The sequence below is a fragment of the Aquirufa antheringensis genome (assembly GCF_023921165.1).
In the GTDB taxonomy this organism is placed as follows: domain Bacteria; phylum Bacteroidota; class Bacteroidia; order Cytophagales; family Spirosomataceae; genus Aquirufa; species Aquirufa antheringensis.
In genome coordinates this window covers 1,828,530-1,943,872 of the sequence record NZ_CP049835.1, presented here as the reverse complement: position 1 = coordinate 1,943,872, position 115,343 = coordinate 1,828,530, and the positions used below count along the sequence as shown (strand labels likewise).

Here is a 115,343-nt window from a genome sequence, read left to right as displayed (position 1 = left end):
TATGGGCATAGAGCGGAATTACTTTTTGAAAAAAATGGCGATCAATCTCGTTCTCTAAAATAGCAGCCAGTTTTAACGAGAAATTCCGACTATTATTCACTAAGGTTCCCCACAATTTTCGTCCTTCCCACCAACGATCGTATGCGGTATTCGTTCGATACGCTAATAGTAAGGAGATAACAAATCCCAGCATACCATGCATTATGGATATATTCTTTAACTTGCTGTCCTCCCCTAGGTGAAAATATTCCATCTCTAAGTAACAGATCAGGCCAGAATATCCTCCAATAAAAAACATGAGAGGCAATAGTTTTCGAAATGTATCGGACTGGTGAAATCTAAAAATAAAGGTGATCCAGTCTTTTGTATTGTAGCGTACCATCTCGAAATATACTTATTTATTTCAAAAAATCGTTTTCATTTCAAGGCACTAATTCGAAATCACCCTGTTCTACGCTGGTGCAAGGGGTTTCCTTCTCACATCCCAGAAACAGCAATAGAGGAGAAATGAAAACAGCAATCTTCAGATATCTTTTAATTTTTTCCATACACTAATTTATTTTTCTTTCAGTTTAATCTCGATGACTTTGCGTTCGTTTCCAATAGAAGCGATATAAGTACCTACTCCTACCTCAGGAAAGAGCGCCATGCCGTTAGAAACAATTTTATTCGAGACTTCTTTCCCGTTCTCCCATAATTGGACTGCCATTCCTTCTTGTTTTGAAACCACTTTTATGGCTCCTGGTGCAGAGCAAACTGCATCTTTCTTATAAAACAACGCGGCATTTGAAATCAAATTAACTTGAATTTGATAATTTTTCATTTCAGACTCATCTTCCGAAAGGACAACATAGGAAACGACAGTAGAGAAATCCTTAGTCATTTCGCCCGATTTTTGCTCGATTCCTTTTTCGAAAATTTTAGCTCCTTTACTTAACGTAAAAACGGGCTTTAAAGCTGATTTAGTGAAATTTTCAGATATAGCGATTTGAATTTTTTCGCCTGAAGTCACAGTTGAAATGGAAGGCACTTGTGAGAAATGGAATGAAACTAGTTCGGCTACCTTACTTAAGGCAGGTTCAGCAATACTGTACGATTGCGTGAGATTACCTTTGTGTTCATTAATCGTAAATGGGATTGATTTAGAGACAACGGTAATTTTGTTTTTGGCTTTATCATACAGTTTGAACGTAATTTTTTCGCCTTGTGTATTTGAAAAAATCGTTAAATAGGCATAGTAGCTGTTTTTACTCTGAACATAGGTTAATCCGCTAACTCCACGGCACTCCTCCCCCACAAAAGCCCCTACTTTATCTTCTGGGCCTATTAATTGAGTTCCATCTAAATTCAATTTCGCTACTAAAGTCATCGTATGCTGAAACTCATTTTCGTTCACAACCCAATCAGGTGAACTAACAAATAGCGAGTTGATGCTCAGAAAGAAAATCAGAAAAGGCAATTTCTTTTTATACATCATTAACGTTTTATGACCTTTTGGTATTGAATTTCCGTGCCTACCTTAAATTCTACAATATAGACACCACTCGGAATAACAGGTTGTATCTCCATTTGATTAAAACCTTCATTAAGCTCTACAATCCTATCATATACCGTTAATCCCATGGAATCATAGATTGTTATTTTAGCTCGTTCGCTCTTGTTTCCTAGGTAAGTCAATTTCAGTTGAGCAGTAAACGGATTAGGGCTTAAACTAAAACGGGAAGCAGCTAATTCAATAAGAATAGGTCTAGACAAACTACCCAATATAGCATTAGGGACAAATTGAATTTCTTTTGAAGTGGCTTGTTGCTCTATTCCAGTTCCAATAAAAGCCGTCAACAATTCAGTGGTATCTCCATAAATAGAAATAAACGCTACATCTTCTCCGTTGATGTTTTGGACAAGGCCGTTCCCCCTTAGTTCACCGTTTTTAGTCAGAAAGGAAACCGTTTGGAATCCTGGGGGAAGTTTTGCGATCAAGCTCATAGAGTTTTCAAAGCGAGTAAAATCGACTTGCGGTAGAGAAAGCCCGCCCACCGTTTTACGTATTGACTGATTATCCTGAAAGGCGACACCCTTCGAATTTTGGGCATTATCTACATTCAAATAACTAGGATAGTTAACTGATTTTGCCTCAGCAGACTTAAACATATAACCCACTCCCGCTTTCAGATAGGTTAACGTTCCTTTCCAACCTATGGGATTCGTGTAGATGGCAAACTCAGATTGAGACTTTATCAAATCCCCTTCTACAGGTGTAAAATTTGCTAAAGCTTCCCCTACAGGGACATTTTTTGAAACAACATACGGTAACCAATTCCAATTCGGAGTTAAATTAAAATTCCAAGTAGCTAAATCCACAGGGATACCTTTGATATTTAAATTTTGAGAGTTAGCTAATTTCACTTTATACATTTTGTCCAGCTTAATACCTCCACTAGCGCTTATTCCTCCTGTCCAGCCGCTGGCTGTAGAATCGAGGGTATTCAATTCATACGCATCAAATAAGGCAGGCGAATTCGACTGAATTAAATCGGAGGTCGCTAATTTCAATGTTTGGGTTAGCCTGTTTAAATTACTAAATCGTAGGTCGTTGACATTAAATGATGTCCAGGTCCAACCTTGATTAAAGGCTATTTGCTGTCCCGTAACGGCTGTATTTCTAAAAATAACAGGGGATGAATAGGTCCCTACTATTCCGTCTTGGGTGAAAGCCAGTACGTTTTGGTTATTGATCGTGGCTTCTTTTAACTTACCATCCGAGGCATCCCAAATATAAAACACCACAGATTCAGGAATTACCACATTACTATAGACTGTCAAGTAGACTACGTATTCATTAAAACTAGGATCAAATTGTACATTAGCCATCCCACGCACTTCCCCATTGACAATAGCGACTATTTTATCGTAAATATCGTCCGTAAATACACTATCCAGCTTTATACGACCGATGACATTCATCGATTGGGTGTATTTGCTCGGGTCTAATTTAAGTACAGGCTCTTTCGCTAACACTCTTAGATCTAGTTGGATCTTATTGTAATAACCTGAATTTGAAATCAATTCTAACACCGTATTGTAGTCTCCCACAGCTAAATTAGGATCCACCGTTGCTTTAAAAGTCTGTGATGTATTAGGCGCTAAAGTTCCAGACCTTGGTAAAACAGTCAACCAGCTGGGAACATCTAGGCTGTAGGTTTGGTCTATTCCCCCTTGATTAATGACCGTAATATCAAAAGTCAACGGTTCATTCGTTCTTTTCATTAGGTTGACGACTTCACTTTGTCCTTCGATGAACCATTTAATGGGATTCTTCGCAATATAAGCTGTCCAAGTGATAGGGGAAGCTTGACTATTATCCGCTAAATCATTTACATTCGAAACGGTGATCGTAGCGACCTTGCCTTCCACACTGGCCCAATCAGTGATACTGGGTTTAAGAACAATCTCATCCGCATTAATCACAGCGTCCACAAACACCGATTCTGTTAGCCTATATTGCTTTATACCAGGAGCCACATCCGTATAACTCTGTGCGCTGTTCAATTTAGCATAGGTACTTGTTTGACTAAATGCATTGAACGGATAAAAGTATTTAGGGCCTTTATCTAGATACGTGGCAGGTTTATTAAAGGTAGCGTATAGAAGTAAACCCGTACTAGAAACATTTACTTCAAAGTAGCGATCGGCTTTAATTTGCTCCGCAGTACGAGCTGATTTCCAAAAGGAAAGTTCATCTAACTGTCCACTAAAAAAACGCGTATAATCCGTAGATCCATCTATCCTTTTTATAGCTTGCGCACCTAGCTGTATCGTACTTCCATTAAAGCCACCGAGTTCGTTACTTGGATAGGTGGCGGTCTCTTTACCATCTATATACATCCTGAGTGTCCCATTTCTTGTTAAACTCAGGGCAATATGGTGCCATGTATCATTATTCACCGGGATAGAACCGAAGGAATACGTTTTAGATTCTGCTTTCAAGTCTAGTCCACCCGTTGAATTGAGGACTAATGACCATTTATTTCGATATCCATTACTCTCGATGGCATCAGAAGTATCCTCAAAACCATTCGATAACAAAGTACCCAAAGTCGTTTGATTTGTTTTCATCCATAAAGAAAGGGTTACATCCATTTCTTTTGTGATCACAACTCTAGAGACAGAATCTAATTTTAAATAGGACAAACCATCAAAATTGTAAGCAGTGCCTTTAGGGAAAATATCCCAATTCACGTTTTCTAAAGTCAGATGCTTATACCTAGCTAAATCATTTGCAAGCGTTCCATTGCCTTCATTTAGAGGCCAATAACCAATTAAACCTGGCTCATTGCCACTAAAGGTAGAATTCATGTTTATTGCTGCTTGCTCTCTGGAGATGGCTTTTTTCCAAAACCGCAAATCGTGCAAATTCCCTTTGAATGAATTCCCCCCTAGGGAAATGGGGTTAGGGTTCGTAAAATTCAACGGGTTAACAAAAACATTCCATGTTTTAAGTGTGCTATTTTCAATGATACTTAGCTTTTTAGTAGCTGCCTCATAAGAAAGTGCATAGAAATTAAAGGTGCTATCCTTTGCGATGGGCGTTCTCAAAGATTGACCACCAATCGTATACTGTAGATCATTATTAATCAATTCAATTTTGATCCCTCCTTCTTGACTTAATAAAGTAGAAGTACCCATCGGACTTCTATTATTTAACCAAAACTCGATACTAAAATCACCTGTTGTAAGGGCTGGTTTCTTGATAGTGGCCACATTACTCTCTCCGTTAAATGCTAGAGAAACTTCATGAGCGACAGGCAATTGGTTTGTTTGGACTAAAAATTCAAAATTAGTAACCGTCCCATTTTTCTTCACTGGCTCATTAAAACGAAGCGTAATATCATCCCCTATGTTCAATATTCCATTCTTAGGAGTAGGCGTACTGAATAAAACGGGAGAAGATAAATCTACTTTACCTTCTATTATCTCAGACTCAAAAGTCGTTTGATTCGTGCAACTAGAGTGAGCCCTTATTTCATAAGTCCCATTGGCTAAACCTGAACTTACAATATCCCAACCAAAAGTCATCTCAGGGCCATTAAGCCATTCCACATCATCTTCCCCTCCAGCCATAGCGGCATTCGCTTCGGACTGATTTTTATAATAGGTCCTTAATCCTTTCCAATTAGAAGTACCTTTTAATCGATAATCTACATTAATTTGCTTGAAATTAGAGAAATCGCGATTATAGTCCCCAATCTTAATGTAAACAGGCTTCGTTTGATTACTCACTAAATTGTCAACCGAATTATTTTTATTGAGTAACCAATTCATATCAGGACTTAAAATTCGAACAGGGGTACACGCTGGAACGAAATTGGCTGACAAGAGTACCGTATCGACTGCCTGCTCATCACAGGTGGATTCAAGTAAAACACGAATGTTATCGTACTTAAATTGATCTTGCTTTACTTTTTTAAGGGTCAAGGTGTAGGTAACGGTTCTTCCCGCAGGAATGTTAATTAAGGTACCATTCGGTTCGACATTGATGAGGGCGTTATCAGGATTTGAACTTTGATCCACCACTAGTTTAAAAACAGCGTCTTTTTTGACCGTACTTGCATTACTAAGTTGAAGTACAAATTCCGCATTACGACCTTCATACATTCCAGAAACGGAGCGATTTAGCACCGTAATATCCGGCCGTTCCAAGGGCATAGTCGCCACAGAAAGCGCGACACTTTCTGAGGCGCTAAGAGGAACTATATTAGTCGCCAAGTTGGTTACATTAGGGTGATTTGGCTTATAAAAATGAGACAATTCTGCCCCTTCAAATGGACAAGAAGTTTCGCCTCCTTTTGTAATAAATAAAGGTCCATTCCCATCAAACGCATTGATCACATCCACACTTAACAAGTTTCCTCTATCGATATCTCGGAGTGTATAGTTAATCGTCGTTGATTCATTATTTACGTCTTCAGACGAACTACTATTTCCGGAGCCAGATGAATTAACCGTATTCATTTCAAATCCAGTTTCATTAAAAGCGGCACCAAAGGCTAATGCAACAGATTCATCCAATTGCACTTGATACGAAAGCGTATTGGAGGTTAACTGTTCAATTTGAGTACCCTTCGTAATTCCTCCTACGCCAGCATCTAAAGAGATATTTTCATAAAAAGTACTATTTAATAAATCTTTCAATTTTTTGCCTGTGGCAGACAATTTTGAGGTAACAGGATCTTTTAAGGTTTCAATGATTGCATCTAAGGACAACCGTAACGAATCCTTGGACTTAAATGCCTGGTATTTAGCTAATTCATTATTTAATATGATTTTTCGCCACAAGTTGATGGAGGAATTATAGGCATTTCTGGACAAAACTCCGCCGGCATTTTCAGTCAACGTCCCATTGTCTATTTGGGTGATAATACTTTCGTATTTAGGAATTAAATCCGTCAAAATAGTTCGTTGAGAATAGACAAACATCGTTTTTTCAGGCGCCTCATTAAAATACATCGCCTTATTAACGTTAGGGTACAAGACGGCCGAAACGCTACCATTTTTCACGGGAATTGCTAGCGCCGCATTATAGGTGGTAGCTAAGGTTAATTGATCATAAGTGCCATAAAATTGATTGGCAGATGAGCCAATATACAAATCGGCATCGCTACCCACCCAATCTGGATCATCACTGGTAGAAATGGATTGGTTAAAGGAATACGTGTTCGTAACGCTATTTCCATCCGTCGAGGTTTGAGCCATGGAAACTCCTGAGGAAATATCGTTCGTTATTTGCGTTTCCATAACGGGACCCAATAAACCTCCTCCCACGCTTAATTTAAAACCTAGAGAGATGGTGGCATTTAATTCATTGGCATTATTCGAGCTAGACGAGTTCTCTTTCGTAAAACTAAAAGTGGATCCTTTTTCAATGGTTGTCGAACTATTCGAACCTGGTGGATCACGTAACACAAAATCTGGCAATTCGGGACCAGCCGTTACAAATGTTTGGGAGCCATCTGCCACACCGCCTAACACAATTCCTTGCTGGTAATACGCATTGTCGATAGGTTTCTCTACCCCATTCAACGAATAATTTAACTGGAGCGTTCTTTTATACAACGTACTGGAATTGGTATTCGGATTCCCCCCTTTAAAACGATAAATGGTTATACTCGGATCAGAAGCCAATACTTCAAATCGTTCACTGTTAGCTAATGCCAAATTATTCGTAGCGACTATACTTCCACCCTCCACAGGAACAGAACTTACCTGAGGATTTGCTACACTCTGATCATAGTTATAGTAATTTTCAAGCCCTTGAATCCGAATGGAATAATCAGCGAATTGTGTGTAAATAGGCACTATTGAAGCCGAATAAGGGACTAATGGCTGAAGTGTATAGGTAGTCGAACCTACTTTAATTTCAGAGTCGGCAGTCTGACTAATGACATTGTGTATAGGCGTGGCTATATGAGTAAATTTTAACACTTCATGGTAGGGCTCGCCTGTAATACTGGTGTCTTTAGCGGTATAAGTAGGGTATTGTAGCGGTTTAATGGTGGTATAATTCAATGTCCTATCCTGACTAAGCAGTAAGGCATTATTAGGACTTTTACCACTTAAAAATGTTAGATCATCTTTTGAGAGTTGGTAACTCAAGGGTAACAATTTAACCCTAAATTCACCCGTTTCGCTATTGGTTAAAAAAGTAGTTTGATAGTCTCGCGTAACACTTGTGGCTCCAGCAGGGACATGACCTAACTTAATACTCGCTCTACCAATATTATTGAAGGAAGTGTACGCTTCAGATTGAGAAACTTGATTTTCATCCGTGTACTCATGTATTTTCCTTCCCTTATCACCAAAACCAAGCGGCATTCCCGCTTGCTTTAATCCACCTACTACTCGACCCACAACGGTCACTTTAGTCGTATCGATAAAAGTGATAGGCTCATCCCTATCCTCGAAAAAATCCTGATAGGTATTGATATAGGTCGTATCTTGATTCACGACTGATCTTGTCCTGGCGGGATACCGGCCTTCTAGGTCAAAGGTATGACCACTTTTTACCACACTAATTGCATGCTTTCCGATGGGAACTTCAATCGTAAATTGTCCATTGATATCCGTTTGAATAGGAACATTATTCGCATCGATTGCCGGTGTATTGTCGATATTAACATAGGCTCCAGGCACAGGAATTTTTGCATACCTATGAAGTTCTTGGATAGTACCCCCCGAATTTTTCACTGCCCAATATTCTCCCTTTTGATAGGTCAAATTGCCTTTTACATAGGCATTATAGGCTTCATCGTCTTTAATATCTCCTATAATTGCGGCATCTAAAGTAGACGAAAAAACCCCGCGACTATCGTACACCACTTGCCCTTTGAAGGTAAAGGAAGATTGATCAATAAAATCGACATTATTCACTACGGTAGACCCTGAACCTAAAAATGACAACTCTTGTTTGGGATTAAATTCATGCCTCCCTAAAGTAGGAACGATGGTATACGTGTCGCCTAGACCACTATAGGGTACTGAAGAAATCACATAATTACCAAATTCGTCTGTCACCCCTAAAACTCCCAGTTGCGTACTGGATGGAATATTCGTGATTTGATCCTCACTATTCGCCCAAGAAGGAGCAACGGGGGAATGACTTAATTTAGCGTTATTCCCATGAAAAATAAGTCCGGTTTGAGCTAAGTCATAGGCATAATCACCTGATCTTTCATTTGCTCTGATGTAAGTATTAAAACGGGCCTCATTGCCTTTCAAATAGCGACGAAAATCCCGCTGAATTTGAGCGGGTGTTAAAGCCGTTTCCCAGATTCGCAATTCATCAAAATAAGCCTCTTTACCACCCCCTATTTTAACACTAGTCCAAGTAGGTCTACCCAGGACATACGTGAATTTGTCTGCATAATTATTATTCGAATAAGCTACATTAACTGAAGCCGTGGCCGAGTTCAAATCTAAAATTGCATTCATTTTAGCCACATAGGCTGCATTAATTAAACGTCCATTAATGTAGACTTCCGGAATTTTATTATCCCGAATAACAAAGCTGATATGCGTAAAAGAGGAAAGTAGGGAACTGATGGGAATTAACCTATCATCCCCTTTATTGTCAATTTCACCACTTGGAATATAATGACTTATACTTAGGTTCGTATGAAAAGCATCTACATAGAGGACATCGTTAACAATTCTCAATTTAGTAGGATAGACATCTCCATTATCCATGTATAATTCAAACAGCTTTAACTCATCACCAGCAAAGGAAGCGGTGGGCTTTATCCAAGCTTGAAGTGTAACAGAATCTTGTAATCCTCGGTATAAATTGGGAATAGAGATATAACTGTTTGATGGCACTTTTAAGGAACTACCATACAAGGTATTACTACCCGTAGGCGTAGCAGAAACTAGCACATCTTTTACGGGGTTACCACCTGCATAAGCGATATTCCCGGTAATAACTCCCGTAGGATTACGGTAACCTATACCCGTTATGAAATTAGAATAAATAATTTCCAAACCCTCTACCTCAACCCCTTTGGCAAAAATCTTATACCGGTATAACTTGCCCCCCTCCACATTACTATCAGAAAATGTCCCTACATCACCTGCTAAGGTTTTTAAGGGTCTACCCCAATCTGGGCTTTCATTCGTTACATCCTCTGTCCGGTAAACCGTAATATTGATAATTCTTTCTTGATTCTTCTTAATGTCCCAATTGATTTCAATACGATCACTAAAATATCCCTTAGACACACTAAATGCATCTTCAGAAAACGTATTATACCGATAACGCACGCCCCAGGGAAAACCTAAATCCTTCACATAATTTTGGGTGGATGGCAAAGCGGAATTAGCTCCTTTTGTTAAGCCTACATAAGGCATACCAGACAGTAAAGCGACACTCTTAATGTAATAAGTGGAATCTCGCCCATTCACTACTTTCGAAATAGGGACCGTTATATTATCCTTTCTAGACGCAGTCGCACCTATAAACGTTTTTATAGTCGATTTCTCTTGGGCAACCAGAAGAGGAATACTGACTAGTAAAAGAAGGAGCGAAAGATAAAACTTCATCAGGTTATTATTAGGTAGAACAAATGGAAGCGGATCAAAAAGAAAAATTATATTTTGATAATATAGTTTACCCCAAAGTTGATAGGGCGAGTTTCTGTTCCTCCTGAATTATTTGTATTTCCTTGAACTCTATGATTATGAGCTCCATCGGTACTTGTATTCAATGACCTATTATAATTGTTAGGCCTGTCGTCCTCCAAACCCGTATCACCCCCACCAGTTCCACTGAAATCATCATTTGAAAAACTTGTTCTATGGTTATGAGCTCCAGTCGTATTAGAGGTAATATCTACAGCATGTAAATGTGATTCTAAATCATCTTGTTGAACTACTTTCAAAGCAGGCCCCTCTTTACCTGGATAGGCAGTTTGACCACCTGCTCCACGTAAAAACAAGCCTTTCAAATTAGGCGTATTGGCACCAGCTAAGGCCTTTAGATTATCATAATAAGATCCGCTCGGAATCGCTGATCCATCACACAACAACCAACCAGACGGGGCATTTGTGCCAATAAATGGCATGATTGAGCCCGTGGGAACGCCGTTTTGCGCGAATACAGCATAGGGAACGCTTCTTAATTTTTCATCGGAGAAAACAACATTACTAGCACTCACTTTCAAATACGATGCGTTGTTGCTAATTAGGTTATATTGATTTTGATCGATATCTAAAACGTAGGAGAAAACGCCAAAATTATCCGTTTTGACCGTAGCTATCGCCGTTATAAAAACGGTAGGTGTCGTAGAAGATCCCAGTAAATAGTATACTTCAAACTTTAAATTCAACTGATCAAAATTCGCTAAAGCCTCATTATTGACATCTCTAGCGATTCCTTGAATGGACATTCCAGAGGATGTGACACTCGTTTGAGCATTCAGAAAATGGGTGCTTAAAAAACACAATAAGACCAAAAAGAGGGAAAGGGATTTTTTCATGAATTGTAGTTTAAATTGAGATCCACTACAAATTCAAAACTTTTAAAAGAGGATGAAATACCCTACAAACCGGGAATCAATTATCGTGTCACATTGTGTATATTTGACACATGTTTTTACACATAACATCTTTACTTGTTGGGTTCTTGTGTCTTTTGCTAGTACTCCTCATGCTAGCGAATGTCCGATTTAATCAGCAGAAAAACATTTACCTCATCATTATCTTATTTATCGTAGGTGCACAACGTTTTATTCATGCTTTCGAAGCATTAGAACTAACCCATTTAACCTACAGCCCTTTAAAAATCAGACCCATCATTGGACTATTTATTATTCCAGTTTATTACCTGTTTTTCAGAAGGCTAATTTTAAATAAAGTAGAAGTAAAAAAAGAAGTCATCCATTTTATTGCCCCTTCACTGTTCTTATTTTTTGATTTGTTTTTTAAACAGTATTCGGTAAGCTACATGGTGTTTTTATTTTTTTCAAGCGCCTATTTTCTAGGTATCCTAGGGCTTATGAAGGGATTATATAGAAAAAGAACCCGAAATATGCTGGAAATGAAAACGAATAAAGCAATCAGAAATTGGGCTACCATCATGACGATTATCTCCTTCATGTTAGTGCTATCGTCGAATTATTTTTTGTTTAGTGCAACTACTGTAAAAATAACTTTAGTCGATTTTTATGGCTACTCTTCCTTTCTCTGGCTAGTTGCCCTTTTGTATCTGCTACAAAATCCGGTGATCGTTTTTGGAGAAAACAACTTGATTAAACAAATTTCGGTAAGTCAAACACAAGACTTTTTGATTTGGAGTGTTAAACCCACGGTCAAAATTCAGGAAAAAGACAAGGTACTTCATGCTCAAATGCTACCTTCAATAGACGCGACATTGCTAAAAATTCAACAACTGCAGGATACGCCGGACGTTTTAAAAACTAAAAATTTAACAGTCGAAACGATAGCAAAAGAGTTAAAAATCCCTAAAAGTCATATCGCTATCTTGTTCAAATATTACTGCCTTTATTCCGTAAACGATTATATAAATCTGATAAAAGTTAAGTATGCTATCTCCTTAATTAATTCAGAATTTTTGAACAATTATACCATTGCGCATTTAGGAGACCACTGTTTATTTAAGTCAAGATTTACCTTTTCAAAGAATTTCAAAAAGTTCATGGGAATGTCAGTAACGGAATACGTGGTATTACACACGAACAAAATTTAGCGATACTTTTTAAAACGAAAAAGACTTGCCACCATATTGCTTAATTTCCTACCTTAATAAGTGTTAAGATTCTATTAAAAACACTTATTTCGATACCATCAGAAATTTGTTCATCAATTTTCCATCTCACATCTACGGTGTCACCCGCTTCAATGGTAGAAAGGGCTAGTAATGAAATATCCGATGGCAATTGTGTTCTTGTTCTACTTGAATTTGGAATTAATACGCCATTTTTATAAAAGCTAAAGGTGACCATATGATTAATAGGTGTAACAAGCGTAGTGGATCCTGCTTGAAAGATGTTTCCATTTACAGTTGCCGTTTCAAAGCTTGTGATGGCACCTAAAGCTGTGCCAACATCTCCTTTATATACGGAAGCACCACTATTGGCTACTCCACCAGAGCTGGTAAACATAACGAAATTAGATAGGCTCCTGAAATCTACTATACTTTCGCCAGCAGGCAACTTTAGCGCACCTTGTCCGAAAGAAATTGCTCCCAATGTAGTTAATAATCGCCCAGTTACGATACTATTAGCCCCTGCAACAGCCGCTCCATGAGAAAATAAGATTCCTGAGATATTTGTATTAGCACCGAGCCCAATGGCTCCATCGGCAATCCAAAAAACGTTTTTTGCAGTTGCTCCGTTTGTTAAAATCACATTCGTACCAGCCCCTGTATTAAATGCTCCTGCATTAGCTCTAACGATAAATATAGGATTTATTTCATTATTACCATTTAGCGTAAGCGTGCCAGCAATTGATGCCGCGCCCGCTACATTATACACGCCAGGAAAAAGTATTTCACCATTTCCAAAAGTAAGTGCATGGGTAGCAGTGACTGGTATTGCCATTATATCAGTATAAATTAAGTTTAAATCTTCAGCCGCAGTAGCCGTGCTAAAGCCCGTTGTATAATTAGCTGTGGGGATGTTTATTTGCGCATTAAATTGAACAGAATAGGTGCCTGGCTCTACTAAAGTTCGAGTCATGTCTGCTATTACTATATCTGTCGTTGAAGTACTTGAGCTACTGGATGAAACATCAATAGAACTATGACCTGCGGTATTAAGTAAGGTCAAAGATAAGGCGGCTGTGGTTATCGTTTCGGTGGAGATTATTTTCGCTTTAACAGCATATAATTTATGATTAGCTATATCATAAATTTGTGTACCTACGGATAAATTAGCACCAAAAACAGTAGCGGAGTTAGCTATCTTAATTAAAATTGACGGTGAACTAATTGCCTGCGCAAACATCAGGGAAGATAAAAACAGAAATAAAATAAGTAACTTTTTCATCTTATATATTGGTGATGATTATGAAGTGTAGGACAATCAAAAGTAAAAAAGAGAGAGCTGGCCTTATGATAAAACATAAGCGCCAGCTCTCCCTGCAGAAAAATCTACCTATTAATTGATGGTATAAGTATAAGAGACTACAAATTTATCATATTGTAATTGACTAGAAATAATAGTGAGCGTAGTCCCCAAACAAGTATAATCCGTTGTAGGTCTCAATGCCGATCCATTCATCATAACCGTTATCCCTAAGGTCTCTTTTATCGGGATATTTAAAAGGGTGTACGTATCAGATGAAGAGGTTGCTTCAAATGATTCAACGCTGTAAATGGAACTACGGTTAATTAATTCTAAATCATTGTAGGCAGTGGTAATTGTTTTAGTCGATACAATTGCACGTTTTGCTTGCCATAAAGTGGAATCAGACAAAACATAAATTTGCGTTCCTGCGGGTAAATTTTGGCTAAAAGTAGTAGATCGATTTAAAATTCTCAATTGGGCTGTAGGTGTAGATTGTGAAAATCCTACATAGGAAATTACTATTAATGCGATTGTTAGAATATATTTTTTTATCATTGGTGAACTCAGTTTATCTGTACCACTGCAAGATTTTAGGTTAAAATTTAATTTAGAACTGTTAATTTATCGTTTTGCCTTGTATCAAGAATTAATGTTAAAGTAGTAAGGCCTACTCCTGACCATTGATTTTGCGTTAGTATTGCTCCATTATAATTAATTCTAGAAAAAGCACTCAAAGTGAATGTTAGAGCAATACTATTTTCTCCGTCAGCAACTAACTCTTTTTCAAAATAGTGCACTACACTAGCCGTTGCGTTCGCACTAAACAAAGCATAGGGTACACTCATTAATTCATTTGAACCCGCAATGGAGTAAGCGGTCCCGCCTGTAATGTCAGTTTCGGTTTTAATAAAATAAGGGCCATTTGCCCAGTTGATGCCAGCAAATGTGCCTTTAACTACTTTACCCATTCCTATTTCTACACTTACTAAGCCATTGGAGTTAGTGCTTGGTGTTTGGGTTTCTACATATACAGGAGTTCCGGTGGATGAACCTTGTAAAACACTGATTTGCATACCAACTGATGTTGATGTTAGTAATGCATTGGTGCTGTTACGGATTACAGCTTGGTAACTCATTTTTTGTGGGGCTTGTGCAAATACACTTACCGTTAATAAAAGCCCTGCTATGATTGAGTGGATCTTCTTGATAGTTTTTAGTATTTAATGATTTTAAATGTTTTTAATTCATCGGAATTGTTAGTCACTCTCAAAAAATACAGGGCACTTGGTAAATTTTCCATCCTAATTGTTTCGGTATTACTGACTATTTTTCGACTTTCAATCAATTTTCCACTCAGGTCATACAGTTGAAAGCTCAAAGTTGAAAGGTCGGCATTTCCCAAATTAAGGGTCAAAAAATTGATAGTAGGGTTAGGGTAAACTGTAAAATACAATTGAATGGAATTGTGTTCTATACCTAGAACAATAGAAATTACGTAAGGTTGTTGCACGCCTTGTGCTACTATACCATTTATCCCTGTATTAGTGGTATAAACAATTTGCCCAATTGAATAAGCGACGGTTCCTGCACTACCTGTAGCATCACTACCTACAGTAATTACTGCTTCTTGTGCCTGTGCTGTTTGAAGGCCAAAGACTAACAAAAATAGTTGCACTATTTTTGTTTTAGGGTTTCTGATAAAGCTTGAGAAATAACTAAAATGAAGGATTTTAATTATACTTGTGGGGTAACTAAATAATGATTGTTTGATGGTCTTTCTTAAATGTAATCAATAACATCGGCATTAACTATATTATTGTGCATGAAACATTTAGCTGAAAAACCAATGGTGACTGTTAGGGTGACTGTGCACGATTACCCAACAAAAAACCCCCTTAATTTTCATTAAGAGGGTCGCTTTAAATAAGGTGGTGGTCGCGTAGGGATTCGAACCCCAAACCTTCTCATCCGTAGTGAGATGCTCTATCCAATTGAGCTACGCAACCATTGCCCTTTCGGGATTGCAAAGGTAGAATTTCTTTGGCAAAATGAAAAACTATCCTCTAAAATTTTCTAAAAATTATTTCCCTTTAAAGTGAGGAGCCCTTTTCTGCATAAAAGCCATCACCCCCTCCGCGAAATCTTCGCTTTGTCCTAGAATCGTTTGCTCTTCGGCTTCTGAGGCAAGTGTCGCTGCTAAATCCTGATTATAAGCGCGTTGTAAACTACGTTTCATCAACGAAATCGCTAAGGTCGCTTTTTTTGAAAAGGCCAAAGCCACCTCATGCACCTTCCCTTCCCAATCAGCCCCAGAAACGACCTCAGCCACTAAACCTATCTCCTTCGCCTCTTTTGCCCCCACCTTTCTACCGGTAGTTGCTAAATCAAACGCCCGGTGATAGCCCACTGACTGCATTAAAAAGGCGGTAGAACCCGCATCCATGGCTAAACCTATCTGGACAAATAACTCAGAAAAATAAGCATCCTCATGCGCTATAATATAATCACAGGCTAACGCTAAACTACAGCCCGCACCCGCAGCTACTCCATTAATTGCGCCGATAACGGGTTTGTTTAAACTACGCAAGGCGGTAATCATTGGGTTGTAGGTGGAAATCAACACATTACCCAAATTAGGGTCACTTACACCTGACTTCAAGTCTGCACCCGAACAAAAGGCTTTTCCCTCACCCGTAATCACTAAAACGCGCACTTCGTCATCAATTTGTGCCGCCTCTGCCACTTCCCTAATTTCGTGAATTAAACCTGCATTTAAGGCATTATAAACCTCTGGACGGTGTAAAGTCAAGGTCCAGATGGGGCCATTGCGGTGGAGCTTTAGGTAGTTAAAAGTCATAGCTTCTGATTATAAATGTTTCCTTAACCTCGCCACCGGTATCCCCAGCTGATCGCGGTATTTAGCGACGGTTCTACGCTTCACGACGAAGCCGCGTTCGAGTAATAATTGCTCTAAATCCTCATCTGAATGCGGTTCTGAGCTAGGTTCTTGTTCGATGATCTCGCGTAAGATGTTCTTCACTTCCCGGGTAGAGAAATCCTCGCCAGATTCGTGGGTGATACCTTCAGAGAAGAAGTATTTTAGCGGATAGATGCCAAAATCTGCTTGCACTGACTTGGCCGAGACCACCCGAGAGACCGTGGAAATATCCATTTCGATCATGGCGGCGATTTCCTTCATCTTCATTGGCTTTAAAACGGACTCATCTCCTGTCAAAAAGAAATCATATTGCCTCGCAACGATACTCTCCATGGTTTTCATCAAGGTACCTTGGCGTTGCTGAATGGCAGAAATAAACCAAGAAGCAGAATCTAATTTGTGTTTGATAAACGTAACAGCCTCTTTGATATCTTTTTGCTGCTTGTCGCCTTTGTCGTAAGTCTGCAACATCTCTTGGAAAGCGCGGGAAACACGAAGTTCAGGAGCGTTTTTACCGTTGATTTTGATTTCTAACTTCCCGTTTTGATTCGTGATGATGAAATCAGGCTGTAAGTAAGGGGCGATGGGCGCGTCATCGCCACCACCTGGTTTGGGATTCAAATGGGTGATGACTTGCATCGCCTTTTTGAGCTCCTCTTCTGTGATGGAGAGTTTGGAGAGTAAAATACTGAAGTGCTTTTTGGAAAACTCTTCGAAAAAATCATCCACAAGCCGTATGGCTAACAGATGCGCAGGCGACTCTGACTCTTTGCGGTGCAATTGCAAGGAAAGACATTCTTGTAAGGAACGAGCGGCGATACCGGCTGGATCTAAGGACTGCACTTTGAACAATACCTGTTCCACTTCGTCGTAATCCGTTTCAAATCCCTGCGTGAAAGCAAGATCGTTCACAATGCTTTCAATGTTTCGGCGCAAATAACCATCTTCTTCTAAGGAGCCGATGATTTGCTGTGCTAATACCTCTTCGCGCTCAGAGCGAACGACGTAACGGATTTGGTTTAATAAATATTCCTGGGTGCTAGATTCAGTGGCCAAAGGGCGTTCGCGCGTCTCCTCATTGGGATCATAGGAATCTCCGGCCATCTTATAACCAGCATAATCATCTTGCAGGTAATCCCCCACTTCCATCTCCTCGCGCTCCAGATCATCTAAGGTTTCGCGGGGTTCTTGCTCCTCGTTATGATCTAAGCCCTCTTCTAAGGCCGGATTATCCTCCAATTCCTCCTCGATCCTAGCCGCTAATTCAGCGGTAGGAATCTGCAACAACTTGATATACTGTATCTGTTGTGGCGAAAGGTTCTGTTGTTGATTCTGTTTTAAAGATAATCCCTGCATTGTCTAAATAATCTGCACCAAAGATAAGCCGATTTTTAATTACAAATAAATAAAATAAATCGGTTTTTTATCCGTATTTTTGAGGGTTATTGCCTCTATTGAGGCCTTTTTATTAATAATGCCCGAGTCATTTATGCAAATCAAAGAAATACTAGGTTTAACACCCACGCAGCAAAGCATCGTCGTGAAAGGATGGGTTCGTACGAAAAGAGTTTCCTCTTCTGTCGCGTTTATTGCGATCAATGATGGGTCGACTATCCACAATATTCAAGCGGTGGTATCTGAGGGAACCGTATCAGAAGAAACGTTGAAATTAGTGACTACGGGATCTTGTATCGCCGTTACGGGTAAGTTAATTGCCTCACAAGGACAAGGCCAAAACGTAGAGGTGGAAGTCGTTTCCATCGAGGTGTATGGAACGGCAGATCCAGAAAAATACCCTTTACAGCCTAAGAAACACTCCTTAGAGTTCTTGCGCGAGATTGCGCACTTGCGTCCTCGGACGAACACTTTCTCTGCGATATTGCGTGTTCGTCATGCTTTGGCCTACGCGATTCACACGTATTTCAATAACAACGGTTTCTTCTATTTACATACGCCTATCATTACGGGATCGGATGCAGAGGGCGCTGGCGAGATGTTCCGTGTGACGACTTTGGACCCTATTAATCCTCCATTAACGGAAGAAGGAAAAGTGGATTACAAAGAAGATTTCTTCGGGAAAGAGACGAATTTAACGGTTTCAGGGCAATTAGAGGGGGAATTAGGAGCGATGGCTTTGTCCAAAGTGTATACCTTCGGACCTACCTTCCGAGCGGAAAATTCAAACACAACCCGCCACTTAGCGGAGTTCTGGATGATCGAGCCTGAGGTTGCTTTTAATGAATTAGTGGACAACATGGATTTAGCGGAAGACTTCACTAAATTCTGTATCAAATACGCCTTAGACAACTGTGCTGATGATATTGCGTTCTTAGAAAAACGCTTAATTGAGGAGGAAAAGAACAAAAAGAAAGAAGAGCAATCAGAATTAAGCCTGTCAGAGAAATTACGTTTCGTGACAGAAAACGAATTCGAACGCTTGACCTACACAGAAGCGATCGACATCTTATTGAATTCAAAAGCGCATAAGAATGGCAAATTCGTTTATCCAGTTGAATGGGGAATCGACCTTCAATCAGAGCACGAGCGTTATTTAGTGGAGAAACACTTCAAAAAACCGGTGATCTTAACGAACTATCCTAAAGACATCAAAGCCTTCTACATGAAGCTAGATGAGGATGGAAAAACGGTACGTGCGATGGACGTTTTGTTCCCAGGCATTGGTGAAATCATTGGTGGATCACAGCGTGAAGATGATTATGCGAAATTATTGCAACGTACGAAAGAGGTGGGAATCGAAGAAGAATCCATCTGGTGGTATTTAGAAACGCGTCAATTCGGATCTGCACCACACGCTGGTTTTGGACTTGGATTCGAACGTTTAGTGCTGTTTGTGACGGGTATGAGCAATATCCGTGACGTAATCCCTTTCCCACGCACCCCTAAAACGGCTGAATTTTAAGATGTTTGGTTTGAAGCACGCTATGAATGGACTAGTGGAACTCATCAAGAATGAACGCAACGCGCGTTTTCATTTGGTGAGCACGGCTGTCGTGATTTATGTGGGCTGGAAGGTAGGCTTTGAGGCGTCGGAATGGCTATGGATTTCCTTAGCGGTGGCGGGCGTTTGGGTGGCAGAATTGTTGAATACCTCATTAGAGCGTATCACCGATTTAGTTTCACCACAGCAGAGTGAATTAGCGAAGAAGGCCAAAGATTATGCCGCTGGAGCGGTTCTTGTGATGGCTATTTGGGCGGTCATCGTCTTTTTACTCGTCGCTGTTCCACGTATTATACTGAGTTTAATGCTTTAAGAGCACAGAAATATGAAAGAATACGGATCAAGTGTTCAAAAATTAGTGAATTATATTTTGACCATTGCGGATGAAGAGCAACGGACAAAATACGCATTTTTGATGGTAGAGGTGATGAAACAAATTCACCCGAATATGAAGGACAATACCCAAGACTACACGAAGAAATTATGGGATGATTTGTACATCATGTCGAATTTCGAATTGAATGTTCAAGGCCCCTTCCCTTCTCCATCTCCAGAATCACTAGGTAAAGCACCGCGTAAAGTGGCTTACAACCAGCACAACTTGCGCTTCAAGCATTATGGCCGCAACGTCGAATTATTAATTCTTCGTGCCATCGCTGAAGAAAAAGTAGAAGACAAGAAGATTTTAGTGGCGTACATCGCCCGCCTAATGAAAGGTTTTTATGTAACCTGGAACAAGGAATCGGTGGACGATGCGGTGATTTGGCAAAACATCAAAGAGATGTCAGAAAACCTGTTAGGCACTATCGTGGACGAGCTTTCGCAAGAGGGATTAGGTCACGCTAAGGTGGCAAATAACGCAAGAAACGCCTATAATGCTCCCGAATACCCGAACAGCAACAACAATAACCGGAACAATAACTACCGGAAAAATAACTTCAGAAGCAACAATAACAACAACCGAAATAACAATTTCCGTAAAAATAAGTAATCATTTATGGCATCATTTAAAGTAACCGGTGGCCGCCGTTTAAAAGGAGAAATTACTCCTCAAGGAGCAAAAAACGAAGCATTACAGATCTTGTGTGCCGTGGTTTTAACAGCAGAGCCTGTAACCATCCACAATATCCCGAACATTCGCGACGTCAATCAATTAATTGATTTATTAGGCGATATGGGCGTGAGCATGCGTCGTTTATCGGAATCGAGCATTGAATTTGATGCCTCTCAAGTGAATATTGATTACTTAGATTCAGATACCTACAAGAAGAAAGCGGCTGCGCTTCGTGGCTCGGTAATGCTTTTAGGACCTACGTTGGCTCGCTTCAAAAAAGGACGTATTCCTTCCCCAGGTGGAGACAAAATCGGCCGTAGAAGATTAGATACCCACTTCTTTGGCTTCATGAAATTAGGCGCTAAGTTTAACTATAGCCCAGAAGATGGCGGAATCTACGAAGTGGATGCGTCACAATTGCAAGGTGCGTATATGTTATTAGACGAAGCGTCAGTAACGGGTACAGCGAATATTTTGATGGCTGCCGTTTTAGCCAAAGGAAAAACAACCATCTACAACGCCGCTTGCGAACCTTATTTGCAACAATTGAGCAAAATGTTGAACCGCATGGGAGCGAAAATCTCTGGTATCGGTTCGAACATGTTGATCATCGAAGGTGTAGATGTATTACACGGAACAGAGCACACGATGCTTCCAGATATGATCGAGATCGGTTCATTCATCGGCTTAGCGGTGATGACACAATCCGAAATCACGATCAAAAACTGCCAAATTCCTGAATTAGGCATCATTCCTGAAGTTTTCAAAAAACTAGGGATCAAAATGGAATTCCGTGGCGATGATATTTTCATCCCCTCTCAAGAGCATTACGAATTAGAAAACTTCATCGACGGGTCGATGTTAACGATATCTGACCACCCGTGGCCAGGTTTCACACCCGACTTATTGTCAATCATTTTAGTGACAGCGATTCAGGCCAAAGGAACGGTCTTAATCCACCAAAAAATGTTCGAATCCCGTCTATTCTTCGTAGACCGTTTGATCGAAATGGGTGCCCAAATCATCCTTTGCGATCCACACCGTGCTACGGTTGTCGGATTCGACCGCAAGCAAACATTAAAAGGAATCCGCATGTCGTCACCAGACATCCGTGCGGGTGTTTCCCTTTTAATCGCAGCGATGTCAGCGAACGGAACTTCGATCATCGATAACATCGAACAAATCGATCGTGGTTACCAAAACATTGATACACGCCTAAATGCCATCGGCGCAGAAATCGTACGTATCTAATGTCCCTTTTTCCTAAAATCAAACAGACCGTCCAATTGGCCTTACCTATCGTGGTAGGCGAATTGGGCGTGATGCTAATGGGCCTTGCGGATACGATTCAAGTAGGCCAAATGTCCACCGGTGCCGCCGAAAGCCTCGGTGCATCCGGCATGGCGCAGTCCATATTTTTTACTATTGCCATCATTGGGATCATTTGCATACAAATTGTATCACCCATGATCTCGAAAGCGGTAGCTGAGGGTGACAAAACGGAATGTGGGAATCTATTGCGGGCAAACCTGCGGGTAGCTACTTTTTTAGGCTTAATCACCATCCTAATCACCTACATCGTTAGTCTAAACTACGATTTATTTGGGCAGACAGAGGCTAACAAAGCATTGACCCTACCCTTCTTAAGTTTAATTTCGGTATCCGTTTTACCTATATTCTGGTTCATCGCTTTGAAAAGCTTTATGGATGGATTGCAACGGACTACCGTGGGTATGACAATTACCATCATCGCATTGGCTTTAAATGTATTTGGTAACCATATTTTGATCAATGGATTATGGGGTTTTCCAGCCTTGGGGTTATTCGGATCTGGCATTTCCACCTTACTGTCCCGTTTATTCATGGCGGGAACATTAGCTATTTATGTATTTACAAGAGAAGAATTCAAACCTTACCTGCGTAAAGGTCATGTACATGTGGTCAAGAATGTCTTAGAAAAAAATATACTTCGCATCGGAATTCCATCGGGAATGCAAGGTTTCTTTGAGATTGCAACCTTTGGTATGGCAGTAGTCATGATGGGCTGGATTTCAGTTACGGCTCAAGCAGCGCATATCGTCGCCATTAACATGGCTTCGATTACCTATATGATGGCTACAGGGATCGCTGTGGCGGGTGGAATTAATGTAGGAACAGCCATTGGCGAACGAAACCGCGCAGGAATCATCGAGTCTGGGAAAGCAGCGTTAATCCTTTCCTTATTATTCATGGGTGCTTGTGCCTTGTTGTTTTTCTTCGGCCGCGAATACCTGGTCCGGGGTTATACACAAGAATTACCAGTGATTGCGATTGCAGTTACGTTGGTCGTTTGGGGTGCTATATTCCAACTTTTTGATGGAATTCAGGCCGTTTCACTCGGCTTATTACGTGGACTACAAGATTATAAAATCCCTACAGCCATTACCGTTATCTCCTATTGGGGAGTCGGAATTCCACTTTGTTATTATTTCGGTATTTATGAAAAAGTAGGTGCCGTAGGCATCTGGGTGGGATTAACAGCTAGTTTAGTTTGTTCCTCTGCCCTGCTATCATGGCGCTTTTATGCGAGGGCGAAGCGAGTGAAGTTTGAGGAACTGGAGGTAGATTAGAGATTATAGAGTAGAAAGTATAGAGTATAGAGCATAGAGAAGAGAATATTGATTCTTGGTTCGAAATATAACGTTATACCACATCAAAAAAGGGAGCAATTGCTCCCTTTTTTGATGACTGTAACGGTAGAACCCATCTATACTCTCTACTCTATAATCTCTAATCTAACCCACTACGAATGAATCGACCTCTTCGCCGTAGCCGCTAAACAAGCCTCTTTCATCGCCTCCGTATACGTCGGATGCGCGTGAGACATGCGAGCTACATCTTCAGCTGAAGCACGGTATTCCATCGCAACGACTGCTTCCGCAATCATATCGGCTGCACGAGCTCCGATGATATGAACACCTAGAATCTCGTCTGTTGTTGCATCAGCTAATACTTTACACACGCCATCCACATCTCCTGATGCAATCGCACGACCTAAGGCCTTGAATGGGAATGAACCCTCTTTGTAAGCGATGCCAGCTGCTTTTAATTCTTGTTCTGTCTTTCCCACAGCAGCCACTTCTGGCCAAGTATAAACAACACCTGGAATTAAATTGTAGTTAATGTGTGGTTTTTGACCCGCAATGACTTCCGCTACAAAGGTTCCTTCTTCCTCCGCTTTGTGCGCTAACATCGCACCACGAACTACATCACCAATCGCATAAATGCCTGGAACCGAAGTTTGAAGCGTGTGCTCATCTACGGCAACACGACCGCGCTCATCTGCTGTTAAACCAGCTGCAGCTAAGTTTAAACCATCAGTATAAGGACGACGACCGATACAAACTAGGCAATAGTCACCTTTGATTTCGACTTCTTTTCCAGCGGAATCTTGTGCTTTCACTGTCACTTCTTTGCCTTTAACAGCTGCGGAAGTCACTTTGTGAGATAGGTAGAATTCGGCGCCCATTTTGGCAATCGACTTCTGTAATTCTTTTCCCATCGTCTTGTCCATCGTAGGAATCATGCTATCCGCAAATTCAATGAATGAAACTTTGGAACCTAAACGGGCATAAACTGATCCTAATTCAGCACCAATTACTCCCGCACCGATCACGATTAAGTGTTTCGGAACTTCTTTCATCTTTAAGGCCTCTGTCGAAGTGATGATACGCTCTTTATCCACCGGAATAAAAGGCAAGATCGTCGGCTTAGAACCTGTCGCGATGATAATGTTTTTAGCTGAGATCACTTCGGAAGAACCATCTTCTTTGGTCACTTTCACCGTTTTAGCGGAATCAAATGAACCCAAACCATGGAAAGTGGTGATCTTATTTTTCTTCATCAAATACGAGATACCTGCATTCAAATTCGAAACCACACCCGCTTTACGCTTGATCATTTGGCCCATATTCACCTTCGGCTTCGCGATATCGATTCCATGCTCTTCGAAGCTATGAACGGCATTGTAATAATGCTCAGACGAGTCCAAAAGCGCTTTAGAAGGAATACATCCCACATTTAAACAAGTTCCACCCATCACGGCGTATTTCTCAATGATGGCTACTTTGAAACCTAATTGAGCCGAACGGATCGCCGAAACGTATCCACCAGGGCCAGAACCAATAACTACTACATCAAAATCTTGCATATAGGCGATTGAAAGCGAATAGGCCCGCTAAGGCCTATCCAATTGATTAAATATCTAATAATAAACGAGCTGGATCCTCTAAAAGTTGCTTTAAGCGAACTAAGAAGCTAACCGACTCACGACCATCGATAATACGGTGATCATATGAAAGTGCTAAGTACATGATAGGACGGATGACGATTTGGCCATCAACTACTACAGGACGCTCTACGATATTGTGCATACCTAGGATCGCCACTTGTGGTGCGTTGATAATCGGAGTCGATAACATCGAACCAAATACTCCCCCATTCGTAATGGTGAACGTACCGCCACTCATTTCCTCTAAGCTCAATTTGTTTTCACGTGCCTTACCAGCTAAACGAACCACTTCTGATTCAATTCCAGCTAGAGACAAGTTTTCCGCTGAACGAATCACAGGAACTACTAAGCCTTTCGGCGCAGATACCGCAATGGAAATATCGCAATAGTCGTGGAATACGATTTCGTCTCCATCGATTTTTGCATTCACAGATGGGTACTCTTTTAAAGCTACACAAACTGCTTTGGTGAAGAACGACATGAAGCCTAAGCCTACACCGTGTTTCTCCTTGAATTTATCTTTGTATTTACCGCGAAGATCCATCACAGGCTTCATATCGACTTCGTTAAACGTCGTCAACATCGCTGTTTCATTCTTCACTGCCACTAAACGACGAGCCACTGTCTTACGCAATGAGCTCATTTTTTCGCGACGTGTACGATCTGATGTCGCTGCTGCCGGAGCAGAAGCGGCTGGAGCCGATGCCGAAGCTGGTTTAACTGCAGCAACCGCATCCTCTTTCGTGATGCGACCACCTACGCCTGAACCTGCTACCGAAGCAGCGGAGATTCCTTTTTCATCTAATATTTTTGCTGCTGCTGGAGATGGGTGACCCGCTGCATATGTCGCATCCCCAGAAGAAGCTGGAGCTGCTGGAGCAGATGGAGCTGCTGCTGGGGCAGGAGCTGCCACAGCTACAGAACCACCTACAGTGATTCTTGCCAAAATTCCTCCAATCGGAACTACCGTTCCTGATTCAGCCACAATTTCTAATACACCCGCTGATTCAGCTGGCAATTCGAACGTCGCTTTATCTGATTCCAATTCGCAAAGTACTTCGTCTAAAGAAACGCTATCCCCTGTTTTCTTATTCCAAACAGAAACCGTCACTTCCGTGATCGACTCCCCTACCGCAGGAACTTTTACTTCTAAAACAGACGTAGGACCCGCCGCTGGAGCTGGTGCTGGTGCTGCTGCAGGCACAGCTGCCGCAGGTGCCGCATCTGCCACTTTCACTGAAGCGCTTGCTCCACCTGCCTCAATCGTACAGATGATTGCGCCGATCGGAAGAACATCGCCTTCTTTCGCCACAATATGCAACACACCTTCCGCCTCTGCAGGCAATTCAAAGGTCGCTTTGTCCGATTCTAATTCGCACAAAACCTCGTCTAATTTCACGTGATCGCCTTCCTTCTTGTTCCAAGTAGCAACGGTCACTTCCGTAATCGACTCGCCCACAGCGGGCACTTTCATTTCTATAGCCATAATAATTCTATTATTCGAATGCTTTGTTAATTAGGTTTGCTTGCTCTACGCCATGAACTTTCAAGAACCCAGTCGCTGGAGAAGCGGATTTTTTACGCGCGACTAAACCTTTGAATTTAGACCAGCCAAATTCGCGGATCACATACGACCAGTAGCCCATGTTTTCCGGTTCTTCTTGCACGAAGAATACATCTGCGCCTTTGTATTTCGCTAATTCTGCGTCTACTTGCTTCGTAGGGAATGGGTGTAATTGTTCCAAACGTACAATCGCCACATCCTTGCGCTTATCTTTTTCTTGGCGATCCAATAGATCGAAGTATACTTTACCAGAGCAAAGTAATACCTTCTTCACTTTGGCCTTATCTGCATAGCTATCACCGATCACCTCTTGGAATTTACCCTTCGTAAACTCTTCGATAGGCGAAACCACTTTCGGGTGACGGAAGATAGACTTAGGCGACATCACGACTAATGGCTTGCGGAAATCCCAAGTCAATTGACGACGTAAAGCGTGGAAAATATTCGCTGGCGTCGTTAAGTTCGCCACGATCATGTTGTTTTCCGCAGCTAACTGCAAGAAACGCTCTGGACGTGCATTCGAGTGCTCTGGACCTTGTCCCTCATAACCGTGCGGCAATAACATCACTAAACCATTCTGAGTACCCCACTTCGATTCGTGAGATGAAACGAATTGGTCAATCATCGTTTGAGCGCCATTTGCGAAGTCACCAAACTGTGCTTCCCAAATAACTAAGGCGTCTGGATTCGCTAAGGCATAACCAAATTCGAAACCTAATACGCCGTACTCAGAAAGTAAAGAGTTATAAATCTGCGCTTGCTCTTGACCCTCTTTAATGTGGTTTAACGAATTGTAGTTCTCATTCGTGTTCGCATCGTGTAATACGACGTGACGGTGAGAGAACGTACCACGTTGCACATCTTGACCTGATAAACGAACAGGCTTTCCTTCTAATAAAAGAGAACCGTAGGCTAATAATTCAGCCGTAGCCCAGTTTAATTGGCCTTTTTCGAAATATCCTTTGCGATCTGCGATTACTTTTTCGATTTGCTTTAAGGCAGTAAAACCTTTTGGCAAAGAAGTCAAGGCTTTCGCTACTGAATCAATCACCTCTTTCGAGATCGCCGTTTTAGGAGACGAATCGAAATCCGTTTCGTTCGAGAAACGAAGCGCTGACCAGCGGTTATCTAATTTCAAAGGAACATACGGTGGGCTTACTTTTTGCTTCACCATATCTAAACGAGCCTGTAATTCAGCTTTGAAAGCGGAATCCATTTCTTCGGCTAATTTAGCCTCGATCTCGCCGTTCTTGATTAATTGTTGTGTGTAAACCTCGCGTGGGTTTGGGTGATTCGTGATGTTCGCATACAACGTAGGCTGCGTAAAACGAGGCTCATCTGATTCGTTGTGGCCATTACGACGGTAACAAACCATATCCACAAATACATCGCGGTTAAATTCTTGACGGTATTCTGCCGCCATACGAGACACAAATACCACTGCTTCTGGATCATCTCCATTCACGTGGAATACAGGCGCATCGATGATTTTAGCCACATCCGTGCAATAAATCGCCGAACGAGCATCTTCAAAGTCTGTCGTAAAACCTACCTGGTTATTGATCACAAAGTGGATGGTTCCACCCGTTCCGTAACCCTTTAATTTCGCCATCTGAGTTACCTCATATACGATACCTTGACCGGCTACCGCCGCATCTCCGTGAATTAAAATAGGTAATACTTTATCGTAATCTCCGTTATAATGCGCATCTGCACTTGCACGGCAGAAACCTTCTACTAAGGGATTCACCGCTTCTAAGTGTGATGGATTAGGAGCTAATTTCAACGAAATCTCGCTTCCTTTAGGTGAAATATGCTTGCTTGAATAACCTAAGTGGTATTTTACATCACCATCCCCGTGAATTTCATTAGGAACATTTCCTTCGAAACCATCAAAGATTGCTTCGTATGATTTATGCATGATGTTTGCCAAAACGTTCAAACGACCTCTGTGCGCCATCCCGATCATCGCCTCCTTCACACCCGCATCAGCTGCTACATTGATAATCGCATCTAAACCGGCGATAGTGGATTCTCCACCTTCTAAGCCGAAACGCTTTTGGCCTAAATATTTTGTACCTAAGAAGTTCTCAAAAACAACGGCCTCGTTCATCTTCTGAAGAATGTGCTTTTTCTCCTCAAACGTAGGCTTGAATGAAAGTGCTTCCTTCTCGATTTTATTACGTAACCACTCTTTTTGCTGTACGTCGCGGATATACGAATATTCGAAACCCACTGAACCTGCATAGATTTTATGTAAAGCTGCTTGAATCGTGCGCAAAGTCACTGCACCTAAACCCATGAAAGATCCCGCTTGGAAAACGGTATCTAAATCCGCATCAGACAAAGAATAATCCGCCAAATCTAAACGTGGCTTACGATCCTTGCGCTCACGCACCGGGTTAGTTTTAGATAATAAGTGGCCTCTTGAACGGAATGCCTTAATCAAGGAGATAACCGCCATTTCTTTCTGAACGTGGCTTGAATCAGCTGAAATAGCGCCCGCAGGTGCTCCCTCGCCTAACCAGGTTTGAGAAAAGTCGAAACCTTTGAAGAAATCTCTCCAAGAGCTATCTACTGAATTGGGATCTTGTTTATACGCCTCATACAAGTCAGCTATGACTTGCGTGTCGGCATTGGCTACGTAGGAAAATGGATCCATAAGTTAATTTTCTAGGCTTTAGGCCAAAGAAATGTTTCAATGTTTTGGTTTAGTACAATCTTAACAATCTATAAATGCTAAAATCTACGCAATTTACTATTTGCTCCGCAAAATACCCCTACTTATTCTTGGGTTTTTTAGCTATAAGTGCACAAATTTCTGAGGAATTTTATCCATTATAAAAGCACCCTAAAATTTCTTTAATAATTTCAATTTTTTCCTCTAAAATCACCAATAATTAGCCTATTCTTTTAAGGTCTAAATTGACCTAATTTCCCCAACCCAAAATCGAGGTCATAACGGAGGAAAATTTGATGAAAACCAGACGCTTCACTCGAAGTAGTCGAACCAAGTGTAGACACATTCTTACCTAGAAAATCATACGAATAACCTACTCTAAAATTCAAACCTAGCGGCACCTCCAGCGAACCTAAAAATGCTGGATCACCAAACTCCGAACCCGTCTGCTGGTACCACAACCCAATACCAAGTTTTTCTTGGTACCAAAAAACAGCATTTAAATCCACTTTCGTCTGCAGATCCTTTCTTAAAACGGTTCCCACTTTTAGTGTATGCAAATCACCCACGGGGAAATAATAGGACGCTTGCAAATATAAAGGCGCATCTCCCAATCCATCAAATCGATTAGTAGGCTTCGAAATTCCCACCATCAAGGCTTCTTTTCGATAGGTCGCCCCTATCCCAATGCTTCCTAACAATTCACTCGAACCCGATTTGCCTAAAATGGGATATTGATTCACCCCTAGATTGACACCATAACTCAACTGATTCCCTCTCCCCCAATGTTCATGCTTCGAGACGACCACCGCTAAACCTAGATTAGAGGAAATCATACCTGAGGGAGTTGCATAGGATTGATCCGTATTATATCCCAAAAAGCCCAAGCCCCAGCTCCCCTTTTGCAAAGGCAGATCAATGCTCATTAACTGTTGTGAAGACGAGGCGCCGCCTATCGTCTGAAAAAGAGGCTTTTTGCGAAAAATCCCTTTGGCAGAAAAAATCTTCTGCGCTCCTGCATCCGCAGGATTAATGGCTAAGGGGAGAAATGGATAGGCCATTCGCAAAGATTCCTGCTGGGCGTTTACAGCGAATGAAAGAAATATAAGTAAGGCAAGTTTCCTCATAAAAACTGACAATGTGACACCTCCAGCCGACTTGGAATTAAAATTGCAAAAGGATGCCCAAATGTAGGATTATTAATTTTAAAAAATATGAAAGAAACAGGTAACATCTCCATTCACACCGAGAACATTTTTCCCATCATCAAGAAATTTCTCTATTCGGATCACGAGATTTTCCTTCGTGAGCTAGTTTCAAACGCCGTAGATGCGTCCCAAAAAATCAAGCGATTAAGTTCCATTGGTGAATTTAACGGCGAATTAGGGGAACTAAAGGTGAAAGTTAGTTTTGACAAAGACAAAAAGACCATCACGATTTCTGACAACGGTATCGGTATGACCGCAGAAGAAATCAAGAAATACATTAACCAAATCGCCTTCTCTGGAGCTACGGAATTCGTAGAGAAATACAAGGACCAAGGAGATGACAAAGGTATTATCGGACATTTTGGTCTAGGTTTCTATTCTGCCTTTATGGTGGCGAAAGAGGTCGAGATCATCTCAAAATCGTACCAAGAAGGTTCTGAGGCCGCTTCTTGGAAGTGCGATGGTTCTACCGAATACACGATTGGATCAGCCAAAAAGAAGACGCGCGGTACAGATATCATCTTGCATATTGCAGAAGATTCAGAAGAGTTTTTAGAGGAGTTTAAATTAAAGTCGATCTTGGAGAAATACGGCAAGTTCTTGCCGATTGAGATTGAGTTTGGCGATAAGGTAATTAATAACCCGAACCCGATTTGGACTAAATCTCCGTCTGATTTAACAGACGAGGATTACTTGAAATTCTACGAGGAATTATATCCATTCCAAGAGAAGCCTTTGTTCTGGATTCACTTAAATGTGGACTATCCGTTTAATTTAACGGGTATTTTATATTTCCCAAAAGTGAAAAACGAGATGCAGTTGCAACGCGAAAAAATCTCCCTTTACAGTCGCCAAGTATTCATTACCGATGAAGTGAAAGACATCGTTCCGGAATTCTTGATGTTATTGCACGGGGTCATCGACTCACCAGATATTCCATTGAACGTTTCTCGCTCGTTCTTGCAAGCAGATTCGAACGTAAAGAAAATCAATTCGTACATCACGAAGAAAGTAGCTGATAAATTAGCAGAATTATTCAAATCGGATCGTCCTGCTTTCGAAGAGAAGTTCGCGAATATCGGCTTATTCATCAAGTACGGAATGATCTCAGATGAGAAATTCTTAGAAAAAGCGAAAGATTTTTGTTTAGTTCAAGATACGAACAACAAATATTTCACGTTAGACGAATACAGTGAAGAGGTGCAAGCTGCCCAAACAGACAAGGACGGAAACAAGGTGTACTTGTATACCACCGACGTAGAGCAACAAGATGCCTTTATTCAATCCGCCCAAAACAAAGGTTACTCAGTCATTAAATTGGATACCTTGATCGACAGCCACTTCATTAATACGATGGAGTCTAAATTAGAAAAGACGCAATGGAAGCGTGTAGATGCTGATGCAGTCGACAAATTAATTGATACGGGGATTACTTTGGAAGCGATTTTATCTGATGCTCAAAAAGAGAGCGTAAAGAAAGTCTTCGAAGAAACCCTAAATGACAAACAAAAAGTAGTGGCCGTAGAGGCGATGTCACCCGATGAATTACCTGCCATCGTCACTCAAAACGAGTTTATGCGCAGAATGAGTGATATGTCGAAGACCGGCGGTGGCGGTATGGGCATGTTTGGAGCGATGCCAAACACCTATAACATAACCATCAATGCAAACCACCCGTTGATTAGTAAACTAGCTGATTTGAAAGACGAGAGCGAACAAAAAGCGCTAGCGAAACAAATCTCTGACCTAGCTTTATTATCGCAAAATCTATTAACGGGGGCTGATTTGACAGCCTTCATTAAGAGAACGGTGGGAGGTTTTTAAGAAATCTCCTTAAGACAAATAAAAAGAGCCGCTAATTATGCGGCTCTTTTTATTATTGCTTACGCACCATCAACTTCTTTGTGGCGACAGGTTTACCATCTACGAGCAGCTGGTACATATACAGTCCACTATTCAATTCACGCAAGGATATTTTAGCGCTGCGATCCTCTTTATCCAGTTCGACTTCCTTTACCACTAATCCTAACACATTATAAATCGCTATTTTGACATCTTGGTTATTACCCGAAAATTGGTAATCGACCAAAGCATAATCGGCAGCCGGATTAGGATATAAATGGGAAACGAAAATACGATCTGCCTGAAATAAATAGGGGTCATTTTTGAATCCTAGCAGAGCTACTAGGACTAAAATTAAAGTGATATGTCGCAATACTATTTTCATTCTCAAATCGTTGAGACGAAATTAGTACATTTTCAGATGGCTCTGTCCTTTTTAAGGTTTTTTAACAAGGACTTGGTATTCCACCCGTTTCAGAATGGTTTGGAGGGATGGCTTTTCGGAGATTCTCCAGCGGAATCCATCTAATTCTTGCAGGTCACCTTTCCATTCTTTGGGAGGCACGAACTTAGCCTCTGGCTTCGTGATAAAGGCAATCTTCTTCACCTTATTATCTTCAAAAAACAAGTTCATTCGACTGCATTCCACTCGATTCAATCCAGTGGTTACTTTCTTATCATCGATGACATAATAGATACTTTCCCCATTCCCCTCTACATTCACCCGGTTCAGCTTAGAATCCTCTTTGAAATGAACCAACACTTTCCTTCCCTTAATCTGGTTGTAGTGGTTTGCTGAATCAATCGAAATCACGAAGGATTTACCACGCAAACGCATTTCCTTTAGCTTTTGATTCCCCATAAACAAGGAAATGGAGTCAGCTTGAGATTGAGAATCTTGGGTCCAGAGAATCGGTTTTTGGTAGAAATGAATGATTGAATCCTGCACATCATAACCTAGCGAATCGCATCGACCAGAGAGATCAGACTTATAAATGAGGACATTTTTGTAGGCAAATAACTTCCGAATCGAATCCTTTTTAATATTAACAGAGACCAAGGTATCCGCTGTCAAATACAGCGTATCCTTCTCCATAATGTTCTGCATCCACGCGTGGCCATAAACCCGAGTGATACCCGTTTTACCCGCATAACGGCCATTATCCCCTTTCAAGATTACTTTTTCTTTTTGGCTAACGAATTCAACCTTCCCTTTTGCCACCCCAATTTGGGTAGGAGAATCGTAAAATAAGGTATCTGCTGTCAGAATATATTCGTCGGTTTTTGCCGTCGAACGACCCGTAAAATTCGACACCTTCGTGATCGTATTGTAGAAACCGCGACTGGTAATGACGGTATCTTTTTTCGTCACAATTTCCGTGGGTGCAATGAAAAAGGCTTCCTTGGAGAGCGTGTTGTATTTCAGTGAATCTGCTTTTACGGAGCCTCCTTCTTTATCGATGACGCGAACCTTCTCTTTAAATAAAAAATTCTTAGTCGTGGTATTGTAAAAGCCTTCGCGACTCGTCAGGGTAGATTTTTTATCGATGATCTTAGCTCCTGAATGATAGATGGCCATTTTGGAGTTTAAATCATAGTCTAATTTGGGTGTATTCAAGATAATCGTATGATCATCTAATTTCACCCGGCCGCTGATATAGGCCTGGCGCATATTCCCGATGTACAATGCCGTATCACCTGTAATAGTTACCGTATCGGCTTGAATGATGCGCACATGGCCGTAAGCTTCCACGTTATTCGTGGTAGAGTTCAAAACGGCCTGATCACAGGAAAGCGTAGTCGTTCCTTGTTGCAATAATACGCGACCTACCAGGGTTTTGCGCATGATTAAATCCTGTTGCATTCCATTCAAACTGTCCGCTCGAATGACTTGCAAAAGTTGCCCTTGCGCTTGTGTTAAAAACGACAAACTCAGAAGAAATACCAGGAAAATCCAACCTTTGTAACGCATCTTGAAATTGAATCGCTAATTTCGTAGCTCCATTGAACACGCAATTTACCAATTTTATGCTGGAAGATTTTATCCATTTTGTCCAAAAAGAGAATTTATTCCAACCCGACCAGAAAATTCTAGTCGCCGTGAGTGGCGGAATTGATTCTGTTGTATTGAGTAAACTGTTTTCTTTGGCCAAATATAAATTTGGAATCGCCCACGTCAACTTCAGCCTTCGCGGTGAAGAATCGCTTGCGGACGAGGTTTTCGTGAAGAAATTCGCCAAAACCCTCAAAGTCCCCTACCACACCATCTGCTTCGACACAAACGCATACGCCACACAAGAAAAGATCTCCACCCAAATGGCCGCTCGCATTTTGCGCTACCAATGGTTTGAAGAAATCCGTGTAAAAGAAGGTTATGATTTTATTGCGACCGGTCACCACCAATTAGACAGCGCGGAAACGATGCTCATTAATCTAGTTCGAGGCACTGGAATCGCCGGTTTTCATGGTATTCCCATTAAATCAGGAAATTTAATCCGTCCCTTATCATTTGCCAGCCAAGACGCTATTTTCGACTTTGTAGTCGGTCACAAATTGGCTTGGCGTGAAGATTCTTCGAATGAATCGACCAAATACCAACGCAATTTCATTCGCCACGAAATAATGCCCAAGTTCCAAGAACTGAACGCCCATTTCGAGCAAACCCTCGCAGCCACTAGTTCAAAAATCAAAGGGATAGAAGCCTGGATGCAAGAAGAATTGCAAGCTTTTATCAGCGAAAACAGCTCTACTGATGCAGCTGGGAATGTAACGGTCAAAATACCTTCATTAACCCCCAAAAGCACCGTTTTACTCACTGAACTATTACTCAGCTACCACTTCAATTCGACCTCCATCGAAGCCATTTTACAGTCGGATAAAGTGGGTGCCATTTTTGAATCTCCTAGCCATAGTTTGAATATCGATCGCGGCCAATGGATCATATCACAGAAAAGTCAAGCGGATTATAAACCCATCGTCATCTCCGAAGAAGATGAAGTCATTCAACTGGGAAATCAAGAATTACATATTTTCATCGAAGAAAGAACGGCTGACTGGAAAGCGATCACGGATCCGAATGTGGCTTGTCTTGATGCAGACACACTTGATTTTCCTCTTGAAATACGAAAAGCACAAGATGGGGATTGGTTTTGTCCACTAGGAATGAACCAGAAGAAGCTTATCTCGGACTTCCTAACGGATAAGAAAGTGCCCTTGGCGATCAAAAAGAATACTCAAATCCTTTTAAGCAAAGGTTCTGTTGCCTGGATCCTAGGACAACGAATTGATAATCGGAATAAGGTGACGGATAAGACGGAGTTGGTGGCTGTTTTTGAATTGAAAAGCGGAGCTTTAAAGATTATAGAGTAGAGAGCAAAGAGTAGAGAGAAAAAACATCTATTCTCTATTATCTCTAATCTCCTATCTATGCTCTACTATCAACTGACCACTGTCCACTGGATACTGCTGCGAAGCAGCTCGCTATTTTAATAATCTGCGATACGCCTCCGTCCTAATCGGATCCAACGTACTTAAATAAGTAAAAGCTTGCTGACGTTCAGCCGGGAGGGCTTCGTCCAGAAGGGAAATGATTTCTTCTGATTTGGCATCAAAAAAGACGCGAATACTAGCCGCACCTGGGCGCAAGGTATTCATCTCCCTAATCGACTTCAATAGATCAAGAATTCCCTTTCTGGCTGCATCCGGATTCTCTGACATTTTATCTAAATAGAGGCGATGGTACTGGTAGTTCACCTCTCGCATGCCCTGCAAATTTTGGTTAATTAAGTTCTCCGATACGCCCATTCTGCTGCGAACATCAGAGATGACGCCCCAGCCAGAACCAGCGTTTTGGGCTAGATTCGTTAGATTATTTAATTTCTGAACGAAAGGTTCTCCTCCTTTTGGGGCAAAAGAATCATATGAATAGCTTAGTCCCAAATAAGCATAAAATGCCATCATCGAACTCAAGTTATCCGAAAAGCTATTGTCATTGTAGGTAATAGGCGTACCTAATTGGTACTTGAAATTGAAATTCTTGTCCACTAAATTCAATAAAACCGTTTCATAGGAGGTACCGTAAATGGGACGCAAAACTTGTACACGCGCTGTTGCCTCGATGTCTCCCTGGGCGGAGGACTTCGTTAACAGTAAATTAATCGTTAATTTGATTTTTTCTTCGGGTGCAAAATTATCTGATGACCACCTCCGGCCATTCATAAATTCCTGCATTGTTCGTTGTAATTCAGCATAGACTTGAGAACCGCCTCGCTGCTGGTCGAGCTGTAATTGCTCTGTACTGATACTAATAGAAGTTAAAAGTTCTTGAGCTTGAACAGCCCAAGAACTTAAAAGGAATATCAACAGAAATCGCATTGATTTCATGATCGATCTATTAAAATCACAGGTGACTAGTTTTCAGTTGTACCTTCTTCGCGGTTTCTGAAATCTACTTTATCAGCTAAAAAATCATCGATAGCTAAAGCGGAAGGCTTAGGCATACGCTCGTAGTATTTAGAGATTTCGATTTGCTCGCGGTTCTCAAAAATCTCTTCTAAATTATCTACAGAAGAAGCGAACTCAGATAATTTACCTGATAATTCTTCTTTCATCTTGCTTGAAATCTGACGTGCACGTTGTCCTACGATCGAAATCGATTCGTATACGTTACCAGTTTTAGCAGCGATCTTATCTACATCACGTGTAATGATGGATGGATTTGTTGGAGTCTTAGACATCTCTATATAATTTAAGATTGCAAATTTAACGTTATTTTTTAAGAAATACTATTGAGGACTGGTAGCAATTTTCGAAGTATTCGACTTCTCTTTTTCCTGCAATGCCTTGTATTCTGCTTCTAATTTGGCGATTCGGGTGACCTCATTTTGGCTCTCCGTGTACCATTTTTCAGCTGTTTTCAGTAACGAACTCTGTGGATACTTATCGATGAATTCTAAATAGAACTTCAATACGTCTTCGTAACGCTCCTTTTGTTTGAATTCGACCGTACTTTTTGCCAAATCAAACTGGGAAACTACCTTGAAATAAGCCATCTCCTCATTGTAATCAGAATCAGGGAAGTCACGTTGGAAATTCGTAATCTCAATGACAGCAGACTTCAAAGAGGCGATGTTAAAGGGAGAGGTTTTGTAATACAATTTAGCCTTTTCATAGGCTTTCTTCTCCAGTTTCTTCCGCAAATCCTTGATCATCAAACTGCAATCTTCCCGGTATTTAGAATCTGGGTAATTATTCAAATAACTCTGCAATTCATTGATAGCCGCTAAAGTACCTGTTTGATCTAAATTGAAATTAGGGGAATCCTTGTAAAGCGAAAAGGCAGCCATGTAAATCGACTCTTCTGCATATTCTGAACGAGAAAACACTTCAGAGAAACGCTTAAAGTGCGTATTAGCAACGGTATAGTTTGCTAATTCGAAATCACATTTGGCCTGGTAAAAAGTAGCCATTTCCTGCGTAGAATCACCCGTTAATAGCGGCAAAACCTCATCAAAAAGAATCCCAGCCTTATCAAACTCTTTCTTATTGTAATAATCAACCGCGGCTTTGTACTTAGTCGTAACGCTCGCGCTCTTTCTGAACTTCTCGAACTTCCCACACGCACTTAAACCGATTAAGGCGATTAAACAAACTAGTATTTTATTTTTCAAATTCATAAGCCCGCAAAGATACGTTTATTTTCTGAATTGTAGGTGATAGAGTTGCGCATATAAACCATCCAAAGCCAATAATTCATCTTGCGTCCCGCGCTCTTTAATTTCCCCTTTATCCATCACTAAAATTTGATCTGAATTTCGAATGGTAGACAAACGATGTGCAATCACAACTGCTGTACGCCCTTTCATCAAGGTAGAAATCGCCTGTTGAATCAATACTTCCGTGTCAGAATCCACGGAAGAGGTGGCTTCATCCAGTACAATAATCTTCGGATTATGGACCAAAGCACGCACAAACGAAATCAACTGCCTTTGCCCAACACTCAAGGTAGCTCCACGTTCTTTTACCTCATAATCATAGCCACCTGGAAGTGAAAGAATAAAATCATGGACACCCACTGCTTTCGCGGCTTCTACCATTTTATCCTGAGTGATCGACTCATCACCTAGATGAATATTGTAGGCAATCGAAGAACTAAATAAGAACACATCTTGTAATACCACCGCGATGTTTTTGCGCAAAGAGCCTATTTCGTAAGAGGTCAAAGGAACGCCATCGATGTTGATCTCACCACTTTGGCAATCATATAAACGCCCTAATAAACCAATAATGGATGATTTTCCAGCTCCAGTCGCTCCCACAATCGCACAGGTTTTTCCCGCTTCTACCGTAAAACTCACGTTTTTAACTACCCACTCTGGCTCTTGGTAAGCGAAAGTGACATCTGAAAAGGTTATTTTACCTTCGATGTGATCCGCCTGAATGGTTCCGTTATTTTGTATGTAATCCGTCGAATCTAAGAGCGTTAAAATTCGCTCCGTCGACACTATCCCCATTTGTAGTGTATTGAACCGATCCGCTAACATCCGAATAGGACGATAAAACAAGTTAATAAACATGATGAATGCGGTCAAGGTCCCCACTCCCATCTCTTCCTTCACAATGTAGGTGGATGCTGCCCAGACAACTAGCCCCGTACCAATCGCCGCAATGACGTCCGCCACAGGGAAAAAGACCGAATAGGCCAAAATACCCCGAATATTAGCGTCGCGATGTTCCTCGTTAATGCGGTTAAATTTCGCTAATTCTTGCTTTTCGGCGTGAAACATTTGGACGATTAACATCCCAGAAATATGTTCCTGCACAAAGGAATTTAGATTTGCGACCGCCGTTCGAACCTCATTGAATGATTTCTTGATGTATTCTTTGAACACATAAGTCGAAAAAATCATAAAAGGGACTGTCGCAATAATAATCAGGGTCAAGCGCCAATCCGCATAAAACATCACCCCTAAAATCAGGAATAATTGCAAAAGATCGCCCGCGATAGAGGCTAGTCCTTCTGAAAAAACGTCATTCAATGTTTCGATATCCGACACCGTCCGCGTTACTAAACGCCCGATAGGTGTCGCGTCAAAGAAAGCCAAACGCAGATGAACAATCTTCTCATACAATTGAATGCGAATGTCGCGGATGACGGTTTGGCCTAAATAACCGGCTAAATACGAAGTAGAAAACTGCAAACCTGTTTGCAATAAGAGGGCCCCCAGCATCCAACCCAGCATACGAACTAAATCGGAGGCGAAAGTCAAGCCTAGGTAATTATCTAAAGTATAGCGAATTAAAAGGGGGACAACAGGGGAAATCCCTGCCATACAAAGAATCAAAAAGACCAGAAACCAAAAGCGAAAACGGTAGGGCTGAATAAAGCCATACAACCGTTTAATGATCTGAAAATCGAATGTTTTACCGGAATTAGCTTCTTTCACTGTTCATTTTTTCGATGGAGGAAGAAGCTGCGCAGGTACCACAGCCTTTGGCACAGTTCCCTGCATTCTTACCCCAAAACTGATTGTATACCAGGCGAACTAAATAAACGAGCGCCGCAGCAAATACCAAAAAGATGATCCCGTTTTCCATATTAATCAAACCACTTAGATTGCAAAGTTCCTAAAAATTCCGAGAATATGGGACCTGCACCAATAATTTCACCCGTAAAAATAACGTCCTGGCCACCCGAAAAATTGGTCACCATTCCTCCCGCTTCTTCGATAATGATTTTACCTGCAGCGACATCCCAGGGCTTCAGATTAGCCTCAAAAAAGCCTTCAAAACGACCGCAGGCCGTATAAGCTAAATCAATGGCCGCCGCACCCATGCGTCTTAAACCGTGCGAAGAACGCATTAGTTCCTTCAATAAATCTAAATACCGGTCTTGGTAGGAGAAATCGTAATAGGGAAATCCGGTGGCTAATAAAGACTTAGACAAGGAATTTTCAGGAGAAACCTGAATGGGTTTGCCATTCAAATGCGCTCCGTGTCCCTTCACCGCGGTAAATAATTCATCGCGATTAGGCTCATAAATCAAACCTAGAATGGGCTGTTTATTCAGGATCAAACCCACCGAAACGGCGAATACCGGCAGCTTGTGCAGGAAATTCGTGGTTCCATCTAGAGGATCAATCACCCAATAATAACCCTCCCCTACTTCCTCGTAATTCGACGAAGTTTCCTCCGCGATAAAGGCCGCCTCTGGAAAAATAGCTGAAAGTCCTTGTTTTAATTTCGCTTCGGCCTGCTGATCCACAAAGGAAACTAAATCATTCGTTCCTTTATAGATAATATCCGAACTCGTAAACTGCGATGATTGCGCAAGAATCCATTGGCCGGTCTCCCGAACCAGTTTCGAAGATTCTTTCAATACATCGGTTAACGCTTTCATTATTTTTTAGCCACAGGTTTTACGCTTGCCAAAGGTCCTTTCAACCAATCCGCAATAATCTGTTGCGTCTCTTTCAAATACGTATCTTTCGCGTGCTTGTCTTTTTCTTTAGAAACCAACTTCGTGTCTTCCGCTTCAGCACCTGCCAACACTTCCATCACAGCCGCAGCCTCATCTGGCTTTTTCTTTTGGTCATCTAGTTCTTTCTTGCGCTTATCATATTGCAATGCAATCGAATTCGTTTCCTTTAATTTCTTCCAACGCTCTAAATCCTCTTTCAATTTCAATAGCTCAGGCTTCGTTTTCAAGCGATTTTGGAAAGCCACCTGTAATTGCTTCACCGTAGCAGGATTCACTTTTCCTGTCTTCGTAAACGTAGTCGAACGAATCATATCCCAAGGTAACGCACTTGGCTGAGAACTTTCACCAAATTCCTCCGCAGAGAAAGCCGATGGTAAAGCGAAATCAGGACTCACCCCTTTATGTTGTGTAGAACTTCCTGTGATGCGGTAGAATTTTTCCAAAGTAATCTTCAATACACCTGGATTTTCTTTCTCCGAACGAACGAAACGACTTAAATCTAACACGCTTTGAACGGTCCCTTTACCGTAGGATTGCTCCCCTACGATAATTCCTCGTTGGTAATCTTGAATAGCACCGGCAAAAATCTCCGAAGCGGAAGCAGAGAAACGGTTAATCAATACAGCCATGGGACCATCGTAGACTAATTCTGGATTCTCATCATTTTCCTGTGTGATTTGGCCAGTTGATTCTTTACGCTGCACCACAGGTCCAGAGGTAATAAATAAGCCTGTTAAATCAACCGCCTCGATTAAGGATCCTCCACCGTTGTTACGCAAGTCTATTAACAAGGCATCGATTCCTTCTTTCTTGAACTCCAAAAGAAACTTGCGCACATCTGCTGAAGTAGATTTAAAGCCTGCCTCATTATTGCGAGCCCCTTCAAAATCACGGTAGAACATGGGTATCGTGATTAAACCAATTTTGATGGTTTTGTCTCCTTGCTTTTGGAACAAAATCTCTTTCTTCGCCGTCTGCTCTTCTAGTTTAATCTTTTCGCGAACGATACGCACCTCTGTGGTCGGCGAACCCGTCACTCCCGAGGCAGGTAAAATCTTTAAGCGAACGACGGTTCCTTTAGGACCACGGATTAATTTCACCGCATCATCCGTAAACCAACCGATGATGTCGACGAATTTTCCATCCTCTCCCTGTGCTACTCCCACGATTCGGTCTTTCGGGTTCACTTGCTTGCTGCGATATGCGGGGCCACCCGGAACTAAGTCTACAATACTTACGTAATCGCCTTCTAGACGAAGTGTAGCACCGATTCCTTCGAAACTTTGGGACATATCCTTGTTGAATTCTTCCGCCGCCTTGGGAATCATGTAGGTTGTGTGCGGATCAATGCTTTCCGTGTAGGCGTTCATAAAGACTTGGAAAACGTCTTCTGACTTCGTTTTCGCCATGTACTTTTCCGTCCGCTTGTAACGCTCTTTTAATTCGCGCACAGAAGTTGTATCCGCTTTACCACCGATTTTCCAGTCTAATAATTGACGTTTTAAATCCTTACGCCAAAAATCATCCAACTCCGACTCCGATTTCGCCCATGTCGCTTTCTCTCGGTTTGGCTGGTAGGTTTCATCAACGGTAAAATCCGTTGGCTTATCCAATTGTGCCGTAATGAAAGCGTAACGGGCTTTCATGCGACTTTGGTACACATTATATATCTGAAAGGCTGAGGTTAAATCCCCTAAGTTTAGGGCCTCATCAATCGTAAAACGATACTTTTCTAATTCATCTATATCCGATGCCAAGAAAAACACCTTATTCGGATCCAATTGCTTGATATACGAATCGAAAATCTTCGAGGACAAGGAATCATTTACCGGCACTTTGCGGTAGTGGTAATTGCTCAAAATCTCAAATACCTTACTCTCTACCTTGCGTTGCAAAGCAGAGGGTTGCAAATCACCTTCTTGGTAATTGATCTGATTTTGCAGGTCTGAACCGTGCATAAACCAAACAACCAATAAGGAAAGCGGGATGAAAATAGGAAGTATCTTCTTCATAGGTTTACTTTTCAATCTCTAATAGTTCTACTTCAAAAACTAAAGCAGAATAAGGTTTGATGGTTTGACCACCACCACGAACGCCATAGGCTAAGTTTTCAGGAATAAATAATTTAAATTTAGACCCTACTGGCATTAACTGCAATGCCTCAACCCAGCCAGGAATTACTCCATTTACCGGAAACGAAATAGGTTCACCACGTTGAACTGAAGAATCAAACACAGTACCATCAATTAATGTTCCGTGGTAATGGGTTTTTACTTTATCAGTGGCCACCGGTTTAGGACCTGTACCTAATTTGATGATTTTATATTGTAAGCCAGAAGATGTCACCATGATGGAGTCTTTCTTTTTATTTTCTGCCAAAAACTTCTCTCCAGCCTCCTTGTTAGGTAAAAACTCTTTCGATTTTTCTAAGGCAAGCGCCTCTTGATTTTTCATCATGTAAGCCGAAACCACATTTTGACATTCTTGTTCTGTCATTTTCAAAGCGCCACCTTGGGTAGCTGCCTCGAAGCCTTTGGCCACCATCGCTGGATTTAAGGTCACTTTTTGAGACTTAAAATTCTGAGCCACAAGCACGCCCACGGCATAAGAAACAGAATCTACTTGATTTGCGAATTCTTTCACGGGCACTTTCGTTACCGAAATAGTCAACTTAGGTTTAGTTGTGGGCTTCTTTTTAGTCTGTGCTACAGAACTCAACGAAACAAGACAAGCAAAAATGGCTAATAATTTAATTTTCATAAAATAGAGAATTGATTTAAAAACAAAGGTTCGAAGATAAGCAAAAATGCCTCTTTTTCAAGAATTTTAACGGCATTTAACAGCTGTATTATCTTGAGCAAAATCCTATTCTTCAAAAAGTCTTATGATTAACGTCTTTTTTTGTAATAATTATGGGAATATTGAAATTTCCTAGCTAATTTTGCACCCGAAATTTGATTCAAAATAAATAGTTTAAAAATCAGTTTAAAATTATTAAACCCCTCCATTTTATATGGCATCAGTAAGACCAGATGAAGTTTCAGCAATTTTAAGGGAACAATTATCCCAAGCTAAAACTGTCGCAGAACTAGAAGAAGTAGGTACCGTACTCCAAGTGGGTGATGGTGTGGCACGTATTTACGGCCTATCTAACGTGCAAGCAGGTGAGTTGATCGTTTTTGAAAACGGTCTAAAAGCGTTAGCCTTGAACTTAGAAGAGGATAACGTAGGTGCTGTATTATTAGGAGACTCTAGCTCAGTTAAGGAGGGTGATACTGTAAAAAGAACAAACCTAATCGCCTCAGTTAAAGTAGGTGACGGGATTTTAGGTCGCGTAGTGAACACTTTAGGTGAGCCTATCGACGGAAACGGTCCTATCACAGGTGATTTATACGAGATGCCTTTGGAGCGTAAAGCACCCGGAGTAATCTTCCGTCAACCCGTTACAGAACCATTACAATCAGGTATCAAAGCGATTGATGCAATGATCCCAGTAGGTCGCGGACAACGTGAGCTAGTAATCGGTGACCGTCAAACAGGTAAAACAGCGGTTTGTATCGATACAATCATTAATCAAAAAGAATTTTACGATAAAGGAGAACCCGTTTTCTGTATCTACGTAGCGATTGGTCAAAAAGCTTCTACTGTGAAGCAAATTGAGCAAACTTTGCGTAAAGCAGGTGCGATGGATTACACCGTTGTTGTTTCAGCTTCAGCAGGTGATCCAGCTCCGATGCAATTCTACGCTCCCTTTACAGGTGCAGCGATCGGTGAATTCTTCCGTGATACAGGTCGTCCAGCTTTAGTCGTTTATGATGACTTATCGAAGCAAGCGGTAGCTTACCGTGAAGTTTCCCTTTTATTACGTCGTCCACCAGGACGTGAGGCGTATCCAGGTGACGTTTTCTACCTACACTCTCGTTTATTAGAGCGTGCAGCGAAAATTAACAACTCGGATGAGATCGCTCGTAATATGAACGACTTACCAGAATCGATCAAACACTTAGTGAAAGGTGGCGGTAGCTTAACAGCTCTTCCGATCATCGAAACACAAGCGGGTGACGTTTCGGCTTACATTCCTACGAACGTAATTTCGATTACCGATGGTCAAATCTTCTTAGAAACAAACTTGTTCAACGCAGGTATTCGTCCAGCGATTAACGTAGGTATCTCGGTATCTCGTGTAGGTGGTAACGCGCAGATCAAGTCAATGAAGAAAGTAGCGGGTACGTTAAAATTAGATCAAGCTCAATTCCGTGAATTAGAGGCCTTCTCTAAATTCGGATCTGACTTAGATGCTTCGACTAAATTAACGATTGACCGTGGTCGCCGTAACTTAGAAATGTTAAAGCAACCTCAATTCGCACCACAACGTGTGGAGGAGCAAGTTGCGATGATTTATTTAGCCACAACTGGTAACTTAGATAATGTGCCAGTAGAAAAAGTTCGTGAATTCGAACAAGATTTCATTCAAGTATTACGTGCGACAGAAAATGATACGTTAGTAGCATTAGGTCAAGGGAAATACGATGATGCCTTAACCGCTACGTTGAAGCGTGTGGGTAATGAAGTAGCAGCTAAGTACAAAGCATAAAATTAGAATACTATGGCTTCCTTAAAAGAAGTAAGAAATAGAATTGTATCCGTTAACTCGACGCAACAAATCACGAAAGCTATGAAAATGGTTTCCGCTGCGAAGTTGCGTCGTGCTCAGGATGCAATCCACCAAATGCGCCCTTACGCTCAGAAATTAGCGGAAATGATTGCAACGGTTTCTGCTCAAACAGAGGCAGGCGCAGAGAATCCTTTCACAGAAGTGCGTGAGATTAAGCGTGCATTAATCATTGTAGTAACGTCGGATCGTGGACTTTGCGGCGCATTCAATGCGAACGTAGGAAAAGCGACGATGGCTTTAGTACAAGAGAAATATGCAGACTTGAACGCGGCTGGGAACGTAGAGGTTTTGGCACTAGGAAAAAAAGGAGGCGAATACCTTTCTCGTCGTGGATTTAAAGTGAATGAGGCTCACGCTGACATTTTCACTCGATTGAATTTTACGAATGTACGCGAAATCGGTGAAGTGGTTTTAAACGCCTTCACAGAGAAGCAATTCGATGTAGTAGAAGTTCTTTTCAACTATTCGAAAAACGTAGCGACTCAAATCATCCAAACAGAGCAATTACTTCCTTTAGTAGCCTCAGAATCAGGCGAAAAAGCAAGTTCTGTTGATTACATTTTTGAACCGTCTGAGGAAGAAATCATCTCTGAATTAATTCCAAAGTCAATCAAATTATCTATCTTCCGTGCCCTATTAGAATCGAATTCTTCTGAACACGGTGCGCGTATGACAGCCATGGATAAAGCGACTGATAACGCAGGTGAATTAATTAAAGCATTGAAATTAGAGTACAACCGTTCACGTCAAGCAGCCATTACGAAAGAAATCTTAGAGATCGTAGGGGGTGCAGAGGCGCTAAACGCATAAGTATAACAGCTTACCTAACAAGAAAGCCTTTCTTTGCAGAAAGGCTTTTTTTAGCTAAAATGAAAAATAACGTAATTCACAGCACGGATGAGGAGCAAGAAACCGCTGTCTTAGTAGCCGTCACTTCTCAAAAGCAAACGGCCGAACAAACGGCAGAATACCTCGCGGAATTAGCATTTCTAGCTTCTACTTCAGGTGTTTTGACCTTAGCCACGTTTACACAGAACTTAGCCAAACCCGACAACCGCACCTACGTGGGAAAGGGAAAATTAGATGATATCATTGCCTATCTAGTTGCTAAAGATGTGGACATGCTTATTTTTGATGACGACCTAAGCCCGTCCCAGGTCCGTAATATCGAATATGAAATCTCGCTTTTAGGTAAAGAGATGAAAGTATTAGATCGGAGTTTACTCATACTCAATATTTTTGCCCAAAGAGCAAAAACACTTCAGGCCAAAACGCAAGTAGAGCTCGCGCAATACCAATACATGTTACCCCGATTAACCCGTATGTGGTCTCACCTTTCGAAACAACGGGGTGGTGTAGGTATGCGTGGTCCAGGTGAAAAAGAATTAGAAACGGATCGCCGTATTGCAAACGATCGCATTTCGTTTTTGAAAGATAAATTAGAACACATAGATAAACAATCGTATACGCAACGAAAAAATAGGGATCGAATGGTTCGCATTTCACTTGTGGGCTATACAAACGTAGGCAAGTCTACTCTGATGCAAAAATTAGCGAAAGTGGATGTTTTCGCCGAAAACAAATTATTCGCTACAGTCGACTCCACCGTCCGCAAAGTAGTTTGGGAAGGCATTCCTTTCTTATTAACGGATACCGTAGGTTTTATTCGCAAGCTCCCTACCCTCTTAATCGAATCCTTTAAATCGACCTTAGATGAGGTGCGCGAGGCTGATGTCTTATTACACGTGGTGGATATTTCCCACCCAAATTTTGAGGAACAAATTGAAGTCGTTCAAGGAATCCTGAACGAAATGGGCGTAGGTGACAAACCAACCATCCTAGTCTTTAACAAAATCGACCTCTTCCCTGTCGAAGATATTTTCTTCGAGGGATCCGAAGTGGGTCTAGATGGCGAACCAGAATTAAGTAAAATGGACCGGGTGACGGCCTTTTTGAAACGAACACACTGGCAAACCAATACACCTAAAACCGTTTTCATCTCCGCAGAACAACGCAGCAATTTAGCCGAACTTCGCGAGACGATTATGGATACCCTAAAAGACAAACACATGCAGATTTTCCCGAACTGGCTGGAGGGAAATCACTTGATGGGGCATAGTGATGGGTATACTCCTGAAGGAGAGTAGAGATAATAGAGTAGAGATTATAGAGTAGAGATATTGGCGCTGTAGTTCAACGGATAGAATAGGCGTTTCCTAAACGCTAGATGCGGGTTCGATTCCCGCCGGGGCCACAAATAACAGTAGCCAGTGGACAGTAGTCAGTGGACAGTCGGGAGGGAATGAGTCCGGAGGACGAAAAGAATAGAGCGCACCTTCTAAACGCTAGAGACGGCCGGGGTCGCGCTCGACTCGATTCCCGGCGGGGCCACAAATAACAGTAGCCAGTGGACAGTAGTCAGTGGACAGTCGGGAGGGAATGAGTCCGGAGGACGAACATTTCACGAGGTCATCCCCGCAGGGGATTCCAACTTTGTGCTTTGTGCTTTGCTCTTTGTTCTTTGAAGACGCGCAGCGTCAAACATTTCACGAGGTCATCCCCGCAGGGGATTCCAACTTTGAACTTTTTGCTTTGCTCTTTGCTCTTTGTTCTTTGTTCTTTTGTAAATAATAAATTACTTGATCCATCAACTTTACACAAACGTTAATGATTTACCTGAAACTTGGGATCAGGTATCGGATTCGTGCATTTTCTTGCAGCGCCGCTATTTAGGGGTTTTGGAAATATCAGCCCCTGCGAATATGCGCAATACGTTTGTAGGTGTGTTTGAAGGTGAAAAATTAATCGCCACAGCTTTATTCCAAGAAATAGATTTAGCCCTTCTGAGTAGTTTTGGTGAGAGGGATCATTATTTTTTAACTCAGGTTCGGAATTTCTTATTCCGTCAATTTGCTTCGAAATTACTAATTGTTGGAAACAATTTATTGAGTGGCCAAAATGCCTACAGCTGTTTGCCTGGAGCGAATGAAAAAAAGGTACTGGAAAAACTGAAGGAGATTTGCCTGCTTTGGCCCAATAAACCTCACTTAACTATTTTCAAAGACTTTACAGTAGCGCAATCAAAACCATTTGAAATACCTGCCTTTTCATCTGATTATCCGTTTAGCTCTCAACCCAATATGGTTTTCGAGATTAATTCTACATGGAAAACAGAGGCAGATTATGTGGCTGATTTGACAAAAAAATACCGGGATCAATTTAAGCGATGTCGTAAGAAAGGCAGCTCTATTCGGACTAAAGAATTGAGTTTAGAAGAAATCGCACAAAACGAAAAAACGATCTATTCTCTGTATCTGCATGTTGCTAAAAATGCCCCATTTAATACATTTATTCTACCAGAAACACATTTTTCTGTTTTCAAAAAACAAATGGCTGATGACTTTATCCTTCGCGGCTATTATGACAATGAGCAACTCGTGGGCTTTACCACTGTTATTCGCCACGGAAATGAATTAGAAACTTATTTTTTAGGCTATGATGACTCCATTCAACGAGAGAAAATGCTCTATTTGAACATGTTGTATGACATTATCAACTGCGGTATTTCACAGGGTTTTGAACGGATCATTTTGGGAAGAACAGCACTTGAAATTAAAAGTTCAATAGGAGCTATTCCGGTACAATTGAACGGTTTTATGCGCCATTCCTATACGTTAATACACCAAAATCTGAGCTGGATTTTTCCTTTCTTAGAACCAAAAACAAATTGGATTCAACGCCATCCCTTCAAAGATTAAATCGCAGAAGAATCGATTAAGCACTCCACATTAGGATGCATCCATAAAAATGATGCGGGACAATCAGTTCCAATTTTACGCTCCATAATCCGCTTAACCGCCTCTTGTTTACCCTTTCCCGTCACCAAAAAGATGATTTTCTTTGATTGCATGATCCCCTCCATACCTACGCAAAGCCCATAGGCAGGTTCATTTCCTTGCGATAAGGCAGGATCATGCGCTATAGTAGAGTCCGCTAAAATGGCTTTGTGAAAATCAGGATTTAAAGAAGCACCAGGCTCATTAAAGGCAATATGCCCATTTTTACCTAATCCTAAAATACAAATATCAAACGGGCCATTCTCGATCGTAAATTGACTAATCCGCTTACACTCAGCATCCACTTCTTCGGGTGCCGTATCAAAAGTCGTATATCGGTCATCTGAGATCTCCAAAGGGCCCAATAGGTGTTTTTTTAGATACGTTTCACACGAATCAGAATGACTTAAGGGAATAATTCCCCATTCATCCATTTTCATCACCCGCATTTTAGCATAAATCGACTTCTGTTTTGACATTTCTGCATACATCCCCGTAGGACTCCCACCGGTTGCAGCACAAAAGAGTAATTCAGGATTATTTTTAACTTCTGATGCAATCAATTGTGCAGCCTTTTCACTTAAAGTAGCATAATTTTCTAGGTAGGTAATTTTCATTGAGCTTGGTTTTAAGGGCAATATACCAAAAAATGAAGGGATCATTTTTAGCTTATTGCAAATAAATTAATTGGTATCCTAATTGATAAATAAAATTATCAGTTTACTGATAATTTGCTGTTTTGAAACATAAATAAACACCCTCAAATAACTCTAAACATGCATTTTACGGAAATATCAATTTCTATATAATTTATGTTATAACGCATTTAAAACCTTTTATGTAGCTTGCTTTAGCCTTTTAATAAATGCCTAACCACGAAAATAATGAGTCCCAGAAAATACCTAACCCTACTTTATACCTTTCTATTTATCTGCATAATTCCCATCTTAAGGCTTTCTGCCCAAGATTGGAATTATCAGATGGGTTTAAATGCAGCGCATCTTCGCTTCCAAAGTCCTACAGGGATAACCCAGAATTCCATTCGACCAGATGCTGGTTTGCACCTTTCCATTTATCGTACTCATCAACTACTGGATTCCTCTAAAACACCGTCTGCTTTTCTGCGTAAACTTGATTACCAAGTGGGTCTCGCTATCGACCAGTTTAATGCGGTAGGAGAGACACAAAATATTCCCTTCTCCTATACTTCAACTTATGTTGGACTCAACACAGGCTTAGGCATAAAATCGCATTTGGGTAGAGGAATTAGCGTTTCTTATGGCGGAACGTTGCAAGTTAAGCAACTCATTTTAGGCGCTCAAAAAATGGGAAATCAAGTCTATGATTTACAAGGCAACCCTCAATTTGACCGAATTTTATGGCATGTGGGGGCGCAAGTGAAGCTAGCCAAACAGTTGAATGATCAAGTAGCAATTTATGCCTTCTTTTCGAACAACTGGCAACTCAATACTAACCAGAAAGACGGAAGCCAATTCGCTATCAATCCTGTTTCATTCGGTTTTGGAATTCAATATTCTCTTCTAAAATAGCTATGTATAAAATTCTCTACACCATCCTATTTATAGGGATTTCCCTGTTTTCTTTTGGCCAAAAAACGGGTATTAATTACCAAGCGGTAATTTTAGACCCTAACCCGATCTCCATGCCTGGCAATAATTATACCGGGCAGCCGCTAGCTAACAAGGCGATTGAATTAAAATTTAGTCTGTTCTCTTCTACCCGCCTTGATTACCAAGAGACAATTCTCACCCAGACAGATGAATATGGCCTAATCAATGTTATTATAGGCAAGGGAATTAAAACAGGTAACACCTCATTTGATGATATCCTTTGGACTGATACCCTAAAAACACTACAAGTAGAGGTTAAATTTCCATCGACCTCCACTTACACGGAGATTAGTCGCTCTATCCTCCAATATAGCCCTTATGCACTATATGCGAAGTCTGTAGATTACCTCAATGTAAAGGGGACTCCTACTAAACTTTCTGCGTTTCAGAATGATGCAGGCTTACTAAACCAAACCGATTTAACAGCTTTAAGACTAGAAATCAAACAGCAAATTGATCAAATTATCCTGAATGATGTCCCATTAGCATCCGCCATTTTACCAGGTAAAATTAAACTTTCAGGTGATTTAAGTGGCCTTGCTACCGCACCATTGATTAAGGAAAATGCCATTACTCCTGAAAAAATTATCAATGGAGCCGTTCATAGTTCAAAGTTACGCGATTCGAGTGTAGTGGATCAAAAGATTGCCTTTGGCATTAATCCAGCTAAAGTAGGCTTAGAATTAGTGGACAACACAGCAGATCAAGACAAACCTATCAGTACAGCCACTCAAATAGCACTTAATTTAAAAGGTACAGTCAAAAAAGTAAATGGTATTTCTCCCGACGCAAATGGAAATGTAGTCATTTCATTGGGAAGAAATTATACCGGATTGTATAATGGAGGTGTATTTATCACGAGTGCGCCTCCCGTAGATGGGGATGTGTTCATTGTCTCTACGGATCCCATAGGCGCCAATAATGGACGAACATTCATTTACCTTCATCCAGATTGGAATGAAATTACGAATAACATTGGGTCGACTGATGCAAGGTATGTGCAATTAGCAGGAAGTACCATGCAAGGTGATTTACTTTTCCCCTCTGGAAAAAAAATAAGCCTGACTGATTTACCTACCATTTCGACAGATGCAGCGAATAAAGAATATGTCGATGCATCGAAAACACTCGACGCCACGTCCTTACTAAATGGAAAAATCAGACTAGCCGGAGATTTAACGGGTACAGCAGCTAGTCCCGAAATTGCGGTGGGTGTCATCACAAATGCGAAAATCGCATCAGGTATTAGTGCCACTAAGGTGGGTTTAGGGAATGTGGATAATACCGCCGATTTAGCAAAACCGATCAGCACAGCGACTCAAACAGCACTTGATTTAAAGGCAAGTATTACCTCCGTCAATTTAAAGGCGAATACAACAGACCTCGCCTTAAAAGCAGACCTATCAGATCTAAACTTAAAAGCGCCTATCGCTTCACCTACCTTTACTGGCTCTGTTTCAGGTATTACATCCGCTATGGTAGGCCTTTCGAATGTAAATAACACCTCTGACCTAGATAAAGCCATCAGCACCGCCACACAAAGTGCCTTAGATTTAAAAGCAACGAATACGGATTTAGCTTTAAAGGCTAACGCGACTGACTTAGCACTAAAGGCAGATATCATTAATCTGAACCTGAAAGCACCCATCGCTTCACCTACCTTTACAGGTAATGTTTCAGGGATTAGCTCATCTATGGTGGGCCTCGGAAACGTAAATAATACGACTGATTTAGCTAAACCAATTAGTTCCGCTACCCAAACTGCCCTAGATTTAAAAGCTAATACAACAGACTTAGAAGCTGGTTTAGCGACGAAGGCGGGCACAGCTTCTCCCACATTTACCGGAATCGTTTCCGGAATTACAGCCAGCATGGTGGGCTTAGGCAATGTGAATAATACGTCTGATGCGAACAAGCCGATTAGTAGCGCTACGCAGGCGGCTTTAGATTTAAAAGGTACCGTTAAAAAAGTAAATGGGGTGTCTCCTAACGCTGCAGGAGAAATTGCCATCTCACTTGGTCGTAATTATACTGGTGTATACAACAATGGAACATTTACTACAAGTGGCACTCCCGTGGAAGGTGATATCTTTATCGTCTCTGGCGATCCTACAGGATCGAACAATGGTCGAACCTTTATTTATGTGAGTACGATTTGGAATGAAATAACCAATAATATTGGAACGACAGATGCCCGCTATGTTCAATTAGCGGGAAGCACTATGCAAGGGAATTTGCTTTTCCCAACTGATAAAAAAATCACGCTCACTGACCTGCCTTCACTTAATACAGATGCTGCCAACAAGGCCTATGTAGACGCTTCAATTACGTTGGATGCAACATCACTCTTGAATGGTAAAATTAGGTTAGCCGGGGATTTATCGGGTACGGCCTCTAGTCCAACGATAGCAGCAGGCGCTATTACAGATGTAAAAATAGCCACAGGAATCAACCCCACTAAAGTAGGCTTAGGTAATGTAAACAATACAAGTGATTTGCTCAAACCAATTAGCTCGGCCACACAAACCGCTTTGGATGCGAAAGCAAGTAGTGCATCACTAGCTTTAAAAGCCCCAATCGATGCCCCCACTTTTACAGGAACGGTCTCTGGAATCACGAAAACAATGGTAGGCCTAGGAAATGCAGATAATACCACTGACGCCTTAAAACCTATCAGCACGGCGACTCAATCTGCATTAGACCTAAAGGCAAGTATATCCGCCCTCAATCTAAAAGCTAATACCAGTGATCTTTCACTAAAAGCTGATATCACGGATCTAAACTTAAAAGCACCTATCGCTTCTCCTACGTTTACAGGTCTCGTTTCAGGCATCACAAAAGCGATGGTGGGCCTAGCTGCTGTAGATAACACTACAGATTTATTAAAACCTATCAGCACAGCTACACAAACTGCCTTAAATCTAAAAGCTAGCTTGACTGGGATTGAGACGTTGACTAATAAAACATTGACCGCCCCTACCCTGACTTCTCCTGTGCTTGGAACTCCTGCCTCAGGTTTAGCCACGAACTTAACAGGCTTACCATTGACTTCCGGTGTCACTGGAATTTTAGCTGTAGGAAATGGAGGTTCAGGTGCTACTTCAATTACTGGAATCGTGAAAGGAAATGGGACTTCTGCCATGACGGCTGCCGTACAAGGAACTGATTTCAGTTTAGTTCGCGAAGTTTCAGATGAATATACGGCGACTGTGGGACAAACAACTTTTAGCTTGACCCAGACTAAATCTAGCAATGCCTTATTGCGACTTTACATTAATGGAGTTCGCATTTCGAAAACCGCATTTAGTCTCACCGGAACTACATTCACCTATATCCCGGCCAATAACGACACATATACTTTAGTTGCGGGTGATCGAGTTCAAATTGACTATTTCTATTAATGTAATGAAAAGAACCCTATTATTACTTGTCATACCATTTTTGAGTTTTGCGCAATTAACTAAAACAGGATTTCGCCATTCGAATCCCAATTTATACGTAGACTTTAGTGGAAAAATTGGGAGCGGGAAAGGTTTAGAGCGTTTTGGTAAAAAAACAATCACATTTGTGTGCGGAAATAGCATCACGATTGTCCACACAACGGTAAATGGAGTAGCACCTGTAAACAAAACAGTCACCTACGGCACTGTTAGCTCGTCATTAAGTGGTTCTACAAAATGCTGGATTACTCAAAATTTAGGATCAACTAATCAAGCCATTTCTGAAACAGATGCAACGGAGGCCGCTGCAGGTTGGTATTGGCAATTCAATAAGAAAAAAGGGTATAAAAACAATGGAACATCGACCACCCCTAGCTTCCCTACCACCAACACGAATACGGAAACGACAAATTGGGAAGCTGCAAAAGACCCTTGCACACTTGAATTAGGAGCTGGGTGGCGCATTCCCACCGTTACAGAATGGACAAATGTCAATAATGCAAACTTGAGAGCTCAAGCATATGCCGGCCCTTTAAAAATGCATGCCGCAGGTTTTATCAGTACAGGAAGTACGACTTCCTTAACAGATAGAGGATCGAAATTTTTTTATTGGAGCTCCACTTCTTCTGATGTTACTTACGCAAAAGGCTTAGTCATTTATACCACGCAGACCTACAATCAAATATCCAATAATGATAAGGATGCGGGGCTTTCAGTACGCTGCATTCGGGATTAACTGCCTATGAAACTCGTCTTTTTATTATTTTCGTTGTCGCTTTTTGGACAAAGTACAGCGAAAATATTTCCTGTATTTGACCAACCACTCGCAAAGTATATTTCGATCGAACAAGTGATCCTTCACATTCGAACAGTAAAAGCGAAATCCGCTAGTAAATATGGGGAGGCTGTCGATTTCTATTATAGAAAAATCGCTTCAACAGGCAGAAAAAAGTGGATTGAAAAGCTAGAAGAATTCAGCTTGGATCCAGCTTGCCCAGCTCTGAGTCGTTCAAAAATCAATGCACAAATAGAACGAATTAGAACACTTCAAATCGGAGAAAAAGCGCCTGAGATTCACATAAACAACTTTCAGCTTTCTCAGTATATAGCTGACAAACCCACCGTTTTATTACTATTTTATAGTCCCTCTTGCTTTCATTGTACCGAACTGTTAGTTGATTTGATTCCCTATTCAGAAAAGTCGAAATTACCTGTCATAGCCATACAGATCGATGAGGAAATGAATCCCTGGACCTTTCCTTCTCATTGGAAAATGATAAAAGCTGACGAAAAGGTGCGAAAAGAATACGGCGTATTTTCTACCCCTAGCCTATTTCTAATTCAGAGGAAAAGTAGGCAAATTAGTGCCATTCCAGAAAATTTGACTGAATTAAAAGAATTCGAACATCTATTTTAGAATAAAATGATTCGCATCATTCTAATGTGTTCCTTTTTTGGGTAATTTACAATATGAAACACATAGTCCTTTTTGCCATAGGGATCCTTCTTTTATCTTGTGGAAAGAAACAAGAAACTAGCCACCCCACAGAAGGTCCCATTACCGAATCCATTTACGCTTCTGGAGTTTTAAAGGCGGCAGACCAATACCAGGCATTTGTAACAGTAAACGGAATCATCAATGAAATTTTAGTACAAGAGGGTGATTCTGTTCACGTGGGAAGCCCACTATTGACTATCACAAACGAAACTCAACAATATAATGCAGAAAATGCTGCTTTAGCAGCCAGTTTCAATGACTTCTCTGCGAATCAGGGAAAATTAGACGACGCTCAATTGCTAATTGAGACCGCGAAAAACAAATTCAAAGTTGACTCTTCCCTCTATTTCCGACAAAAAAATCTTTGGAACCAACAAATCGGAACTAAAGTGGATTTTGAACTGAAAGAATTAGCCTTCCAGACCTCTAAGTCGAATTATTTATCCGCTATTCAGAAATACAAAGAGTTAAAACGCGCTTTAGCATTTACCTCTTCACAAGCGAAGAAGAATTTACAGATTTCCACCAATCAAGCTCAAGATTTCACTTTACGATCTAAAACAAACGGGATTATCTACAGCTTATTAAAATCAAAAGGCGAGATTGTTAGTCCACAAACACCTATCGCAATAATAGGTAATTTCAAGGATTTCGTGTTAGAATTGCAAGTCGATGAAAATGATATCTTACGGGTTCAAAAAGGGCAGCAAGTATTAGTTACCCTTGACAGCTATAAAAAACAAGTGTTCGAAGCGAAGGTGACCAAAATCTCCGAAATAATGAACGAACGGAGTAAAACGTTTTTAGTCGAGGCTGCATTCACTAAGGCGCCCCCTAAATTATTCCCTAACATCACATTTGAGGCTAACATCTTACTAAATCAAAAAGAAAAGGTCATTTTAATACCAAGGAATTACTTGAAGAATGATTCCATCGTGACGTTAGCTTCTGGCGAAGAAAGAGTGGTAAAAATTGGTTTAAAGGATTTTCAAAAAGCAGAGATTCTCTCAGGCCTGAAAGCTACGGATGAAATCGTAAAGCCTAAATAATGGAATTCAAACTCGTCTATCAAGTTGCTTTTTCTTTGTTAATTGCCCGCTGGAAACAAACGTTGATCGCTGCCATTGGGGTAACCATTAGTATCACGATGTTTGTTACCGTGCTTAGCTTTATGTCAGGGCTAAATGACATGCTAGATGGGTTAATCACGAATCGGACGGCTCATGTTCGCATTTATAAAGAGATTCAAATTTCAGAAAGACAACCTGCTGACTTCATCAATCCGAAAGGGCACAACTTTGTTTCTTCGATCAAACCCAAAAACGAGTTATTGGGAATTAATAACAGCAAAACCATCCTAGAGGCAATTAGAAAAGATGACCGGGTCCTGGGAGTTGCCCCTAAAATTAATGCCCAAGTATTTTACAATGTGGGAGCAGTGGATTTGACTGGGGCGATTTTTGGAATCGATCCGGTAGAGGAAAATCGTTTATTCAAGTTTAGTGATTATGTGACATCTGGCAATTACATTGACTTAAAAAACATACCTAATAGCATTATTTTAGGCAAAGGCGTCGCCTCAAAAATGATGGCGAATGTGGGAGATGTCATTCAGGTGACCACTAGCAAAGGGGATCAAGTGGCACTACGGGTGGTAGGCATTTTTCAATCCGGCATTCAAGACTTAGATAATGTCCAAAGCTATTGCTCCATTGGAACTACCCAAAAATTACTAGGACAGCCTAGCAATTACATAACGGATATTCAGGTTAAGTTAAAAGACATCCTTTGGGCGCCCGAAGTAGCAAAGGAATACCAGCGAATTTACGAATTAAATGCGGTAGATATTCAAACGGCAAACTCGCAATTCGAGACGGGAAGTTCAGTCAGAACACTCATATCCTATGCCGTGGGCATCACCCTCTTATTAGTGGCAGGATTCGGGATTTACAATATCTTGAATATGATGATTTACGAGAAAATGGATTCCATCGCTATTTTAAAGGCCGTAGGATTCTCTGGCAAGGATGTCAATCAGATCTTTATCTCGATTGCGTTGAGCATTGGTATTTTTGGTGGACTGATGGGACTTTTGATGGGATTTGGATTATCCTCGCTTATCGATCAAATCCCTTTCAATACCGAATCATTACCGACCATCAAAACCTACCCTATCAATTACAATCCGAGGTTCTATTTAATCGGGGGTACATTTGCCATTGTCACCACCTATTTTGCCGGTTTCTTCCCTTCTAGAAAAGCGAGTGGAATAGATCCTGTCATCATCATCAGAGGGAAATAATATGAACAAGGTTGTACTAGAGGCTAAAGAAATTACGAAATACTTTCACGATCCAGTGACCGTGAAAATATTAGATAAGGTTAGCTTTCAACTGAAGCAAAGTGAGTTTGTCTCTGTGATAGGAAGATCTGGCTGCGGTAAGTCTACCTTGTTGTATATCTTATCCACGATGGATACGGACTACGAAGGTGATCTAATCATAGATGGTGTTTCGATGCGGGACAAAAAAGAGGGCGAACTGGCTATCGTTCGAAATGAAAAAATCGGTTTCGTTTTTCAATTTCATTACCTTTTGAACGAATTCTCCGTCTTACGCAATGTAATGCTTCCTGGTCTAAAACTAGGACAGTTTTCAGAGAAAGAAATCGAACATCGAGCCTACGAAAAACTAAAAATACTAGGCATTGAGAAGGAAGCATTAAAAGACCCCAACCAATTATCAGGTGGTCAAAAACAACGCGTGGCCATTGCTCGTGCACTCATTAACGATCCGCTATTAATTATGGGTGATGAGCCTACTGGAAACCTCGATAAAAAGAATTCAGAAATCGTATTCAACATCTTTCAAGAGTTAGCGGAAGAATACAAGCAGACCCTATTAATTGTTACCCACGATAATGAATTTGCTGCCAGGACGACCCGAATCATTGAGATGGAGGACGGGCATATCAAATAAAAAAGGAGCAAAGGGTCATTAACCCTCGCTCCCCGCATTCATCTGTTCTATTATTATTTCTTAGTGGTTAGGCGCTATCAATTCGCTTAAACAATAATACCACTAAAGCTGGAGAGAAAAGAAAATTTAGCTAAGTGCATGTTCCATTTTCGAAAATCCGAACAAATCACCTAAAGAAACACTCAAAAAAGGCCTTACATACGGTTTTTTCTTTCTGAGTAAGCAGAGGGAGATTCGCCGACTAATTCCTTGAAGTTCACAAAAAAAGTCGTTCTAGATTGAAAACCAGACTCTAGACCGATGGCTTCTAACGTAATTACTTTATCCTTCCCTGCATCAATTAATTCCTTCGCATGCCGAATGCGCCAGCGCATTCGTTGTTCAAGAAAATTAGATTGTTGTGTCTTCCTGAAGTAATAATTAAAATGATGCACCGGAATATCTAAAGAGGCTGATAATTGAGCTAAAGAAAAAGTTGCCTTTAAAAAGGGTTTATACTCTTCTAAATACAAATCCAATTTCGTCTCTATTTCAATCAATTTTTCTGCGGACAATTCGTAATTGGGTATTTTTAATTTAGCCTCTCGCTCTTCATTAATGTAAGGAGCATACAAAAATTCCGGAAAATAAAAGACACTTAAAGAAAGCACTAAATACGAACCCAGCCCTAAGTAATTCCAAGGAGAATTTCCTTGATAGGTTATTTTGAATTGGTTCGAACTAGGTAGAATCAAGAAAAAATAGGTTAAAAAGAGAATTAAGAGAATCTGAACGAGTAAAAATCCAGGAATCCAATAATGCAAAATGAAATTTTTCGCGGTTCGAGGACGAAAGCGAACATAGAGTTGGCAGCTATAAAAGATATAGAAACTACTGAGTAGCAACTTGACATAGAAATGGAAACGAGCAGAAAAGAAGAAGCCTACTTGCTGTTTCACTACTTCATGAATATCGAATTTAATTAATTCTGCGATGAGTATCTTGTGCGCAAAAGAAGTAAGCGAATAAGGCAACATGTCCAGGACCTGGATGAAAAATGGAACTAGATGAAGCAAATCCTTTGGCTTTAAAACCTCCTTTTCCTTCAGCATACCTCGCACATAGAAATACGCTAAAGGGTACAGCAAATAAAAAAATGCGTCAAAATTACCGAAAAGAACTGCTACAATTTCCACGTGCCATTCAACAAATAGGCAGTAGTGAAGAAGCGTGAATAAACCAAAAATAAGGAAATAGAAGAAAAGAAATCGCTTCGGACTCTTAAAGAAAGGTCCAGAGGATTTTAACAGTAAAAGCAGGATAATGAAAAAGCTCATGAACACAGCGAGGCTGTGGCCAAACTTATAAATTTCGTGCATTAAATGGTTAGGTATGAGTGGTTAAAGGTATTCTAACGAATGTACAAAAATACCCCCACAATCAATCAACCCGCCACGTATTTAATCAGGGGTATTTTACGCAAAATCCACACAATTCCTCCCGAAATCAACAGACAAGCAAGCGCAGTCAATGGCACCGCGATACTTGGGTGAAGCATTTCGCCGTAAACACCCGCTTTGGCTAAATAAAACAACACGATAATATGCACTAAATAGATGCCATAGCTATGTGAACTCACCCAATCGCGAAAAGGAGTCAAAATGCGAATATCAAGGTTTTGGTACCTAAAAAATAAAAACAAACCAATCGTTGCTAATACAACACTGGGCGAAAAATTAGCATATAATAATCCGTAAAACTTTCCATTCTCCGCGGTAAAATAATAAGACCCTAGCATCGTCCATAACGTACCCAGCACAAAAACAGCAAAAGCCTTCCCCTTAGTTCTGGAAGAAAATTCCTTTGTACTCAGGTAATAACCTAGCACTAAATAACCCACATAACCAGTGAAATCCGTTAACGCAATAGGCAATTTAAGGTAGGGAAAATGCGGGTTATTGAACAAAATCGTCAAGCCCCAAATACCTAAAAAATACTGAATATGCGATTCAGGAGCTGATCTAATCCAACGACCAATGATGGGGATAAACAGATAGATCCCAATGATCATGTAGATGTACCAAAAATGGTAGGAAGCGCCATTGAAATATTGTTGCCCTACCCAGTTCAATCCTTCCGCTAGACCAAACGATTTTCCTCGCAATCGTACTTGCCAATTAAAGATTGAAAAGAGCATATTATAGAAGAGAAATGGCAAAACGATGCGCATAAAACTCTTCTTCAAAAAAGGTCCAATCGCTTCCTCGCGTGGCAATAACAAAGCGCCAGATAACATCACAAAAATAGGTACCACGTAGCGATAACCTCCATTATATAAATTTGCAAACCACCAATGATCAGCCGGAACCTTCGTGAATCGAAATAATATAGTTGCCGAGGCGTGAATTAATATCACCCCTATGGTTGCATTTACACGAAGATTGTCCAGCCAGGTTATCTTCATCTAGCTAAACGGCTGCTTGTAATGGCGTTTCTTAGTCGCTGCATAAATGGCATTGGCAATGGAACCGCCAGTGGGTGGTAAAGCAGGTTCGCCTAATCCGGTAGGAGCAATTCCATTATTCACAAAATGCGCATCGATCACTGGAATTTCATTTCCGCGGATCATCCGGTAGGCATTGAAATTTTGAGGACTGGCAACGCCGGCTTGAAAATTTAATTTCGCAAACATTGCATGGCCCATTCCATCAATAATAGCCCCTTTCACTTGGTTTTCAGCGCCACTCAGATTGATAACCTCCCCACAATCAGTCACCGCTGTTACTTTCGTTACTCTGGGTTTGCCTTTTTCGACTTTAACTTCTGCGATTTGGGCTACGTAGGATAAGTGAGAATAATAAACGCTAAATCCTTGGTGAACACCTGGTTTTTTCTTCCATTGCGCCTTTTCAGCTACTTGCTTGATCACTTCTTCAAAGCGAGCAGGTTCATAGGTAATTTTACCGACAGGTTTTGTTTTTACTTTTTCCAAAAGGGCTAAACGCATCTGCACCGGATCCTTTCCGGCAGCCTCTGCCACCTCATCTAAAAAAGCCTGCTCCGCAAATCCCAAGAAATTCGTAATAGGCGCGCGCCACGGACCTGTTGTAACGGTAGATTTTTGGTCAATCGATTCAATCAACACATTTTCAATGGCTCCTACGGGGAAATTATCTTGACGTGTGGAGTTACCGGCATTTAATCCCACTCCACGCAAAGAAAAGGCAATTATTTCGCCATTTGAATCTAATCCAGCCTTAAAACGATAGCGAACCGCTGGACGGTAGGTTCCACCCATCATATCATCCTCTCTCGTCCACATCACTAAAACAGGTTTCTTGATCAAACTGGATAATTCAGCCGCTTCTAGCACAAAATCATTACTTAAACGACGGCCAAAACCTCCACCCATTTTGGACAATTCCACTTGAATCTTATCCACTGGTATTTTCAATAAATCTGAAACTGCTTTCTGGGCCGGTTGCGGAACTTGCGTGGGGCCAGCTAGCAGAACCGAGTCTGCCTTCACATCTGCAAAGAAATTCATCGGCTCCATCGGAGAATGAGAAATGAAGGGGCACTCATAGGTGGCTTCGATTACTTTAGCAGCAGAAGCCATGGCAGTGGCGAAATCTCCATCTTTACGCATCACTTGAGCCTTCTCTGATTTCATTCCTTCGTCAAACCAGTTAGCATGGGTTTCATTGTTTTCCAAAGGAAGTTCTGAACCATAATCACAAGTCAAACTTGCGCGAGCCTGCAAGATGGCGTAGGTATTCTCTCCCACGATGGCCACTTTATTTTTGAAGGAAACCACGTCAATGATCCCCGGCATTTTCTTTACATCCTCCGCCGAAAACGATTTCAACGTTGCCCCAAAGGGTGGACGCACGATTTGTGCAAAAACCATCCCTGGTTTACGGATGTCAATCCCAAATAAAGGCTTACCAGTTACTACATTTTTATTATCAACTCCCTTTACACGCGTTCCAATAAGTTTATAATCCTTGCGATCCTTAAACGTAACTTCAGACGGAACGGGTAATTTAGCAGCAGCTTCGGCAAGGGATCCGTAGGAGGCTTTTTGGCCTGCTGGACCTATTACAAATCCTTTCGAGGTTTTGCATTGCGCTACATTCACTTTCCATTGATCCGCTGCCGCTTGTATCATCATCTTCCGCACGGTGGCGCCAGCCTTTCTTAATCGTTCCCAGGAGTGTTTTAAGGCGCCACTACCACCCGTCAATTGACGTTCAAATTGTTTGGTATCTAGATTCGCTTGTTCCACTTGAACTTGTGCCCAATCCACATCTAATTCCTCTGCCACCACCACGGGGAAAGCCGTTTTTATCCCTTGTCCAATTTCTGGATTGGGAGAAAATAAGGTGACTTTGCCCAAGCTATCGATCGACAAAAAGGCATTAAATCGACCCGCTCCTGTGACCACTTCCATCGCGGAAGTTTCTGCGGAAGCTTCCGCTGAAAACCAATCAAAACCTAAGGTAAATACACCCGTAAATAGGGAGGCTTTTTGAATAAAATCTCTTCTTGACGTTTTCATTTCTTGATTTTTTTAGAGGCTAATTTGACTGCTTCTTGAATGCGGTGATAAGTTCCACAACGGCAAATATTCCCGGACATACCATCCACAATTTCTTGATCTGTTGGATGCGGATTCTTCTTTAAAAGGCCAGCAGCGGTCATAATTTGACCTGCTTGGCAATAGCCACATTGGGGAACATCTAGCTCATCCCAAGCCACTTGAACGGGGTGTTTACCAGCTGGATCTAATCCTTCAATCGTGGTAATTTGCGCATTAGAAACGGCAGAAATAGGCAGAACGCAAGAACGCATCGGCTCTCCGTTTACCCATACCGTACAAGCACCGCATTGTGCGATGCCACAACCATACTTTGTTCCTAAAAGGGACAGATGATCTCTGAGTGCCCATAATAAGGGAGTATTGGGATCGATATCCAAAGAGACCTTTTTCTTGTTAACTGTGCAATTGATGGCCATAGGTTTATAATTCAAGCAGGATGAAATGAGTACGAAATATAGGAATTATTTAGGAATTCCAATGCTGAACGTGTGCTGAGTGACCTGATTTTGCAACGTTTCGAATGAGGATTGATCACCCCAGGATTTAAATAGGGCCAAAACGAATAATTTAGCCTGCAATTGGTACCCTTCTTTCGTTAAATGCAATTGATCCTTCAGGAAACAACCATTTTTTACCCAATCTGCGCTTGAACCAAAACCACCCATCACCTGATTCAAATCATAGTACGCAGCGGGCAATTCAGACAAGGTTTGAACAACCTCCTGCTGAAATTTCGGGGTGCGTTTTTGAGCCCGGGTATCAGGCGGACTAGTAAAAAGAAAGAGGGTTTCAGGTGATTTGGCTTTTACGTCTTGCATAAATTCGATCAGCACTTGGCGGTATATTGCCGGATTCCAAGTGGCATTATAGGCTTCATTGGTTCCAAAGGAGCAGATAATCAGATCTGGTTTCAAGATCTCTATTTGGTCCAAAACCAAGTTCCCTCGAAACTTCAGATGCGTAAACTGCGCTCCAGCAACACCTAAATCAAGGTAATCAGTACGAGCTTCTGTAGACAAAATTTCCACCCCGTGCAGGGTAAATACATCTTGATTGGAAGCGCTTTTTTGAAGACCTAGGGTAAATTGACTTACATTGGTGTAGCTTTTAAAATCCCAATAGGCCACTTTTCCTTGGTAACCACGTTTCTCTAAAATAAATTCCGGTCCCACATCCGGAACCATTGAACAAGAATCAGCACTCGTCCAAACCCGAATCTGATTCAGTGTGGCCAAGGAATCGCGTAAGGTAAAGGTGATTTGTGCAGCACTATCCCGCGTAGAAACAACATAACCAGCTAAACCGATATTCCAACCAGTAGAAGATTTTAGAATAGATGTTCCTTCCCAGCGACCCATCGATTTGGATTTTAGGACACGGCCATCCACACTTTTCGCGAGACTGTAGGGGAATTGAATTCCTTCCGTTTTCACTCCCAATAGTCGTTTAATCTCACCTGAGAAATGACCAATTTGTATGTGTGAATCCCCCAGATGCAGGACTTTCAAAGTTCCAGACTTCCATTTAGACGCTAATGCGGCTAGGTCTGCATCCCGCTGGATGACATTGCAGGAATGGCAGACTTGGGTGGAATCCACTTTGGCCAAAAGAGGAAAAGCAAACACCCAGAAGAGCAGAAATACATACCTCAAAATTGAAAGTAGATAAAGGGTTGCACCAAGGTGTCGCGGAATTGAATAATTAATTGCAGGGCCGCTAATAAGAAGAAAAACCAAAAGAAGGAAGGCACATAAAATGTTAATTCAAATGCTTTTCGCTTCCAATTTCCTGGAATTATTGTCCAAGATAATAGGGCCACGAGTAAAATAGCCAATTCATTTCGAGAAAACCAAAAACCAATAAAATCAGTCTCCGAAGTCGCTATAGCCATTTGATTCAGCAGTAACAAAGCCGTATCGAAATCACGTGCCCGGAAGAAAATCCAACAGAAAGTGACAAAGCTAAACGTAAAAATGCCCCCTAAAAAGTCCATCCACTTACCCTCAGGAAGGTGTTTATGAATCGCTTTGTGAAGTGCTAGCGCTAATCCGTGTGCTGCTCCCCAGCAAACAAATTGCCAACTCGCCCCGTGCCAAAAACCACCCACTAACATCGTAATCAACAAAAAAAGGTAAGTATTCAATGCCCCTTTTCGATTTCCACCTAACGGGATGTAGACGTAATCGCGCAACCAGGTAGAGAGGGAAATATGCCACTTGCGCCAAAATTCGGTCACATTAGTGGATCCATACGGATTTTCAAAATTCTCCTTCAACCGATAACCTAACAACAAGGCTAATCCAATGGCGATATCAGAGTACCCAGAAAAGTCGAAATAGATCTGAAAACTATAGGCTAAAGCACCCAAGAGATTCTCCCCACCCGTATACAAAGCCGGATTGTCAAACACCATATCCACGTATTTCCCGAGGTAATCCGCGATCAATAATTTTTTGATTAGTCCAGTCACAATCCGAAACAAACTTTCTTTATACCGGCGTGCATCCAGGTTTTCTGGGGAATTTATTTGGCCTAAAAAATCCTTCGCCCGGACGATGGGTCCCGCCACCAAGTGTGGAAAAAAGGTCATGTAAAAAGCATAATCGAGGAAGCTTTTAGAGGACCGAATCTCGCCACGATACACATCCACGATATAGGAAATCGACTGAAAGGTATAAAAAGAGATCCCGATGGGCAGAAACAAATCCACCGGCTCGAAATGAGTTAATAAAAGCCAATTCGTGTTCTCTAAAATGAAATTAGGGTACTTAAAATAAAGCAAAAAGGAAAGGCTAAATAGAACGGCGACACCTAGCCAAATTTGCTTTGAGGTGCCCTCTTTATTTTCTATTTTCCGCGCAAAAAGAAAATCCACCACGATTTGGAAGACAAAAAGGGCTAAAAAAGGGCCGCTCGATTTATAGTAAAAGAATAAACTAAAGGCGATTAAATAAATTTTTCTGAACGAATTCTGCGTAAAAAGGAGCGCATAGAAAAAGAGAAAAATACCGAACGTAAACAGGAATGAAAACTCCGTAAAAAACCAAGGCTCTTTCGTGGAATAGAGTATGAATTCACGAAGGAGCTGCTCAAATGGGATCGACCCAAACGCCTGCTTAATAACCTCTATAATCTGCTGCATTTAACACAATTGCTTTGTATTTTTTAGGATAGCCAAACCGCGTTGGAGGCATCATCCGAATCTTCCAACGACTCGATTCCTGCAACCAATTAGCTACATTTCCCATCCAAATGCGGTAACCTGGCAACGAAGGATGTCTGCCATCTGTCGCTTTCGGTAAAACAAGGTGTTTAGAAGAGAAAAAAGCAGCGGAATCAGCTACTGCTTGAAAGGCATCTGAAACTACGTAATCATAACCCCAATTCGTAGGTCCAATCCAAGCATAGGGGATTCCGCTCAGGCGTTTATGAAAACCTTTAGCGAGGGTTTTTCGAGTCACATAATCCTTAGCTAAGACTTCATTTAGGCCAAATAAAACAAATACGAAGCTGGGACGGTAGCGTCTGATAATCTTGGAAATCGTATCGGATTTCGCAAAGTTCAAGGAAGTGGCAGACGCCCATTCAACGGTGGCGACGAGTTTGTGGCCGTTGCTTTGGCAGTAATCATTCAACACATTCTTCATCCCACCAGCTTCTGAATCCCCAATTAACAAAATCCGATGCTGCGTGGAATCATCCACACTCGAGTCCGGTAAAATGGGCTCAGGAATGGCAGAATACACCATTTGGGCTGTATCTGCAGGAATTACATAGGTGGGAATCGTGTCAATTTCAGCCACCTCGATGATTTCAGAAACCTGTTCCACGGGTTTTTCTATCTCAAATAACTTCTTGATTTCTTGATCAGCAAGTAGATAAGTGCTAGGGATATAACTGTACAAATACAGCGCAGAACACGCTAAAATGAAACATATTGACGCCCAAACCAAATAAAGCCTATTCATTTAATTAATCAACGTAAATGATTTTTTCATTAACCGAATCCAACGTTTCGCGTTCGCCGCATAATGCGCCTTTGCCATTGCACGGGTCCACTTCATCGCATCCGGATTTCCTTTTAGCATAATGTAGTATTTTTTACTTGCCAAAACCTCGCAAAAATCCACCATACTATCCTCTGGGCGCGCATAATGTTTGAAACTAGACTTCTTTTTACGCGAATATTTACCGCGCAAACCAAAGTAATTATGCTGCTTTATGGATTGCTTAGACTGACCAAAACCGGATTCACAAATCCCCACCCCAACAATTAATTTCGAAGGAATCCCATACACTAGAGACAAGGAATCAATGAAGGGTTTGTAGCGTTGAATTTTCTCCTGCGTGCCTTGAAAGGCATTCGCCGTCAGCTGAAGGAACAGAATAAAAAAGAAAACAATGGGCTTCATATGAAGCAAAAATACAAAATTAAGCGCGGATTACCACGGTCAAACTCCGGGCACCATGTGCCCCAATCACGAGCGATTGCTCAATATCTGCAGTCTTAGATGGACCAGCTAAAAACAAACCGAAGCTCGAGTTCGGCTTTTTTAAATCCGCATAAGCGGCATGCATATTCGGAACTATTTTAGAAACGTTGATCACTAAATGTTGGCAAATAAACGGTGCCACTCGATGCGGCATCGCCTCTTCTGTTAACCAAATCGCCCCATTTTCTGCGACTCCAAATTCGCCATCGATTTCCAATACTTCCACTTCGGCTAAACTCAAACCATCCATGGTTTTTTCATAGCGTCGCCGACCCGGAAAAATATTTTCTAATTCTTCTAGTGAAACAACATGGGCACCCACAACTTCCAAGGAAGCCCTAAAATCAAAGTCCTCCGACGCTCCTTTAAAGTTGCCCGGATGATTCACTGGTTCGAGTGCCTCCATTTTTCCTAAAATCTGTTCTCTTGCGCTCATCGTTTTTTATACCACTCTTGAAAACTCTTCTTGGGCGCCACCGGCATTTCCCGCTGTTTATACCAAGGATTTAATCGGGAATTTAATAAGGGTGCAAATCTTCTTAGAAGCAACCCTCCTATTCGATAAATCGCCGGATGAGCTAAGGTAAACGCCATCAGCTTCATGCCTATCGTTTTGCCAACCGGTGCTAATCCAGCCGCCATCAAGTCTTGACGCCAAAACCACAATTGCTCATGAATATTGATCTTCACCGGACACACATTCGAACAAGAACCACACAGGGTACTCGCAAAAGGTAAATCAGCATTGGCTTTCTTGTCAATATTAGGCGCTAAAATGGAGCCGATCGGTCCAGCCACTGGTTGATGGTAACTATGTCCACCACTTCTTCTGTACACCGGACAGGTGTTAAAGCACGCCGCGCAGCGGATGCATTTCAACGAATTCTTGTATTTCGGATCGGCGAGTTGACGTGTCCGACCATTGTCTAATAAAACAATATGCATTTCCTGCCCTTCGCGTGGTTGATGGAAATGCGAGGAATAAGTAGTAATCAATTGACCTGTGGCGCTGCGTGCAAGCAATCTTAGAAACACAGCTAAATCTTCCCGTTTAGGAATAATCTTTTCAATACCCATGCAAGCAATATGGACTTTAGCCAAATGTGCTCCCATATCCGCGTTACCCTCATTTGTGCAAACGACGAATTCGCCCGTTTCCGCAATAGCGAAGTTCACTCCGGTGATAGCAACTTCAGAAGCAAGAAAATGACCACGTAAATGTTGGCGGGCTGCCTCCGTTAGAAATTGTGGATCTTTATTACCCTTAGGCGTTCCTAAATGCTGATGGAACGTCTCGCCCACATCCTCTCTTTTCAGGTGAATGGCTGGTAATACGATGTGACTAGGTGCTTCGTTTCTAAATTGAACAATACGTTCACCTAGATCCGTATCGACTACTTCGATGCCTTTGTTTGCCAAATAATCATTTAAATGGCATTCCTCCGTTAGCATCGATTTACTCTTCACTAGGACTTTAGAACCTTGTTTGGCAATTATTTGGTGTACAATCGCATTATGTTCTGCAGCGTCAGCCGCCCAATGCACATGTATTCCATTCGCCTGCGCTTTCGCTTCGAAGGCTTGCAAATAGCTGCCTAAATTCGCTAGGGTATGATCTTTGATTTGGGAGGCATGTTCACGAAGCGCTTCCCATTCAGGTAAAACCTTCGATGCCTTATCGCGCTTTTCGCGGACAAACCACAAGGTCTCATCATGCCAGTCCGTCCGCTCAGCATCCGCAATAAATTTCTCCGAAGCTTCTGCGTGACTACTCATGATTCAATAGTTCTACGATGTGTTTCACTTGGATACTAGAACCTTGCCGGCGCAAAATCCCTTCCATATGCATCAAGCACGAAGTATCCGCTCCCACAATATATTCCACCGCATTCGCATCGTGTTCTTTGATTCGATCCTGTCCCATTTTCACGGAAACAGCTTCTTCCGTCACACAGAAGGTGCCACCAAAACCGCAGCATTCATCTGCACGTTCAGGTTTTAATATTTCAACACCCTCTACGAGTCCCAATAGATCTTCTAACTTCGAAAAAGACTTTTCATTTCGCTCTGTCATGGAACTCAAACGTAAACCACGTTGTCCATGGCAGCTTTGATGCAAACCAACCCGATGCGGAAATTTTGCAGACAAGGAAGTTACCTTTAAAACATCCGTCAAAAACTCACAAATCTCGTATACCGATTTCCGGATTTTCTCCGATGGATGATGCTCTTTTAGATGTAAGATACAGGAACCGGATGGTCCCACGATGTAATCAAAACCGGCAAAATTGTTAGTAAAATTCGCATCGCAACCATCCGTGGAGGATGCAAAGCCAGAATTGGCCATCGGTTGGCCGCAACAGGTTTGGTCCGCAGGAACGACAACTTCGTAACCCAGTTTCTCTAACAATTCCAAACTCGCCACCGCAACCTGCGGATAGAATTGGTCAATGTAACAAGGAACAAACAGGGCAACGCGCATCCTAATATCGTTTCAATTGAATTAAATTCTGGGGAACCTCCCCCTCATAAACCATCAAAGCAGCACCCAAAGCACTCGCTTGTGCGACCTCTGCCGCATAAACGTCAAGCGAGGGAAAGGCACGTGCCAACAAGCGCATGTACCATTCGTTTTTACTAAAACCGCCATCGACAAGCAATTGTTTGACCGGTGCCTCTTTCAGCAACAGGTTCAAACTACTGATTTGTTGGCCTACCAAATCTACCATGAATTGGTCATATGCCGAAGCCAAATCCGGAAAATCATTCAAATCACGAGACGCGAATGCTGATTCAAAAACGGAAGAGGCTTTCGGTTTTAAGTCATACACTTCGTTTGAGAATTTCAAATCGGTAAATGATCCGCCAAAATGCGCCTCCATCCGAGCCACCTGCTCCTCATGAAAATGACCTCCAAATAAGCGAGAAGCCTTCACCGGTTTTCCATTGGGTTGCAAATAACACAAGACATCTTGTTCTAATTCCGCAGCGCTTAACGGAGATTCATTGAAAGGATGCATCGCAATGCACCAGGTACCGGTCGACAAGAGCACAAATTCCTCCGAAACCGTGCGCAAATAGGGAACTAACGCAGCAGAAGAATCATGCAGTCCGAGACCGTAATGAATCCCGTCAATTTCTAGGCTAGCCTCGCGAGAAATTGGAGCTAATTTATCTTCAATAAGGGAAACCCAGGGATGGTATTGCCCCTTGTCAAAATCCCATAAAGCGGTGTGGCAACCGATGGATGTAATCTCTGATAAAAACTTACCCGTAAAAAGGGATGCGAGGTAATTGGGAAAATGAAAGGCTTTGAATACCTCCGACCAAAAAAGCTTTGAACGAGCCGCATATACCTGCAAACCCGAATTCAGATTACCTAAAATGGGCGATGCCGTTCTACGGGCAAATTCTGCATCTCCTCCAAAATCTGCATAGGGAAAAGGCGCGGAAGCTGGTTTCAAATAATTATACATGGGCGCCACCGGCTCCCCCGTTTGATCCACATACACAAACGAAGCACCATAGGCAGAAAAATTCAAGCCGATGAGTTCAAATTCAGGTATTTGGCATATTTCTGTAAACGTGGAAACAATCCATTGCTGAAGTGCTGGCAAATCCTCGCAAGGAAATCCATCCTCATCCACGATCTCCACAAAATGCTGTTGTTTCTCGAACACAATCTGAAACGAAGTATCCCACAGAAAGACCTTTTTATTCGTCTTTCCGATGTCAAATACCGCGATGACACGTGTTTTCAAACTCATATTACAATCCCGTCGCTACCGTTTTCGCACCGCGTGCCTTTGTTAATTGCTCGCGCATTTTCTCCTGACGGAATAAGGCAATCGGATCCAAAGCTCCTCCTAACTCCAAACGTGCTTGTGCCACTAATGCGCGCACATCCGTACGGAATACAGCCTGTAAAATCTCTTGACAACGCACCACATCGTTCGCTTCGCGTGCTGCTTCTAAGGCCGCGCGGTCCACCAATAATGCCTGTGCATAGGCGATTTGAATTGCCTCCACCGATTGCAATAAATCTTCTAAGGGATCTTTTACGTTGTGTGAGGCGTCGATCATCCAACCTAGGTCTTTGGCATGATTCATTCCTTTTGCGTCCATCCCGTCCACTAATTCATTGAAGATCAAGAACAACTGATACGGTTTGATTGACCCAGCCGTCAAATCATCATCACCATATTTCGAATCGTTAAAGTGGAAACCGCCTAATTTACCCTCCATCAACAAGATCGAAACGATTTGCTCGATGTTCGCATTCGGTAAATGGTGTCCTAAATCCACCAAAGTCTTTGCTTGTGGCCCTAATTTATTCACCATTGAATACGACGCACCCCAGTCACCCACGGTCGTCGAATAGAAGTTCGGCTCGTAGGCTTTGTATTCCAAATACAAAGACCAGTCGGCAGGTAAAGCCGCATAAATCTCCCGTAAACTATCCACCGTGCGCTCATAGGCGTGACGGAAGTTCAACTGACCTGGAAAACAAGAACCATCAGATAACCAAACGGTCAATGCCTTAGATCCAAGTTCCACCCCGTGCTTAATTACCTCTTTGTTATGATCAATCGCCTGTTTCCGAGTTGCCGCAGAAACGTGTTGCAAAGACCCAAACTTATAGGAATGCGCTTGATCCGCTTGATCTTGAAAGGTATTTGAGTTCACCGCATCGAATGCCAAACCGTGTTGGGCTGCAAGCGTGCGAATCGCCGCTGGATCCGTAGGGATATCCCAGGGAATATGCAAAGAAATCGCACCCGATGACTGATTTAAGGCGTGTAATAAACCGACATCCGCGATCTTTTCTTCCAAATTACGCGGTTCGCCTCCGCCGGAGAACCGACCGAAACGCGTTCCTCCCGTGCCCAAAGCCCAAGAAGGAATCGCGATTTGAAAATCCTTTAATTTCTGTAAAATGCCTGCAGGCAAGTTCACCTCGGATTTCAAGAAATCCAGTCGGCGGTTGTGCTGTGCTAATAAAGCATCGTTATGGTTCGAAATATTCATCGTCATCATTATCTTAAAAATCCTGCGGCTACACCACCATCTACGTTTAGCGCATTTCCCGTCGACTTATTCAATAAGCCTCCCACGAATGCGAAACACGCGTTTGCTATGTCATCCGGCAATATAGATTCATTTAATAGGGTACGTTTAGCGTAATAGGCTGGCAATTCAGCAACCGTTATTCCGTATGCTTTGGCACGACCTTCGGCCCATCCGCCTGCCCAGATATTCGAATCCGCGATCACCGCATCTGGATTTACGGTATTCACCCGGATGTGATCTGGTCCTAATTCAGCGGCTAATAAGCGTGTCATGTGTGCCTGCGCTGCTTTCGCACTTCCATATCCCACATTATTAGGTCCCGCGACAAAGGCATTCTTCGACACGATGTTCACGATATCTCCGCCCAATCCTTGCTTGCGCATCACAGCAATCGCCGCCTGCGAAACTAAGTATTGTCCCTTCACTAAGATGTCATATAATTTGTCCCAGTCGGCCTGCGTATGTTCCAGGATTCCTTTTGAGATCGATATTCCCGCGTTATTTACGATCAAATCCACTCCTCCAAAATCCAAGCAAGCTTGCTTCATTGCCGCCTCGATTGATTCTTGATTCGTTACATCGGCAATGACTGTCGAAACGACGTCTTTCCCGAACAAGCCAATAAATTCTGCTTTCGCCTCCGCCAAACGATCCGCGTTTACATCATTTAAAATCACGCAAGCGCCTTCCTGAGCCATCTTTTTAGCAATCGCCTTACCGATTCCCCCGCCCGATCCAGTCACAAATGCGACACGTCCTGAAAGTGCTTTTGGCTTCGGCATACGTTGAAGCTTTGCCTCTTCTAATAACCAATACTCGATATCAAAAGCCTCCTGACGAGGTAAAGAAGTATAGGATGAAATCGCCTCCGCACCACGCATCACGTTGATGGCATTCGTATAAAATTCGGCAGCAACACGGGCGGTTTGTTTGTCTTTGGCAAACGTAAACATCCCCACACCTGGGTATAAAATCACCACCGGATTCGGGTCACGCATCGCGGGGGAATTCGCATGTTTGCAAGAATCGTAATACGATCCGTACATGATGCGGTAATCTTCGAACAAAGGAGTCAATGCCTCCACGGAAACATCCGACCCCAAGACCAAAGGCGAAATTTTCGTCCGCAAGAAGTGATCCGGACAAGAAGTTCCTAAAGGTGCCAAACGATCTAAATCATTCGAATTAATGAATTGCAACACGCGTTCATCATCAGAAAAGTGTCCCACCATTTGAACGTGCGACGAACAGAATCCGCGAAGAACAGGTGCTAAGGCAGCTGCCTTTGCAGCTCTTTCTTCTGCAGAAAACGAAGACATCCGAGCACCGCCAAAAACGGTTGCCGTTTTCGATTCAATGTAATCCGCACATTTTTCAATGACTTCTAACGTATTCACATAGCATTCGTACGAGGTATCTCCCCAAGTAAACAAACCGTGTGAACCTAACATGATGCCGCGCAATTGCACACCGCGTGAAGCTGCTTCGTCTAAACAGGCCTTTAATTGCAAGCCCAAATCGAAGCCTGGACGTTGCCAACCTACCCAGCCGATTAATCCGCCGAAAAGCTCTTTTGTGATTTGCTCGCCATCTTTTGACGCAGCAATCGCAATCGCCGCATCTGGATGCAAATGATCGATGTGTTTGAATGGCAAGAAGCCGTGCAAAGGCGTGTCGATGGACGGTGCTTTGGACGACAAATCAAAGATGCAATGGTTGAACAATTCCACCATCTCATCTTCGTGTTCCAAACCGCGGTAGACATTTGTCAACGAACGTAAACGATCCACATACAAAGCCGCGCAGCCTGACTTCTTCAAGGTACCAATGTCACCACCGGAACCTTTGATCCACATCACTTCCGTTTCAGAACCCGTTAAAGGATCTTTATCCTGCAATTTCACCGAGGTATTTCCCCCGCCGTAATTCGTGATGCGTAAATCCGCCCCTAAAATATTCGAGCGGTAGATGAATAAGTCGACTTCATTCCCTGCGAGTGCCGCTGCTTTAGCGTCGTCCCAGAGATCAGATACGTGTTTGTACATGGTTCTATTTTTTTCTTAAAACTACAGAGGCAAAAGCAATCAACCGTCCTATCCTACCTAGGGATAGTGACTAAATTTTTTCCGGCTTTCAATGGGTATTTTTTTCCTTGCCAAACAAAACTTCCAGTTACTGTTCCCGGTAACGTAATCGAAGCACTCCCTGGTTTGTATTGCACGTGAATTTCACCCTGCGGATGCGGCACAATACCCTCTGCTTGCGAAAGTTCACCTAAATGTGGTTCGATCTTCACCTTCGCAAAAGCCGGTGCATCTGAATCCACCCCTAAGACGATGCGAAAGAATTCGATGTTAGGACTAGAGCCCCAGGCATGGCAATCAGAACGCGAGGTAGAAATGTCAGAAGTCTCCGCCCAAGTCGTCAATCCCATATCGATGTTTTCTTTCCAAATAGAAAGCCAATTCAAATAGTCGTTGCCTTTCCCAGCTTTGGCCAAAGCCAAATGCAGATAGTACTTGAAATAAATCGTCGCCTGCGCCATATTTTTATCAGCTAGTAATTTATCTGCCACACCTGCAGCCGGCATTCCTGCTAAAATCGCTAACGAATTCGCATGCTGCGAATACTTATCATGTACTTCGGTATCGGCATATAATCCGCGGCCTGCATCCCAGTATAGTTTTTGCAACACAGGTTTTAAGGCTTTCACTTTCGCCTCGTATTTAGCCGCCATTTCTGGATAGCCAAAATACCGTTCTAATTCAGCCGCATTCTGCAACACCCACCTATACTGAAAATCAATCACCGCCGAACGACCCGACGGCCCCACTGGTGCAATCCCTCTTGGCCACGCATTCACCCAGTCCGAAAATGTCCAATAGGGTATGTTTTGCAAGGTCCCATCTGTCCCTTCAAACCGCGCAAAATAATCCAAAATACCGCGCATACCAGCTAACTTATTTTTCAAAAATTGAGGGTCTTTTCCGTAACGCAAATAGTCATGCAACATCCCTATGTACCACAAAGAGAACGTTGGAATTTGTTGGTGCAAATCTGTCGGATAGCGACTCAATGTAATGCCCTCCGCGATGCGCGAATGATCCATGTGATCTAAAGCCTGGCGCACTAAACGCTCGTCTCCCGCGTAATATAAACTCACAAGCGCCTGAATTCGTGCGTCTCCAATGTACTGCAATTGTTCGTAATAGGGACAATCCATGTAGGTTTCCATCGCACACAAACGCGCGGTACGGAAACCTACGTCAAGCATTTGCGGAATCAAGGGATTATCCGTTTTCAGCGATGCTTTTGCCTGAAACGGGAATCCCGTAAATACACTCTTGAAATCCTGTAAAGTCAAAGCCTCCGCTTCTGTCTTCACGGTCAAACGCACATAGCGAAAGGTTCGGTAAGTCATCGATTCAAACGTATGGTCTGCACCATCAGCGATCAAGCTATCTTTACGACCTAACCAATATTTGTTATCGATCTCATTCCGATTGCCTTTGTGATTGCCATTCTTCGTGGTCGTACTTAAAGCTTTCTTCTCGTAAAGTCCTTCGGCATAAGTCAACCCAATTTTGGCATCTTTCCCTCCGCTAAACTTTAATTGGGGATAAGCATTTGTTAAGACCCCTTGATCAATCCAAAGATCCACCGAAGAGTTTGCTGGCACCACAAGCAATTTCCCATGGATTAAGTCTCCCTCCCCTTTACGAATAGCCGCAAACCGTTGTTCCTTCATTTCCATCGATGGAATCGCTGATGGATACAACATCCAGCCACGCGCGTCGATGGACGCTCCTTTCGTCAAACCTGGACCTAACGATTTCGCACCGATAAAAGGCGACCAACCTTTACTATATTCTTGTAATTCCCCCGCACCTGCCACATAATAACCTGGGACGCGAACGGCCAATGGACTTACCCCTATATTCTTAGCCACTTCCCAGCGAACGTTGGTATTGAATGCGGCAAAAGCCTCCTCATCAGCCTGCAAAATAAATCCAGTCGCATAAGATATTTGAGCTTCCGACTTTCCTTTCCCCTCATTCCAAACCAAAGCCTCCACGGTATTTTCACCCGCCTTCAAATAGGGCGCAATGTCAAGCGTCTCAAAATTCCAAAAATACAAATCCCCTCGCGCCGGACCAGCAGAAACCCAGGTCCCATTCACATATAATTTATAGCGATTATCCCCCGAAACGTGAATGATACATTTGGATGGCTTCGCTAGCAACGGAACCTTGTGTTGAAAGCGATAAACTCCATAATCTTTCAACCCAACTAAGTTATACGCGTTCGCTGAATTTTCAGCATACGTAATCCAGGAAGCCTTCCACGGTTTATTCCAAAGTTCCGGCTTCAGATTTTGGGTATAGGCTGCAGGGCCTACAAGTAAAAGGAATAGGAGGATTTTTTTCATAGGTTTAGAATATATGCGTAAAAAAAGAGACGCGACAAGCGCGTCTCTCAAAATCTATTTCTTTTTCTTCGGTTGCGCCATATCCATATAGTCTACGACCAAACTACTCAAGGCTTTCACCCCCACTTGGAAATGGGCTTCATCTAAATGGAAGTCCGGTGTGTGGTGTCCGGCTACTTCGTCTGCTTTCTTGTTATCAGGTCTCGCTCCTAAAAAGAAGAAGAAGCCAGGCACTTTTTGTTGAAAGAAAGAGAAGTCTTCTGCACCCGTATGCGCAGCTACCACGCGAACGCGGTCTTTTCCATTCACCCCTTGTAAGGTAGGTAACATCTTTTCGACTAATCCTGGGTTGTTATAGGTCACAGGATAACCTGTGCCAATGGTCACATCCGCTTTTCCGCCTCCACTTTCCGCTATGTTCGTCGCGATATCCTTAATGCGTTGGTGTACTAATTCACGTTGTGCCACGCCGAACGTACGAATCGTACCGATCATATGAGAAGATTCGGGAATGATGTTTTGTCTAATTCCGCTGTGAATCGCGCCCACTGTTACGATGGCAGGATCCTCGGTAATATTCACAGAACGTGAAACGATGGTTTGCAATCCCATGACAATCTGCGATGAAATAACAATCGGGTCCACACCTGTCCAAGGACTAGCGCCATGCGCTTGTTTTCCTTTGACTTTGATATCCAATTGGTCTACGGCAGCCATCGTGGCACCTGGCTTGTATTCAATCACTCCATTATCAGATCCAGAGGCAATATGCAAGCCAAAAATCACATCCACTTTCGGGTTCTCTAATACTCCCTCTTTCACCATTAATTCGGCACCAGAAAGAATCATCTCCCCCTTATCATTGTAAACACCTTCTTCTGCAGGCTGGAAAATGAATTTCACCGTACCCGCTAAATTCGCTTTTTCAGAGGCCAAAATTTCCGCCACTGCCATCAAAATAGCTACATGAGAATCGTGACCACAAGCGTGCATCACGCCCGTTTTTTGGCCATTAAATTCAGCAGTCACTTTCGATTTAAAAGGCAAATCTCCACGCTCTGTTACGGGCAAACCATCCATATCGGCACGCAATGCCACTACCGGACCTGGCTTCCCACCTTTCAGGACTCCGACAACCCCGGTGTACCCTACTTTCTCCTGCACTTCTATACCGAGAGAACGTAAATGTGCGGCCACAATACCTGCAGTACGCACTTCTTGGTTACCTAGTTCAGGATGTTCGTGAAAATCCCGTCGCCAAGTAATGACCTTATCTTTCAAGGCGTCTGCTTTTTGAGCGATTGTGGGTTTTAAAGAAGACTGTGCGTCCGCTAAAAAGGGTGCGGCTAAGAGTAGTCCTAAGGCTAGTTTTTTCATTTGTGTTTTATTTATATCCCCATCCGCGCATGATCGCGATGTTTTCTTTCATGCAGTCTAAAGGTTTTAATCCTTGGTAAGCTTCTTGCTCGATAATAAAGTGTTTCGTTCCACCCTCCTTATCGCCTAATTTAACTAGGGCTTGGACGTCGATTTGGCCAGAACCTTTCCCTAAAACAGTCGATTCAAATTTCTCGTGGCCTGAAGGTGCAGGCACTTCGTCTTTCACGTGCATGGAAACGAAACGACCTGGAAATTTCTTCATCACTTCCGCTGGAATTCCACCACCATTAATCATATTACCTATGTCTAACTGTTGCGCAACAAGCGTAGGATCCGTGTTATTTAACATGATGTCATATAATAATTCTCCCTCTAATTTCTCTGAGAACTCAAAATCATGATTGTGGTAGCCGAATCGCATGCCCGATTTTTGGCATAATTCCCCTGACTTATTAAAGATATCCATGTACTTCAATAACAGGTTTTTATCCTTGCGAATCCCCATGTCAATCGACGGGCTAATCACTAGTTCCTGTCCCATTATCGCGGCATCTTCTACTGTATATTTCCAAAGATCCGTAAAGTCATTCTTCGCATCATCCCAATGTGGCTTGCCCATTACGGTGTGACCTGAGGGCATTTTGATCCCTAAATCATCCAGACGCTTTTTGAATTCTTTGGCTTCCCAACCATAAAATTTACGATTCACATAGTTTGCATGTTCCACATATTTATAGCCCATTTCTGCCAAAGCATTCAAGGTTCCTTGTGGATCTTTGCGCATGTCATCGCGCACCGAGTACAATTGTACTCCTACTAATTTCTTGTATTTAACCGCAGCTAAAGCCTGCAAAGCAGGGGAAGCAAAAGCGATAGCGCCTAGCCCCAAGGCCGAATTGCGCAAAAAGGAACGACGTGATGTATTCATGTTTAGATAGGTTTATTTAGTTCTCCAAGCTACAAATTCTATTTCTATTTTACAAAATTCACGTAACTTCGAAAGATGATGCAGCCTCTCGCAGAACGAATGCGCCCCACTACCCTGGATGAATACATCGGCCAAGAAAAGGTCGTGGGTCCGAATGCGCCTTTGCGAAAAGCGATTGAGGCGGGACATTTGCCGTCTTGCATCCTTTGGGGGCCTCCTGGCGTGGGAAAAACGACGCTAGCCACTTTATTATCTGGCGCCTTGAAGCGAACCATATATTCGCTTTCTGCGGTTCAATCAGGGGTAAAAGAAGTGCGGGAGACGTTAGAACTAGCGAAGAAGAACCGGATGTTCGAAGCACAATCGCCTATCCTATTCATCGATGAGATTCACCGTTTTTCGAAATCCCAGCAGGATTCCCTATTAAATGCGGTGGAGAAAGGGATCGTCACCTTAGTAGGCGCGACCACAGAAAATCCCTCGTTCGAAGTTATTTCGGCCCTTTTATCACGTTGCCAAGTCTATGTATTGGAATCGCTTTCGAATGAGCATCTAAATCAAATGCTACAAAAAGCGATCGCCACAGATTCGCTTTTCAAGGATAAAAAAATTACCCTAACGGAGACTGATGCTTTATTCCATTTTTCAGGTGGTGACGGTCGAAAATTATTGAATCTTTTCGAGCTATTAATTACTACCGAGGGCGGAAATGAGCTAGAAGTAACGAATGCCTTAGTCACCGAACGATTGCAGAAAAACCTAGCTCAATACGACAAAGATGGCGAGCAACATTACGATATCATTTCGGCGTTTATCAAATCGATCCGCGGATCTGATCCAGATGCGGCAGTCTATTGGTTAGCTCGGATGTTAGTGGGGGGAGAATCCTTGGAATTTATTGGAAGACGTTTGTTGATTTTGGCCTCTGAAGATATTGGATTAGCGAATCCCAATGCGCTTTTATTAGCCCAATCTTGTTTCGATTCCATTCGAGTGATCGGTCATCCGGAATCGAGAATTATTTTATCCCAGACGGTTATCTATTTAGCCACTTCGCCCAAAAGCAATTCCGCCTACAACGCCATCAACAAAGCCATGGCCTATGTGGAACAGACAGGCGATTTGCCCGTGCCATTGCATTTACGCAATGCGCCTACGCGGATGATGAAAGATTTGAATTACGGAGCTGATTATAAATACCCGCACGATTTTCCGGGCAATTGGGTGGAGCAGAATTACTTTCCTGAGGTTCCTTCGAGACCGGTCTTTTACAAACCGTCTGAACAAGACAAAATTAATCGTGGCACTCCATCAAAATAAGCGCCCCGCTTTCGTACGAAATTTTCACGATTCCATCCTCACGTGCCTCATTGCTCGAACTCGTCTGAGTTCCTAGGCGCAACTCAGGGTGGTTTAAATCGTAGACTAAACCGGATGATTTTACTTGAAATGCTTCACCATAAGGCATGAGTGACAACGGAGTTCCTGCTGGATACCACTTTTCAAACGTAGGAGGTAATAAATAAGACGTTGAATAATCGTCAAAGAACACAATCTTCAATTTTCGGCCATAGCGCACTAGCGAATGAAAATTATTCAGCGTGTGATCCATCCGTTTTCCAGACGCCCAAACGACATTGACAGCCGGATAACCTTCCTCCCGTAAATATTCAAAGGCCTTTTCTAAATCGGTCAAATTTTGGTCCGGCGTATGTACCTTTTTCAAGGGATAATCGTTGTAATCAGCTGCCTGCGCGTGATCAAAGTCGCCTAACCAGACATCCACTTTGATGCCTAATGAGATGACTCTTTCCAAAGCCCCATCCAGCACCACCACCGTCGGTGACCATTCCAATAATTGTTCCACCAAATCCAAGGAGCAAGCCTCTCCATTCGCGATAATCAGCGCGGGTTCTTGTTTGTCTCGGATGATGTGGTGAGAAGACATATTAGGCTTTAAAATCGGACTTGCCGCCGGATTTGGAGATCAGTTTAGTTTCTTTAATGACGATACCTTTGGAAACCGACTTACACATATCGTATACCGTTAAGGCCGCGACAGAGGCTCCTACCAGGGCTTCCATTTCCACTCCAGTTTTGGCCTCCAAACGACAGATACAGGTAATTACAATCTGATCCGCTAACACTTCCGTCTCAAACTTGCACGAATCCAAACCCAAGGGATGACATAAGGGGATCAAATCAGACGTCTTTTTTGCTGCCATCGTACCGGCAATCACTGCGGTTTGAAGAATGCTACCTTTCTTGTTTTGCCAACCGGCTGCCTCAAAATGTTGCACAATTTCCGCTCCTAAAAATACGATGGATTGGGCTTTCGCTTCCCGAACCGTTTCATTTTTCGAACTCACATCCACCATTCCTGGGGTGCCATCCGATTGCAGGTGAGAAAAGTCAATTGACATAGCTGATTTGAAATTTAGAAGACAAAAATACAGGAGAATTAGCAAAAAATAGCGAAATTTAACAATTACGTAAAACAACAAACATGATCAGCCCTTTAGAAGCCATTGAACTCCTTAAAAACATCACCATTCCATTTCGCACGGAAAAATTACCTTTGGCGAAAACCTTAGGGATGAATATCGCCGAAAAAATTGTGGCAGATCGTGACTTCCCTCCTTTTGACCGGGCCATGATGGACGGCATTGCGGTGAAGGATATCACCGCACCTACGTGGAAGATTGAGGGCATGTTATTTGCAGGAGAACCGGTGAAAGCGATTAAAAAGATGGATGGTTCTTTGGAAATCATGACAGGCGCTACGGCCCCGCGTGGTACGGAAGCCATCATTAAAATCGAGGATCTAAGTATCGAGAAAAAAATTGCGACTTATATAGGTAAAACACCATTAGAAAAAGGCCAATTCATTCACCTGCAAGGTGCGGATGCACCAGCTGGTTCCGTTTTAGTGAAGAAAAGAACGAAGATTGGGCCAGTGGAAATTGCGATCGCAGCGACTGTGGGTAAAGCCCATATTGAAGTAGAATCGAAGCCTCACGTACACATTTTCTCTACTGGAGACGAAATTGTAGGCTTACACGAGACACCGAAAGATCACCAGATTCGCAGTTCGAACGTGATGATGTTGAAGTCGGTATTATTGTCCAAAGGTTTCAAAGCAAACTCTAGTCACCTACCTGATTCTGCGGAGAAAATCAAAGCTAACATCGATAAGGTGTTGGAATCAAATGACATCATCTTGCTTTCCGGCGGAGTTTCAGCGGGCAAAAAGGATTTAATTCCGGTTGTTTTAGCAGAGGCTGGATTCGAAACCGTCTTTCATAAAATTACTCAAAAACCCGGCAAGCCGATGCTTGTCGCTACTCGTTCCGATGGAAAAGTAGTTTTCGCTTTCCCTGGAAATCCGATCTCGACGTTGACTTGTTTCTGGGTCTATTTCCTTCCATGGGTATCTGGCGAATGGGTGGAATACAATGTGAAAGAAATCAAATTCTTACCTAAACCCTCCGCGGAATTAGATCAATGGATCCCGGTAGAGAATGGAGAAGTGTTAGCGCACAATGGCTCAGGAGACTTGATTAGTTGGTCTCGTGCCGATGGATTGGTTTGGCAAAAAGCGGGTGATAAAGCGAAGAAATTGCCCTATATTCCACTCAAATAAGCCCGTATGGAACTGAAACTACATACTTTCGATTTGCCTCTAAAGCACACGTTCACGATTACGCATGAATCGCGTGACGTGCAACCCACCCTGATAGTGGAGCTGAGCTGGCATGGAAAAAGTGGTTTTGGGGAAGCGACCGAGACACCCTATTACGGGGTGACGATGGCGAAAATGAAATCGCAAATCGAGTCAATTATCGATTTATTGCCGCACGATATATTACCACATCCGAGTGATTTTTGGGCGATGATGTCCAAAACCCTATTAGACGAACACCCTTTCGCGCTTTGTGCGCTGGACGTAGCCTATTGGGACCTGTGGGGAAAGACGCATAACAAACCGCTCTATGAGATTTGGGACTTAGACATCTCCAATAATCCTATCACGGATTACACGATCGGGATCGATACGGTAGAGAAGATGGTGGCCAAAATGCAGGAGACTCCCTTTCCCCTGTATAAAATAAAACTGGGAACCGACGAAGATTTAGAAATCGTGGAAGCCTTACGAAGAGAAACAGATGCTATTTTCCGCGTCGATGCCAATACCGCTTGGACACCCGAACAAACCATTTATTTCGCCCCAGAATTAGCAAAACTAGGGGTAGAATTCATCGAACAACCCTTGAAAGCGGATAATTGGGAGGGCATGAAGCGCGTTTTCAAGGAATCTACCTTGCCCATTATTGCCGATGAAAGCTGTATTCTAGAGTCGGATGTAGAGAAATGTGCAGGTTATTTCCATGGCATCAATATCAAATTAATGAAATGCGGTGGCATAACGCCTGCCCTGCGCATGATCAAAAAAGCCAGAAGCCTAGGACTAAAAGTCATGGTGGGCTGTATGACGGAATCGACCATCGGTTGCTCCGCCATCGCGCAACTACTTCCCTTACTCGATTACGTTGATATGGACGGCTGCTTATTAGTGGATGACCAAATTTCGACCGGTATTACCATCGACTACGGCGTGGTTTCATATGCTACTTTACCTGGTACTGGAGCTTCTTTACTATGAGTTACTCGTTTACAGAAAATCACATTCCGGGCCGAAAAATTACCTTTGAAGGTGCAGAATACCTCTGGTTAGGAGGCACGAATTACCTGAACATTGGTTCTCATCCGACCTTTCAAGAGGCCTTAGCAGAAGGAATTGAACAGTATTCCCAAAACTTTGGCAGCTCCCGTCGCAACAATTTACAATTTTCAATTTGGGAAGATTTTGAACGTGCACTAGCCGATTATTTTCAAGTAGAAGCCGCAGCCCTCTGTTCTTCCGGCCTAGCTGCCGCCCAAATCGCGATCCAATACGCCCAACAAAAAGGCTTAACCCTAAACCTAGCACCTCAGGCACACCCTGCCTTGTGGCGCCATCCATACATTCCCTTCACTGGAAGCTATAAAGATTGGATCTCAAGCCATCAAAAAGGCCAAATACTCGCCACTGACGGTATCGGATCGCCCTGGATCAACAGCTTTGATTTCTCTTTTGCCACCACCGTGGACCCTAGTAATTATTTGATCGTAGACGAGTCCCATCGTGCTGGAATTCAGGATATTCACATTCCTTTTGCTGGACATCTTTTGCAAACCGTTTCGCTCTCTAAAGCCTTCGGATTACCCGCTGGTGTCATTTTAGGTGCAGCTGCAGACATAGAAGAGATTAAAAAGGATTCCTTTTGGGTGGGTTCATCGCCCCCTAATCCCGCCTTTTGTTATGCTGGGTTGCAATCGATGAAGGCTTATCAGGAGCAAAGCCTGAAAAGCAAGGCATTAGCAGATCGATTCGCAGACAATCTCAAGGGATTTAATGCTCCTGTGACCTATGAACCGGGTTATCCCGCATTCTGTTCCAAAGCTCCAGGCTTATTCGAACACCTAAAATCCGCTGGTATTTTAGTAAATCATTTTGCCTATCCAGACATCACGGCGCCTCCCGTTTGCCGTGCCATCTTACCTGCCTGCCTTACATTAGCAGATATGGATACCATCACAGAAGCCATCAAAAGCTATGCGTAGAATTCTATTTTTCCTATTAATCACCGAGATGATCAGCATGAGTACATTCGCTCAAAAACCCGCCAAGATCCTGGAGCAATTATTGCTATCTAACCCTGATAAATTCAAGAAACTAACGGATAACCCGGAAAAATACCGCCTCCAAATCCTTTACACGCAAATAGATCGCGATGCGAAAAACAAGCCTACGCTGACCACCTATTCCTACCGCTCAGATTCGAATGAATATTTCTATCCAGCAAGTACCGTAAAATTAGCGGCGAGTGTTTTGGCCTTAGAAAAATTGAATACTTTAAAAATTGATAAATCAACCACCTTTCAAACCCTAAAAAACCGACCATCTCAGCTCGAAATCAAGACTGATTCCACCACAAAATCAGGCTTGCCTAGCGTGGAGCACTATATTAAAAAGATTTTATTAGTCTCCGATAATGAGGCATACAATCGCCTCTATGAATTTTTAGGACAACGCCCGTTCAACGAAACGATGCTTTCTAAGGGATTTAAAGGTGTTAGACTTACCCACCGTTTACAAACTCCTCTGCCTCGCTTAGAGAATCAATACACCAATCCTATTCGATTCATATCCAATGGCAAAGTCGTTCTGGACCAAGCTGAAGCCTTTAACAAAAAACCCTATAGCGCGGCAGCTCCTATTTTAATAGGAAAAGGAACCAGGAATGATGCGGGTGTGGTGGAAGACAAACCATTAGACTTTAGTTTAAAAAATGCCTATCCATTGCAGGCACAACATGATTTCCTCAAAAGATTAATGTTGCCTGATGCCTTCCCAGCAAAAGATCGATTCCAGCTGTCTAAAGAGGATTATGGGTTTCTGTACCGCTATATGTCCATGTATCCGACTGAATCGAAAGATCCTATTTACACGGAGGAGTTCGCGACTTATTGCAAGTTCTTTTATTACGGATCAGAGAAAAATGCCTCTTTGAATCCATCAATTCGCATTTTCAACAAGGTGGGCGATGCCTACGGATTCTTACTTGACAACGCCTATGTGGTGGATTTTGATAAGAAAGTCGAATTTATGGTAACCGCGGTTTTACTTTGTAATGAGGATGAGATCTTCAATGATGAGCAATACGATTATGATACCATCGGATTTCCCTTCTATAAAAACCTAGGTCAAGTCATTTACGATTACGAGGTAAAACGCCCTAAAAAACAGCTGCCTAATTTAGATCACCTGCGATTCGACTACTCGAATTAAGCCTTTCTTTTATCGTACAAAAGAACTCCGATACCAAACAGGACAGCCGGAATGGAAAGGATTTGGCCCATATTTAGGGTCAAACTATTTTCGAATGAACTCTGATTCTCCTTTAAAAATTCATAAAAGAAGCGGAGCGTGAAAACGAAAATCATAAAAATACCCGTCAATAAACCCGCCGGTGTCTTTTCTTTTTTCAGATTCCACAAATACAACAGTATAAAAAATAAAAGTAGACATGATAATGCCTCATACAATTGAGAGGGATGGCGAGGCACCACAAAGGCAGCTAAGCCACTCGGATTGAACTCATAATCACGTAAAAACTTGAATCCCCAAGGTAAATCAGTCGGTTTCCCAATGATCTCCGAATTCATCAAATTCCCGAAACGGATAAAGAAACCAGCTAACGCCGCTGCAATAACCATTCGATCCGTTACATAGAGATAAGATTGATCTTTGTGTTTTTTAGTATACAGATAATACGCTACAAATAGGCCAATTGCCGCGCCATGAGAGGCTAAACCGGAAAAGGGAGGTGTGATCATTTGAATAAAAAAACGAACGGGATCCGCAAATAACAAGGGGAATTCATAGAAAAAATAATGCCCCATTCGAGCTCCTGCCACTGTTCCTATCATCGTATACAACAAGAGTTGATCCGCTTGTTCGACAGGTCTACCCTCTTTTTTGAATAGATAGCTTACGACCTGAAATCCGGCCAAAAAAGCTAAAGCAAAACACAAGCCATACCAACGGATAGGAAATCCTAAAAGGGTGATAATAGTCGGATCAGCGTTCCACTCAATAAATAATAAGCTCATAGTATTCTAGTCTTTCGACCAAAATTAAACATTATTTCTTTGAGTTCTTTACAAAAACTTGGATAGTCTTTTTAATAAACTTCGCGGGATATAAGCGATGAGGAAAGCCTAAAGACATGGCTTGGAAACTGCAAAAAACGAGTAAAAGTAGAAGCTGGCGACGTTTTTTCATGGTTAACATTTGAATCTAATACAAAGATAGAAAACAAAAGGTACTTTGCAATACAAGGTACTATAAATTATCAATTAACTGATAATTGCTCTTATAGATGCGTTAGTCTACTAAAAGGTTGCATATTCAAGCCTTTTTTATGTTCTTAGAGTATGCAAAACATTGAACCTTCCTTCCAATGGGAATCTCTTTATGTCGCAGCACGCGATAAAAAGTCCCCCTTCTTTGGCAGACATTATTCTGAGACGACTTACGAAAATGATATTTACGGTTATTATATTCATCCACTTTGGGATGATATAGGCTCTGAAACGCTCTTTTGCAAGATTCTATTTACGGACTATGCGGCGAAATACACAATTATTGAATTGTTTGGAGAATGGAATGATACGCTACATAATGATGTGATGCATTTGAAGCGAACGGTGGTGGATCATCTCGTCGATGCGGGAATAAAGCACTTCATTTTAGTGGGGGAAAATGTGTTGAATTTTCACGGCTCTTTTGAGGATGATTATTATGCAGAATGGTTTGAGGATGTGGAAGATGGCTGGATTGCGGCGATGCATTTTGCGCCTTTTGTAGAGGAAGAGTGGGCCAAATACAAGATTGATTACTACCTGAATTTTGGCGGAAACCTCCAAATTCCGAACTGGAGAACGCTTAAACCGGAGATGATCTTTTTTATGATCGACAAACTACTAAAAAGACGATTAAATCCGTAAATTCGCACAAACCTATTATACCTTATGAAAAAATTATTCCTTTTGACCTTGCTGTGTGCAGGTCTATTCTCTTTTGCTGTTAACGCTAAAAAAACAGACACCCGTTATTTCGAAATGCGCATCTACTATTGCCATCCGGGCAGATTAGACGCTTTAATCCAACGATTTACGAATCATACTACGAAAATTTTCGAAAAACATGGTATGACGAATGTGGGCTATTGGATCCCTTCCAACAATACAGAAAATGCCCTTTATTATATTTTAGCCTATCCATCTCAAGCAGCTAGAGATTCCTCTTGGAAGCATTTTGGCAGTGATCCTGAATGGAGGACTGTTTCGAAAAAATCAGAGGAAACAGGCAAAATAGTCGCTAAAGTAACGAGTGTTTTTATGAACGCAACAGATTTTAGTCCTAAAATCAAACCTTCCGGTGGTCCCGTAGATCAGGTATTTGAGTTACGTACCTACACTCAATTACCAGGCAGAAATCCAGCCATCTTAGCGCGATTCAGAGATCATACGATGAAAATTTTCAAATCGCATGACATTAAGAATATCGCGTACTTTACGACCATCGAAAAAGATCCAACTGTGCAAAGCAAATTAGTTTACCTTGTCGCGCATCCATCAGAAGAGGCTGCGAAAGCGAATTGGGGGGCATTTGTAAATGATCCTAAATGGAAACAAGTATCCACAGACTCTGAAAAAGACGGCAAGATTATTGAAAAAATCGAGTCGATCTTTATGACCCCTACTACCTTCTCTACTATTCGTTAAGAAAATGAAAATCGTTAAAAAAGCACCGCTCCTATTTCTAGGTGGGATGATTAGCCTTGTTAGCTTAGGCATCCCTAAAATGGTTCAGCTGAAAAAAAACACTGCTGATTCCGTTCAAACAAAGGTATCTACGCTACAAGTACCAGAAGGCCTAGAGGTAAAGCCCTTTGCGGCAGAACCGATGCTGATCAATCCTACGAACATCGATGTGGATTCGAAAGGTCGGGTTTGGGTGTTAGAGGCTTATAACTACCGACCGGGAATTAACGGTAATCCCACGAATCCACAAGGGGATCGCATCGTGATTTTAGAGGATACGAATGGGGATGGACAGGCAGATAGTCGGAAAGTATTTTACCAATCGCCTGAGCTCAACGCTCCTTTAGGGATCGCGGTCTTGGATTCCATGGTCATCGTGTCGCAGAGTCCTTACATCTGGAAAATGTTTGATGATAACCGAGATGGCAAGGCGGATCGCAAGGAAGTCCTTTTCTCCGGCATTGGGGGGGATCAGCACGATCACGGGGCGCACGCGTTTACGTTTGGGCCCGATGGGAAATTGTATTTTAATCTAGGAAATGAGGGAAAGCAATTGTTGGATGCCAAAGGTAATCCGGTCTTGGATCAAGATGGAGATCCGATTGGACCCAAGAAATACCGCCAAGGAATGGTTTTCCGTTGCAATTTAGATGGTAGCCAAGTCGAGGTATTGGGACATAATTTTAGAAATAATTACGAAGTGGCAGTGGATTCCTATGGGGCTCTTTGGCAATCAGATAATGATGACGATGGAAACAAAGGAGTTCGGATAAATGCCGTCTTTGAGCACGGAAACTACGGTTATGTGGATGAAATGACTGGAGAAGGTTGGTATGTTAACCGGACTAACATTGAAAAAGAAATTCCTTTGCGTCACTGGCATTTGAATGATCCAGGGGTGGTACCTAATTTACTGCAAACGGGCGCTGGATCTCCTACGGGAATGATCATTTATGAGGGTAATTTATTGCCTTCTATCTTCCAAAATCAAATGATTCACACGGATGCGGGTCCTAATGTGGTTCGCTCCTATGCTACTACCCCTTGGGGAGCTGGATACGAGGCACGAATTAATAACCTCATAACATCTAAAGATCAATGGTTTAGACCTGCGGATGTGGCGGCTGCTCCGGATGGATCTCTTTTCGTCGCTGACTGGTACGATCCGGGTGTAGGTGGACATCAGGCGGGTGATCAGGCCAAAGGTCGTATCTACCGTATTGCCCCCAAAGGACACGCCTATCATAAAACAAACTTTGATTTAAGTACACCAGAATCAGCTTTCAAAGCACTGGAGAACCCCAACTTAGAAATCCGCTTTCTAGCCTTTCAGGCTTTGAAAAAAATGGGAACTAAGGCTGAATCCGTGTTGGAAAATGAATTTAATACGAATGAAAATCCCCGGTTTAGAGCCAGAGCATTTTGGGTTTTAAATCAAGGATCACGTTCGAATGAATTTATCCTAAAAGCGTTCGATCAATCGAATCCAAACCTGAAAGCGATGGCGATTCGAGCAGCAAAGCAGAAACCTTACACGGAATGGTCTACTCTAGCGGCAAAAGCGGCAAAAGATCAACACGCGTCTGTTAGACGCGAATTAGCGATCGCCTTGCGCCATCTTTCTGGAGAGGAAGTGAATCAATTATGGGCGAGTCTAGCGATGCGCCATAACGGAACAGATCGATGGTATCTAGAGGCTTTGGGAATTGGAGCGGATGGTAACTGGGACGAGCGTTTTGCAGCCTATGCAGCATTAAAACCAGAAAATTCGAAGGGATATTCGGATGTCGTTTGGCGAGCAAGAACGGAGAAAGCATTACCTGCATTAATCGAATTGATTGGAAACACAAAGTCGCTAGCCTATTTCCGAGCCTTGGATTTCATGCCAGGAGAACAAAAATCAGAGGCATTATTCGCGCTGATCAACGGTAAGTTTGCCACGGATGTTTCTGCTCAACTAGAGGCTGTTCGCCACATGAAACCGGCTTACATCGCCTCACATCCAGAGGTCAAAGTCGTGCTCTCCGCCTTGTTAAAGCAAATCTCAGGGAAGCAATACCTCGAATTAGTGGATTATTACCAATTAAAAGAGGAAAGTCCACGCGTGTTAGGGATGATTTTAGCTGGGAAGGAATCTTCTAAAGCGGGGCAAGTAGTGTATAATTTGCCTGGAGGTGCTGCATTAATCCGCTCGAAATTCTTCACGGGTAAAGAAGCGGAACAACTAGCATTAATTGAGATGTTGCGCTGGCAGGGGAAAACAGAATCTGCGCAATTATTGTATGAGGCCACAGCCAATCCTAAATTGAGTAAAGCAGTCCAAATGCAGGCCGCACGCGTAATTGGTAATGCTTATCCAACGGAAGAATTTGTCTTAGACTTATTAGAGAAGAAGAAAATCGCTACCGCTTATGTCCCTTTGGTAGTGGAAAGTCTCCAAAAGGCGTGGAGAAAGTCCATTCGAATGAAAGCAAATAGTTATTTAGCCAAACATCAAACTGAAACCAAAAAGGCCCATCCAGTGATGGCTGAATTAATCAACATGTCAGGAGATGCAGTGAAGGGAAAAGTCGTCTTCACGAATTCGTGTACGATGTGCCACCTGGTGAATAATGAAGGCATTGATTTTGGTCCTAAATTGAGTGAAATAGGCACGAAATTATCAAAAGAAGGAATGTATATGTCCATTTTACACCCGAATGCGGGGATTGGTTTTGGCTATGAAACCTTTGAAGTAAAGACAAAATCCGGAGATACGTATCAAGGAATTATTGTCTCTAAGAACGAAACGGATATCGTGTTGCGCATTCCAGGTGGAATCGTTAAAAGTTTTAAAACATCTGCGCTAAAATCCTACAAACAACTACCGGAGTCCTTGATGCCAGAAGGTTTAGCCGATGGAATGAGTACGCCAGAACTAGTTGACCTTATCGAATATTTATCCACTTTAAAGAAGAAATAAGATGAATCGCCGTGATTTCGCCTCCCTCCTAGGAGCAAGTTTATTGATCCCGTCTTTCTCCAAAGGCTCCGCAATTGTACGCGAAAAACAATTTGAGCTAAACTATGCGCCGCATTTTGGGATGTTTAAAAACCATGCTGGGGCTTCTGAACTGGATCAACTTCAGTATATGTATGACCAAGGGTTCACGGCTTTAGAGGACAACGAACTAATGGAGAGACCGGTGGCTTTACAAGAGAAAATCGGGGAGAAATTAGCCAAGCTCAACATGAAAATGGGCGTTTTTGTGATCAAATTCGATGGTTTTTTCGATAAGCAAACCATGACTACCGGGAAAAAGGAATGGACCGATTTATTCCTAGCTTCCTGTCGAAAAGCAGTGGAAACTTCCAAGCGAGTGGATGCGAAATGGGCAACGGTGGTTCCTGGTAATTTCACGCGAAATCTTCCTATCGGAATTCAAACAGGGCACGTGATCGACAACCTAAAACGCGCGGTTGAAATTTTAGAACCCGCGGGATTAACGATGGTTTTAGAGCCCTTAAGCGACAATTCAGACTTATTCTTACGCTATTCAGACCAAACCTATAGCATTTGTCGCGCGGTGGCCTCCCCTTCCTGCAAGATTCTTTTCGATATGTACCACATGCAACGCAATGAGGGAAATCTGATCGCGAATATGGACAAATGCTGGGACGAAATTGCTTATCTACAAATAGGGGATAATCCAGGTCGTAAAGAACCTACAACGGGTGAGGTGAATTACCAAACTATTTTCAGACACTTAAAACAAAAAGGTTTTTCCGGCGTTTTGGGGATGGAACACGGAAATTCAAAGCCTGGTAAAGAAGGAGAAATCGCATTAATCGAAGCCTACCGCAAATCCGACGCCTAATATTTGCATTTCTGAATTTTAATTTAGACATTCGCTTAATTATCTAATTAAGATGGACACAAAATTCAAAGCAATCAACGATCCTACCCGGAGAGAGATCTTGCAATTCTTAGTCAATGGCCCTCAAAACGCCGGACAGATTGCTAGCCAGTTTGATATGAGTAAACCGAGTATTTCGCATCATTTGGATCTATTAAAACAGGCCAAACTGATTCAAGCGGATAAAAAGGGGCAATTCATCGAATACAAGCTAGACAAAACTGGATTTGAAGTCATTCACGCCTGGTTCAAAACATTCTCTACTTACTTTGAATTCCCTAAGCCTAAAATTAGAATCGAAATATAATCTGTTTTACTATGTCTCTTCACCTGCCCAGCACTTTTCAATTTATACAGTCTCATCTACCCGCAAACACCAAAGGACTTGGAATCACTACGCTTTCGAAGCGTAATTTCTTCCAATCGATCGGCGATTTTTTCGCGGAGAAATCAGGTAAAAAACGTGTTTCGTATGTAGCCGTGGGAGATGACTTTATCACGCAATTGCATTTCCAAGGAGAAGATTTAATTGCAGAGAAAACGATCCATTTAGCTCAATTAGATCATTTTTATGTGTCAGAAGGCCAAACACCCGATGGCATCATCCACCACTTGTCTTGTGATGCGACGGTGATTATTTCTGCGAAGAAAATGGAAGATTACCACATTAAAATACTTCCATGCCTGTTAGGAGAAAATGCGAGTAATGTGCAAGCGATTCAAAGCATTCAGTGGGCACAAGAGTCGAAGAAGGCTTTGACCGAGATCTTGAAAGGCTGGCCAGAACAAATAGCAAAGAACAAAGCAAAAATAGCAAACGAGAACGCTTAATTATTCGGAGACTTTTTCGTCGACTTTCAAGTCAAAAAGCTCTTTAGAGGTGATAGCCACTAGGCTGACGAGCACCATCGTCACGCCCGCTCCTATCAAAACGGAAGGAACGGTCCCAAAAACCTTAGCGGCCACACCTGACTCAAAAGCCCCCATTTCATTCGAAGTGCTGACAAAAACGCCATTCACGGAGGATACACGACCCCTCATTTCGTCAGGAGTATAGAAGCGTAAGACGGTTTGGCGGATGACCACAGAGATCGAATCAAAAGCTCCTGTAAAGAACAGCGCCGTCACCGAAAGCCAAAAATTAGTCGATAAACCGAAAACGAAGGTGGCTAGGCCAAAACCGGCAATGGCTAAAATCAAGTTTCGCCAAGCATGTTTCAAAGGCGGGAAATAGACTAATGTAACCATCGTCACCACAGCTCCTATGGAAGGTGCCGCGCGTAAAATTCCTAAACCCTCCGCTCCTACTTTCAAAATATCTTCAGCGAAAATGGGCAAAATAGCGATTACTCCACCGAAAAGAACCGAAAACAAATCTAGCGAAATCGAATAGAGGATGATTTTGGTTTTAAATACATACGCAATTCCTTCCCGCAAACTGTGCCAAATGGATTCGTGGTGAACCGTTTTCACCGGAACTGGCCGATTATCAATTTGGAAAATACAAAACATCACTCCCAGTAATAAGGCAATTACCGTCACTAAAGAACCCGATAATCCGGCGTATGCATATAAAAAGCCTGCCACACCAGGACCTAAAATAGAGCCTAACTGCCAGAACGAACTATTCCAGGTGGCGGCATTGGCAAATACTTCTTTGGGTACTAAAAAAGGGTTAAGTGAAGAGGCGGCGGGGCTGAAAAAACCTTTGGAAAGACCAATGATAAAAATAACCGCGTAGATGGAATAGATATGGAAATCTTGATCAGCAGATTGTAATTGCGTACTCGAATATAAGAGGAAGACTGAGGCTGCAATAATCAAGGAAAGCGTCACCTGCATAATCGTTTTCTTATCCCGATTATCCGCAAAGTGACCACCAAAAAGCACCAAGGACATAAAAGGTACCGCTTCTGCCAAGCCAATCAAACCTAAAGCCAGTGGATTATGCGTAATCTTATAAATCTCATAGGCCAAAACCACCTCCTGTATCAACAAGGCAATCGTAAAAAGGGTATTACCGGTCACATAAGCCCTGAATTCAGGAAATTGCAAGGCTTTGTACGCGTCTTTATGTTGAAAAAATCCCATGTAAAAAGTAGATAAGTGGACTCCAAAAGGCTACATCTCCCCAAAAGCGTTTTGCTTCAGAGAAAGCCGTACGAGATAATACATACGTTATGCCAAATGTAACCAAAAAAGGCAAGACGATGAAGATTTCCTGTGTGGTAGCATAGATTCCACTGATAAGTCCGATAAGAATCCATTCCGTTTTTTTCAACCTAGCGGAGTAAAAGTCCCTTGGGGATTCCATTAAAGTAAAATAACAAAGATTTTGATAGGCTAGCGCCATCAAAGGCAACAGAAGTATCAAGGACCTGGGCTCCCTTACCCAGATCACTAATCCCACCCCTAAGCCATACAATACCGACGTAAACAACTCCTTTTCCAGTCTCAGCCAGCCCTTATGCCAGGCAAAACCATATACCATAACGAGAAACAGCAATACAAATCCAGCCAGCAAAACTTCCAACCGCTGAAAGGGCAAAAGACAGGCAATGGCAACACCTAAAAGGCCAATAATTACTCTATAGAATTTGCGATCCTGGACATGAAATTCATGACGTTCATCTTGAACGGGCTGAAAGATAATGTCTACTTGGCGATCGACTAAATACAAAAACCAAACAACTAAGGCGAACAAGCTGACTTCAACAACAGGGGGAAGGGAATGAAAATACACTTCAAATAGAAAGCATTGGTACAAAATCGCACCCAGCACCACCTCTAAAGACAAGTATTTAATAAATCGCATCTTTCGATTGAATAACTTGAACTTCCATTCCTACCTGAATTTTCCCTACAGACATGGGGACAAATTGCTGCCCAAAATAGACTTTGTGATTTAGCGTCCTGAACAAAGCCAAGGCCTTTAGCGTCTTTTTATCTGACTCCCCTGTCGATGGATCCACGTTTACGAGGGGACAACGGGCACAAGGTTTGGCACCTGAAAGAGAGACCTCTCCTATCTTTAATTCAGCCCAAGTATCCTCGGCAAAAGACTCCAGCGATGAAACAATAATATTCGGCCTAAAACGCAACTGATCTATGGGTTCCTCTAAACGCTCTTGCAAAGCAGCATAGGATCCAGAACTGACTAAAAGCAGCGGCAAAGAATCCGCAAAAGAAGTAGTTGTGGCTAATTCTGTCTGGTATTTCACTTTCATCAACCGAGGTTGTTCCGGTGTAATCCGAACTAATTTCACCTCTTCAGACAAGGCAGCAGAAAACCATTCAGACCAGCCCTCCAGCACCTCACGTGCAAGCAATTGATCCTCCCAAATTTCGACGGGAATCCAAGAACCTAAGGCAGGTTCCCAGGACAATTCTTTCACTAATCCCGTCACAGCATCTTTCACCGTAAAACCGCCAGCCGTTTCAGATAAAACGAAACGAGTCAATGCTGGACGAGTCCTTTGGGTAATAAACATCCCCTTCGAATCAACTAACATAAAGCGACGATCGCCGCGCAAACCCTCTTTTTCCAGGATAGATTCGCGGAGAGAAACGGCGCCTAGCGATTTAATGGGGTAGATATAGAGATGCGTTACCATGAAACAAATGTAAACTTTTCTTGACAAAAAGCCTTATGGGTACTTGTAGGCTTTGGCCTTCCTATTGTGACTTGATTTTGTTAAGTTTGTTCTATTGATTGTTTGTAACCTATACCTATGAAACTATTTCGCCTAGCCTTAATCGCTTTTTTGTCACCTATTGCGGCTCAAGCACAACACTTGTTGACATTAGAAGACGCCATTCAACAAGGCATCACGAAGCAATATTCGATTCAGATTTCTAGACAAAGAGAACGAATCGCAGCGAATGAAAATAGCTTAGGTAATGCAGGCTTCCTTCCTACCATCACAGGAACCGCGAATAAAAATTACACTATTTCTGGGATTGACCAGTCCTTTTTTGGAGGCCTACGCCCCCCTTTAGTGCAATCTGGAGTCAACTCTAATTCCGGAAACGTGGGTATGGCGATGGCCTGGACACTCTATGATGGAAAAGGGATGTTCGTCTTGCGTGACCGCTATAAAGAATTACAAAACTTAGGGGCGAAACAAACGGAGTCGTCGATTGAGAACTTGATTGCCTTGATCTCCTCTACTTATTACGATATTATACGCCAAAACCTGCGTGTCAATAACTTCAAAAAAGGGCTAGAAATTTCCAATGACCGCCTCAAATTAGCGAAAGATCGCTTCGAAGTGGGACAAGGATCTAAAGTGGATTATTATTCTGCGCAGGTCGATTATAATGAAGACAAAGCACTTTTAATCGCTCAAGAGCAATCGTATACTAACACGAAAATAGGTTTCAACGCGCTATTAGTCAAAGATTTTAAGGCTGATTTCCAAATCGTTAACACCATTGACTTACTGCCTAAACTAAAAATGAGCGAGCTAAAAATGAGCGCCTTGTCCCAAAATCCTACCTTGATCGGGGCGATTTTGAGTAAAAAAATCAGCGATCTAGATACGAAGAATTTACAGAGCCAGCAAAAGCCTCAAATTGATTTAGTAGCCGGTTATGCGTTAAGTAATGTAGCGAATGGAGCGGGTTTTGGGGTAGAAAAAGGAAGCAGTGATGTGTTTAATTATGGATTGCGTGCGACGATCAATATCTTCGATGGCTATAACCAAAAGCGCAGAATTCAAAACGCTAAAATCAACGCGGAAATTGCAGCTTTGCAAGTGGAAGATTTAAAAAATGCCTTGTTATCTGCTTTAGAGAAAACGTATGTAACCTATGAGAATTCCATGAATTTGATTCAATTGGAGACCGAGAATTATACGATTGCGAAGCAAAATATTGACATCGCTTTTGATCGTTTCAAAGTGGGTATCGCTACCTCCTATGAATTACGTGAGGTACAACGCAATGCGGTAGCAGCTGAAACGCGCTTAATTGAAGCAAAATATGCCGCTAAAACCGCAGAGATTGAATTAATTCGGCTGAGTGGAAACCTGTTGTAATTCTTCGTTTAACTGTTGCTGGTACAACTCGTAATAGAGTGTTTTGCTAGCCATCAATTCATCGTGGCTGCCCGTTTCTACGATTTGGCCATCAGCTAGAACAAAGATTCGATTAGCTAGACGGGCCGAAGAAACACGGTGAGAAATAATCAGCGACGATTTTCCTACCGTCACCTGCTTTAAATTTTCCAGAATCGTATGTTCCGTATGTGTATCGACGGCAGATAAACAGTCGTCTAAGATGAGCATCTTGGGATTTTTTGCCAAAGCACGCGCAATCGACACCCGCTGTTTCTGACCACCCGAAAGTGTGATACCCCTCTCTCCTAGAATCGTTTCGAATTGATCAGGGAACTCCATAATATTAGCATAGACATCCGCTTGCTTTGCCGCTACCTCAATCTCTTGTTGTGTTAAAGCATCATTACCGAAGCGAATATTTTCTGAGATACTCGTCGAGAATAAAAATACATCCTGCGGCACAAAACCCACAAAAGAACGCACCCAAGCCATATCCCAATCTTTCAAAGAGATGCCATCCAATAAAATCTCTCCAGCACCTGGATCATAAAAACGTGCCATAAGCAAGGCTACAGTCGATTTACCGGAACCCGTTTGGCCTAAAAGTGCCACCGACTCCCCTGCCGAAATCATCAAATTCACGTTGTTTAATACCAAGCGATCAGAACCTGGATAGGCAAAACTTACGCCTTTGAATTCCCAATTACCAATGATATCTTGGCGAATTTGCATGCCAGTGGTCAATTCGGATTTGGCCTCTAAAAACTCATTAATCCGCTTCTGAGAAGCTGCCGCCCGTTGAATCTGCGAGCTGGTCCAGCCCAAAGCAGTCACCGGCCACGTTAACATAAAGACGTACATGATGAATTCCGTGATATTACCCACCGTCATTCGACCGGCAATCACTTCCTGCGAACCAATATACACCACTAAAATCGTTGAAAAGCCTACTAAAAGGGCAATCAAAGGCGTAAAAAGAGAATCCACCTTCACTAAACCGAGCGATTTAGTCCGGTAAGCAGAGGACGCCTCCGTAAAAGCATCGACCGATTTCTTCTCCCGAACAAAAGACTTCAACACCCGAATACCTGAAAACGCTTCTTGCGCAAAGGTGGAAATCTGCGATAGAGCTGCTTGAATCTCCTCTGACTTGCGAATGATCACCGAATTCACATAATAAATACTAATCGATAAAATGGGCAAAGGCATCAAGACGTACCACATCAATTTCTGATTTACCTGCCACATCGAATAAATCACGAGAATAAATACCGTAATTAAATTCAATCCATACATGATGCTAGGGCCCACATACATCCGCACTTTCCCCACATCCTCCGAAATGCGGGCCATCAAATCGCCTGTATTTTGTTGGCGATAGAAGGACAAAGGCAAGGTTTGATAATGCGTATAAATTTCGTTTTTTAACTCAAATTCAATGTGACGGGACATCACGATGAGGGTTTGGCGGACTAAGAAGAGGAAAACACCCTTCAAGATGGCCATTAAAATGATTAGACCACCATAGAAGAAGAGGGTAAAACCAAAGATTTCGTAGAAGGCTTTTTGGAGGCTAAATCCTTTGAAAAGGAAATAAATGTTGATCGTTTCCGTCACTAAATCGAGTGCATAACGCACTAATTGCGCGGGGAATACACCAAAGAAATTCGAAAATAAGGTAAAGATAATCCCTAGGAAAAGCAGCCATTTGTACTTCCAAAAATACTGATTGATGTGACCTAATGCGCCCATATAAAGATTAATTGACTACAAAGATAGGACCTTTATCAATTAAAATTCTTAATTTTGGGATTCAAAACAAGACGCTCTTTTATTTCGGATGGTTAACAGGAGATTACTACGTGTCAAAGCATTTCAACAATTGTATGCTTTCTATACACAAGAACGTGCCCAGTATCAATTAGCTTTTGATGGTTTAGCGACCATTTTTCAGCCTGATTTATCTTTAATGGTGGCAAAAGAGGACCAAATGCCTCGTTTAGAGGGCCTGCGACAACTTGCCGAAATTCAATTAAAAGAGTATTTCCAAGAAATTACTTCCGAAGAAACGATTCCTGCAGAAGCGCAAGATGCGGCTCAATCTGTCTATAAATTGTATCAAGCGAACGTGAAGCAAATCGCGAAGAAATTGAAGCAAGATATGGTAACAGAGGTCGAATCGATCAATAAGCAATACCTGAAAATCTTGTATTATTTACAACAATTGCCCTTAATCGCGCTTTGGGATGAGAATAGACGTTTGTTAGAGAACAACACGAAGACGTCACTTTTGGCAAAAAACAAGGTCTTGTATATTCTTTCCAAATGGGGTGATTTACAACGTGCCTTCGATAAGAACCACATCGGCTGGTCTGAAGATGAAGAAAATTTAATCAAGAAATTATTTATCGAAAACATCTTGACAGATGAAACCTTCTTAACTTACCTTCCTACAGCGGGCAAGAAGTTTGAAGACGATTTAGCCTTTGTCGTGTATGTATTGAAAAATTTCCTTTTAAAACACGAGTCCATGACGGAGTATTTTGAGGAAAAAGATTTAAATTGGTCTTTGAATAAGGACGTGGTGAAGAGTATGGCAAACAAGACCTTTAAGATAGAGGCTTTGGAAGACCTAAGTTTACAACCACTCGCCATCCAATGGGAAGACGATAAGTTATTCTTTGAGGAATTATTCGATTATAGTGTTTCGGAAGACAAGCAATTAAGTGCTTGGATCGGGGACCAAACGAAAAACTGGGAATCAGATCGCCTAGCGGTGGCCGATTTTATCATTCTTAAAATGGCTTTAGCCGAGATGGTGAAATTCTCCAGTATTCCAGTAAAAGTGAGCATTAACGAGTACATCGAACTAGCAAAAAACTATTCGACACCTAAGTCTGGCCAGTTTATTAATGGTATTTTAGACGTCGTTTCGAATCGCCTAGTTCACGAAAAAGTGATTACTAAATCAGGTCGAGGATTAATCGACATAGCTAACAAATAACATGAGCAAATCATCAAGATCTTTTTGGGCCTTCGTCGTAGGTGCTGCAGCCGGAGCTGTAGTGGGTATCTTATACGCTCCAGATAAAGGAGAAAATACCCGTAGTAAACTGTATTTTCAATTGAATAAATACCGTGATCAATTAAAGCAGTTGATTAATGATATCGTGGACGGGAAAGAGGTTATTGAAACTTCTGCAAAATCAGAAGGTAAAAAAGTCGTTCAAGACGCGAAAATCAAGGCAGAGAAATTGCTAGAGGACGTGGAAAAAATGATGACTCAGATTAAGGCCAAATAAGATGCGTTCTATTCTCCTTTTTTTCTGTCTACTGGGGACCTTGTCCTGCACAAACCAGCAAAAGGAGGCAAACAATGCCACAGAGAATGCCATCCCAGCAGCCTTAAAACCGAGTGCAGAAAAACACCCCATCCTGAAAGTGGACAAACCCGTTGTTTCTTTAGGACGTTTAGTAGAGGGAGATAGTGTTTTTCATACCTTTAACTTTAAGAATACTGGGAATTTGCCCTTGAAAATTATCTCAGTAAATGCCTCATGTGGTTGTACCACGCCTAAATGGAGCACAGAGGTGATTCAACCCGGCAAAAAGGGATTTATTCGCGTGAAGTTCGATTCGAAAGGAAAAGAAGGCAAATTGCAAAAAACCATTACCGCCTACTGTAATACGCTGCCCGCAGAAAACAGAATGGCATTTAAAGTAGAAGTTATACCTAAAAAATAAACACATGTTATTATTACAAGCACAGAGTCCAGCGTACATGCAAATTATCCTTTTCGGAGGTATTTTCGTCGTATTTTATTTCTTCATGATTCGTCCACAGCAAAAGAAGGCAAAAGAAGCGAAGAAATTTATAGAAGAATTAAAGACAGGTGACAAAGTGGTGACCATCGGTGGCGCACACGGAACGGTCGTTACGATTCGCGAAAAGACGATCGTAGTCGAAGTAGACTCAAGCAAAGGGGTTCGGATGGTTTTCGAGAAAACGGCGATCTCTAAAGACGCTTCATCTCGCCTAGAAGAGTAATTCAATGGATACAGGCCTGAAACCTTTCATCGGAATTACAGGCGGAATAGGATCCGGCAAATCAACCATTTGCCGGATTTTTTCGTGTCTAGGGATTCCTGTTTTTGAAGCGGACAAAGTAGCGCGAGAAATATGCGAGAAGGATGCTGGGGTGAAGGAAGCTATTATCGCGGAATTTGGTCCTAAAGCCTACCTTCCAGACGGTTCCTATAACCGCGCTTGGATCAAAGGCCTCTTACAAAAATACCCAGGTGATGTCGCTCACCTCAATGCCATCATACATCCCGCCGTTCGTTCCCAAGCTTCAGAATGGATTTTAAATGCCCCAGAAGCCCCATTTTGTTTATACGAATCCGCCCTCATCACACCGCGCACGAAGCCTGATCACATCACCCAGATGATCACCGTGGATTGTCCCTTACCGGAGCGCATTCAGAATGTCCAAAAAAGAAGTCGTATGAGTTATATGGAAACCATGCAAATAATCGATTTACAACCGCAACCTAAAAACTACCTTTGGGGAGCTGATTTTGTGATTCAAAACGGGAAGAACGACCGCGTATTTCCTCAAGTAATGAACATATTGAAAGCCTTTACTTGTTTTGTGCTTTTATTAGCTAGCACAGCGGCCTCAGCGCAATTTACTGCCTCCCCTGGCCAGCTAAAGGCCATGACTTTCAATGTGCGATTAGATACCGAATCAGATGGCGCAAACCAATGGAAATACCGCGCGAAGCATTGTGGGGAATTGATACGCTACCATCAAGCAGATATTATCGGATTACAGGAAGCTTTCTTACATCAAATCACGGATTTAGAGAAGGAATTGCCTGGTTTTGGATGGTTTGGGAAAGGCCGGGATGATGGGAAAGCAGAAGGAGAATTTTCTGCCTTAATGTACCGCAAATCGAAATTTAAATTGCTCCAGGAGAAAACGTTTTGGTTGTCAGACTCTTGTGACAAGGTAGGTTTTGGCTGGGATGCCGCTTGCCGTCGCGTGGTGACTTGGGGACAATTTCAAGAGATTAAAACCGGTAAAAAATTCTTTGTATTCAACACCCATTTTGATCACTTAGGCAAGGTGGCTCGCAGAGAAAGTGCGAAGCTCGTATTGCGTAAAATAGCTGAAATCGCAGGTAAATCTCCGGTGATATTAACAGGGGATTTCAATGCCACACCAGATGACGAGCCCATTCAAGTCTTAGTAGACACAAAAAATCCTGCGCATGTTATCGATGCAGAGAAGATTAGCCAAAATGGCCATTATGGACCATACAGCTCTTTTAATGGCTTCTCAAAAGAACAAGAGGGTAAGCATATTGACTATATTTTTGTCAAAAATGGGCCTTCAGTCTTACAGCATACGACCCATAGCGAAACGTGGGACAATAAATATCCCACGGATCATTTCCCGGTGAGCGCGGTGATTAGAATCCCCTAAAGCATTTGGGAATTATCCCTTAAAAAGGTAAATTTGATCATGGAAAATTTTATCGTTTCAGCGCGTAAATACCGCCCTACTCTATTCGATTCAGTAGTAGGCCAAAGTCACATTACCACCACCCTTAAAAATGCCATCAAGTCTAATCACTTAGCACAGGCATTCCTATTTTGTGGTCCGAGAGGAGTAGGTAAAACGACTTGTGCGCGTATTTTAGCGAAGACCATCAATTGCCAGGATTTAGGTACAGATGGGGAAGCGTGTGGTAAATGTACTTCTTGCCATTCTTTTCAAGAAAATACTTCATTAACGATTCACGAATTAGATGCCGCTTCGAATAACTCCGTAGAGGATATTCGGAACCTGATCGATCAAGTTCGCTATCCTCCGCAAAACGGCAAATACAAAATCTACATTATTGATGAGGTTCACATGCTTTCAGCTGCGGCCTTTAATGCTTTTTTAAAAACCTTAGAAGAGCCACCTTCCTACGCCATTTTTATTCTAGCGACGACGGAAAAACACAAGATTTTGCCTACGATTCTATCGCGTTGCCAAATCTTTGACTTCAACCGCATTCAATGGAAAGATATGGCCTCACACCTTTCTTCCATCGCGGAAAAAGAAGGAATTACGGCGGAACCAGCGGCTTTAGAATTGATTTCCATCAAAGCGGATGGCGGTCTTCGCGATGCCCTGTCGATGTTTGACTTAAATGTGACCTTCTCCACGGACAATGCGCTGAGACATGCGGATGTACTGGAAAACTTACACATTCTGGATAGCGATTATTACTTCCAATTAACGGATTTCTTCGTGAATCAAAACCACACGGACGCACTTGTTTTATTAGATGAGATTATGCGCAAGGGTTTTGATGGTCAGCAATTTATCGCCGGCCTGTCCGAGCATTTCCGTAATTTGTTATTTGCTAAAGATCCGAAGACGCTTGCCTTAATGGAATTAAGCGAAGAGAATCGGGCGAAATTCCAAGCGCAGTCCGCGAAAACATCTGCCTCCTTCTTATTATCTGCCATGAACCTTTGCTCCCAATGCGAGATTCATTACAAAGCAGCGAAGAACGCGCGTTTACACGTGGAATTGACATTATTGAAAATCAACTATTTGCCGTCGGTTTACCAACCTACCGCATCTCAACCTGCGGTGGAGGGTGGCGCCGGAAAAAAGTCTGAAAGTAAACCGATAGCGGCAGCACCGGCTCCGGCTGCGGTTTCGGCGCCGATTGTGAATACACCTTCGGTTGCGAATATACCTTCGGTTGCGGTTACGAATACACCTCCGGTTTCGGCAGCTCCTGAGGAAGCTCCTGATGCAGCGCCTGTGGCCGTTATGGTCACACAGGAAGCGCAAGCTGAAACCCCTCCTAGACCCACCAGTCACGGATTACGCAGTGCAAAGAAAGTAGTCAGCACTAGTCAAGCCGAACATGCGGCTGAAGTCATTGCGCAGGGAAAAGTTCAAAATGAGCCCTTCACTTTTGAAGAACTTCATTTCGTTTGGACTCAAATCGCACAAGGTTTCAAACAGGGTAATTTCATCAATAAATATGTCATGATGAACCGCGAGATTAGTCTTGTCGATTCCATTATTCATATCAAGGTAGAAGGCGAGGTTCAAATGCAGCAGTTTAATGACTCGCTGAAACTGGAGTTGTTAGGCACTTTACGCGAGAAACTGAAGAATGATACCATCGATATCAGTTTAGACCTGATAGCAGGGGACGTTTCAGACAAAAAGATGATTTATACGCAATCCGACAAATACGATTTCTTATCCCAAAAGCATCCGATTCTAGTCGAGATGAAACAACGAATGGGCTTGGATCATGAATTTTAACGAATTTGGCCTTGACCAATTCCAATCCATTTCTCTGTCACTAGTTTCTCTAAGGCGAAGGGGCCTCGGGCATGAAGTTTTTGGGTAGAAATACCAATTTCAGCACCTAAACCAAACTCTCCTCCATCCGTAAAACGCGTAGAGGCATTCCAATAAACGGCTGCCGCATCCACGGTTGATAGGAAAAACTTCGCTTCTATCTCATCACTTGATACGATCGCTTCTGAATGTCGAGAAGAGTAGTTCGTAATATGTGCAAGAGCCTCAGGCAAATCTCTGACCACTTTAATCGAGCAAGCAAAATCCAAAAACTCCCGGCCGAAATCCGATTCCGTTGCTCTTTCCAAGAAGGGATAGGAAACCTGCGCTAAGGTTTCGAAAGCTACGTTATCAGCATATATTTTCACCGAATAGTTCTGCAAAGGCACTGCCACTAAGCGAAGAAATTCCGCCGCTATCGACTGATGCAATACGATGGTGTCTAATGAATTACAGACTGAGGGGCGTGAAACTTTGGCATTCACCACAATGTTAACAGCCATTGATAGTTCAGCCGAGGCAGCTACATAGGTATGGCAAACGCCAGCGCCTGTTTCAATCGTAGGCACTAAAGATTCTTTGCGAACCCGCTGAATCAAGGCCTCTGAACCTCGTGGGATAATGACATCAATAAATTTAACCGCGGTCAATAGAGTCGTCACATGCGCACGATCGGTTGGCATCAAATAGACCAAATCTGTTGAAAATCCATGCTTTTCGAGTGCTCGGTGAATCATCTGAACTAAAATGGTATTCGTATGAAAGGCATCTGAACCACCTCGTAAAACGACGGCATTTCCAGAGCGAATACACAGCGCTGCTACATCAATCGTCACATTAGGTCGCGATTCAAAGATTACCCCTACCACTCCCAGTGGAACGGTAATTTTAGACAATTCCAAGCCATTCGGAAGCGTTTTTTTCGATAAGACCTGTCCCGCTGGATCTGGCAATTGCATCACAGAAATAACACTGTCAGCTAAAGCACCTAATCGCTCTTGGGTCAACAGGAGGCGATCACGCATGGGATGATCAGTCGCTATTCGCGCAACATCCTGTTGATTTTCTTTCAAAATTTTAGCCATATTCACCCGAATCAGCTCAGCTAAACTAGCTAACACCTCATTACGCGAATCGCCATTCGCCATCGCTAAAGAAGACGCAGCAAAACGGGTACGTTGAAATTGGGTTAGTATAGGTGACATTAACGTAAAATTTTGATTTGCTGAACGAGCCCATCCTCCATCTTCCAGGAGAGTAGGTAAGTTCCGGCAGGAAACATAGACAAATCAAGCGATTGAATCTGCTCTCCTGACCCAAAATTAGCGTTTTTAGGGGACAAAATCATACGACCCATCGCATCAGAGATAAAATAGGTCACAAGTGATGGTTTATCTAAACTGAATTTCCATTGAAATAGTCCAGAAGTGGACGGATTGGGATACACGATGGCTGAGGCATCTTCTTCGCGCACAGCCAAAATAGGGCTATCGAAGACGGCCATTTGGGCATCTAACCAAACCAAGCGTCCCTGAATCCAGTTTTTCAACCAATTCACTTCATCGCTCAGGCTAGCTCCTACATAATAATTAGGCCAGATTTTTTTACCCATTAAGGGGTATTTTTGGAAATTTCTCGTCAATGGATCCTTCAATGCAATTTGCGCCGAATCAATGGTAGCAAAAAGGGTGTTCGTATTCAAAAAGCTAGATCGAACCGCCTTCCAACGCGTTGCTAAGGCTTTACGAAAACTCGCATCCTGCATTAATTTATTCCACCAAAAAGGCACTTGCCAATAATCGTTTTTGCCCCCATCATTCTCCATTGCCTTGTACACAAAACCATCTGTCTTCCAACCTTCTAGATAATCCGCATTACCTAAAGCGATATTAAAATCCCAGGCGGGCCCCATCTTGATCTTTCCACCCAAAGATTCTTTGTCCTTGTACAGATACGTACTCAAACGATAACCATCAACATTTCTAGTCACCTCGTTTAGAATGAAGTAATTCACGAAGGAGGAAACATCCATATAGTCCCGGAAACTCGCCTTCGGGTCGTTCATATCCTCTGTCATCAATTTCTTTTCCCAATTATTGATATAATCACGAATGTAAACCAATTGCTGTTGAGTAATAATGCCATACTGGGGATATTCGATTTGAAATTCACATTTTTGGGTAGCGGTAATACCTGAGGTATAATTGCTTTTCCAAGAGGAAGATGGAGAGCCGCTACTTTTATCAATTTTAAGCAAATAGCCTCCAGTCACATCATCCCCTGCATTTTCAGTGGGATATAAATCCGAGATGGGTACTCGATTTTTACCTTGCTTCACTTTCTCCATAAGGACGTACACGCCACGGTACTCATCGTTGATGATGAGTTCGACAAATTTGACTTTGCTATGCAATAATCCAATACGGCCCGCCAAACTTTGAGCGATGAAATCACGCATAAAGGAGCGGTCATTATAAGAAGCATTTAGCACCCAATCCGATTCCTCAGGCATCTGAACAAGCGACAATCTCTTTGATTTAACACCTGTAGAGTCTGTCCACAATTCAATACCATAAGGCTTTTTTACTAAACCCGGCAGGAAGTAGAAATCTGCTTGCGAGGTAGATCCTCGGAATTCCACCCCGGCCACCGTGGAGATAGTGGGCGTAGAAGATACTTGATTTAATTGGCCAGGCCCCTTATCAAAAATCTCCATCTGAACGGGGATTTTAGGCTCATCCTGTATGACACGCGTATTCGTGTTAAACCGGACGATGGGGAGATTGGAGACGCTCAGACTTTGGGAATAAAGAAAAGAAGGCAAAAGGAGCAGAAAGCAAATCAGGTGTTTTTTCATCTAAAAATCGTAACCCAACGTTAAGTAAGTAGCGGGGGATTTCACCTCCTTATTTTCTATACCAAAGGCATAGTCAAATTTTACAAAATAACCGAAAATGGTAGCACGCGCGCCCAAACCGTATCCCATTAAGAATGGATTCCGGTAATCCGTCACCGTAGCTTGGAAAGGGTTCGTATTTCCACCATAGACATTTGTATTAAATCCATTCGTTTTCGCGAAGGGACTCGATCCAGACCAAGCAGTCCCCACATCTGTGAAACCTACCAATTGAACGGAGTTTAGAATCGACGAAGATTCGATCGACATCAACGAATTTACCGGCATCCTTAACTCCACATTCAAGAGTAAATGACTGTTTCCACTTAATTTGTTTAAGGCAAATCCACGTAAAGGAGCCGCAAAATGACTCATAAACACATCTCTTTGGGCTAAATTGGCTAATCCTAAAGGGGATTCCTGTGTTCTAGCTTCTTGTTGATTAAACAACCAATTCTCCAACCCGCCTAACATCGTAGCTTGCGTTTTAGACCCTAATTGATGGGATGCAGAAAAACGAGTGGCTACATAAAAGGAATTAGACAATTTCTTGTAGTACCGTGCATCCACCCCTAAACGTACAAAATCACCCGAGTTAATCACCTCTTTATGCCCTTCCGCTGAAAGACTAATCCGCATACCCGTACGCAGGTTTTCACCCATTGGAACCGTGGAATCGAAAACATAATTGATTAATGTCCCCGCATAACCTGAATAATCCTCAGGATTAGTCAAGGAAAATTGAGAAAATGAGCGGTTCGTAGAATACATCCCCGTAACAGACAAACGACTCAATAGATTGAACGGATAGGTCGCGGTCAAGGCAAATCGATTAAATCGAATCTTTTGTGATGCCGTTTCCGTATCTTGGCCTAACACCTTCCGGTCATATCGAAAGTTCCAATCCAGTTTATTGGCTAAATAGCTATACTCCCCCCAGATATCCGTATTCCGTAAATTTGCCGTCAAAAAAGCCCCTGCCTTAAATAAATGATTCTCCACTAAGTCATTTGCTTTCACTTCATATCCATAGCCGATTCCCCTAATGGGGTCTGACTTAAATTGACCCTCTGAGCCATTCATGACGAATGAACTTTCATAGTCCAAAGGTCCAATGAGCTTACCTGGCTCTCTTTTTAAGCGAATACTTTGCTGGCGCTCTAGTCGAGCTCTTCTTGATTTTTTAGCTACATCCGTTGTCTCTGAAACTACTTGATCCACAGCAGCCATTGCGACCGGATCCAAGACCGTAGGAATCCAGGTAGAATTAGTCAATTCATCTATCGAAGTCCAAGCATAGCGTGCAATTTTATCCGTCAAAATCACTCTTTCCTTACTAAAAATTCCCGTGGGAGTTAATTCGAAATTTTCCCAAGCCACTGAACGAACAGCCATTTGCTGAAAGGTGGTATCCCGCCATTGGAAACGGATAAGTCGATTCCCATTGCTTTGGGCTTGTAAAAAATAGGCCACAGAGTCCGATCGAAATTGAAAATTAGAGAGCTTTCCAGAGGTTGAAAACAAACGGGATGGATTCTCAGGCTCCTCAGGACTCCAGACAAAAGCGGACGTAAATGGAGCCGCGGGCGCTGGCAATGAGTCCACATACCGATCCGTTAAATACAAAATTCGGTTATCAGGTAGCCAATGTGCTTCCGTTTCATCAAAAGCATCCTTCGTCACTGGATTCAACCGATTGCGCTTCAAATCATAAATCCCTACGTCTACTTGACCCTTATCTAACACCCGGACTAACATTTTAGCCCCGTTCGAGGACATTTTTACCTCCAAATAAGACAAGTTCGCAATCTTCTTTTTGTCCTCCCCTCTCACTTTTCCCGCTTTATCTAAGCTGAAATTCTTTAGCCACGTATAGCCTTGATCAGCAAACAAGACAGCTAAGGAATTGGCACCATACCAAGACAGTAGAGGCCCCTTGCCATCGGAATGGCGATCCACCTCTTTCAAGCCAGATTGCAAAATAACCTGGGTTTTAGTCGACCCAATAGGATGTAAATAGACACTGTAGCGACCTGCGTCATCACTCACCCAAACTTCGTATTTGCCATCTGGACTCACGCGATAGGAGTTCATTAAAGTGGTTTTTCCTTGGTATTCTTCCCAAGCAAATACCTTCTGCGAATTAACCTCTAGTTGTTTCGCATCATTCAAGTAATAATCAAACCACTCTTTTAAAAACTTCGAAAAAGGCTTTCGAATCGTACTAGAAACGCTGGATTGCTCATTTCGAATGATCCGCGTCAAATTTAAAATATTGCCTATCGCCTGTTTTCCGTAAGTAGACGCTATGTAGGACCATATCGATTGACCCAGTAGCTCCGCTTCTTTTCCTTTTGCTAACGGAAGTTTGCGAATCTTATTTTCAGAAATGATTTGATAGGTAAAACGACGCATTTCTGGGGAATCCCCTGCCGCAATGTAAGCAGCCATTCCGAGCACGTACCAGTCCGAAACCGTTAGAAGTAGCGAATTTTGCAACACATCTTTGACGGAGCCTCCAAACAATAAATCATGTAAATAAATACGCGCTACTTGCTTCGTTAACTCTTGCTTAAAAGCTCCTAAATTATCTTTAAAAGCAATTTCAATTCGAAAATTCGCTAAATTCTCCTTTTCTACGTCTTGTACATTCACTAAGGAAATGCCGCCATTACTCTGCAACCACGTTTCGTGATTGGGATACATAAATACTTTGATTTTTTGCACCGGGGAATAGGAAATCAACTCGGTGACACGCACAAAATCAGCTTCTAAATAGGCCAAAGTAGATTTAGCCAACGCCTCATTTTTATCAAGATAATAGACCTCGAAATTAGAGCTTCCTACGAACTTCCAAGCAAATTTTTGGTATTGAATCCGGTGATTTTCAGAAATCCATTGCGCCCCTTGTGCTTTGAGCTGTATACTGCTAAAGAGTAAGACAAACACTACCGCGATAAAAGAGGTAAAATTGCGCATTGGGTCAAGAGACTTTAAAACCAAATTTACAGATTTAAACGGAAAATAAATGATAAAATCGACGAATTGATACTTCCGGATGAACAGTTGATTTTCCGAGGATTTCATCGGTCCATTGTTTGGCAAAATAAGGCATCAAAGAAACCCCTTTTGATCCAAATCCGTTAAATATTCCCGCTTCCTTCTCCGAATGAAATCCCACAAAAGGCCTGCGATCCTGAGTGGCGGGCCTAATTCCCGTTTTTTGCTGAACCAATTCAAAATCCCCTACGCCCATTAAGGCTAACTTCTTCGTTAATTCTTCCAAGGCCTCCGGAGTCGTCTCGTTCGTAAACTCTTTCCAACCATAGGTCGCCCCCACCTTAAAATGCCGAGAACCTAACGGCACAATAAATCCATTCTTGTTCAAAATATAGTCCTCAGATGGCACATCGCTTCGAATCTCCATCAACTCGCCTTTAGCCGGCAAGAAAGGCAAACTAGACCAAAGTGGATTTTGCTGACCGTGAAATCCCTCACAAAAAATCGCCTGACTTCCGGTGTATTCTGACTCTACGAGCAATCCCTTCGATGCAAAATAGGCGCGAGAAACGCGTAACAGAGTTACGACATCTACCCAGCCTGCCTGTTCCACCCAAACACCGTTTGACTCCCAACGCAAATACGAATGATGTATCTGTTCTTTTCTCTCCACTAACCAGCTCTTCATTTCCTCATTGGCAAAGGGACGGAAAAGCGGCATTGGAAAAAAGAACCGCGTTCCTAAAATCGCCTCTAAGCGCGGGTAATAGTCAAATAGATAGGGAAATAATTCATCCGCCAGCCAAGTCTGTTCTAATTTTCGGCCCGTTACCGGGTTAAAAATTCCACCCGCTGCTTGAGAAGAAGTAAAGTGAGTCGAAGGCGAATCCCAAATTTTAAAGGGTATTCCTGCCTCCAAAAAATGGTGGGCTAAAATGGTGCCAGCTAAACCCTGGCCTACAATGATGTAAGGATTAGCGCTTTTCACCTTGCACGCGACGAACGTGATCTAATACAAATTCCACTTGCTCATCCATCGTACGGTAAGAGGTATCTAAATCGATGGCATCAGCCGCACGCTTCAAAGGGCCTTCGCTGCGATTCGAATCAATCTCATCCCGCTTGCGCAAGTTTTCAACAATTTCTTCTAAAGGAAGATCTTCGCCTTTTTGCAAAAGCTCTAATTTGCGGCGTTGAGCGCGAATGTGCGGCTCAGCCGTCATAAATATCTTTAATTCAGCTTGAGGAAAAACGACCGTTCCTATGTCACGACCATCCATCACGATAGCTTTCTTCTCTCCCATCCGTTGCTGTTGAGCCACCATCGCATGACGAACCTCAGGAATAGCGGCCACTTGGCTCACTAAATCTGAAATGTACATTTTGCGAATCTCTGCCTCTACATTCTCCCCATTCAAAATCGTATCTGAAGCCTGCTTCGAAGGATTGAATTCAAATGTTATCTCGACATGTGCTAACGCTTCTTTCACAGCTTGCAAATCTGCTGTATTCACTTGTTGACGGTGAAAATACAGCGCTACCGCGCGGTACATCGCTCCGGTATCTAAGAAAGCATAATGTAAAGCCGCTGCCACGTGACGGGCTGTTGTACTTTTTCCACAAGAAGAAAAGCCATCTAAGGCGATAATAATATCAGACATGCACAAATTGGTTAATGGCCTTAGCAACAGCTTTTGGCGCTTCGTAGGTTCCTTGATGGCCTACGTTTGGCAAAATTACAACCGATTTCTTTACAAAACGAGTAATGGACTCCGGAGAAATCAAAGCGTCTTGCTCTCCTAAGATAAATAGAAAGGGGATATTGGACGTTTGAACAAAAGTCGTAAAATCGCTTCGATCCCTCATCGCTTTGGTAGCTGCAATTAAGCCGGCTGCGGGCAAAGTTCGGTACCTCTCTGCTAAAGTAGCTATCAGCTCCTGAGATACGGTAGCAAATAAATTAGGCAAGAACGGCCCGATAAAAAACGCCGTACCCTTTTTTTCGAGCAAATCAGCTGTTCTATCTCGGTTGATTTTCTTTTCCTCTGTGTCTGCCAAAAAAGTGGAATGTAGCATCACCACTTGCTTCACACGATCCGGAAATTGAGACGCTATTTCTAAGGCAATGTAGCCGCCCATCGAATGACCGACCAGGATAAAATTGGCCTCTGAAGGCAATTGAGCAACTATTTTTCGCGCATAATCTGCTAAAGTGGCGCAATCAGTCCATTCTGCATACGCAGGACAAATAGTGGGAAATGGCCAGGTGTGGAAAGGCAAAAAGTCTGCCCACACCCGTTCATCTTCTCCAAAACCATGCAAAAATACAAGCTGAGTAGCTAGCATATTAAGCGACCACTTTCATTTGATGGAATACCGTTCTTTCGAACTTCGATTTCGCATAATTCAAATCCACCTCAAAGGTCTTCATTTCAGTCTGCGAAGGAATTTCATACATCGCATCGGTCATTACCGCCTCCATAATGGAACGCAAACCACGAGCACCTAATTTATATTGCATCGCTTGTTCTACCATATACACCAGCGCATCAGGCTGGAAGGATAATTTAACGCCTTCCATCTCGAAAAGCTTCTCGTATTGCTTCACAAGTGCATTTTTAGGCTCCGTCAAGATCGACAATAAGGCTGTCGTATCTAATGGATTTAAATACGTCACCACTGGAAGACGACCTAATAATTCTGGGATTAGACCAAATGATTTTAAATCTTGTGCTGTCACATACTTCATGATCTGGTCCTTCTCGAACGATTCATGGAAAGTATCATGTCCAGAGAAACCGATTGGGCGAGAGTTCAAACGCTTCGCGATGTGGCGATCGATGCCATCAAAGGCACCACCACAGATGAATAAGATATTCTCGGTGTTGACGGCGATCATTTTTTGGTCTGGATGCTTACGTCCCCCTTGCGGCGGTACATTCACAATAGATCCTTCTAATAATTTCAAAAGCGCTTGCTGAACTCCTTCACCCGAAACATCACGTGTGATGGACGGATTATCTGATTTACGCGCAATTTTATCAATTTCGTCGATGAAAACGATACCGCATTCGGCCTTCTCTACGTCATAGTTTGCAGCTTGCAATAGACGCGTCAAAATCGTTTCCACGTCCTCTCCCACATAACCCGCTTCCGTTATCACGGTCGCATCGGCGATACAGAAAGGAACTTGTAATTTTTGGGCTAGCGTCCGAGCCAAATACGTTTTTCCCGTACCGGTCTCCCCTACCATCAAGATATTCGATTTTTCGATCTTCACCTCGTCATTCGAAGGAGCCTGCATCAAACGCTTGTAGTGGTTATAAACCGCTACCGATAAATGCTTCTTCGCCTCTTCTTGACCGATGATGTAACCGTCTAGGTATTCTTTTAAATCCTTTGGCTTCACTAATTCAAACGAATGTTTCGTGCCTGCTTTCGCCGCAGCAGCTACACCCATTTCCTCTTTTACCACCTCATAACCTTGCGTTAAGCAATTATTACAAATGTGGCCATCGATACCAGAAAGCAATAAACCCACCTCGTTTTTAGGACGACCGCAGAAAGAACAACTCGTTTTTTTACTAGCCACTAGACAGTTCTCGTTAAAATCTCATCAATTAAACCATATTCTTTCGCCTCTGCTGCTTTCATCCAATAATCGCGATCTGAATCACGTTCGATATCTTCGAATGATTTACCTGAGTGCTTCGCTAAAATTTCGTATAATTCTTGGCGAATTTTAACGATTTCACGAGCGGTGATTTCGATGTCACGTGATTGACCTTGCGCACCACCGGATGGTTGGTGAATCATCACACGTGCATGCTCTAAAGCAGAACGCTTTCCGGCTGCACCACCCGCTAATAAAACGGCACCCATGGAGGCAGCAAGTGAAGTACAAACCGTCGCCACTTCTGGACGGATGTAATTCATCGTATCGTAGATACCTAAACCAGCGTAAACAGATCCGCCTGGGCTATTGATGTACATCACAATGTCTTTTTTGGCATCCGTAGACTCCATAAATAACAATTGTGCCACAATGATATTGGCCATATAATCATCCACCGGAACACCCATAAAAATGATACGGTCCATGATTAGACGAGAGAATACATCGATTTGAGCAAAACGCATTGGGCGTTCCTCAATGATGTATT

Annotated in this window: 93 protein-coding genes, 2 tRNA genes and 1 pseudogene (2 of these 96 cut by a window edge); 38 read left to right on the top strand and 58 right to left on the bottom strand. The window is 42.3% G+C overall.

Annotated elements, in window-relative coordinates:
• The 4 genes from G9X63_RS08735 to G9X63_RS08720 form a co-directional block, all read right to left on the bottom strand.
• Positions 1–382, bottom strand: partial view of a bestrophin family protein gene (locus G9X63_RS08735; protein ID WP_252622550.1) — the start only. Its footprint begins 485 nt before the window's first position; the window shows 382 of its 867 coding nt (coding positions 1–382); its start codon is at positions 380–382; the stop codon falls past the left edge of the window.
• A 174-nt stretch (positions 383–556) separates the two neighbouring features.
• Positions 557–1,474, bottom strand: a complete 918-nt coding sequence (locus G9X63_RS08730; RefSeq protein WP_252622548.1) for a hypothetical protein — start codon at positions 1,472–1,474, stop codon at positions 557–559.
• Between the two features lie 2 nt (positions 1,475–1,476).
• Positions 1,477–10,092, bottom strand: a complete 8,616-nt coding sequence (locus G9X63_RS08725) for a LamG-like jellyroll fold domain-containing protein (protein WP_252622546.1) — start codon at positions 10,090–10,092, stop codon at positions 1,477–1,479.
• Between the two features lie 47 nt (positions 10,093–10,139).
• Positions 10,140–11,027: a tail fiber protein gene (locus G9X63_RS08720; protein ID WP_252622544.1), complete on the bottom strand. Its 888-nt coding sequence runs from the start codon at positions 11,025–11,027 to the stop codon at positions 10,140–10,142.
• 110 nt (positions 11,028–11,137) lie between these two features.
• Between G9X63_RS08720 and G9X63_RS08715 the strand changes: the two genes are divergently transcribed.
• Positions 11,138–12,256 (top strand): helix-turn-helix domain-containing protein, encoded by a 1,119-nt coding sequence (locus G9X63_RS08715; protein WP_252622542.1) that lies wholly within the window; start codon positions 11,138–11,140, stop codon positions 12,254–12,256.
• 40 nt (positions 12,257–12,296) lie between these two features.
• On the opposite strand, the gene G9X63_RS08710 is transcribed toward G9X63_RS08715, so the two are convergent.
• The 7 genes from G9X63_RS08710 to rpoN all read right to left on the bottom strand — a co-directional run bounded on the left by G9X63_RS08710 (position 12,297) and on the right by rpoN (position 17,871).
• On the bottom strand, positions 12,297–13,556 hold the full coding sequence (locus tag G9X63_RS08710) for an ice-binding family protein (RefSeq protein WP_252622540.1): 1,260 nt from the start codon (positions 13,554–13,556) through the stop codon (positions 12,297–12,299).
• Between the two features lie 111 nt (positions 13,557–13,667).
• Complete coding sequence (locus tag G9X63_RS08705; RefSeq protein ID WP_252622538.1) at positions 13,668–14,132, bottom strand: hypothetical protein; 465 nt, start codon at positions 14,130–14,132, stop codon at positions 13,668–13,670.
• Between the two features lie 47 nt (positions 14,133–14,179).
• Positions 14,180–14,713: a hypothetical protein gene (locus G9X63_RS08700; protein WP_252622536.1), complete on the bottom strand. Its 534-nt coding sequence runs from the start codon at positions 14,711–14,713 to the stop codon at positions 14,180–14,182.
• Between the two features lie 77 nt (positions 14,714–14,790).
• Positions 14,791–15,252 carry a T9SS type A sorting domain-containing protein gene (locus G9X63_RS08695; protein WP_252622534.1) on the bottom strand — a complete coding sequence of 154 codons (462 nt, stop codon included), beginning with the start codon at positions 15,250–15,252 and terminating at the stop codon, positions 14,791–14,793.
• A gap of 254 nt (positions 15,253–15,506) precedes the next feature.
• Positions 15,507–15,583 (bottom strand) — tRNA-Arg (locus tag G9X63_RS08690).
• A 74-nt stretch (positions 15,584–15,657) separates the two neighbouring features.
• Entirely contained in the window at positions 15,658–16,434 is a 777-nt protein-coding gene (locus G9X63_RS08685) for an enoyl-CoA hydratase/isomerase family protein (protein ID WP_252622532.1), read from the bottom strand.
• A 9-nt stretch (positions 16,435–16,443) separates the two neighbouring features.
• Positions 16,444–17,871 (bottom strand): RNA polymerase factor sigma-54, encoded by a 1,428-nt coding sequence (rpoN, locus tag G9X63_RS08680; RefSeq protein WP_130923520.1) that lies wholly within the window; start codon positions 17,869–17,871, stop codon positions 16,444–16,446.
• 133 nt (positions 17,872–18,004) lie between these two features.
• Between rpoN and asnS the strand changes: the two genes are divergently transcribed.
• The 5 genes from asnS to G9X63_RS08655 are packed head-to-tail and all read left to right on the top strand — an operon-like array spanning position 18,005 to position 23,137.
• Positions 18,005–19,435, top strand: a complete 1,431-nt coding sequence (gene asnS / locus G9X63_RS08675; protein ID WP_130923521.1) for an asparagine--tRNA ligase — start codon at positions 18,005–18,007, stop codon at positions 19,433–19,435.
• Between the two features lies 1 nt (position 19,436).
• Entirely contained in the window at positions 19,437–19,787 is a 351-nt protein-coding gene (locus tag G9X63_RS08670; protein ID WP_252622528.1) for a diacylglycerol kinase family protein, read from the top strand.
• Positions 19,788–19,799: 12 nt separating this feature from the next.
• Complete coding sequence (locus G9X63_RS08665) at positions 19,800–20,465, top strand: DUF4290 domain-containing protein (protein ID WP_130896225.1); 666 nt, start codon at positions 19,800–19,802, stop codon at positions 20,463–20,465.
• 6 nt (positions 20,466–20,471) lie between these two features.
• Positions 20,472–21,779, top strand: coding sequence for a UDP-N-acetylglucosamine 1-carboxyvinyltransferase (gene murA, locus G9X63_RS08660; protein WP_130923522.1), 1,308 nt, complete (start codon positions 20,472–20,474; stop codon positions 21,777–21,779).
• The gene (locus G9X63_RS08655) at positions 21,779–23,137 is read left to right on the top strand and encodes an MATE family efflux transporter (RefSeq protein WP_252622526.1); all 1,359 of its coding nucleotides are present in this window, start codon (positions 21,779–21,781) and stop codon (positions 23,135–23,137) included. Before murA ends, G9X63_RS08655 begins: the two co-directional genes overlap by 1 nt.
• 173 nt (positions 23,138–23,310) lie before the next feature.
• Here G9X63_RS08655 and lpdA read toward each other — a convergent pair whose 3' ends face one another.
• The 4 genes from lpdA to G9X63_RS08635 form a co-directional block, all read right to left on the bottom strand.
• Complete coding sequence (gene lpdA / locus G9X63_RS08650) at positions 23,311–24,717, bottom strand: dihydrolipoyl dehydrogenase (protein ID WP_252622524.1); 1,407 nt, start codon at positions 24,715–24,717, stop codon at positions 23,311–23,313.
• A 46-nt stretch (positions 24,718–24,763) separates the two neighbouring features.
• The gene (odhB, locus tag G9X63_RS08645) at positions 24,764–26,284 is read right to left on the bottom strand and encodes a 2-oxoglutarate dehydrogenase complex dihydrolipoyllysine-residue succinyltransferase (RefSeq protein WP_252622522.1); all 1,521 of its coding nucleotides are present in this window, start codon (positions 26,282–26,284) and stop codon (positions 24,764–24,766) included.
• Between the two features lie 10 nt (positions 26,285–26,294).
• A complete protein-coding gene (locus G9X63_RS08640; RefSeq protein WP_252622520.1) occupies positions 26,295–29,024 on the bottom strand; it encodes a 2-oxoglutarate dehydrogenase E1 component in 2,730 nt (909 codons plus the stop codon).
• A gap of 251 nt (positions 29,025–29,275) precedes the next feature.
• A complete protein-coding gene (locus G9X63_RS08635; protein ID WP_276532675.1) occupies positions 29,276–30,169 on the bottom strand; it encodes a type IX secretion system membrane protein PorP/SprF in 894 nt (297 codons plus the stop codon).
• A gap of 87 nt (positions 30,170–30,256) precedes the next feature.
• On the opposite strand from G9X63_RS08635, the gene htpG reads away from it, so the two are divergent.
• Complete coding sequence (htpG, locus tag G9X63_RS08630; protein WP_130923528.1) at positions 30,257–32,074, top strand: molecular chaperone HtpG; 1,818 nt, start codon at positions 30,257–30,259, stop codon at positions 32,072–32,074.
• A 52-nt stretch (positions 32,075–32,126) separates the two neighbouring features.
• Here the strand turns inward: htpG and G9X63_RS08625 are convergent, their stop codons facing one another.
• Both G9X63_RS08625 and G9X63_RS08620 read right to left on the bottom strand, forming a co-directional pair.
• The gene (locus tag G9X63_RS08625; protein ID WP_252622516.1) at positions 32,127–32,477 is read right to left on the bottom strand and encodes a T9SS type A sorting domain-containing protein; all 351 of its coding nucleotides are present in this window, start codon (positions 32,475–32,477) and stop codon (positions 32,127–32,129) included.
• Positions 32,478–32,528: 51 nt separating this feature from the next.
• Positions 32,529–34,064: an OstA-like protein gene (locus G9X63_RS08620; RefSeq protein WP_252622514.1), complete on the bottom strand. Its 1,536-nt coding sequence runs from the start codon at positions 34,062–34,064 to the stop codon at positions 32,529–32,531.
• A gap of 56 nt (positions 34,065–34,120) precedes the next feature.
• On the opposite strand from G9X63_RS08620, the gene tilS reads away from it, so the two are divergent.
• Positions 34,121–35,461, top strand: coding sequence for a tRNA lysidine(34) synthetase TilS (tilS, locus tag G9X63_RS08615; RefSeq protein ID WP_252622512.1), 1,341 nt, complete (start codon positions 34,121–34,123; stop codon positions 35,459–35,461).
• A gap of 111 nt (positions 35,462–35,572) precedes the next feature.
• Here tilS and porD read toward each other — a convergent pair whose 3' ends face one another.
• Genes porD through G9X63_RS08575 form a run of 8 tightly spaced genes read right to left on the bottom strand, consistent with a single transcriptional unit; the run spans position 35,573 to position 43,331 of the window.
• Positions 35,573–36,475, bottom strand: a complete 903-nt coding sequence (gene porD, locus G9X63_RS08610) for a type IX secretion system protein PorD (RefSeq protein WP_130896212.1) — start codon at positions 36,473–36,475, stop codon at positions 35,573–35,575.
• Positions 36,476–36,501: 26 nt separating this feature from the next.
• Positions 36,502–36,828, bottom strand: coding sequence for a DNA-directed RNA polymerase subunit omega (locus tag G9X63_RS08605; RefSeq protein WP_130896211.1), 327 nt, complete (start codon positions 36,826–36,828; stop codon positions 36,502–36,504).
• A 48-nt stretch (positions 36,829–36,876) separates the two neighbouring features.
• On the bottom strand, positions 36,877–37,767 hold the full coding sequence (locus tag G9X63_RS08600) for an outer membrane protein assembly factor BamD (protein WP_252622509.1): 891 nt from the start codon (positions 37,765–37,767) through the stop codon (positions 36,877–36,879).
• 18 nt (positions 37,768–37,785) lie between these two features.
• On the bottom strand, positions 37,786–39,537 hold the full coding sequence (locus G9X63_RS08595; protein WP_252622507.1) for an ABC transporter ATP-binding protein: 1,752 nt from the start codon (positions 39,535–39,537) through the stop codon (positions 37,786–37,788).
• Positions 39,524–39,688, bottom strand: coding sequence for a FeoB-associated Cys-rich membrane protein (locus G9X63_RS08590; protein ID WP_130923534.1), 165 nt, complete (start codon positions 39,686–39,688; stop codon positions 39,524–39,526). Before G9X63_RS08590 ends, G9X63_RS08595 begins: the two co-directional genes overlap by 14 nt.
• A 1-nt stretch (position 39,689) precedes the next feature.
• Positions 39,690–40,490, bottom strand: a complete 801-nt coding sequence (locus tag G9X63_RS08585) for an inositol monophosphatase family protein (protein ID WP_130896207.1) — start codon at positions 40,488–40,490, stop codon at positions 39,690–39,692.
• Positions 40,490–42,583: a carboxy terminal-processing peptidase gene (locus tag G9X63_RS08580; protein WP_130896206.1), complete on the bottom strand. Its 2,094-nt coding sequence runs from the start codon at positions 42,581–42,583 to the stop codon at positions 40,490–40,492. Before G9X63_RS08580 ends, G9X63_RS08585 begins: the two co-directional genes overlap by 1 nt.
• Before the next feature lie 4 nt (positions 42,584–42,587).
• On the bottom strand, positions 42,588–43,331 hold the full coding sequence (locus G9X63_RS08575) for a BamJ family beta-barrel-assembly machinery protein (RefSeq protein WP_252622504.1): 744 nt from the start codon (positions 43,329–43,331) through the stop codon (positions 42,588–42,590).
• Positions 43,332–43,584: 253 nt separating this feature from the next.
• On the opposite strand from G9X63_RS08575, the gene atpA reads away from it, so the two are divergent.
• The 5 genes from atpA to G9X63_RS08550 all read left to right on the top strand — a co-directional run bounded on the left by atpA (position 43,585) and on the right by G9X63_RS08550 (position 49,004).
• Positions 43,585–45,165 carry a F0F1 ATP synthase subunit alpha gene (gene atpA / locus G9X63_RS08570; RefSeq protein ID WP_130896204.1) on the top strand — a complete coding sequence of 527 codons (1,581 nt, stop codon included), beginning with the start codon at positions 43,585–43,587 and terminating at the stop codon, positions 45,163–45,165.
• A gap of 12 nt (positions 45,166–45,177) precedes the next feature.
• Complete coding sequence (gene atpG, locus G9X63_RS08565; protein WP_252622502.1) at positions 45,178–46,056, top strand: ATP synthase F1 subunit gamma; 879 nt, start codon at positions 45,178–45,180, stop codon at positions 46,054–46,056.
• 59 nt (positions 46,057–46,115) lie between these two features.
• Positions 46,116–47,393, top strand: a complete 1,278-nt coding sequence (gene hflX, locus G9X63_RS08560) for a GTPase HflX (protein WP_130923538.1) — start codon at positions 46,116–46,118, stop codon at positions 47,391–47,393.
• 35 nt (positions 47,394–47,428) lie between these two features.
• Positions 47,429–47,500 (top strand) — tRNA-Arg (locus G9X63_RS08555).
• 385 nt (positions 47,501–47,885) lie between these two features.
• Entirely contained in the window at positions 47,886–49,004 is a 1,119-nt protein-coding gene (locus G9X63_RS08550; protein WP_252622500.1) for a hypothetical protein, read from the top strand.
• Here G9X63_RS08550 and G9X63_RS08545 read toward each other — a convergent pair.
• Positions 49,001–49,699 (bottom strand): 6-phosphogluconolactonase, encoded by a 699-nt coding sequence (locus G9X63_RS08545; RefSeq protein ID WP_252622499.1) that lies wholly within the window; start codon positions 49,697–49,699, stop codon positions 49,001–49,003. The two genes, G9X63_RS08550 and G9X63_RS08545, sit on opposite strands and share 4 nt — an antisense overlap.
• A 267-nt stretch (positions 49,700–49,966) precedes the next feature.
• Here G9X63_RS08545 and G9X63_RS08540 point away from each other — a divergent pair, with 267 nt between their 5' ends.
• From G9X63_RS08540 to G9X63_RS08510, 7 genes are read left to right on the top strand one after another with little or no spacing between them, the layout of a single operon-like run.
• On the top strand, positions 49,967–50,632 hold the full coding sequence (locus G9X63_RS08540) for a hypothetical protein (protein WP_252622496.1): 666 nt from the start codon (positions 49,967–49,969) through the stop codon (positions 50,630–50,632).
• A 2-nt stretch (positions 50,633–50,634) separates the two neighbouring features.
• Entirely contained in the window at positions 50,635–54,114 is a 3,480-nt protein-coding gene (locus G9X63_RS08535; RefSeq protein WP_252622494.1) for a hypothetical protein, read from the top strand.
• 4 nt (positions 54,115–54,118) lie between these two features.
• Positions 54,119–54,889: a fibrobacter succinogenes major paralogous domain-containing protein gene (locus tag G9X63_RS08530; protein ID WP_252622492.1), complete on the top strand. Its 771-nt coding sequence runs from the start codon at positions 54,119–54,121 to the stop codon at positions 54,887–54,889.
• Positions 54,890–54,895: 6 nt separating this feature from the next.
• Positions 54,896–55,570 carry a peroxiredoxin family protein gene (locus G9X63_RS08525; protein ID WP_252622490.1) on the top strand — a complete coding sequence of 225 codons (675 nt, stop codon included), beginning with the start codon at positions 54,896–54,898 and terminating at the stop codon, positions 55,568–55,570.
• Positions 55,571–55,623: 53 nt separating this feature from the next.
• Positions 55,624–56,700, top strand: a complete 1,077-nt coding sequence (locus G9X63_RS08520; RefSeq protein ID WP_252622488.1) for an efflux RND transporter periplasmic adaptor subunit — start codon at positions 55,624–55,626, stop codon at positions 56,698–56,700.
• The gene (locus G9X63_RS08515; protein WP_130923545.1) at positions 56,700–57,953 is read left to right on the top strand and encodes an ABC transporter permease; all 1,254 of its coding nucleotides are present in this window, start codon (positions 56,700–56,702) and stop codon (positions 57,951–57,953) included. Before G9X63_RS08520 ends, G9X63_RS08515 begins: the two co-directional genes overlap by 1 nt.
• A 1-nt stretch (position 57,954) precedes the next feature.
• On the top strand, positions 57,955–58,629 hold the full coding sequence (locus tag G9X63_RS08510; RefSeq protein ID WP_130896193.1) for an ABC transporter ATP-binding protein: 675 nt from the start codon (positions 57,955–57,957) through the stop codon (positions 58,627–58,629).
• A 194-nt stretch (positions 58,630–58,823) separates the two neighbouring features.
• Here the strand turns inward: G9X63_RS08510 and G9X63_RS08505 are convergent, their stop codons facing one another.
• The 17 genes and pseudogenes from G9X63_RS08505 to G9X63_RS08425 form a co-directional block, all read right to left on the bottom strand.
• Positions 58,824–59,987, bottom strand: a complete 1,164-nt coding sequence (locus tag G9X63_RS08505; protein ID WP_252622486.1) for a helix-turn-helix domain-containing protein — start codon at positions 59,985–59,987, stop codon at positions 58,824–58,826.
• Between the two features lie 65 nt (positions 59,988–60,052).
• On the bottom strand, positions 60,053–61,072 hold the full coding sequence (locus G9X63_RS08500) for an acyltransferase (RefSeq protein WP_252622484.1): 1,020 nt from the start codon (positions 61,070–61,072) through the stop codon (positions 60,053–60,055).
• A gap of 201 nt (positions 61,073–61,273) precedes the next feature.
• Positions 61,274–63,061 (bottom strand): annotated as a pseudogene (locus G9X63_RS08495) (xanthine dehydrogenase family protein molybdopterin-binding subunit); the annotation flags it as partial.
• 104 nt (positions 63,062–63,165) lie between these two features.
• On the bottom strand, positions 63,166–63,627 hold the full coding sequence (locus G9X63_RS08490) for a (2Fe-2S)-binding protein (RefSeq protein WP_130896189.1): 462 nt from the start codon (positions 63,625–63,627) through the stop codon (positions 63,166–63,168).
• A gap of 45 nt (positions 63,628–63,672) precedes the next feature.
• Positions 63,673–64,836: a GDSL-type esterase/lipase family protein gene (locus G9X63_RS08485; RefSeq protein WP_252622480.1), complete on the bottom strand. Its 1,164-nt coding sequence runs from the start codon at positions 64,834–64,836 to the stop codon at positions 63,673–63,675.
• A gap of 23 nt (positions 64,837–64,859) precedes the next feature.
• A complete protein-coding gene (locus tag G9X63_RS08480; protein ID WP_252622478.1) occupies positions 64,860–66,353 on the bottom strand; it encodes an MBOAT family O-acyltransferase in 1,494 nt (497 codons plus the stop codon).
• Entirely contained in the window at positions 66,328–67,179 is an 852-nt protein-coding gene (locus tag G9X63_RS08475) for an SGNH/GDSL hydrolase family protein (protein ID WP_252622476.1), read from the bottom strand. Before G9X63_RS08475 ends, G9X63_RS08480 begins: the two co-directional genes overlap by 26 nt.
• Complete coding sequence (locus tag G9X63_RS08470) at positions 67,180–67,623, bottom strand: glucosaminidase domain-containing protein (RefSeq protein ID WP_252622474.1); 444 nt, start codon at positions 67,621–67,623, stop codon at positions 67,180–67,182.
• Positions 67,624–67,642: 19 nt separating this feature from the next.
• Entirely contained in the window at positions 67,643–68,140 is a 498-nt protein-coding gene (locus G9X63_RS08465; protein ID WP_252622472.1) for a LutC/YkgG family protein, read from the bottom strand.
• Positions 68,137–69,480 carry a lactate utilization protein B gene (locus tag G9X63_RS08460; RefSeq protein ID WP_252622470.1) on the bottom strand — a complete coding sequence of 448 codons (1,344 nt, stop codon included), beginning with the start codon at positions 69,478–69,480 and terminating at the stop codon, positions 68,137–68,139. The genes G9X63_RS08465 and G9X63_RS08460 overlap by 4 nt, the downstream gene beginning before the upstream one ends.
• Entirely contained in the window at positions 69,473–70,186 is a 714-nt protein-coding gene (locus G9X63_RS08455; RefSeq protein ID WP_252622468.1) for a (Fe-S)-binding protein, read from the bottom strand. Before G9X63_RS08455 ends, G9X63_RS08460 begins: the two co-directional genes overlap by 8 nt.
• A 1-nt stretch (position 70,187) precedes the next feature.
• Positions 70,188–71,471, bottom strand: a complete 1,284-nt coding sequence (locus tag G9X63_RS08450; protein ID WP_252622466.1) for an FGGY-family carbohydrate kinase — start codon at positions 71,469–71,471, stop codon at positions 70,188–70,190.
• A 1-nt stretch (position 71,472) separates the two neighbouring features.
• A complete protein-coding gene (locus G9X63_RS08445) occupies positions 71,473–72,732 on the bottom strand; it encodes a sugar isomerase (protein ID WP_420840736.1) in 1,260 nt (419 codons plus the stop codon).
• A gap of 8 nt (positions 72,733–72,740) precedes the next feature.
• Entirely contained in the window at positions 72,741–74,819 is a 2,079-nt protein-coding gene (locus G9X63_RS08440; protein WP_252622464.1) for a bifunctional aldolase/short-chain dehydrogenase, read from the bottom strand.
• A gap of 53 nt (positions 74,820–74,872) precedes the next feature.
• The gene (locus G9X63_RS08435; RefSeq protein WP_252622462.1) at positions 74,873–77,203 is read right to left on the bottom strand and encodes an alpha-L-rhamnosidase-related protein; all 2,331 of its coding nucleotides are present in this window, start codon (positions 77,201–77,203) and stop codon (positions 74,873–74,875) included.
• Between the two features lie 54 nt (positions 77,204–77,257).
• Entirely contained in the window at positions 77,258–78,580 is a 1,323-nt protein-coding gene (locus tag G9X63_RS08430; protein ID WP_252622460.1) for an amidohydrolase, read from the bottom strand.
• 7 nt (positions 78,581–78,587) lie between these two features.
• The gene (locus tag G9X63_RS08425; RefSeq protein WP_252622458.1) at positions 78,588–79,511 is read right to left on the bottom strand and encodes a sugar phosphate isomerase/epimerase family protein; all 924 of its coding nucleotides are present in this window, start codon (positions 79,509–79,511) and stop codon (positions 78,588–78,590) included.
• A 75-nt stretch (positions 79,512–79,586) separates the two neighbouring features.
• Between G9X63_RS08425 and G9X63_RS08420 the strand changes: the two genes are divergently transcribed.
• Entirely contained in the window at positions 79,587–80,831 is a 1,245-nt protein-coding gene (locus G9X63_RS08420) for a replication-associated recombination protein A (RefSeq protein ID WP_252622456.1), read from the top strand.
• Here G9X63_RS08420 and G9X63_RS08415 read toward each other — a convergent pair.
• Together G9X63_RS08415 and moaC are read right to left on the bottom strand one after the other, a co-directional pair.
• Entirely contained in the window at positions 80,806–81,459 is a 654-nt protein-coding gene (locus tag G9X63_RS08415) for a thiamine diphosphokinase (RefSeq protein ID WP_252622454.1), read from the bottom strand. The genes G9X63_RS08420 and G9X63_RS08415 overlap by 26 nt on opposite strands.
• A gap of 1 nt (position 81,460) precedes the next feature.
• Positions 81,461–81,934, bottom strand: a complete 474-nt coding sequence (gene moaC / locus G9X63_RS08410; RefSeq protein WP_252622452.1) for a cyclic pyranopterin monophosphate synthase MoaC — start codon at positions 81,932–81,934, stop codon at positions 81,461–81,463.
• Positions 81,935–82,017: 83 nt separating this feature from the next.
• On the opposite strand from moaC, the gene G9X63_RS08405 reads away from it, so the two are divergent.
• From G9X63_RS08405 to G9X63_RS08390, 4 genes are read left to right on the top strand one after another with little or no spacing between them, the layout of a single operon-like run.
• Positions 82,018–83,154: a molybdopterin molybdotransferase MoeA gene (locus G9X63_RS08405; RefSeq protein ID WP_252622450.1), complete on the top strand. Its 1,137-nt coding sequence runs from the start codon at positions 82,018–82,020 to the stop codon at positions 83,152–83,154.
• 6 nt (positions 83,155–83,160) lie between these two features.
• Complete coding sequence (locus tag G9X63_RS08400; protein WP_252622448.1) at positions 83,161–84,174, top strand: dipeptide epimerase; 1,014 nt, start codon at positions 83,161–83,163, stop codon at positions 84,172–84,174.
• Entirely contained in the window at positions 84,171–85,175 is a 1,005-nt protein-coding gene (locus G9X63_RS08395) for an aminotransferase class I/II-fold pyridoxal phosphate-dependent enzyme (RefSeq protein ID WP_252622446.1), read from the top strand. Before G9X63_RS08400 ends, G9X63_RS08395 begins: the two co-directional genes overlap by 4 nt.
• Positions 85,168–86,403: a serine hydrolase gene (locus G9X63_RS08390; RefSeq protein WP_252622444.1), complete on the top strand. Its 1,236-nt coding sequence runs from the start codon at positions 85,168–85,170 to the stop codon at positions 86,401–86,403. The genes G9X63_RS08395 and G9X63_RS08390 overlap by 8 nt, the downstream gene beginning before the upstream one ends.
• On the opposite strand, the gene lgt is transcribed toward G9X63_RS08390, so the two are convergent.
• Positions 86,400–87,227: a prolipoprotein diacylglyceryl transferase gene (gene lgt / locus G9X63_RS08385; protein ID WP_252622442.1), complete on the bottom strand. Its 828-nt coding sequence runs from the start codon at positions 87,225–87,227 to the stop codon at positions 86,400–86,402. The genes G9X63_RS08390 and lgt overlap by 4 nt on opposite strands.
• Before the next feature lie 324 nt (positions 87,228–87,551).
• Here lgt and G9X63_RS08380 point away from each other — a divergent pair, with 324 nt between their 5' ends.
• From G9X63_RS08380 to G9X63_RS08355, 6 genes are read left to right on the top strand one after another with little or no spacing between them, the layout of a single operon-like run.
• Entirely contained in the window at positions 87,552–88,124 is a 573-nt protein-coding gene (locus tag G9X63_RS08380; RefSeq protein WP_252622440.1) for a hypothetical protein, read from the top strand.
• 24 nt (positions 88,125–88,148) lie between these two features.
• Entirely contained in the window at positions 88,149–88,904 is a 756-nt protein-coding gene (locus G9X63_RS08375) for an NIPSNAP family protein (RefSeq protein ID WP_252622438.1), read from the top strand.
• A gap of 4 nt (positions 88,905–88,908) precedes the next feature.
• A complete protein-coding gene (locus G9X63_RS08370; protein WP_252622436.1) occupies positions 88,909–91,905 on the top strand; it encodes a PVC-type heme-binding CxxCH protein in 2,997 nt (998 codons plus the stop codon).
• Between the two features lies 1 nt (position 91,906).
• Positions 91,907–92,800 (top strand): hydroxypyruvate isomerase family protein, encoded by an 894-nt coding sequence (locus G9X63_RS08365; RefSeq protein ID WP_252622434.1) that lies wholly within the window; start codon positions 91,907–91,909, stop codon positions 92,798–92,800.
• Positions 92,801–92,852: 52 nt separating this feature from the next.
• Positions 92,853–93,146 carry an autorepressor SdpR family transcription factor gene (locus G9X63_RS08360; protein WP_130896164.1) on the top strand — a complete coding sequence of 98 codons (294 nt, stop codon included), beginning with the start codon at positions 92,853–92,855 and terminating at the stop codon, positions 93,144–93,146.
• Positions 93,147–93,157: 11 nt separating this feature from the next.
• The gene (locus G9X63_RS08355) at positions 93,158–93,670 is read left to right on the top strand and encodes a hypothetical protein (protein WP_252622432.1); all 513 of its coding nucleotides are present in this window, start codon (positions 93,158–93,160) and stop codon (positions 93,668–93,670) included.
• Here the strand turns inward: G9X63_RS08355 and G9X63_RS08350 are convergent, their stop codons facing one another.
• The 3 genes from G9X63_RS08350 to G9X63_RS08340 are packed head-to-tail and all read right to left on the bottom strand — an operon-like array spanning position 93,671 to position 96,453.
• Positions 93,671–94,930 (bottom strand): MFS transporter, encoded by a 1,260-nt coding sequence (locus tag G9X63_RS08350; RefSeq protein WP_252622431.1) that lies wholly within the window; start codon positions 94,928–94,930, stop codon positions 93,671–93,673.
• Positions 94,911–95,654, bottom strand: a complete 744-nt coding sequence (locus G9X63_RS08345) for a hypothetical protein (RefSeq protein ID WP_252622430.1) — start codon at positions 95,652–95,654, stop codon at positions 94,911–94,913. The genes G9X63_RS08350 and G9X63_RS08345 overlap by 20 nt, the downstream gene beginning before the upstream one ends.
• Positions 95,641–96,453: an MOSC domain-containing protein gene (locus G9X63_RS08340; RefSeq protein WP_252622429.1), complete on the bottom strand. Its 813-nt coding sequence runs from the start codon at positions 96,451–96,453 to the stop codon at positions 95,641–95,643. Before G9X63_RS08340 ends, G9X63_RS08345 begins: the two co-directional genes overlap by 14 nt.
• 117 nt (positions 96,454–96,570) lie before the next feature.
• Here G9X63_RS08340 and G9X63_RS08335 point away from each other — a divergent pair, with 117 nt between their 5' ends.
• On the top strand, positions 96,571–97,878 hold the full coding sequence (locus G9X63_RS08335; protein ID WP_252622428.1) for a TolC family protein: 1,308 nt from the start codon (positions 96,571–96,573) through the stop codon (positions 97,876–97,878).
• Here the strand turns inward: G9X63_RS08335 and G9X63_RS08330 are convergent.
• Positions 97,849–99,651 (bottom strand): ABC transporter ATP-binding protein, encoded by a 1,803-nt coding sequence (locus G9X63_RS08330; RefSeq protein ID WP_252622427.1) that lies wholly within the window; start codon positions 99,649–99,651, stop codon positions 97,849–97,851. The genes G9X63_RS08335 and G9X63_RS08330 overlap by 30 nt on opposite strands.
• Positions 99,652–99,739: 88 nt before the next feature.
• Here G9X63_RS08330 and nusB point away from each other — a divergent pair, with 88 nt between their 5' ends.
• From nusB to G9X63_RS08300, 6 genes are read left to right on the top strand one after another with little or no spacing between them, the layout of a single operon-like run.
• Complete coding sequence (nusB, locus tag G9X63_RS08325; protein ID WP_130896157.1) at positions 99,740–100,903, top strand: transcription antitermination factor NusB; 1,164 nt, start codon at positions 99,740–99,742, stop codon at positions 100,901–100,903.
• 1 nt (position 100,904) lies between these two features.
• On the top strand, positions 100,905–101,201 hold the full coding sequence (locus G9X63_RS08320) for a YtxH domain-containing protein (protein WP_130896156.1): 297 nt from the start codon (positions 100,905–100,907) through the stop codon (positions 101,199–101,201).
• Between the two features lies 1 nt (position 101,202).
• The gene (locus G9X63_RS08315) at positions 101,203–101,643 is read left to right on the top strand and encodes a DUF1573 domain-containing protein (protein WP_252622426.1); all 441 of its coding nucleotides are present in this window, start codon (positions 101,203–101,205) and stop codon (positions 101,641–101,643) included.
• Between the two features lie 4 nt (positions 101,644–101,647).
• Complete coding sequence (gene yajC, locus G9X63_RS08310) at positions 101,648–101,947, top strand: preprotein translocase subunit YajC (RefSeq protein WP_130896154.1); 300 nt, start codon at positions 101,648–101,650, stop codon at positions 101,945–101,947.
• Between the two features lie 4 nt (positions 101,948–101,951).
• The gene (coaE, locus tag G9X63_RS08305; RefSeq protein ID WP_252622425.1) at positions 101,952–103,388 is read left to right on the top strand and encodes a dephospho-CoA kinase; all 1,437 of its coding nucleotides are present in this window, start codon (positions 101,952–101,954) and stop codon (positions 103,386–103,388) included.
• Positions 103,389–103,427: 39 nt separating this feature from the next.
• Complete coding sequence (locus tag G9X63_RS08300) at positions 103,428–105,245, top strand: DNA polymerase III subunit gamma/tau (RefSeq protein ID WP_252622424.1); 1,818 nt, start codon at positions 103,428–103,430, stop codon at positions 105,243–105,245.
• On the opposite strand, the gene G9X63_RS08295 is transcribed toward G9X63_RS08300, so the two are convergent.
• The 8 genes in view from G9X63_RS08295 to G9X63_RS08260 are tightly spaced (at most 34 nt apart) and all read right to left on the bottom strand, a layout consistent with a single transcriptional unit that may run on beyond the window.
• Positions 105,242–106,489, bottom strand: coding sequence for a glutamate-5-semialdehyde dehydrogenase (locus G9X63_RS08295; protein WP_252622422.1), 1,248 nt, complete (start codon positions 106,487–106,489; stop codon positions 105,242–105,244). The genes G9X63_RS08300 and G9X63_RS08295 overlap by 4 nt on opposite strands.
• Complete coding sequence (locus G9X63_RS08290) at positions 106,489–108,141, bottom strand: CotH kinase family protein (protein WP_252622420.1); 1,653 nt, start codon at positions 108,139–108,141, stop codon at positions 106,489–106,491. The genes G9X63_RS08295 and G9X63_RS08290 overlap by 1 nt, the downstream gene beginning before the upstream one ends.
• Positions 108,142–111,159, bottom strand: a complete 3,018-nt coding sequence (locus tag G9X63_RS08285; protein WP_252622418.1) for a BamA/TamA family outer membrane protein — start codon at positions 111,157–111,159, stop codon at positions 108,142–108,144.
• Positions 111,160–111,193: 34 nt separating this feature from the next.
• Positions 111,194–112,168: an NAD(P)/FAD-dependent oxidoreductase gene (locus G9X63_RS08280; protein ID WP_252622416.1), complete on the bottom strand. Its 975-nt coding sequence runs from the start codon at positions 112,166–112,168 to the stop codon at positions 111,194–111,196.
• Complete coding sequence (gene cmk / locus G9X63_RS08275) at positions 112,155–112,841, bottom strand: (d)CMP kinase (RefSeq protein ID WP_252622415.1); 687 nt, start codon at positions 112,839–112,841, stop codon at positions 112,155–112,157. The genes G9X63_RS08280 and cmk overlap by 14 nt, the downstream gene beginning before the upstream one ends.
• Complete coding sequence (locus tag G9X63_RS08270) at positions 112,834–113,526, bottom strand: alpha/beta fold hydrolase (protein WP_252622414.1); 693 nt, start codon at positions 113,524–113,526, stop codon at positions 112,834–112,836. Before G9X63_RS08270 ends, cmk begins: the two co-directional genes overlap by 8 nt.
• A gap of 1 nt (position 113,527) precedes the next feature.
• Entirely contained in the window at positions 113,528–114,772 is a 1,245-nt protein-coding gene (gene clpX, locus G9X63_RS08265; RefSeq protein WP_252622413.1) for an ATP-dependent Clp protease ATP-binding subunit ClpX, read from the bottom strand.
• Positions 114,772–115,343: the 3' portion of a ClpP family protease gene (locus tag G9X63_RS08260; RefSeq protein WP_130896144.1), read on the bottom strand. Its footprint extends 136 nt past the window's final position; only the last 572 of its 708 coding nucleotides appear in the window; the start codon falls outside the window, past its right edge; the stop codon is at positions 114,772–114,774. Before G9X63_RS08260 ends, clpX begins: the two co-directional genes overlap by 1 nt.

Bases quoted from the DNA above. Each gene is read 5' to 3' on its own strand.
- G9X63_RS08730 (WP_252622548.1), bottom strand. From the start codon at position 1,474: ATGTATAAAAAGAAATTGCCTTTTCTGATTTTCTTTCTGAGCATCAAC.
- G9X63_RS08725 (WP_252622546.1), bottom strand. From the start codon at position 10,092: ATGAAGTTTTATCTTTCGCTCCTTCTTTTACTAGTCAGTATTCCTCTT.
- G9X63_RS08720 (WP_252622544.1), bottom strand. From the start codon at position 11,027: ATGAAAAAATCCCTTTCCCTCTTTTTGGTCTTATTGTGTTTTTTAAGC.
- G9X63_RS08715 (WP_252622542.1), top strand. From the start codon at position 11,138: ATGTTTTTACACATAACATCTTTACTTGTTGGGTTCTTGTGTCTTTTG.
- G9X63_RS08710 (WP_252622540.1), bottom strand. From the start codon at position 13,556: ATGAAAAAGTTACTTATTTTATTTCTGTTTTTATCTTCCCTGATGTTT.
- G9X63_RS08705 (WP_252622538.1), bottom strand. From the start codon at position 14,132: ATGATAAAAAAATATATTCTAACAATCGCATTAATAGTAATTTCCTAT.
- G9X63_RS08700 (WP_252622536.1), bottom strand. From the start codon at position 14,713: ATGAGTTACCAAGCTGTAATCCGTAACAGCACCAATGCATTACTAACA.
- G9X63_RS08685 (WP_252622532.1), bottom strand. From the start codon at position 16,434: ATGACTTTTAACTACCTAAAGCTCCACCGCAATGGCCCCATCTGGACC.
- rpoN (WP_130923520.1), bottom strand. From the start codon at position 17,871: ATGCAGGGATTATCTTTAAAACAGAATCAACAACAGAACCTTTCGCCA.
- asnS (WP_130923521.1), top strand. From the start codon at position 18,005: ATGCAAATCAAAGAAATACTAGGTTTAACACCCACGCAGCAAAGCATC.
- G9X63_RS08670 (WP_252622528.1), top strand. From the start codon at position 19,437: ATGTTTGGTTTGAAGCACGCTATGAATGGACTAGTGGAACTCATCAAG.
- G9X63_RS08665 (WP_130896225.1), top strand. From the start codon at position 19,800: ATGAAAGAATACGGATCAAGTGTTCAAAAATTAGTGAATTATATTTTG.
- murA (WP_130923522.1), top strand. From the start codon at position 20,472: ATGGCATCATTTAAAGTAACCGGTGGCCGCCGTTTAAAAGGAGAAATT.
- G9X63_RS08655 (WP_252622526.1), top strand. From the start codon at position 21,779: ATGTCCCTTTTTCCTAAAATCAAACAGACCGTCCAATTGGCCTTACCT.
- lpdA (WP_252622524.1), bottom strand. From the start codon at position 24,717: ATGCAAGATTTTGATGTAGTAGTTATTGGTTCTGGCCCTGGTGGATAC.
- odhB (WP_252622522.1), bottom strand. From the start codon at position 26,284: ATGGCTATAGAAATGAAAGTGCCCGCTGTGGGCGAGTCGATTACGGAA.
- G9X63_RS08640 (WP_252622520.1), bottom strand. From the start codon at position 29,024: ATGGATCCATTTTCCTACGTAGCCAATGCCGACACGCAAGTCATAGCT.
- G9X63_RS08635 (WP_276532675.1), bottom strand. From the start codon at position 30,169: ATGAGGAAACTTGCCTTACTTATATTTCTTTCATTCGCTGTAAACGCC.
- htpG (WP_130923528.1), top strand. From the start codon at position 30,257: ATGAAAGAAACAGGTAACATCTCCATTCACACCGAGAACATTTTTCCC.
- G9X63_RS08625 (WP_252622516.1), bottom strand. From the start codon at position 32,477: ATGAAAATAGTATTGCGACATATCACTTTAATTTTAGTCCTAGTAGCT.
- G9X63_RS08620 (WP_252622514.1), bottom strand. From the start codon at position 34,064: ATGCGTTACAAAGGTTGGATTTTCCTGGTATTTCTTCTGAGTTTGTCG.
- tilS (WP_252622512.1), top strand. From the start codon at position 34,121: ATGCTGGAAGATTTTATCCATTTTGTCCAAAAAGAGAATTTATTCCAA.
- porD (WP_130896212.1), bottom strand. From the start codon at position 36,475: ATGAAATCAATGCGATTTCTGTTGATATTCCTTTTAAGTTCTTGGGCT.
- G9X63_RS08605 (WP_130896211.1), bottom strand. From the start codon at position 36,828: ATGTCTAAGACTCCAACAAATCCATCCATCATTACACGTGATGTAGAT.
- G9X63_RS08600 (WP_252622509.1), bottom strand. From the start codon at position 37,767: ATGAATTTGAAAAATAAAATACTAGTTTGTTTAATCGCCTTAATCGGT.
- G9X63_RS08590 (WP_130923534.1), bottom strand. From the start codon at position 39,688: ATGGAAAACGGGATCATCTTTTTGGTATTTGCTGCGGCGCTCGTTTAT.
- G9X63_RS08585 (WP_130896207.1), bottom strand. From the start codon at position 40,490: ATGAAAGCGTTAACCGATGTATTGAAAGAATCTTCGAAACTGGTTCGG.
- G9X63_RS08580 (WP_130896206.1), bottom strand. From the start codon at position 42,583: ATGAAGAAGATACTTCCTATTTTCATCCCGCTTTCCTTATTGGTTGTT.
- G9X63_RS08575 (WP_252622504.1), bottom strand. From the start codon at position 43,331: ATGAAAATTAAATTATTAGCCATTTTTGCTTGTCTTGTTTCGTTGAGT.
- atpA (WP_130896204.1), top strand. From the start codon at position 43,585: ATGGCATCAGTAAGACCAGATGAAGTTTCAGCAATTTTAAGGGAACAA.
- atpG (WP_252622502.1), top strand. From the start codon at position 45,178: ATGGCTTCCTTAAAAGAAGTAAGAAATAGAATTGTATCCGTTAACTCG.
- hflX (WP_130923538.1), top strand. From the start codon at position 46,116: ATGAAAAATAACGTAATTCACAGCACGGATGAGGAGCAAGAAACCGCT.
- G9X63_RS08545 (WP_252622499.1), bottom strand. From the start codon at position 49,699: ATGAAAATTACCTACCTAGAAAATTATGCTACTTTAAGTGAAAAGGCT.
- G9X63_RS08540 (WP_252622496.1), top strand. From the start codon at position 49,967: ATGAGTCCCAGAAAATACCTAACCCTACTTTATACCTTTCTATTTATC.
- G9X63_RS08535 (WP_252622494.1), top strand. From the start codon at position 50,635: ATGTATAAAATTCTCTACACCATCCTATTTATAGGGATTTCCCTGTTT.
- G9X63_RS08530 (WP_252622492.1), top strand. From the start codon at position 54,119: ATGAAAAGAACCCTATTATTACTTGTCATACCATTTTTGAGTTTTGCG.
- G9X63_RS08525 (WP_252622490.1), top strand. From the start codon at position 54,896: ATGAAACTCGTCTTTTTATTATTTTCGTTGTCGCTTTTTGGACAAAGT.
- G9X63_RS08520 (WP_252622488.1), top strand. From the start codon at position 55,624: ATGAAACACATAGTCCTTTTTGCCATAGGGATCCTTCTTTTATCTTGT.
- G9X63_RS08515 (WP_130923545.1), top strand. From the start codon at position 56,700: ATGGAATTCAAACTCGTCTATCAAGTTGCTTTTTCTTTGTTAATTGCC.
- G9X63_RS08510 (WP_130896193.1), top strand. From the start codon at position 57,955: ATGAACAAGGTTGTACTAGAGGCTAAAGAAATTACGAAATACTTTCAC.
- G9X63_RS08505 (WP_252622486.1), bottom strand. From the start codon at position 59,987: ATGCACGAAATTTATAAGTTTGGCCACAGCCTCGCTGTGTTCATGAGC.
- G9X63_RS08500 (WP_252622484.1), bottom strand. From the start codon at position 61,072: ATGAAGATAACCTGGCTGGACAATCTTCGTGTAAATGCAACCATAGGG.
- G9X63_RS08490 (WP_130896189.1), bottom strand. From the start codon at position 63,627: ATGGCCATCAATTGCACAGTTAACAAGAAAAAGGTCTCTTTGGATATC.
- G9X63_RS08480 (WP_252622478.1), bottom strand. From the start codon at position 66,353: ATGCAGCAGATTATAGAGGTTATTAAGCAGGCGTTTGGGTCGATCCCA.
- G9X63_RS08475 (WP_252622476.1), bottom strand. From the start codon at position 67,179: ATGAATAGGCTTTATTTGGTTTGGGCGTCAATATGTTTCATTTTAGCG.
- G9X63_RS08470 (WP_252622474.1), bottom strand. From the start codon at position 67,623: ATGAAGCCCATTGTTTTCTTTTTTATTCTGTTCCTTCAGCTGACGGCG.
- G9X63_RS08465 (WP_252622472.1), bottom strand. From the start codon at position 68,140: ATGAGCGCAAGAGAACAGATTTTAGGAAAAATGGAGGCACTCGAACCA.
- G9X63_RS08460 (WP_252622470.1), bottom strand. From the start codon at position 69,480: ATGAGTAGTCACGCAGAAGCTTCGGAGAAATTTATTGCGGATGCTGAG.
- G9X63_RS08455 (WP_252622468.1), bottom strand. From the start codon at position 70,186: ATGCGCGTTGCCCTGTTTGTTCCTTGTTACATTGACCAATTCTATCCG.
- G9X63_RS08450 (WP_252622466.1), bottom strand. From the start codon at position 71,471: ATGAGTTTGAAAACACGTGTCATCGCGGTATTTGACATCGGAAAGACG.
- G9X63_RS08445 (WP_420840736.1), bottom strand. From the start codon at position 72,732: ATGAATATTTCGAACCATAACGATGCTTTATTAGCACAGCACAACCGC.
- G9X63_RS08440 (WP_252622464.1), bottom strand. From the start codon at position 74,819: ATGTACAAACACGTATCTGATCTCTGGGACGACGCTAAAGCAGCGGCA.
- G9X63_RS08435 (WP_252622462.1), bottom strand. From the start codon at position 77,203: ATGAAAAAAATCCTCCTATTCCTTTTACTTGTAGGCCCTGCAGCCTAT.
- G9X63_RS08430 (WP_252622460.1), bottom strand. From the start codon at position 78,580: ATGAAAAAACTAGCCTTAGGACTACTCTTAGCCGCACCCTTTTTAGCG.
- G9X63_RS08425 (WP_252622458.1), bottom strand. From the start codon at position 79,511: ATGAATACATCACGTCGTTCCTTTTTGCGCAATTCGGCCTTGGGGCTA.
- G9X63_RS08420 (WP_252622456.1), top strand. From the start codon at position 79,587: ATGATGCAGCCTCTCGCAGAACGAATGCGCCCCACTACCCTGGATGAA.
- G9X63_RS08415 (WP_252622454.1), bottom strand. From the start codon at position 81,459: ATGTCTTCTCACCACATCATCCGAGACAAACAAGAACCCGCGCTGATT.
- moaC (WP_252622452.1), bottom strand. From the start codon at position 81,934: ATGTCAATTGACTTTTCTCACCTGCAATCGGATGGCACCCCAGGAATG.
- G9X63_RS08405 (WP_252622450.1), top strand. From the start codon at position 82,018: ATGATCAGCCCTTTAGAAGCCATTGAACTCCTTAAAAACATCACCATT.
- G9X63_RS08400 (WP_252622448.1), top strand. From the start codon at position 83,161: ATGGAACTGAAACTACATACTTTCGATTTGCCTCTAAAGCACACGTTC.
- G9X63_RS08395 (WP_252622446.1), top strand. From the start codon at position 84,171: ATGAGTTACTCGTTTACAGAAAATCACATTCCGGGCCGAAAAATTACC.
- G9X63_RS08390 (WP_252622444.1), top strand. From the start codon at position 85,168: ATGCGTAGAATTCTATTTTTCCTATTAATCACCGAGATGATCAGCATG.
- lgt (WP_252622442.1), bottom strand. From the start codon at position 87,227: ATGAGCTTATTATTTATTGAGTGGAACGCTGATCCGACTATTATCACC.
- G9X63_RS08380 (WP_252622440.1), top strand. From the start codon at position 87,552: ATGCAAAACATTGAACCTTCCTTCCAATGGGAATCTCTTTATGTCGCA.
- G9X63_RS08375 (WP_252622438.1), top strand. From the start codon at position 88,149: ATGAAAAAATTATTCCTTTTGACCTTGCTGTGTGCAGGTCTATTCTCT.
- G9X63_RS08370 (WP_252622436.1), top strand. From the start codon at position 88,909: ATGAAAATCGTTAAAAAAGCACCGCTCCTATTTCTAGGTGGGATGATT.
- G9X63_RS08365 (WP_252622434.1), top strand. From the start codon at position 91,907: ATGAATCGCCGTGATTTCGCCTCCCTCCTAGGAGCAAGTTTATTGATC.
- G9X63_RS08360 (WP_130896164.1), top strand. From the start codon at position 92,853: ATGGACACAAAATTCAAAGCAATCAACGATCCTACCCGGAGAGAGATC.
- G9X63_RS08355 (WP_252622432.1), top strand. From the start codon at position 93,158: ATGTCTCTTCACCTGCCCAGCACTTTTCAATTTATACAGTCTCATCTA.
- G9X63_RS08350 (WP_252622431.1), bottom strand. From the start codon at position 94,930: ATGGGATTTTTTCAACATAAAGACGCGTACAAAGCCTTGCAATTTCCT.
- G9X63_RS08345 (WP_252622430.1), bottom strand. From the start codon at position 95,654: ATGCGATTTATTAAATACTTGTCTTTAGAGGTGGTGCTGGGTGCGATT.
- G9X63_RS08340 (WP_252622429.1), bottom strand. From the start codon at position 96,453: ATGGTAACGCATCTCTATATCTACCCCATTAAATCGCTAGGCGCCGTT.
- G9X63_RS08335 (WP_252622428.1), top strand. From the start codon at position 96,571: ATGAAACTATTTCGCCTAGCCTTAATCGCTTTTTTGTCACCTATTGCG.
- G9X63_RS08330 (WP_252622427.1), bottom strand. From the start codon at position 99,651: ATGGGCGCATTAGGTCACATCAATCAGTATTTTTGGAAGTACAAATGG.
- nusB (WP_130896157.1), top strand. From the start codon at position 99,740: ATGGTTAACAGGAGATTACTACGTGTCAAAGCATTTCAACAATTGTAT.
- G9X63_RS08320 (WP_130896156.1), top strand. From the start codon at position 100,905: ATGAGCAAATCATCAAGATCTTTTTGGGCCTTCGTCGTAGGTGCTGCA.
- G9X63_RS08315 (WP_252622426.1), top strand. From the start codon at position 101,203: ATGCGTTCTATTCTCCTTTTTTTCTGTCTACTGGGGACCTTGTCCTGC.
- yajC (WP_130896154.1), top strand. From the start codon at position 101,648: ATGTTATTATTACAAGCACAGAGTCCAGCGTACATGCAAATTATCCTT.
- coaE (WP_252622425.1), top strand. From the start codon at position 101,952: ATGGATACAGGCCTGAAACCTTTCATCGGAATTACAGGCGGAATAGGA.
- G9X63_RS08300 (WP_252622424.1), top strand. From the start codon at position 103,428: ATGGAAAATTTTATCGTTTCAGCGCGTAAATACCGCCCTACTCTATTC.
- G9X63_RS08295 (WP_252622422.1), bottom strand. From the start codon at position 106,489: ATGTCACCTATACTAACCCAATTTCAACGTACCCGTTTTGCTGCGTCT.
- G9X63_RS08290 (WP_252622420.1), bottom strand. From the start codon at position 108,141: ATGAAAAAACACCTGATTTGCTTTCTGCTCCTTTTGCCTTCTTTTCTT.
- G9X63_RS08285 (WP_252622418.1), bottom strand. From the start codon at position 111,159: ATGCGCAATTTTACCTCTTTTATCGCGGTAGTGTTTGTCTTACTCTTT.
- cmk (WP_252622415.1), bottom strand. From the start codon at position 112,841: ATGTCTGATATTATTATCGCCTTAGATGGCTTTTCTTCTTGTGGAAAA.
- G9X63_RS08270 (WP_252622414.1), bottom strand. From the start codon at position 113,526: ATGCTAGCTACTCAGCTTGTATTTTTGCATGGTTTTGGAGAAGATGAA.